Genomic DNA, 87,043 nt, shown 5'->3' with positions numbered 1-87,043 from the left:
CAGCGTCAGGTCATCGGCGAAGTGCCGGTCGCCGGTGGCGTCGGGCACGTACTTCACACAGACAACGATCCTCAAGCTCACGCCGGCTCTCCTACCTGGGTGCGGTTCGTATCGACGACATTATGGCACTCAGTACCCTCTGTAAAGGAACCCGGTGCCAGAATGGGTATTCCGGTGCTACGTTCCCCGCATGACTGACGCACGCAGACCAGCGAAGAAGCCCCCCATGCGGGAGGTGCTCGCCCAGGCGGCCTTTCAGCTCTTCCTGGAGCGGGGCTTCGAGCGGACCACGGTGGACGACATCGTGGCGCGGGCCGGGGTCGGGCGCCGGTCGTTCTTCCGGTACTTCCCCTCCAAGGAGGACGCGGTCTTCCCGGATCACGAGCGCTGCCTCGCCGACATGACGGCGTTTCTTGCGGAGGCCGGTGACGCGGAGCCGGTCGACGCGGTGTGCGACGCGGCCCGGCTCGTGCTGCGCATGTACTCCGCAAACCCTGAATTCTCCGTCCAGCGCTACCGGCTCACCCGGGAGGTGCCCGGGCTGCGCACCTACGAACTGTCCGTGGTGCGCCGTTACGAACAGACGTTGGCCGGCTATCTCCGTGACCGGTACGGCGAGTCGGGGGACGGTGCGCTGCGGGCCGAGGTGATCGCCGCTTCCGTGGTCGCCGCGCACAACAACGGGCTGCGGACCTGGCTGCGTTCGGGTGGTGAGGGGGACGCGGAGGCCGCGGTGGATCTCGCACTCGGTCTGGTGCGCCAAGTGTGGGGGAGTGCGCCGGCCGGGGGTGCGTCCCCGGCCGCCACCGACGGTGACGTGGTTGTCATGGTTGCCGCCAAGGGGGCCCCGATGTGGCGCGTCGTGCAGCAGATCGAGTCGGTCATCGGCCAGGGCTGACACCGGGGCCGACCTCGGTATGGCACTGAGTGCCTTTACGTTTCGGCACTCGGTGCCCTATGGTGCGGACGCGCCGACGCGCAGGTGTGGCGCATCCGAGCCGAGCGCAGGGGGTCGAAACGTGTCCCAGTCATCAAGTGGCACCGTGCAGACGGTGCATGAGGAAGCCGGCCTGTACTACCACCGGTGCCGCTGGTGCGGCACGGCCTCCTTCCGGAGGCTGCTGTGTCCGGTGTGCGCATCAAGTGATCTGAAGCCCGAACGCAGCGCCGGTCTGGGTGTCGTGGTGAGGTCCGGCGTCGTGCATCGCTACACGGACGCGGCACGCAACGAGTCCCTCGTCCGGCTCCCCGAGGGCTTCGTGTTCCGTTGCCGTGTCGTGGGCGCCGCACCGCACCAGGTGTCGGCCGGCGCGCGGGTGCGCCCGGTTGGCGGCGGTGAGCGGGATACGGGCGAGGTGGTCTTCGAACTCTGCGACCCGCCCGGGCGTGACGACTGGTTCTGAGCCTGCGCGAGATGGCCCTGCGTGTCGCCGGGTGTGCTCGCCGACCGGGCCGCGATGCTCGACTCGCTCTCCGCCGACACGGCCCGGCAGCCGGTAGCCGCACTCGGCTCGGCCGACGCGACGGGCTCGCCTCATGAACCGCCGTGCGCCGCCGCCGTGCTTCCGCGTTCGATCAGCCCGGGCAAAGGAACTTGTACGGTGCGGGCGGCGCCGCCGTCGAGCAGCGAGGTCAGCTCCCGCGCGGCGATCCGCCCGAACGCGATCGTGTCCCGGGACAGCGCGGTCAGCCAGGGGGCCGTCAGCCGGCACAGCGCGGAGTCCTCCCACGACACGACCGAGACATCGTCGGGGACGCAGTGGCCGAGGCCTGCGATGACCGCGGCTCCGGCCGCCGCCATCACATCGTTGTCGTAGATGATCGCGGTCGGCGGGGTGGACTGTTCCAGCACCCGGCGGGTGACGGCCGCTCCCTCCGTGTCGGAGTAGTCCGTGGTCACCGAGTGGGCCTCGGCCAGCCCGCGCCGGTCGGCCTCGATCCGCAGGGAGCGGATGCGCCGGTCGGTGTGGGCGAGCGAGGGCAGACCGGCGATGTGCACGATGCGCCGATGGCCCAGCTCGTGGAGCCGGCCGACGATCGCCGCCATCGCGCCCGCATCGTCCGCGCGTACCTGCGAGAGGCCGGGATGCGGACCGGTGTCGCTGCCGGGCAGTGCGCCGATCACGACCCCCGGCAGCCCGAGTTCGTCCAGCAGGTCGGTCCGGGGGTCGTCGGTCCGCGGATCGACGACCAGTACCCCGTCGACCCGGTGCTCCGCCCACCAGCGCCGGTAGACGGCGCACTCGGCCTCCACGTCCTCCACCACCTGGAAGAGCAGGCCGAGTTGGCGCTCAGCCAGCACCTCCTGGATCCCGGAGATCAACTGGAGGAAGAACGAGTCCACGCCCAGGCTCGCAGCCGGGCGTGCCACGACAAGCCCCACGGTCGCCGACCCCTCGCCCGACAGTGCGCGGGCGGCGGTGCTCGGCCGCCAGCCCAGCTGCTCGGCGACCCGCCGAACGCGGTCCCGGGTGATCTCCGAGACGCCGGGGCGGTCGTTGAGGGCGAAGGACACGGCGCTCTCCGACACTCCGGCACGCTGGGCGATGTCCTTCATGGTCGGCCGTCGCGCAGGTGTGCGCCTGGCCGGCCGAGTCTCTCCGGCCGGCGGCCGCTTCGGTGTCACCCGGTGCTCCTCTTCCTGCGTTGCCCATGGTCCCTGGGAGGCGCGGTGTTCCTCGCCCCCGCGGGCATCGTAAGCCTTCCGAGGGTATTGGTCGACCGGAGTTCGCCGTCGACTAAAGCGCTTGAGTGCAGGTGGCCTAAAGCGCATTAGTCATGCATCGCCGCAGCCTCCTCATACGAACCTGACCTGCAAGGATAGTGAAATGTGAAGTTAAGTTCGAGCAAATGTATTGACTTTGCATCGCGCGCATTGGAAAGTCTGCTGGGCATACGCAGCCGGTGGGCCCACGTCCCGGCTCGCCGTCCGCACGCCTGGTCCGAGCAAAGGAGCCGTTCACCGTGCGTATCTCCCGCAGAGCAGTCGCCGCTGCCGCCGTTCTCGCCACCGTCCTGCCGCTGAGTGCCTGCGGCGGTGGATCCGATGGAGGCTCGTCCGATGCCTCCGGCAAGGTCGAAGGCAAGATCACCTTCCAGACCTGGAACCTGCAGGCGAACTTCAAGGACTACTTCAACGGGGTGATCGCGGACTTTGAGAAGAAGTACCCGGGGACCGAGGTCAAGTGGGTCGACCGGCCTGGCGAGGGCTACGCGGACAAGATCAGTGCCGACGCGGCCGGAGGCACCCTGCCGGACGTCGTGAACGTCTCGCCCGACCTGGTCGCACCGCTGGCCAAGGCCGGGATCGCACTCGACCTCGACAAGGCGGCATCGAAGTACCGCAAGGAGTACCTGCCGGGCGCCTGGCAGAGCCATCAGATTCCGGGCACGGAAGGGACGTACGCCTTCCCCTGGTACCTCAACACCGGACCGCTCTTCTACAACAAGAGCCTCTTCAAGGACGCCGGACTCGACCCCGAGAAGCCGCCGGCCACCTACGACGAGCTCTTCGACTCCGGTCTGAAGCTGGCCGAGAAGAGCAAGGGCAAGATCGCCACACTGGCGAACGTGCCCGCCATCGAGGACTTCGGCCGCTACGGCGGGCAGTTGATGAACAAGGAAGGTACGGGCTTCGCCTTCAATGACGCCAAGGGTGTTGAACTCCTCACGCACTACAAGGAGTTGTACGACGCCAAGGCGCTCGACCCGCAGGCGCTGACCGCTACCCCCGAGTCGTCGGGCCACAAGTTCCTCACCGGGTCCGTGGCGATGAACCCCGGCAGTGCGCTGGATCTGGACCACTTCAAGAAGCAGGCCCCGAGTCTCTACAAGAACATCGGGATCACCGACCAGATCAGCAGCACCGGCAAGGCCAACATGTACGTCATGGGCGTCATGGTGAACGCGCAGACGAAGCAGAAGCCGGCGGCCGTGGCCTTCGCCCACTACGTGACCGACGCGACCCGGCAGGTGGAGTTCGCGAAGCAGGTCGCCATCTTCCCGAGCACCGCCGGGTCCCTCGACGATCCGTACTTCACCAAGGAGGACGGCACTGACGAGACGCGCGTCCGGGTGGCCGCTGCCAAGTCCCTGAAGACGGCCGTCAATTACACACCGGTTCTCTTCAGTGAACAGATGAAGACCGAGCTGCGCAACCAGATCGCCAAGGCGCTGCAGGGCAAGCAGAGCCCCAAGGAAGCTCTTGACAACGCTGTCAAGACCTGTGACCGGCTACTGCAGCAGAGCTGAGCCCCTCGTGAAGACCCTCACTGTGAAGACCCGCGGCGTCAACACGCGCACCGCAGCGACGGCGACAGGGCCGGCTGCCGGCGAGGCGGGACCGGCGGCCCGGAGTGCGCGCTCCGGCGGCCGCCGACCCGCCAACCGGATCAGCCGTCATCTTCCCTTCAGCCCCTGGCTGTTCGCGGCGCCCGGCCTGCTCGTCGTCGGCGCCTTCAGCCTGTTCCCGTTCTTCAGCACCCTGGTCAACGCCTTCACGGACCGTCGGACCCTGATACCAGGGAAGTTCGTCGGCCTGGCGAACTTCCAGGAGCTGATCCACGACGAGATGTTCTGGACCGGACTGCGCAATAGCACGCTGTACGTCGTCGGCGTCGTCCCCGCGCTCGTCATCCTGCCGCTGCTGCTGGCGATGCTCGTCCAGCGCCACATCCCCGGCATCACCTTCTTCCGCTCCGCCTTCTACACCCCCGTCGTCGCTTCCATCGTCGTCGTCGGTCTGATCTGGGTGTGGATGCTCGACGACCGGGGACTCATCAACGCGCTGCTGGAGGCCGTGGGGATCGGCAAGGTCGGCTTCCTCAGTGACCAGTGGCTGCTGCTGTTCAGCGCGATGACGGTAACGGTCTGGAAGGGGCTCGGCTACTACATGATCATTTATCTGGCCGCGCTGGCCAACGTCCCCCGGGAGCTCCACGAAGCCGCCTCCGTGGACGGTGCCGGAGCCGTGCGCCGCTTCTTCACCGTGACCGTCCCCGCTGTCCGCTCCACCATGACCCTGGTCGGAGCGCTGGCGTCGGTCGCCGCCTTCAAGGCCTTCTCCGAGGTCTACCTGATGGCCGGCCCCTCCGGCGGCCCGGCAGGCGAGGACACCACGCTGGTGATGCTCGTCCAGCGCGTCGGTACCGGACTGACCGGGCGGGTCGGCTACGCCTCCGCCATCTCGGTCGTCATCTTCGTCGTGACGGTCGCCCTGATGCTCCTGGTGCTCCGCGCCGACCGCAAGGAGGACGCATGAGCTTCCTGAGCATCACCGATGCCGAAGGCCGCCGCATTTTGGTCTGGCAGCTCCTGCTGCGCTACGCCCTGCTGCTCGCCGTACTCGTGCTGACCGTCGGACCGTTCCTGTGGCAGCTCTCGACGTCGCTCAAGGGGCCCGGCGAGGACATCTTCAGCTCGCCGCCGAAGTTCTTGCCCAGCCATCCGACCCTGGACAACTACACACGGGTCGCGGACACCATCCCGGTCTGGGACTACGCGCTGAACTCCCTCAAGGTGGCCACCGCCAATGTGGTCACCAACTGCGTCGGCTCCGCCCTGGCCGGCTACGCGCTGGCCCGGTTGCGCTACCGCGGGCGCAGGGCTGCCACGCTGGCGTTCATCCTCGCCATGCTCGTACCTGTCGAGGGCATCATCATCGCCCAGTTCACCACCATGCGTGAGCTCGGTCTGAACAACACCCTGATCGGTGTGCTGCTGCCGGGATCCGTCGCGGCGATGAACGTGCTGCTGATGCGCAACGCCTTCCTCAACCTTCCGCACGAGGTGGAGGAAGCGGCCTTCATCGACGGTGCGAACGTCTGGCAGCGCTTCTTCTGGATAGCTCTGCCCTCGGTCAGAGGGACCCTCGCCGTCGTCGCGATCTTCGCGTTCATGGGGGCCTGGGACGACTTCCTGTGGCCGCTGATCGTGCTGAGTGACCCGGCGAACTTCACCCTGACGATCGGGTTGAACTATCTGCACGGCACGTTCGCGAACGACGAACGGCTCGTCGCCGCCGGCACGATCATTGCCGTGCTCCCGCTCATTTTGCTCTTCGCCTGTCTGCAACGCTTCTTCTTCCGGGGGGTCGGCGAAGGCGCCGTCAAGGGCTGACCGATTCGCCGCCACCCGCACCACAGAACCAGGACACCCATACCGTATGAGCAACTCCACGCCGCGCTTCGGAGTCAACTACACGCCCAGCCAGGGCTGGTTCCACCACTGGCTGGACTTCGACCTCGACGCCGTGCGCGCCGACCTGGACTCGATCGCCGCACTCGGGCTCGACCACATCCGGGTCTTCCCGCTCTGGCCGCTTTTCCAGCCCAACCGCACCCTGATCCGGCCGCGCGCCGTCGAACAGCTCGTCCAGCTCGCCGACGCCGCGGCGGAACGCGGCCTCGATGTCAACGTGGACGGACTGCAGGGCCATCTGTCGAGCTTCGACTTCCTGCCGGCCTGGACGCAGACCTGGCACCGGCGCAACATTTTCACCGACCCCGATGTCGTGGCCGGCCAGGCCGAGTACCTGCGTACGCTCGCGGCCGCTCTCGCCGACCGCCCCCACTTCATCGGCATGACGCTGGGCAACGAGATCAACCAGTTCTCCGGCCCCCCGCACCCCGACCCGGATGCCATCACCCCGGAACAGGCGGGCAGTTGGCTGCGCACCTTGCTCGACGCCTGTGAGAAGGGAGCGCCGGGGAAGCTCCATCTGCACGCCGAGTACGACGCCGCCTGGTACCAGGACGACCACGCGTTCACCCCTGCCCACGCGGCCCGGATCGGCGCCCTCACCGCCGTGCACTCCTGGGTCTTCAACGGCACTGCCCAACGGCACGGCCGTACCGGAACTGCCACCGAGCACCACGCCGCGTACTTGATCGAACTGTCCAAGGCATGGGCCACGGAACCGCACCGACCGGTCTGGCTGCAGGAGGTCGGCGCCCCGTCCCCGCTCATTCCCGCCGAGCATGCCGCCGCGTTCACCGAGGCGACCGTCGCGAACGCCCTGGACTGCGAGGACGTGTGGGGCGTCACTTGGTGGTGCTCCCACGATGTGTCCCGCTCCCTGGCCGACTTCCCCGAACTCGAATACAGCCTGGGCCTGTTGACCAACGACCGGCAGGTCAAACCGGCCGGCCGGGCCATCGCCCGGATCGTCGAGGAGCAGCGGGCGAGGGCCGACCGGCCGGCTCCCCGCACCACGGCCCTGGTGGTCGACACCGGTGACGACGAGACCGCGCCCGGCCGTTCGACCTGCGCCCCCGGCGGCACGTTCTTCGAAGCGTTCGCCCGGCTCACCGCAGACGGGGTCCGGCCCACGGCTGTCCTCGCGAGCCAGGCCGGGAACAAGGAACACCTGGACGCCCGCGGGATCACCGACGTCCTCAAGCCCGACGAGGTCCGATGACCGCGCACCCGCACCTGTATCCACACCCGCACCCTCATCCAGCTCGGAGCCACCCTCATGCATGACGACCGCAATCTGGTCGAAGCCCGCCTCAAGCGCGTTCTCGACGAGCGCATCCGGCCGGCCGTCCACCCGGAGTCCGTACCGTTGGACGTCGCCGTCTGGAACGCGCCCGGTGAGCCCGTTCCGGTTGCCGAGGGCCTCGCCGCCCTGACCGAACCGATTGCGGTCGGCGACCGGTGGGGCGCGCCCTGGGGCACCTGCTGGTTCCGGATCTCCGGGACCGTCCCCGAGGCGTGGGCGGGCCGCACCGTCGAGGCGATCCTCGACCTCGGCTTCGACGAGAACATGCCCGGCTTCCAGTGCGAGGGCCTGGTCTACCGGCCCGACGGTACCCCGGTGAAGGGCCTCAACCCGCGCAACCAGTGGGTGCGCATCGGCGCCCCGGTCGCGGGTGGCGAGGACGTGCTGCTGCACATCGAGGCGGCGTCCAACCCGGTCATCCTCGACTACCACCCCTTCCTGCCGACGCAGCTCGGCGACAAGGAGACCGCCGGGAGCGAACCGCAGTACACCCTCGCCCGGATGGACCTCGCGGTCTTCGACGAGAACGTGTGGAACCTCGTCCAGGACCTGGAAGTGCTGGGCGAACTGATGCAGGAGCTGCCCGTCGAGGGGGCCCGCCGCTGGGACGTCCTGCGTGCGATCGGCCGCGCCCTCGACGCGGTCGACCTGCAGGATGTGAACGGCACCGCGGCCGCCGCCCGCGCCGAACTCGCCGCCGTCCTCACCACGCCCGCGGAGCCGACCGCCCACCGCATCAGCGCCGTCGGCCACGCGCACATCGACTCCGCCTGGCTGTGGCCGCTGCGTGAGACGGTTCGCAAGGTCGCCCGTACGACGTCCAACATGACCGCGCTCCTGGAGGACGAGCCCGACTTCGTCTTCGCGATGTCGCAGGCCCAGCAGTTCGCCTGGATCAAGGAGCACCGCCCCGAGGTCTACGCCAAGGTCAAGAAGGCCGTGGCGGATGGGCGGTTCGTGCCGTCCGGCGGCATGTGGGTCGAGTCCGACACGAACATGCCCGGCTCCGAGGCGATGGCCCGTCAGTTCGTGCACGGCAAGCGGTTCTTCCTCGACGAGTTCGGCATCGAGAACGACGAGGCATGGCTGCCCGACACGTTCGGCTTCGCCGCCGGGCTGCCGCAGATCATCAAGGCCGCAGGCTCCAAGTGGCTGCTCACACAGAAGATTTCGTGGAGCCAGACCAACAAGTTCCCGCACCACACCTTCCAGTGGGAGGGCATCGACGGCACGCGGATCTTCACCCACTTTCCGCCTGTCGACACCTACAACTGCTCGATGAAGGGCAGTGAGATCGCCCACGCGGCGAAGAACTTCAAGGACAAGGGCGTCGCCCGGCACTCCCTTGCGCCGACCGGCTGGGGGGACGGCGGGGGTGGCACCACCCGAGAGATGATCGCGAAGGCCGCCAGGATGCGCAGCCTCGAAGGCTCGGCGACCGTGACCTGGGAGACGCCCACCGACTTCTTCACCAAGGCGGAGGCGGAGTACCCGAATGCGCCGGTATGGGTCGGCGAGCTCTACCTGGAGCTGCACCGCGCCACTCTGACCAGCCAGGCGAAGACCAAGCAGGGCAACCGCCGCAGCGAACATCTGCTGCGCGAGGCCGAGCTGTGGGCCGCCACCGCCGCCGTACGGACCGGTTTCCCCTATCCGTACGAGCAGTTGGACCGGATCTGGAAGACGGTCCTGCTGCACCAATTCCACGACATCCTGCCCGGCTCGTCGATCGCCTGGGTGCACCGCGAGGCCGAGAAGACGTACGCGGCCGTCGCAGAGGAGCTGAACGGCATCGTGGACACCGCGATGCGCGCCCTGGCGAAAGAGACCCCGTCGGGGAAGACGCTTGTCTTCAACTCTGCGCCGCACACCCGCGGAGGGGTTCCGGCCGGTGGCGCCGCGGCCGTCACCGTCGGCAGCGGCGGGCGGCTCGCACCGCGCGAGGACGGCGGATACGTACTCGACAACGATCTGCTCCAGGTGGAGATCGACAGCCGTGGTCTGGTGGTGTCCGCGTACGACATCGGTGCCGAGCGCGAGGCCGTGGCGCCCGGCCAGGCCGCGAACCTGCTGCAGATCCACCCCGACTTCCCGAACATGTGGGACGCGTGGGACGTCGACGCGTTCTACCGCAACACCGTCACCGACCTGACGGACCTCGATGAGCTCACCCCCGTCGAGGAGGGGGGCATGGTCGGCGTACGCATCGTTCGCAGCTTCGGCGACTCGAGGGTCACCCAGCAGCTGACGCTCTCCCCGGGTGCCAAGCGGCTCGACATCGACACCGAGGTCGAGTGGCACGAGACGGAGAAGTTCCTCAAGGCGGCGTTCCCGCTGGACATCCACGCCGAGCGGTATGCCTCCGAGACGCAGTTCGGGCACTTCTACCGGGCCACCCACACCAACACCAGCTGGGAGGCCGCCAAGTTCGAGGCCTGCAACCACCGCTTCGTCCACCTGGAGGAGCCGGGCTGGGGCGTTGCGCTCGTCAACGATTCGACGTACGGCCATGACGTCACCCGGTCCGTCCGCGACTGCGATGCCGGGACGACCACCACCGTCCGGGTGTCGCTGCTGCGCGCCCCGCGCTTCCCCGACCCGGAAACGGACCAGGGCGTGCACCGCTTCCGGCACGCGCTCGCGCCGGGTGCGGCGATCGGCGACGCGGTCCGCGAGGGCTTCCGGATCAACCTGCCGGAGCGCCGGGTCGTCGGTGAACGCGCGGTGGCTCCGCTGGTGACCGTCGACAACGACGCGGTCGTCGTCAGCGCCGTCAAGCTGGCGGACGACGCGAGCGGCGATGTCGTCGTACGGCTCTACGAGTCGACGGGGGGCCGTGCCAGGGTCCGGCTCGGTACCGGGTTCGAACCAGTCGGCATGACAGTGACCGACCTGCTGGAGCGGCCGCTCGCCGTGGGGAACGTGCCGGTGCGGGTGGACGGCGGCGTACAGCTGTCGCTGCGCCCGTTCGAGCTGGTCACGGTGCGTCTGACGCGCGGCTGAGCGGAGCCGGGCCCGCCCCTCGGGGGGCGGGCCAACTTCGATCAGTAGCAGGGTATTCGGTGCCGTCCGCCCGTCCGCCCGTCCGTCCGTCCGCCCGTCCGCCCGATCGCGGTCGATGCCTTTCCGTTATCGATCGTCGGCAAAAATCGTCCGCTAGGGGAAACACCCTTGCCTCGCAGGCTGTATGCGAAATCCGGTCTGCGATATTCCTTGAGGTGGATCGCGAGGGGCGACGGGCGATCGATAGCGTGTTCGGCGATCAGGTGAACGAGCCAGGCAGGCCGAACTTCCCAGATTCTCCCAAGGGCCCGATTGTGAGCCTTGATCGGTTCGCTTGATACGTACAAACAGCAAGGTGACGCGCGATGTTCACGACCCGGCCCACCCTCCAGGGCACCTTCGGCATGGTGTCCTCCACCCACTGGCTCGCCTCGCAGTCCGCGATGGCCGTCCTGGAGGACGGCGGCAACGCCTACGACGCCGCCGTCGCGGCCGGATTCGTCCTGCATGTCGTCGAACCGCACCTCAACGGCCCGGCCGGTGAAGTGCCGATGATCCTGGCGCCGAAGGACGGCGAGGTGCAGGTGCTGTGCGGCCAGGGCCCGGCCCCCGCCGGTGCCACCGTCGCCCACTACCGCTCCCTCGGCCTCGACCTGGTCCCCGGTACCGGACCGCTCGCCGCAGCCGTGCCGGGCGCGTTCGACGCCTGGATGATGCTGCTGCGCGACCACGGCACCAAGACCGTCGCCGAGGTGCTTCGATACGCGATCGGGTACGCGGAGGACGGCCACGCGCCCGTCGAGCGGATCGGCCAGACCGTCGAGACCGTCCGCGAACTCTTCGAGACCCAGTGGCAGTCCTCCGCCGACGTCTACCTGTCCGGCGGCAAGTCACCGAAGCCGGGCGAGCTGTTCCGCAACCCCGCACTCGCCGCCACCTGGCGCCGGCTGATCGCCGAGGCGGAGGAGACCGGCGGCGAGGACCGCATCGCCCGGATCGACGCCGCACGGAAGATCTGGAGCGAGGGCTTCATCGCCGAGGCCCTGGTGCGCCAGGCAGCCCGCCCCACCATGGACACCAGCGGCACCCGCCACACCGGTACCCTCACCGCCGCCGACCTGGCCGGCTGGTCCGCGTCCTACGAGGCGCCCGCCACGTACGACTGGAACGGCTGGACGCTCGCCAAGGCGGCCGGCTGGAGCCAGGGCCCCGCCTTCCTCCAGCAGCTCGCCCTGCTCCCGCCCGAGCTTCCGCAGTACGGCTCCGCCGACTACGTCCACCTGCTCATCGAGGGCTGCAAGCTCGCCATGGCCGACCGCGAGGCCTGGTACGGCGACGCCGCCGACATACCTCTGGACACGCTGCTCTCGGAGCCGTACAACGCCGAGCGCCGCGCCCTCATCACCGACGAGGCCTCGCGCGAACTGCGCCCCGGCAGCCCGGACGGCCGCGCCCCCGTCCTCAGCGAGCACGCGCACGCCGTCGCCTCCGACGAGGCCGGGTTCGATGCCATGGGCATCCCGGCGGCGGGCGTCGGCGAGCCGACCGTCGCCAAGGACGGCGCGACCCGTGGCGACACATGTCACCTCGACATCGTCGACCGCTGGGGCAACATGATCTCGGCCACCCCCAGCGGTGGCTGGCTCCAGTCCAACCCGGTCGTGCCGGAGCTCGGCTTCCCGCTCGGCACCCGGCTCCAGATGGCCTGGCTCGACGAGGGCCTGCCGAACTCCCTCACCCCCGGCCGCCGCCCCCGCACCACCCTCACCCCGTCCCTCGCCCTGCGCGACGGGGTCCCGGTCATGGCGTTCGGCACGCCCGGCGGCGACCAGCAGGACCAGTGGCAGGTCCACTTCTTCCTCGCCGTCGCGCTGCGCGCCGAGGTCCGCGGCGGCCTCGACCTCCAGGGCGCCATCGATGCCCCGAACTGGCACAACGACAGCTTCCCCGGCTCCTTCTTCCCGCGCGGGATGCGCCCCGGCAGTGTCACCGTCGAGGAGCGCATGGACCCGGAGGTCGTCGAGGAGCTGCGCCGCCGCGGCCACGACGTCACCGTCGGCGACCCGTGGTCCGAGGGTCGGATGTGCGCCGTGGCCCGCGACCCGGAGACCGGAGTGCTGTCGGCGGCCGCGAACCCGCGCGGCATGCAGGGGTACGCCGTCGGACGCTGACCGGCCACCTCCCCGTCATGACCAGGTCGTCGGCTCCGCGGTGGACCGTGCTTAGCTGGGGTCATGATCGATGAATTCCTTGCCGGAGACCTGACCGAGGTCGAGGCGGCGGTCCGTGCAGCGGCCGCCGCCGAGATCATGCCGCGCTACCGGCAGCTCGCCGCGCACGAGATCGTCGAGAAGAGCGGCCCGCACGACCTGGTCACCACCGCCGACCGCCTCGCCGAGGAACACCTCACCGCGTCCCTGACCAGGCTCCTGCCCGGCTCGGTCGTCGTCGGCGAGGAGGCGGTCCATGCCGATCCGAAGGTGTACGACGCCCTGGGCGGCGACGCACCGGTGTGGGTCGTCGACCCGGTCGACGGCACCCGCCAGTTCGTCCGCGGCGAACCGGGCTTCTGCACCCTGGTCGCCCTCGCCCACCGCGGCGAAATCCTGGCCTCCTGGACGTATGCCGCGGCCCTGGACGAGATGGCGATCGCCGTCCGCGGCCGCGGTGCCACGCTCGACGGCAAGCCGATACACTCCGGCTCGCCCGCACCCGGGGCTGTTCTGCGGGTGGCGATGTCGCACCCCGACTACACCACCGAGGCCCAGAAGCGCGCCCTCCTGGGTCTGCGCACCGAGGGCATCGACGCCCGCCCCTGTGGTTCCGCGGGTCTCGAATACCTCGCCGTCGCCCGCGGCGACCAGGACGCGGTCGCCTTCAACTGGGAGTACGCCTGGGACCACGCGGCAGGCCTGCTCCTGGTCACCGAGGCGGGCGGCGCCCAGGCCACGCTCTCCGGCGCCCCGTTCCGCATCACCGGCGGCAACGCCCTGCCGTTCACGGCGGCCCGTGACGAGGCGACCGTCGAACGTATCCTTCAGGCGCTCCGCGGCGAAGCCTGACCGACCGCCGCCTCGCCATTGCCGTGCTTGACCAGGCAGAACGGATGCCCGGCCGGGTCTGCGTAGATCCGCCACGGGCGCCCCGTCCCGGCTCCGTCGTCGAGGACCACCGCACCGGCCGCCACTGCCTGTGTCTGCGCCGCGTCCAGATCCGGGACGCCGAAGTCCAGATGGAACTGCTGCGGGTGCGTCGGGTCCCCCCACCGCGGCGGCCGGTGGTCCGCCACCCGCTGGAACGCGAGGACCGGCCCGGCTTCCGTGTGGAGCGTCGCCCAGCCGTCGCCGAGCGCCCATCGCCGGTCCGGCCGGTCGACCTCCCCGCCGAGCAGGCAGTGGTAGAACCTGGCGAGGCGTGCGGGATCGGCGCAGTCGAGTACCACGCACTGGAATTCGGCGATCATGAGTGGCTCCCGGGTTCTCCGGCGCTCGTCGCCAGCACCGATCGGACGTCCCGCACCAGCTCCGCAGCCCTCTGCACCGCCGCCGCGTCCAGCCCCCGCAGCGCCTCGCCGACCCGTTCGGCGAAGTCCGCGGGGGTGTCCGGCAGGGCGGCCGCAGCGGCCAGCGCGCCCTTCTCGTTCAGACACCAGGTGCGGTGGTGGGCGTGGAGCGACTGGGTGAGGATGCCGAATGCCCGCGACAGGCACAGGGCGACATGGAGCGGGTCCCCGGCAGGGGCCGACTTGCGGGCGGCCGCAACCGAGAATTCCGCCTCCCACGCGGCTTCGACGAGCGCGGTGCGCAGTGGCTCCGGATAGGTCCGGGTCTTCTGCTGAAGCACTGTCAATTCGTTTCGGGGGTCGGCGAGCACGCGCCCGAGCGCGACCTCCCCGGGATAGGCGGGGGACCAGAAGCCGAGCGGATGCCCCGGTTGCACGCCCACTTCGAAGCGGCCTTCGAGGCAGTCGGACCAGACCGCCTCCACCCGGTCCAGATCGCGCAGGATCCAGTCCACCGGGGCGCCGTCCACCCGCAGCCAGGCCCCGCCGTCGACCCAGGGCCCCCAGCCACCGGGACCTGCGACTTCTGCCGGGGAGCCCTGTACTTCGGACGCCAACGCGGTCAGTGCGGCCAGGTCAGGAGTGCCGCGGTAGTACACGCCCAGATCCCAGTCGGAGTCCGGGCGATGCGTGCCGCGGGCCCGGCTGCCGCCCAGGGCGACGGCCCGGATGCCGGGCAGCGCGGCGAGCCGGGAGGCCATGTCCGCGATACGGACGGGCATGACAGAGCCGGGATGTGCCACGGGCGAGGCGTGAGAATTCGACGTGTTCATCGAGCGGCGACCCTACCCGCGACCGAGTTGTCGGCGCCTCGGAATATCCTGGGTGTCCTGGCCGTCGGCTGACGAAGGAGTCCGAAGGTGCCGTCGATGCTTGATGCTGTCGTCGTGGGGGCGGGGCCCAACGGACTGACCGCCGCGGCCGAACTGGCCCGCCGTGGCTTCGCCGTGGAGGTCTTCGAGGCGGCCGAGACCGTCGGAGGCGGTGCCCGTACCGAAGAGCTCACCCTCCCCGGCTTCCGCCACGACCCCTGTTCCGCCGTTCATCCGCTGGGCATCGGCTCGCCCGCGTTCAACGCGATGCCGCTGTCCCGGCACGGCCTGGAGTGGCTCCAGCCCGAGCTGGCGCTCGCCCACCCGTTCCCGGACGGGTCGGCCGCCGTGCTCACCGGGTCGGTGGGGGAGAGCGCCATGTCGCTCGGCGCCGAGGACGCTGGGGCGTACCGCAGGCTCGTCGCCCCGTACCTGGGGCACTGGGACACCCTCGCCCAGGACTTTCTGCGCACTCCGTGGGACGGGCTGCCCCATGACCCGTACCGCTGGGTGCGATTCGGTCTCCACGCGCTCCAGCCTGCGACACTGCTCTCCCGCCGCTTCCGCGGTGCGAAGGCGCGCGGTCTGTTCGCCGGGCTCGGCGCCCATGCCATAGCGCCCGTCAGCGGCCTGGGTACCGGCGGGGTCGCCCTGCTCTTCGCCATCGCCGCGCACGAGATGGGCTGGCCGGTGCCGCGCGGCGGATCGCAGGCCATCTCCGACGCCCTTGCCTCGTACATACGCGAACAGGGCGGCACGATCCGTACCGGCACGGAGGTCAAGCGCCTGGACGAGCTCCCGCCCGCCCGCGCCTACATCTTCGACACCTCGCCGACCGCCCTCGCCCGCATTGCGGGGCTGGGCCAGGCCTACAGCGGCTATCGGTACGGGGCATCCTGCTTCAAGATCGATTACGCGCTCTCGGGCCCCGTCCCCTGGACCGCGAAGGAGGCCCGCCGCGCCGGAACGGTCCACATCGGCCCCACGGCCGGCGAGATCAACTCCGCGCTGAGCGCCGCGGTGGCGGGCCGCGACCCGAGCGTGCCGTTCCTGATCACCGCACAGCCCAGCCTGGTCGATCCGTCCCGTGCGCCCGAGGGCCGGCACGTCTTCTGGGCGTACGGACATGTCCCGGCGGGCTGGGAGGGCGACGCCACCGATGTCATCGAGCGGCAGCTGGAGCGCTTCGCCCCGGGCTTCCGCGACCTGGTGCTCGCCCGAGCGGTCGCGGGGCCGCCCCAACTCGCGGCGCGCAACGCCAACTACGTCGGTGGCGACATCGCGTGCGGCGCGTTCTCCGGCCTCCAGACGGTGATACGGCCCAAGCTCGCGCGGGTTCCGTATGCGACGGCGCATCCGGCGGTGTTCATCTGCTCCTCGGCCACTCCGCCCGGCCCGGGCGTGCACGGCATGTCCGGTCACCATGCGGCGAAGGCCGTCTGGCGGCGGCTCCGGACGGCCTGAGCGCCGGCGCGCGGCACCGGGGCCCGTAGCCTCTCAGGCCGGCTCGGCTGTCTGCGCCGAGCGGACACCCTGGGCAGTTCGGCCTTGTTCGAGTCCGGCACATGGAGGTGAAGAAGACCCGCCCGGTGCTGCCCCGGCGTACCGCCGTGAGGCGCGTCAGGACCTGCGCGCCCTGCGCGACTCCGGTCGTCACCCAGGACATCGACTCCTCGCCGGCCTCGGCAGGCGCCCCTCGGGCTTCACCGACTTGTACGTGACCGTCGCTCCGCCGTTGTTGCCGGACGTCGAGAGGCCGTCGGCGCAGGCGTCGACCGTCGCGCGGCCGTCTGCGACGGTCTGCTGGGCGCCGTCGCCCTCCTGAGACGAGAGGCTGACGGTCACGGCTGGGCCGGCGAGGCGGGCTTGGGAGAGGCCCTACGGCGTGCCGGCCGGCGGGGCCGTGGTGGGAGCGTCGGCGCTGCAGGTGGCGCGGCCGAAGGGGCCCTCGGCGACAGAGCGGGAGACCAGCGGGCCGTGGACGGTCGGTGCGCACTCGGCGCGACCGCCCTTCTCGTCGAGGATGATCTGCATCGTGGGCGGCAGTCCGCGGGGGAGTTGCCGGAGGCGGAGTAGACGACCCCGTAGGTGGGAACCGCCTTGTCCTTCCTTGTCCTTCGGCTTGTCTCGGTCTCCTTCGACACCGGCGGCCACAGCGAGCGCGGCGGGCGTCTGCTGCCCTCCGCGCTCCCCTGGGCCAAGAAGGTCGCGCTGCCCGATTCAAGCCTGAACGGAGTCACGGCCGTCCGGAACACCGAGGCCCTCCGGAGCGCCAAAGGCCGTCCGGCCGACAGGCACACGGCATCATGGCCGCATGCGCACACCCGAGGCCGTCACCGTCACCCTGGTACGCGGTGACATCACCCGGCAGTCCGCCGATGTCATCGTCAACGCGGCGAACTCCTCCCTGCTCGGCGGCGGTGGGGTCGACGGGGCGATCCACCGGCGCGGCGGCCCGGAGATCCTCGCCGCGTGCCGGGAGCTGCGCGCCTCGCAGTACGGAAAGGGGCTGCGCACCGGCCGGGCCGTCGCCACGACCGCCGGAAGGCTCGATGCCCGGTGGGTGGTTCACACCGTGGGCCCGGTGTATGGGATTTCCGGCAGTGATCCGTCCCTGCTGGCGTCCTGCTACCGCGAGTCCTTGCGCGTCGCCGACGAGCTCGGAGCACGGACGATCGCCTTCCCGGCCATCTCCACCGGTGCGTACGGGTGGCCGCTGGAGGATGCCGCGCGTATCGCCGTGGAGGCGGTGCGGGGGGCTGACACGGCTGTCGAGGAGGTGAGGTTCGTCCTCTTCGACGATCGGGCCTACGAGGCGTTCGCCGCGCAGGTCGGCTGACATGTATACGCTGCTGAAGCAATTGCTCGGCCTGAGTCCCCGCCCGAGGTAGCCGGTGCAGCACGACCCGGCACTGAGGTGTCGTGCTGCACGGCATGACTCGCCGCTTGTCGTTCGTGTGAGTGGCGCACGTGAGGGTGAGGTCACTGGTGCAGGACAGCATCCACCAGCGACATGATCCCGATGACGGCGCACGTGGAGTGCGTGGCGGTCCTGGAGCCGGCTGCAAAGGGCGCCTGACCCGCGGTTTTTGTGCGTGCGCATTATGCGTGGTGTGGGTGTTACGGGTGAAATCTTGACGCTGAGGTGATGCTCGTGTCGCTTGTTCTGATGGGTCGTCATTCCGCTGGTCGTGCAGTTCATGCGTAGTGGAGTGATCGATTTTCGAGGTGGATCCGCTGCGGCGAGGGTGTGTAGCACGGCCCTGCGGCCGACAGGCGAGGTCGGCGGCCAGGGCCAGCGGGACGTCCGCGGCAACGGCACGGCCGCCAGGGCCTACCGCGGCCGGGCCGTATCGACCTGGCCCGCCGCCAGCGCATCATAGAGCCCACCGTGCCCGCAACGGTCCTCGCCCACCACGCCACGCCTTGTTGCGGCTCCTCGACGAAGGCGCTGCCATCGGGCGGGCGATGCCGATACCGGCGGGAGAGTTCGGCAGCCAGGAAACGACCGTCGCGAGCAGCCTCGATGTGTGCATCGCCTTTCGACCGTACCAACATTCATCACGGCAGCAATATGTCAGTAAGTTCCCTCATTGCATGTATGGGCGGGAAACTGGCGGACGCTCCGATGTGAGTAAATTGTGCCCATCTCCCTTCAGCGCGTTCACTCTGCACGCAAGTTGATAGCGTGCATGGAGCGAAGGCGTCCACGTGGGCGACCGACGTACGGGGTACCCGCCGACGGGGGCGGCGGCGCGGCTGACGGTGACCTGGTCGTGCACGACGACGAACTGGTGAAGATGGGCAACACGGCGTACGAACTGCGTCAGAAGTTTGGCACGGACAGCGACTTCGCCCGCCCCAGTACGTTCACCGCGTCGATCGACCTGTTCAACGACGGTCTCGACATGGGTTCCGCGCTGACCGAGCTGCAGGATGCGTGGAACACCCAGACCGCGACGTTGAAGGAGGCGTGCGCGCACATCTCGAATCACTTCGACTTCACGCGCGCACAACACTCCAAGGACGAGGTCTATATCAATACGGGGATGAGGAACGCCGGCGGCGACCTGATGTCCGTGTCGAAGATCAACGACTACATCAATCAGCTTCGCAGAACGATCAGTGACTGAAAGCTATGGGGGCCGGGCGGCGGATGACAGCGGAAACGATGACAGCGCAGGAACTCACCGATCTGCGTCTGGGTACGTTGGACACCGCGGTGTCCGACTGGGAAAAGATGCACACGAAGCTCGAGACGCCGGCCACCGGGGAGGGCGGTGGTACGAGCGCCAGAGGTCTTCGGACGCAGGCGGACGCCGCCGACTGGAAGGGGGCAATGCCACCATCTCCAAGGAGTTCGTCACCAAGATCGCTGTCGAGTTCCAAGACGTGGCCGCCCAGGCGAAGAGCGTGCTCGGCATCCTGCGCGACGCCAGCGCTGCCTTCAAGAAGCACAAGGCGGCAGCTCCATTGCGGGGCCACCGAGAAGGTAATGGGGGAGACGACGCCGACGGGCCGACCGAGGAATCCTGACGCTCGCCCGATGCCGTTTCTGATGCGGCTTCAGGAGCGTAATGCGGGTCCTCGGGCCGTCCCTGCGAGCGGTGTCAGGATGTTGTGCTGCTCACCGAGCGGGTCAGGCCCCGGAGGTGGTGTCCGTCGGAAGCGTCGGAAGTGGAGGCCCTGGAAGGTCCTGAGGGGGACGCCGTGCGGACGGCAAGGCCGAGGGCAAACTTGTCGACAGCCTGGACCGCCTCGCACGGCAACCCGCGGGGGCAGCCATCGAGCGGTGTACCGCACGTTCGCTTCCCCGCCCGACTCCGCTCATTTTCAACGTTGTCACAGTGCGGTGGGCTGGCGATGGACGATTCGCGACGCCGCTGGCGCTCAGTGGCCGCGCAGTCTTGCTGTCTTACGAGGCCCCAGAGAACCACCTGCGCGTTCGTGCGCGTCCTGCCCTGGGGTGCGATCAGCCACCTACGACCGGGGAGGAACCGTGGAGCAGCCGAAGCCGGCGCTCGTCGAGCGCATCGTCGACCGGAGGCGGGGCGGCGGTGATCCCCGTGCTCTGGTCGGCGAGATGCGGCGTTCGGTCCTTCTGGTACCGGTGGTTGACGGATGCCTCTGGTCGGTGCGTTCGGGCGGTGTGCGGTGGATCTGCGGAGCGAGGCGGCCCGGCGCGCGTACCTCGAGGGCGGTTCGGTCGAAGACGCACTTCGCGCGTCTCAGGAGGCACATGCCGCGGCGCTTAGGGAATGGGGCAGTCCAGAGGCACTCGCCCATGCCCACGCGGAGTTCGGAACGGATATGCAGAAGGCGTTCGGCGACCGGTCGGTGATGTCGTTCACGACGGACCCGGAGGTCGCGAAGGTCTTCGCCCGTGGTGGGCCTGTCTAACGTGCCATGATCAATCCGAGCGAAGGGTTCTGGCAGACCCTGCCCGGAGCAGGCGAGAGCGAAGTTCTGATCCCCCACATGATCAAGGTGGAACCGTGGGCAGGCTGACAGTGAGATTTCGCAAGTGGGACACGCGGTACTTTCCGGCAGGAGAACTGGTCAGGGCTGACGAGCCGATCGCCGGCTTCGACGAGCTGGAGGACCGCCTGCTCGCCGACCACCCTCGGATGCGCCGCATCCTGATTCGTCTACGTCCTGGCTGGCCGCTGCTCCGCTACTACCTGCACTGGAGCGATGGAACGGACCTGACGTCCCTCGACAGGCGGGTCGCTGCCGGGACAGCGACCGAAGAGGACTTCGCCGGGGCCGTTGTCGGAGAGCCTCACAGCATCTCGCACCCAGCCTGCGGTGCAGAGTTCCGCGTGATCGAATGGGACGTTGCCGCTCCCTTGTTCTCCAACGGAGTCGAGCGCTCACGCGCCCACTCGTACCGCAACGAGTGCCCGGTCTGCGGGGGCCGTTTCACCGGCAACGTGCTGGAGTTCATCACACCCGAAACGTCGTAAGGCGCGTTCAGGCCGGGGCCAGTACGGAGCCTCAGCGGGCGGGCGTCGCCTTCGCACAGGCGGACGGTGCCAGTGCCGCCTGCAACGGATGGTTCGACATAGGCGGCATCGACCATGAGACTGAGCTTCGATGACGGCTGGCGCGCGACGGTGACGGAGGATCCGCTGCACCTCACCCCCCGCTTCGCGGGCACCTCCGTCCGCACCGCGCCCGACGCGGACATGAGGGAACGGGACAAGTTCCTCGTGGACACGGTCGGGAGCCAGGAATGGCTGGGGACACCCCTGACGTCCTCCGGTTCGCCCCGGCCGGCCGGCAGCTGGTCGGTGCCGAGTTCCAGGTGCCGGAGGTGTCCGCTTCACCTGGGACGGCCTCACCCTGTGCGAGCAGACGAGCCATGGGCCGGGCGCCCCGCACGCAGTCGTCCTGACCTGGGACCACCGGGACGTCGTGCCCCTGGCCCAGACCGAGCGCATCCTGACGGCCGACAGCGGTCAGGAGGAGATCGACCGCCGGTTCTTCGCCGTCGCCACCGACTTGGTCGGCACGCCGACCGAGCTCATCGACGAGTCGGGCGACATCGCCTGGCGCAGCCGGAGCACGCTCTGGGGCACCACCGTCTGGGCCCGGGACAGCAGCGCCTACACCCCACTGCGCTTCCCCGGCCAGTACTACGACCCCGAAACCGGCCTCCACTACAACTGCTTCCGCCGCTACGACCCCGAGACCGGCCGCTACACATCCCCGGACCCGCTGGGCCTGGCTCCCGCGCCGAATCCCGTCGGCTACGTGGACAACCCGTACGCGGGGTGCGACCCGCTGGGCCTGATGCCGTACACAAAGGAGGAGAAGGCCCAGCAGGCCAGGGAAAAGGCCGTCAAGACCGCGGACGAGGTCATCGAGCGGGCGCAGAGTGGCCGGATGCGGAAGGACGGCGATTACCACGCGGACACCAGGCACGCGTTCAGCGACGAACGGGTCGTGGAGATCCTGAAGAGCCCGGACGCGGTGTACCACTCCTCGGCCGGCAGCGGAAACCTGACCTTCCGCCAAGGCGAGGACGTCGTGGTCGTCCGGGGCCAAAAAGACGGAGCGGGCAACGTCCTCACCGCGTACGGCCCCTCGGGCATGAAGGGCCCGTCCGGGGCGGAGGCGCTTGGCGGTCTACCCACCGATCCCGGCGGGCCGATCACCCACGCGGACGTCGTGGAGGGCAGGATTCCGGGCAAGAAGGGCTACATGGCTCCGGCGGAGCAGATCGAATGAGGCGGCAGGGCATGAAGATCACCATCGGCAGCGACTGGACCGCGACGGTGACGGGCGTACCCCTGAGCGTCACCCCGCGCTTCGACTTCTCGAGTCCCGGTGTGCGCCTAGCGCCCTACGCGGACCGGGAGGAGCGTGAGCGCTTCCTCCTGGACACCTTCGGCAGCCAGGAGTGGCTGTGGGACACCCCGGACACGCTCGGGTTCGACCGGGCCGGCCGGGAGCTGATCGGCGCCGAGTTCGAGCTGCCCTACGAGTCCGCCTCCGCCGAGGACTGCGCCCGCCTCCCCTCCATACCCCCCGTCCTCCCCGGCGGGCTGCGCGCGGACGAAGAGCGGAACTGCCGCCTTGAGGTGACCTCGGTGCTGTGCCGTGCGCCCGGGGACGCCGTGCTGACCTGTCTGCGCGACCTCGACGTCCTTGACGAACCGCTGGAGGCCCGCATCGGCATCGCCCCGGACGTGGCGCTTCTGGTCCAGCACGGCTCCATCGTCGGCTGGAGCCTGACCGATCCCGCGCGCTATCTGACCACCGGTTACGCCGTCCCCGACCCCGCCCCGCCGTCCTCGGCCACCCGTCGGCTGCTCAGCGCATGCCTGGACCTGATCACTGATCCGCTGCTCGAAGAGGTGCGGGACCGTGAGCCGGCCGCCCTGGCCCGGCTCCGGACGGTCCACCAGGCCCTGCAGGCCCAGCGCGAGGACCAGCACCGCGCCGACGCGCTGCTCGCGCTCATCGCCAACTTGGTGGAGGACTACAGGAACTGGTAACGGTCAGCCGAAGAAGCTGAGGCCCGCTCCAACGCCAGCCGCGCGTAGGAGGCGAGGCCCGCGCCAATGCTTCCCGAGGCGGCGAACGCGGCATCCGCCTTCACCAGCGCCTGCCAGGGCGCCCGCTGCTCCTGAGCCAGCTCCCGCAGCGTCGAGCGGAGGAGCTCGTCCAGGGCGAGCGGCGTTGCGTCGAAGCGCTCCGCCAAGCGCTCTGCCACACCGGAAAGTTCGGGACCCTTGACCGTGAGAGCGACGAAACCGCCCCGCCGCCGGGCCGCCTGGAGGCAAACTGCCCGGACCCGTCGGGGATCGCGGCCGAGCGCCAGTTCGCTCTGCGCGCCCTCGATCAGCGTCCGAGTACTGGCCAGCGCGGACACCGTCTGCTCGGTGTGCCAGGTGACGGCATCCCGCGCGCGCGGCAGGAAACGCTTGCCCTGCTGGTCGTAGGCGAGCGGGAAGCCGGCCCGGTCCAGGGCCTCTTCCAACTCCACGTACGTGGTGTCGGCGAGCACCGCCGGCGCGGGGAAACGGGCACGGACCCGGGCCGGCAGGTCGTCGGTGCCGATCCCGGTGTCGGGCCGCACCCCTGCGGCGGCCTGCGAGATGCGCAGCGCCTGGACCAGATCCAGGCCCAGCGGGTAGAACTCCAGTCGCGGAGAGACACCGACGCCCCGTGCCGGGGAACGCACGCAGCCTGTGCTGTTACCTGTGCGCGTAGGGCAGCAGGGCCATCTCGCGGGCGTTCCTGATCGCCCGGGCAAGCTGTCGCTGCTGCTGTGCGGTGACCCGGGTCACGCGACGGCTGCGGATCTTGCCGCGGTCGGAGACGAACTTCCGCAGCAGATCGGTGTCCTTGTAATCGATGTAGGTGATCCCGGCCGTGTCCAGCGGATTGGGGCGGGACTTCAGCGGCTTGTGGGGATCGTTGCGTCGTGCCATGCGAATTCCTTGGGTGTGAGCCTCGGGTGCGCTCGGGTGCGAGCGGTCGTGGAGCCGCGTGCGGGCGCACGGTAGTCAGGAAACCGGGTCGAGGAGCGAGTCGAAGGGATCAGGGAGCTGTTTCCACGCCTCGGGTCCTGCCGCGTACTCGGTGTCGGTGAGCAGACAGGATTCGAGGAGCCGGACCAGCCCGTCGCGGTCGAGGCCGGGGGAGGTGAAGACGAGGTGCTGGCAGCAGTCGCCGTGCTCGGGATGCCAGTCGAGCGCGGCGGCCGCCCTGCGGATGGGAGGCACCATCTCCCATGCCGCGTCCGGCAGGGAGGCCAGCCACGGGCCCGCGCTCTCCACGCAGAGCGCACCGCCGGCCGCGTGCCAGGCCAGCAGGGTGTCGGGGCGGTCGGCGAGCCAGAACCGGCCGCGGCTGCGCGCGGCCACGCAGCACAGGTCTTCCAGCGCCTTGTAGAGCCGTCCGGGATGGAAGGGGCGGCGGCGGTGCCAGACGAGCGTGGCGACCCCGGACTCGTCCGCCTCCTGCGGCAGCAGCGCACAAGCGGGGTGCTGGGCCGCAGCCGCCGTTTCCACGTCGAAGCCGGCGAAGGCCAGCTGGGCGAGTTCGCCGGAATGGGCGGGCACCTGACGTGCCGTCGGGTGGAGCTGGGTGAGCAGCGCGCAGTCCTCGTCGTCGGCCGCTTCGCCGTCCACGAGAGCGAGCACGGGTGCGTACTCCAGCTGTCGCGCCCAGGTGTCTCCCACGGTTCGCCGGTCCGTGGCGGCCGCAGCGAGACCCACCTCGGCCAGGTCGTCGCCGTTGGCGAGGCAGGGCAGCACGAGCGCGGGGTCGACGGCGGTCATCACATTGGTGAGTTCGAGCACGTGACCGCCGTGCGCGACGACGACCTCGGCCATCGTTCTCGGCTCGACCGAGTCCCACAGCTCGACGATCGCAAGCCGGGTCAGGCCGCTGCCGGCCAGCCGTTCCAGTTCGGGGACCAGGTCCTCGCGCAGCGCACAGCAGGCGCAGTCGTTGACGAGCGGCGCGTCGCCATGGGACAGCTCACCCGACGCGTCCCGTACGAGGCGCCGCACGGTTCCCTCGGCGGCGGTGGCCAGATCGTGGTGGAGTGCGACGCTGCCGGGGACGGTGCGCAGCAGTCGCTCCACGACCTCCTTGCGGGCGTCGGAGTGCAGCCCGCCGACGATCACGACGGGCAACCGGGCCTGCTTGGGCATCAGTTGGTCCCGCGTCGGCCGTAGCGGCGCTCGAACCGCTCGACGCGTCCGGCGGTGTCCAGAACGCGGGCGGTGCCCGTGTAGAAGGGATGGCTCACGGAGGAGATCTCGACATCGACGACGGGGTAGGTGTTGCCGTCCTCCCACTCGACCGTCTTGTCGCTGGTCGCGGTGGAACGGGTGAGGAAGGCGGAGCCGGCGGCCTTGTCGCGGAATACGACGGGACCGTACGGGGGGTGGATTCCGGGCTTCATGACGGTGTCCTTCTGGATCGGGCCGGGGAGCCGGGCGGGGGAGCGGTCAGCGTTCTTCGCGGAAGTCGACGTGGTTGCGGGCGACCGGGTCGTACTTGCGCAGAACCATGCGCTCGGGGTCGTTCCGGCGGTTCTTGCGGGTGACGTACGTGTAGCCGGTCCCTGCGGTGGAGCGGAGCTTGACGACCGGGCGTAGTTCGTTGCGTGCCATGGGCGCTACTATATGGCAATGATTTCCATTTTCAATACACGGTTCACCGTGGAAAGCAGGTAGTGCCATGTCCGCCCACTGCCAACTGACCGGCGCCCGGCCGGGCTTCGGCAACAACATCTCCCACTCGCACCGGCGCACCTCGCGCCGCTTCGACCCCAACGTCCAGCGCAAGAGGTACTGGCTGCCGAGCGAAGGGCGGAACATCCGGCTGACGCTCAGCGTGAAGGCGGTCAAGACCGTCGACAGCATCGGGGTCGAGGCGGCCGTCGCCCGTATCCGCGCCAGGGGCGTGAAGGTCTGATGGCCAAGAAGAGCAAGATCGCGCAGAACGAGAAGCGCAAGGCGATCGTGGAGCGATATGCCGCCCGCCGTGCCGAGTTGAAGGAGATCATCCGTCGGCCGTCCTCCGCGGACGCCGCACGCCTCGCCGCCGTGGACGAGCTCCGGCGTCAACCGCGCGACGCCAGTGCGACCCGGGTGCGGAACCGGGACGGCGTCGACGGGCGGCCGCGCGGGCACCTGCGGAAGTTCGGGCTGTCCCGTGTTCGCATGCGCGAGCAGGCTCATGCCGGATTCCTTCCCGGGGTCACCAAGTCCTCCTGGTGACGTGAGCCCCTCCGGTCCCGGGGCCGGAGGGGCGATCATCCATTTTGAAAGTGATTGCCATGACGCATGGCGTGGGACAGTGGACGAGCGACATCGTGTGGTGTGAGCCGGCCTCAGTGATCAGGCACCTGACCTCCAAGGGCAGGGAGGCGATCCCCCGACCCGGCGGACGGGCTCGCCTCCGTCGGGAATCCGGGCGCCACCCACTACTCGATCCCACAGACGCAGAACCCCGACGCGCTGTGGGCCGGCTGGAACACGGTTTTCCAATCCGCCGACAGCCAGGGGAAGTCGGACCTCTCGCCGGACGAGGTGGAGGGCCCGCGGGAGTTGCCGGCAGTGCAAGGCTGATGTCGGATTCTCGCCAGCCCCCAGGTGTCCGGTGACCGATGCTTGAGTCATGCACACCGACACCGAGCGCTGCGTGCGGGCCGTCCAGTCCAAGGACGCCCGCTTCGACGGCTGGTTCTTCACGGCGGTCCTGACCACCAGGATCTACTGTCGCCCCAGCTGCCCCGCCGTGCCGCCCAAGGTCGAGAACATGACCTTCTACCCCAGCGCCGCAGCCTGCCAGCAGGCAGGATTCCGGGCCTGCAAGCGGTGCCGCCCGGACACCAGCCCCGGCTCCCCGGAGTGGAACGCCCGTGCCGACTCCGTCGCCCGTGCGATGCGACTCATCCGGGACGGTGTCGTCGACCGTGAAGGCGTCCCCGGTCTTGCGGCCCGGCTGGGCTACTCCGCCCGGCAGATCGAGCGCCAGCTGCTCGCCGAGCTGGGCGCCGGCCCGCTGGCCCTGGCCCGTGCGCAGCGTGCCCAGACCGCGCGGCTGCTCATCGAGACGACCGGACTCCCCATGGCCGAGGTCGCGTTCGCAGCCGGGTTCTCCTCGATCCGTACCTTCAACGACACCGTCCGTGAGGTCTTCGCGCTGGCCCCGGGCGAGCTGCGCAGCCGCGCCGCCCGGTCCGCCACACCGTCGCCCACCCCGGGCGTGATAGCGCTGCGGCTGCCGTACCGCGCCCCGCTCAACCCCACCAATCTCTTCGGTCACCTGGCCGCGACCGCGGTCCCCGGCGTCGAGGAGTGGCGCGACGGCGCCTACCGCCGTACGCTCACCCTCCGGTACGGACACGGCATCGTCGCCCTCACTCCGCACCCCGACCACATCGCATGCCGGCTCTCCCTCACCGATCCGCGCGATCTCACCCTCGCGATCAGCCGCTGCCGCTGGCTGCTCGACCTGGATGCCGACCCGGTGGCCGTCGACGACCAGCTGCGCGCCGATCCACTGCTCGCCCCGCTGGTCGACAAGGCGCCGGGCCGACGGGTGCCGCGTACCGTCGACGGAGCGGAATTCGCCGTACGAGCGGTGCTCGGCCAGCAGGTCTCGACCGCGGCCGCCCGCACCCACGCGGCCCGCCTGGTCACCGCCCACGGCCTCCCCGTCGACGACCCGGAGGGCGGCCTCGCCCACCTCTTCCCGACCCCCGAGGCCCTTGCCGCGCTCGACCCCGAACAGCTCGCCCTGCCGCGCAGCCGCCGCACCACCCTCACCACACTCGTCGGCGCACTCGCCGACGGCACACTGCGACTCGGCACCGACACCGACTGGGAGAAGGCGCGGGCCGAGCTGACCGCCCTGCCCGGCTTCGGCCCCTGGACCGTCGAGGTGATCACGATGCGGGCGCTCGGGGACCCGGACGCGTTTCTCCCCACCGACCTCGGCATCCGGCGCGCGGCCGACCAGCTGGGCCTCCCGTCGACACCCGCAGCGCTCACCGCCCGCGCGGCGGCCTGGCGGCCCTGGCGGGCGTACGCGGTCCAGTATCTTTGGACCGTGGACGATCACCCCATCAACCACCTGCCCGTATAAGCAAGTTGGGAAGTTCACCGATGACCGCGACGCATACGCGTGCGGCGACCCGGCAGCACACGGTCGTCGACAGCCCGTACGGTCCGCTCACCCTCGTCGCCACCGACGGTGTCCTCGCGGGCCTCTACATGACCGACCAGCGGCACCGCCCGCCGGAGGAGACCTTCGGTGACCCGGACCCACGCCCCTTCACGGAGACGATCCGCCAGCTGGACGCCTACTTCGCGGGTGAACTGCGTGAGTTCGACCTGCCGCTGCATCTGGACGGCACCCCGTTCCAGCGCAGCGTCTGGGCGCAGCTCCAGCTGATCCCGTACGGCGAGACCCGCTCGTACGGCGAACTGGCCGAGTTCCTCGGCAAGCCGGGCGCCTCACGTGCGGTGGGCCTCGCCAACGGCAAGAACCCCGTGGGCATCATCGTGCCCTGCCACCGGGTCATCGGCGCCTCGGGCAGCCTCACCGGCTACGGCGGAGGGCTCGACCGCAAGCAGCGGCTGCTGGCCTTCGAGAACGGCACGCAGGACGACGCCCTGGCGCTCTTCTGACGCCGCCCGAGCGAAGAGACGTGCGGACGGGCTTGGAATTCCAAGCTCGTCCGCGCGTCACGCACGAAGAGGCCGAGTCGGCGAAGACGTCAGCCGGTGAAGATCTCCACCAGGGTCCAGATCGCCAGCCCCAGCATGCAGAGCCCGCCGATCCGCTGAACCGTCTTGAGGGGCACCCGCTTCGCGATGAACCGCCCCGCGAGGAGCGCCAGCGCCGAGACGGACATCAGGGCGGCCGCGGACCCGATCGCCGTGGACCAGGTGCCGTTGCTCGCGGCCAGATTGGCCGTGGTGATCTGGGTGAGGTCGCCCCACTCGCTGATGAAGACCGCCATGAATGCGGTCGAGTAGACCGGCCAGAAGCCGGTCACCGTCTTGGTGCCGCCCTCCTCTTCGTCATCGCCGCCGCCGTTGCGCAGCAGCATGAACGCCCCGAACGCGAAGAGGGACGCCGAGACGAGCTTGACGATCCAGTCGGGCAGCAGCCCGATCAGGCTGCCCGCCCCGACGGCGATGGCCACGTGCACGATGAACGCGGACGACGTACCGAACCAGACATACAGGGGTCGCATACGGGTGCCCATGGCAAGCGACGCGAACATCGTCTTGTCGGGGAGTTCCGCGAGGAAGATCAGCCCGAAGGCGGTGAGGATCGCCAGGGGGTCGAGGTGCATTCCGGGTGGCTTTCTGTAAGAGCCGGGCCCCGGGCCTTCGCGAAGCGCCACTCGGGCTTTTCGGAGGACCACTCGGCCCGGCACGACGTCAGCGCCCACGGGGCGCGGGCGCGTCATACCTGACCGAAGGTCTCGCCCGCCCGAAAGGATCTACGGGCCCGGCCACCGGGAACCCGGGGGGCTCCAGTGTGTCGACGACCGGTTTGCGGGGCTACTCCCCTTCGCAGCCATCCACACTACCTCACCGGCCGGCGGGGGAGTGCAGGTGTTCGATCCGGCGGAGGGATCGGTAGAGTCCCACGGTGATCATCCGCGCCGGCACCGGAGGCGTCCGCGTATGAGCCGCCGTACCCGCAAGGCCGACCTTGCCCGGGGCACACCTCGCCCCACCGTCAGTGTCTGCCGGCAGTTGCTCCGGCGGGGTGTGGACGAGGGAGTACCAGGCAAGGGCACCGGCCAGGCTGCCGTCCGCCAGATCCAGGGCAGTCATCGACCCCTCGTCGAACGTGAGGTCCGGGTGTGCCCGGCGGGCCACCGCGACCACGCCCGGTGACAGACCGATACCGAACGCCGTCAGCCCGAGGTCGCGCACACGAGCCGCCACCCGACCGGGTCCGCAGCCGAGATCGCCCACCCGTCCGCCGCCGGCCGCCGCCACGAGATCGGCGAAGGCGGCCGGCACGGCGCGGTCGCAGGCAGGGCTTGTTCGCCGACTCTTCGGCCGGCAGAGCGGCGTAGTCGACGGCGACGGTGTCGTACGAGGCCCGGACGCCGTGACGGACATCGCCGCCTGGGTCGAGGCGGGCGGCCCGGGGCCGGCGGACCCGCCCGGAGGAAGGTTCGGTCACGCGGGGGACCGTACAGCCCACCTCCGGCACTGCCCGGCTCGATCGGCGCCGCTGCGGCAGGGCTGAGCGTTTTTCGGCCGTAGCGACCACTCAGCCCCTGGAGTCCGTACCCGTGTCCGGGCCCGCGGCCAGTCGTTTCAGCAGCGCGGGAAGCGCCGTGCCGATGGGCTCGCGGATGGTCTCGTCGGCCAGTTCGTCGTACGGTGTGGGCTCCGCGTTCACCACGATCAGCCGCGCCCCGTTGTCCACCGCGATCCCGGCCAGCGAGGCGGCGGGCTGCACCTGCAGCGTCGTACCGACTGCGATGAACACCTCGCAGGCCTTGGCGATCGACATCGCCTCGCCCAGCACCACCGGATCGAGCCGCTCACCGAACATGATCGTCGCCGACTTCAGGATCCCGCCGCAGACGGTGCACGGCGGGTCGGCCTCACCCGCCTCCACCCGGGCCAGCGCCTCGGCCATCGGAGAGCGGGCATGGCAGCGGGTGCAGACCGTCTCGTGCGCGCTCCCGTGCAGTTCGAGCACCTTGCGGGCGGGCAGACCGGCGAGCTGATGCAGACCGTCGACGTTCTGCGTGATCACCCGCACCGCGGCGCCGGACCGCTCCAGCTCCGCCACCGCCCGGTGGGCCGTGTTCGGCTCCGCGCCCCAGGTCGCGCTGGTACGGCGCATCTGCCAGGAGCGGCGGCGGATCTCCGGATCGGCCATATAGAAGTCGTACGTGACAAGCTTCTCGGCCTCCGGATCCCTGCGCCAAAGCCCATTGGGCCCGCGGTAGTCGGGGATGCCGGAGTCCGTGGAGATACCGGCGCCGCTGAGGATCGCGACGAGAGTCATGGCACGAGCGTACGCAGCGCCGGCCGTCCCCCGCGAGGCCGTTTCACCCGGTGCAGGGGTCCGGGTCCCATGGCCTGGGTGACCCTGAGTCGCGATGCGGAACTCGTCTGGGAAGTGATGGTGCTCGCGGGCGTCGGGAGCCCGCAGGACGCCGTCGAACTCGTCGTGCGCGACTCCATCGCGCGCGGCCACCGCACCGAAGCGCGGACCACCGCGCGCGAGGAGTCGCTGCGCGAGGTGGACGTCAAGCCGCAGGACCAACAGGACTGAACGGCGACGGGGTCCGGCCCGTCCAGGTGTTCAGCACGGCGCGGGCTGTCTGCTTGGTGACGCCGCCGTCCTGGACCGTGCCGCTTTGAGCGACGTAGAACTGCCCGTCGTCGAGCGAGACCAGCCCGTACTGCCCGTACTGCCCCGGCACCGGCCACCCGTACGTGCCGGTCGCCGCATCGTGCGCCCCGTCGCGCAGCAGGGGGAGCAGCAGACCGCGCTCCGGCCTCTGCTGACCGAGGACGGGGCCGCGTACCGGCTTCCTCGCACCGTCCAGCGCGAAGACGGAGTAGTTGGGGAAGCCCGGCTTGGTGCCCTTGTAGACGGCCATCAGCCAGTTGCCGCTGTGGCCGTCGTACTCCAGGTTCTGCACGCCGTACGTGGTGTTTCCGGTGTACGCGAAGAACTTTCCGTCGACGTGCGCGGGGCCGCTGGTGTGCGGGGCGGATTCGGTCAGCGGGCGCTCGTACTTCTTCCACCGTGTGACGTCGTACTGCAGCAGCACCTGGTGGTCGTTGTCCGCGCGGCCCGTGTTGGCGTACACGCCGTACGCGACCGTCAGTTTCCGCTCACCTCGCTTGCCGCGCCGGTCGCCGAACGCCGGGCCGAACGCGACGCCGTCGATGCCGCTGCAGCCGTAGCGGTGATCGGGCGTATTGGCCGTGTCGCCGTCGAAGACACCGTCGCCGTTCATATCGGCGGTGAAGTCCTTCACCACCTCCCTGAGATAGACGGTCGACACGACACCCGTGGACTGGGCGTCCATGTCCATCCGGGTGATGCGGTCGACGTCGAGGATCGCGATGTAGAAGGACTCCGCCTCCTTGTACTCCAGCGAGCCGTAGACCCTGCCGTCCTTCTCGTTGAAGTCCAGATCGCCGAGATGGCCGGTGAATCCGGTGACCGAGCCGACCGGGTTGCCCTTGAGGTCGGTCTTGACCAGCAGGTTGGTCATCGAGAAGTACATGAAGCCCTTGCGGCGGTCGATGGCCATGCCCTGGACATGACCCGACTGCCACGCGCCGCCGTCGACCGACAGCGGCACCTTGCGGTGTGCGGCCGGGGCCGACGCCGGCTGCGCGGTCGCGGTCGACGCCGTGGCGACAACTGCCGTACAGGCGAACGCTGCGATGATCGTGGCCGGCAGCCTGCCGAGGTGTCCCGTGTGCGTACGCATGATCCCTCCGCTGTCGTGGAGTTCGGATGATGCCCATCGAGCGTGCACTGCGGACAAATGACACATGAACGGGGGTGTCCGACAGCTGTTGACCGGACTATCAGCTGACGGCCTGTCAAGACAACGGGACAAAACGAAAATACAGGCTATACATGACGGGTGATGGGTGCGGGGCGCGAGCGGGCGGGTACGTCAGCCGGTCACCGGGCGGCCGTCCTCCAGCTGCACTGCACCGCTGCTGGAATCGAGCACATCCAGTGCCGCCCTCAGGCGCGGCGCGAGACCGCCGTGCAGATAGCGGTCCAGGTCGTCGCGCTCGACCGGTTCCCAGGACAGGAGTTCCTCCTCCTGCAGCCGGATCGCCTCAACTCCGCCTCGTCCAGCACTCCGCCGTCATACAGATACGCGGCGATCGGTGGCCGCTTCGGGCCGCGTGCCCAGTCGACCGCGAGCAGCCGTCCCGGCTCCGGATCGAGACCGATCTCCTCGGCCGTCTCGCGTCGCGCGGCCTGTCGAGGGCTCTCGCCCTCGTCCGACTCGACCGTTCCGCCGTTATGAACAGTTCGCATGTCTCGGAATCCCAGCTGTCTCACAGGACGCGCTGCAGCACGCGACTCAAGGAAAGCGTGGTTGAGCGCCGTGTGTCTCAGTGGCGGCTCAAGGATCCGCGTGATCGGCACGACAGCGGCCCTGGGAGCAGTCGCAAACGTCTCCCTGGTCCAACCGGCGTCGTGGATGTTAGAACGTGGATGTTAGAATGCCTGCCGCTCCTGTTCGGCTGACGTCGCCGCTGAACGAGGGCTGATGGGGAGGCCATCCGATCCCCGCCGTAACACGTGCTGCAGGCTCCAGGTCACCGACCTGGAGCCTTTTTGTTGTCCCCAAGTTCTGGGGCCCCGCCGGCGTTGCTGTATCGCAGGCCGCGAAGACCTTACGGAGATTGCGAAGATCATGGATACCGAAGGATTTCCCCGTCAGTTCGCCCGGACCCGCCGCTTCTCGCTCGGAGTTCCACGCGAGTTCACCGTCTCCCCTGACGGTGACCGTGTGCTGTTTCTCCGCTCCGAATCCGGTGTCGTTCCGCGCGTCCAACTGTGGATGTACGAGAGCGGTGAGGAGCGGATCCTCGCCGATCCAGCAGCCGGGGGTGAGGAGAAGGCCATGGAAGCAGAGCGCATCCGTCCCGAACCGACTCGCGCGCGCTCGGCCGGAGTGGCGTCCTACGCGACCGACCGTCATGTTCGGGTGGTGGCGTACACCGTCGACGGCTCGCTCTGGACCGTGCGTACGGACGGTGGCCTGCCGCGTCGCATCCGGACCGTCGGCCCGGTGAGAGATCCCCGCCCCTCCCCGGACGGCACCCTGATCGCCTACGTCACTGGAGGCGCCCTACGCGTGGTCGGTACGGACGGGGCGGGAGACCGGCCGCTCGCCGAGCCCGAGACCGCGGAGACCACCTACGGACTGGCTGATTACACCGCTGTCGCGTCCATCGGCAGGTCACGCGGCTACTGGTGGTCTCCGGGCAGCGATGCGCTGCTCGTTGCCCGAGTCGATACCTCCGTGGTGGAGCGCCGCTATCTCAGCGATCCGTCGGATCCTGGCCAACTGCCCCGGTCGGTTCGCTATCCAGCGGCAGGCACGGCCAACGCGATCACTTCGTTGCACCTGGTGACGGTCGTTGGCGGGCGCACGCCGGTTCGATTGCCGCGTCGGGCTCCTGCGAAGGACGCTCCGGCCAACAGTTGGGGCCTCGCGTTCGAGTACGTCGTCAGCGCCGACTGGCAGAGTAGTGGCCCGGTGATCAGTCTTCAGACTCGCGACCAGCGCACGATGTCGGTTCTGCGGGTCAACCCCGTGAACGGTTCCGTCGAGCAACTGTCCCAGCAGACCGATCAGGGCTGGGTCGAGTTTCCGCCGGGTGCTCCGCTGTACACCGCATCGGGAATGCTGGTGCTACCTCAGGTCCACGGTGATGAGCGCACGATCCGGATAGGCGGTGTCTTCGCTCCGCCCGGGCTCCAGGTGCGCGCCGTACTGGGGTCGGTGGGCGAAAAGGTGTTGTTCGCCGCGAGCGAAGAGCCGACAGAAGCGCATGTGTGGTCGTATGAGGCCGGGCACGGCTTTGAACGGCTGACGCAGACTCCGGGGGTGCACACAGCCACCGCCGGGGGTGACACACTCGTGCTGGACAGCAGAACTCTGGACGGGCACACGGTGACGGTGCTGCGGGGCGGAAAGCAGGTCGGCTGTATCGCGGTCCTGGCGGAACAGCCGCTGGTCACGCCCCGGCCAGTCCATCTGGCGCTGGGGAAGCGGCAGCTGCGAAGTCGACTGCATCTGCCCTCCTGGTACGAGCCGGGCATGGCCAAGCTGCCGGTTCTGCTCAGCCCGTACGCCGGGCCCGGCATGCAAGTCGTAACAAAAGCCCACGGTTGGTACACGGCAGTGTGCCAGTGGTATGCCGAGCAAGGGTTTGCCGTGCTGGCAACGGACGGGCGCGGTACCCCCGGGCGCGGGGTGCAGTGGCAGCGGGCCATCCTTGGTGACCGGCTCACACCTGTTCTGAACGACCAGATCGACGGGCTGCACGCTGCGGCTCAACGGTGCGACGCCATGGACTTGGAACGAGTAGGCATCCGGGGCTGGTCGTTCAGTGGCTATCTTGCTGCCGGCGCCGTGCTGCACCGTCCTGATGTGTTCCACGCCGCGGTCGCGGGCGCGGCGCCGACCGACCGGCGCCTGTACGACACGTATTGGGAAGAGCGTTTCCTTGGCCACCCGGACCTCCAGCCGCACAACTACGAGCGCAGCTCGTTGCTGTCACTCGCCCAGAAGCTGACCCGTCCGCTGATGCTCGTTCACGGGCTGGCCGACGACAACGTGGCCCCAGCGCATACGCTGCGCCTCTCGGCGGAGTTGCTCGCGGCAGGTCGGCCGCACAGAGTCCTGCTGCTACCTGGGGTGGGGCACCTCGTGACAGGGGAAGGAGTCGCGGACACCCTGCTGCAGCTTGAGCTGGACTTCCTGAAGAGCTCGCTCGGGGCTTGAGCACAGTGCTCCGGGGCGCTTCTGCGGGGCATCCCTGAAGCCTCGCAGAAGCGCTGGCCCAGCCCGCCGCAGCTGTCCCGCAGAGCATGGCCGGAGCGGAAGGCGGGATCCGCCTTGCCGTCGGGTAGCAGCCCACGCCCCCCGACCCGGTCCAGAAACCACCACTGCTCGAACGTCGGATGGCGTACGTCGAAAGGTCGCTGCCGAGCTGATGTCCTGAGACAGCTGTGCATGCTTTGCCTAACCGCCGGGCAGTACCCAGCCGTCCCGGTAGTTCGGCTCGACGAGCAGCACTCGCCCGTGGACGTCCCGGAACACTGTGGCCGCGGCAGCGAGAACCCGGGGGAGTCCCGCGATGCAGGTGGCGTAATCAGTGGTGGTCACGCGGGCAGCGTAGTAGGAGCGGAGCCGGTGCGAGGTCGGCTCTGGGCAGCAGGTATCCGCTGCGGATAGGGTCGGGGGCGGCGCGACTGCCTGTTCGAAAGCAAGGGATTCAAGGTGGCGGACGGAGCAGTGATGGAGACCGCACGCGTGCTCGTCGCGGCGGACAAGTTCAAGGGCTCGCTGACGGCCGCACAGGTCGCGGAGCGGGTGACGGCCGGGCTGCGGCGCGTCGTCCCCGGGGCGCAGGTCGAGACCCTGCCTGTGGCGGACGGCGGCGACGGCACGGTGGCGGCGGCGGTGGCCGCCGGGTTCGAGCGCCGCGAGGTGCGGGTGACGGGGCCGCTCGGGGATCCGGTGACCGCGGCGTACGCGCTGCGCGACACCACGGCGGTGGTGGAGATGGCCGAGGCCTCGGGCCTCCAGCACCTCCCCGCAGGGGTGTTCGCCCCGCTCACGGCCACGACGTACGGCTCCGGCGAACTGCTGGCCGCGGCGCTCGACGCGGGTGCCCGGACGATCGTGTTCGGCGTCGGCGGCAGCGCGACCACGGATGGCGGCGCGGGCATGCTGGCCGCGCTCGGAGCCCGCTTCCTGGACACGGACGGCAAGCCCGTCGGCCCCGGTGGCGGCGGCCTCGCCGACCTGGCCGAGGCGGACCTGTCCGGCCTCGACCCGCGAATGGCCGATGTGGACCTGATTCTCGCCAGCGACGTGGACAACCCACTGACGGGCCGGAAGGGTGCCCCGGAGATCTACGGCCGGCAGAAGGGCGCGACCGACGACGACATCGCGACGCTCGATGCCGCGCTCGCCCACTACGCGTCCGTGCTGGGCCCGGACCACGCCCGGCTGCCCGGAGCAGGCGCCGCGGGCGGCATCGGCTACGGGGCGCTGGTCGCTCTCGGCGCCCGGTTCCGCCCCGGCATCGAGGTCATGCTCGATGTCCTCGGCTTCGCCCCCGCGCTGGCACGCGCCACGCTGGTGATCACCGGGGAGGGTTCGCTCGACGAGCAGACCCTCCACGGCAAGGCCCCGGCAGGTGTGGCCGCGGCAGCCCGTGCCGCGGGCGTCGAGGTCGTGGCGGTCTGCGGCCGCCTCGCCCTGCAGCCGGAAGCCCTGGCCGGCGCGGGCATCAGCCGCGCGTACGCCCTCACGGACCTGGAACCGGACCCCGCGGTCTCCATGGCCCAGGCGGGATCACTGCTGGAACGGACGTCCGAGGCGATCGCGCGCGACTTCCTGCTGTAGTCCGCCCCGGTTTCGGGAAGGGCGGGCAGGGAACAGTCCCTTCCCGGAACCGCACCCCCATCTCACCCTCCGCGTCACCCCACAGAGGGCGCCGCCCCCTGACCGTCGGTCGTGTCCGCATCGGGATGGTCCCCGTCGGTGAGCAGCTCCGCCAGACACCGCAGCTCCGCCGGCAGATCACGACGCCACGCCATCGTCACGAACGGCGCAAGAATGATCATTCCGCCGTCCAGATGGGGCTTGACCGAAACGGTGACCATCGTTCCCTGCCGGCTCGGACTCAGCCGGAACTCGAGTTCCGGGGAGTGGCGGCCCAGCGGGGTCCACATACGCGCACCGCGGAAGGCCAGGTACTCGACAGGTGTGCTCGCGGTGCACGTGAGGCGATGCATCCGTCGCCTGCCCGGGAACTTGCAGGTGTACTCGTCGCCGAGTTCCGTGCTGATCGGGCCCTCGATCACCTGATCTATGCTCGATGACCACACGGCCAGATTCCGCGGATCCCGGAGAAACGAGAAGATCTCGTCGGCGGGGCGGGACACATGGACGTTCGCAGACACATAGGGCATGGCTCCACCTCTTATGGCGCCCGTCCGCCGGGTCTCGGCGTCCGGTTGCCCTCGTTGCGGTGCCGTTCGCCCATCAGCTTGCTTCGGATCGCAGATCCGCGCACTCTTCGCACGGCCGATGGAGTGATTCAGATGTCCAGCTGCGACACCTTCTCGGAGAGTTGCGCACAGAGTCGCTTGATCTCCTGGTATGTGCGGTTTCGTTCGGTGACGGCCGCCGCGAGGAGCAGAGCCGTGAGTGAGGTGGCTCCGTTGAATGCCTGAAGCGTGATCATGTTGGTGAGGAGACCGTGGTGGGCGAAGGGGCCCGTCATCCGTCCGGCGGCGAGGATCGCGAAGACGGACACGCCCAGTGCGCAGCACGCGGCGCCGGCCCGCTCGAAGCGGAAGGCGGCCCAGATCAGGAACGGGAACACGAGGAAGAGCAGGGAAGCGTTGGAGGTGTCGGTCGCCAGGAGGGTGACGGTCACCGTGCACGCCACCAGCGCGGCCGCCTCGGCCCACCTGGGCAGGCCGACGCCGTGCGGCCATCGGAACCTTCGGACCACGAGCAGGAACGGTGTGACGATCATGACGCCCATGGCGTCGCCCGTCCACCAGACCGACCAGGTCGGCCGGAAGCCACCGGCCGGGAGTGCCCCCGACAGGACCAGGATGCCGGTGCCCACGGTCGCGCTGACCAGCATGCCGCCCAGTGCACCGAGGAAGACAAGCGCCAGCGCGTCCCGCAAGCGGTCGAGGCCGTTGTGGAAGCCGGCACGGCGCAGCATCAGGTAGGAGCAGATCGGGGCGAGGGTGTTTCCGGCCGCGATGATCAGCACGGGCAGAACGGAAGGCCCGATGAAAATGTTGACGACGAGGGCGCCGAGCGCGATTCCCGGCCAGATCCGCACACCGAACACGAGCAGCGCCGCGACCGCGATCCCGGTCGGCGGCCACAGCGGCGTGACCTGGCCGCGCACCAGCTGCTGGAGCAGCCCCAGACGGGCCGTCGCGAAGTAGCAGACGGCCACCGCCAGGGACGTCAGGACCGTGGCCGTGTGCTGCCGGAGCTGTGCGCTGTCCACCACCACAGCATCAGACACCACGTCGAGGAGTCCCGGCCGGTCAGGCACGCCGATGCCGCACCGATGAAGTGGACGAATGAAACACGTCCCTGCCGGGCAGCCGCCGTGGCCGACGCACGAGGACGTCCCGTTAACCGCCGCCCGGCACACCGTCGTAGCGGATGACGAGGACAGCGGCGTCGTCCTCATGACCGGTCAGGTCCGCCACCTCGATCACTCGCGAGGCCAGCTCGCCGGGATCGGCCCCGTCCGCCCTACCGACCAGCGCGGACACCGCGGCCAGTCCCTCGTCCATCGGATAGGCCGGCCCTTCCACGACACCGTCGGTCACCAGGACCAGATAACCGGGTTGCTTCAGCCGCCGACGGGTCACGGGGTACTGCTGACCGGGCAGTATCCCCAGGGGCACCCCGCCGGCGTCCAGGGAGATGCCCGAGTCGCCGCCGTCGGTGCCCCAGACGATCGGGACGTGCCCGGCCCGGGCGACGCAGAGCTCACCGCTCTTTGGGACGATGCTCAGCAGGCAACAGGTCGTGAACAGGTCACCGCCGAGTGAGATCAGCAGATCGTTGGCGCAGGCCAGCACCTTCCCCGGGTCGGCTGTGACACTGGCGAGGGCCCTGAGACTGGCACGGGCCTCACCCATGAAGGCGGCGGCCTCGACCCCGTGACCCTGCACATCACCGATGGCGACCTCCGCCACTCCGTCCCTCATCGAGAACGCGTCGTAGAAGTCACCGCCGACGGCCAGACCGTTCTGCGAGGGCGAGTACCGGGCCGCGATCCGGATGCCCGGAAAGTCCGGCAGTTCGACCGGGAGCATGTGTCGCTGCAGCGCCATGCCCATCTCCGCCCGGGCTCGCTGCAGTCTGATGTTCTCCAGCGCCTGATCGACCAGACGCCCAAGGGTGACCAGGAGCTCCTGGGTGCTGTCCGGTGCGCTGCGGTGTCGGTGCATGACGTCCCTGGGCGTTCTTGGTGAGCACTTGTTGAAACCTTAGCCCTCCTGCGGTCACATGCAGGAGCGCGCGGGTGAACACGGCCGAGGCACCACGGCGGTCCGGGCTCGGGGCTGTGGCCGTTCCCCCGCATACGGACAACGGGGCCGGTTGCCGCCCCGACTCCGCCGCCGCAGGCTGGATGTGTGGATGTCTCCGCGTCCGTCCCGGCCGAGCAGAGCGGCTGGGCCGTCCGGACACCTGGTCCGATCGGCACCGGGCCCCTGGTGCGCGTGCACCGCACGATGCCTGCTCCCGGGCCCGGGGAGCTTCTGCTGAACGTGGAAGCGTGCGGCGTCTGCCGCACGGATCTCCATCTGGCCGAGGGCGATCTCCTGCCGCGCCGTCCCTCCACGGTCCCCGGTCACGAGATCGTCGGCCGGGTGGCGGCCATCGGCGATGGGGCCGGCCTCTTCCGTATCGGCGACCGCGTGGGTGGAGCGTGGCTGCGCGGAACGTGCGGAAGCTGCCGGTACTGCCTGGGCGGCCGGGAGAACCTCTGCCCGCGGTCCACCTATACGGGGTGGGACGCGGACGGCGGCTTCGCCGACACGGTGCTGGTTCCGGAGGCGTTCGCCTACCGGCTCCCGGAAGACCAGGACGCCGTCCGGCTCGCGCCACTCCTCTGTGCGGGAATCATCGGATACCGGTCGCTGAGGCGCAGCGCGCTGCCGGAGGGCGGGCGGCTGGGAATCTACGGCTTCGGCGCGTCGGCCCATCTGGCTGCTCAGGTGGCCATCGCCGAGGGCGCCACCGTTCATGTGCTGACCCGCTCGGCACAGGCACGCGCGCTCGCTCTGGACCTCGGCGCCGCGTCGGCGGGCGGTGCCTACGACCACCCGCCGGAGCCCCTGGACTCGGCGATCCTGTTCGCACCCGTCGGTGACCTGGTGCCGGTGGCGATGGAGGCACTGGACAGGTCCGGCACGCTCGCCATCGCCGGAATCCATCTGTCGGACATTCCCGTGCTGAACTACCAGCGCCATCTGTTCCAGGAGCGCAATCTGCGCAGCGTCACCTCCAACACCCGCGAGGACGGCCGCGATTTCCTCGCTCTGGCCGGGCGTGTGGGCATTCGGGTCACGGTGAGCACCTACGCGCTCAGCAGGGCCGACCAGGCACTGGCTGATCTGGCGGCCGACCGGGTGAACGGGGCCGCCGTGCTCGTACCCGGCTGAGGGCCGGGCGGTGCGCAGCGAGCGGCAGCACCGGAAACACGTGCGTCAGCGGTTCCGCTCACCGGCACACGCAGAGGGCCCCGGGTGCTGGGGAGCACCCGGGGCCCTCTTACGTATCTGCTGTACCGCTACGGCAGCTGCGCCGCCCGTGCCTCACGCCGGTTGCCGCGGAAGGTGTTCACCCGCCGTGCTGTCGCGAAGAGCGGGATGACCGCTCCCAGGACCACCTGCAGCGCACAGCCGGTCTGGAGAAGCAGCTGACCGCCGGGGGCGTCGAACGCCCATGCGGCGAGGAGCCCCATCGCGGCCACGATCCAGCTGAGCATCGCCACCGCGAGGACGCCCCGCGGTTTCGGGTACTCGACCCGGCTGACCATCAGCCACGCCACTCCGACGATCGCGAGCAGCGTCGGTACGAAGGGCAGCTCCAGGAGCACGATCGAGACGACCGTGAGGGCTCCGAAGGGGCTCGGCATGCCCTGGAACATGCCGTCCTTCATGGTCACGCAGGAGAATCTGGCAAGTCTGAGCACCACAGCCAGCAGCACCACGATCGCCGCCAGCGCCGAAACCCGCTGGTGTGCGTCGTCCGCGACCATGCCGTACACGAGGACGAAGTACGCCGGGGCGAGTCCGAAGCTGATCAGGTCCGAGAGGTTGTCCAGCTCGGCACCCATCGGCGAGGAGCGCAGCTTGCGTGCCACGAGCCCGTCGAAGAGGTCGAACACCGCGGCCATGAGCATGAGGATCACGGCGGTGGCCGCGGAGTGCCGGGCCATACCGCTCTCGTCGCTGCCCGTGAGATGCGGGATGAGGATTCCGGTGGTGGTGAAGTACACCGCCATGAAACCGCACGTCGCGTTGCCGAGAGTGAGGGTGTCCGCTATCGACAGCCGCAGAGAGAGCGGCATGTCCTCGCCGGTGTCCTCCTCGGACTCCGCCTCCGGCACCCAGCCCGCCTGCGTGTCAGGATCAATCACGGTCAATTCGAGTCACCCCCGCGGTGGTGGCCTGGCCGACCTCGACCGCGACATCGATACCTTCCGGAAGGTAGATGTCGACCCGGGAGCCGAAACGGATCAAGCCGATGCGCTCGCCCTGCTCGACCTTCGTGCCCTGCGGGATATAAGGGACGATGCGACGAGCGACCGCACCCGCGATCTGCACCATCTCGATGTCACCGAGCTCGGTGTCGAAGTGCCAGACAACGCGCTCGTTGTTCTCGCTCTCCTTGTTGAATGCCGGAACGAACCCACCGGGGATGTGCTCGACCGAGGTCACCGTGCCGGCCAGGGGCGCACGGTTGACATGGACATTCAGCGGGCTCATGAAGATCGCGACGCGGGTGCGCCCGTCCTTCCACGGCATGATGCTCTGTACCACGCCGTCGGCCGGCGAAATGACCCGGCCCTGGGTGATCTCACGCTCGGGGTCGCGGAAGAACCACAGCATGCCCGCCGCGAGCGCGGTGGTGGGCACGGCCACCGCGGCCCAGCGTCCGGACTTGCGGGCCCGGGTGAGGCTGAGTGCCGCGGTGGCGACGGTCGGGAGGAGCCACGGCGAAGCTCCGCGCGCAAGGCGGACTCCGCCGCGTGGTGCAGAGGTTTGGCTGTCGGGCATGGATGACCTTCGTAGCGGATGATGCCGCGCTGGCAACGGGGGACGGCGGCTTTTCCGGCGATGTTATCGGTTGCGAGCCGCAACTGGGCAAGCCAGCAGCCGAGTCGGACGGCTTGAAGGCGCCGCCCGAGGGTGACAGGGTGTGATCTTCTTCGCGACTAAATCGCCTCGAAAGGGACAATCACCCCTGGAACCGGTACTCCTCGAGGAGTCGGCGCCCGATGATCATTTTCTGGATCTCGGCGGTACCTTCGCCGATCAGCAGCATCGGGGCCTCCCGGTAGAGGCGCTCGATCTCGTACTCCTTGGAGAAGCCGTAACCGCCGTGGATCCGGAAGGCGTCCTCGACGACTTCCTTGCAGTACTCGGAGGCGAGGTACTTCGCCATCCCTGCCTCCAGGTCGTTTCGCTCCCCGGAGTCCTTTTTGCGCGCTGCATTTACCATCATCGCATGGGAGGCCTCGACCTTGGTGGCCATTTCGGCCAGCTTGAACTGGATCGCCTGGTGCTGAGCGATCGGCTTTCCGAAGGTGTGACGCTGCTGGGCATAGGAAACGCCCAGCTCGAATGCACGCTGTGCGACGCCGCAGCCACGCGCAGCCACATTTACCCGGCCGACCTCGACGCCGTCCATCATTTGGTAAAACCCTCGGCCGGTGGTGCCACCCAGCACTCGATTGGCCGGAATGCGTAGCCCGTCCATGATGAGTTCGGTCGTATCGACGCCCTTGTAACCCATTTTGTCGATTTTTCCGGGAATGGTGAGACCGGGCCGGACTTCGCCGAAGCCGGGCTCCTTCTCCACCAGGAACGTCGTCATCGACTTGTGCGGGGCGGTCCCCTCGGGGTGGCCTTCGTCACTCCGGCACAGCACGGCGACGAGCGAGGACGTGCCACCGTTCGTCAGCCACATCTTCTGGCCGTTCAGGACGTACTCATCGCCGTCCTTGACGCCCTTGGAAGTGATCGCCGCGACATCGGAGCCCAGCGCCGGCTCGGACATCGAGAACGCACCCCGGACCTCGCCCAGCGCCATCCGCGGGAGGAACGTGTCCTGCTGCTCCTGTGTGCCGTGCTGCTTGAGCATGTACGCCACGATGAAGTGCGTATTGATGATTCCCGACACGCTCATCCAGCCGCGGGCAATTTCCTCCACGCACAGCGCGTACGTGAGAAGCGACTCACCCAGACCCCCGTACTCCTCGGGAATCATCAGCCCGAACAGGCCGAGCTCCTTGAGCCCCTCGACGATCTCGGTCGGGTACTCGTCACGGTGCTCCAGCTGGGTCGCGACCGGAATGATCTCCTTGTCGACGAAATCCCGGACCGTGGAGAGAATTTCCTGCTGGACATCGTTGAGACCGGCAGTCTGGGCAAGTCGCGTCATGGCTACTTCTCCACGTTCTTCTGCGAAGGCTGGTTCAGCTCGGGACGGCCGGGCTGCTCCCCGCCGCGCTCCTTGATGTACGTCTCGGTGGGGACCATCACCTTGCGACGGAACACGCAGACCAGCGTGCCGTCCTGCTTGTACCCCCTGGTCTCCACATAAACGATTCCACGGTCGTTCCTGGACTTTGACGGAGTCTTGTCCAGAACGGTCGTCTCGCCGTAGATCGTGTCGCCGTGGAAGGTCGGCGCGACATGCTTCAGCGACTCGACTTCGAGGTTGGCGATCGCCTTTCCGGATACGTCCGGAACGGACATTCCGAGCAGCAGCGAGTAAATGTAGTTGCCGACGACAACGTTCTTCCCGAAGTCGGTCGTCCTCTCCGCGTAGTTGCTGTCCATGTGGAGCGGGTGATGGTTCATGGTCAGCAGGCAGAAAAGGTGGTCGTCGTACTCGGTGACCGTCTTTCCGGGCCAGTGCTTGTAGATCGCACCGACCTCGAACTCCTCAAATGTGCGTCCGAACTGCATGATCAGGCCTCCGGCGCTTCGAACTTGGAGGTGCGCTGCATACCGGCCGCGCGGCCCTTGCCCGCGATGACGAGGGCCATCTTGCGGCTCGCCTCGTCGATCATCTCGTCGCCGAGCATCGCCGAGCCCTTCTTGCCGCCCTCCTCCGAGGTGCACCACTCGTACGCGTCGAGGATCAGCTCGGCGTGGTCGTAGTCCTCCTGCGACGGCGAGAACACCTCGTTGGCCGCGTCGACCTGACCGGGGTGCAGCACCCACTTGCCGTCGAAGCCCAGCGCCGCCGCACGGCCCGCGACCTCGCGGTACGCGTCCACGTCACGGATCTGCAGGAAGGGACCGTCGATCGCCTGGAGGTCGTGCGTACGGGCCGCCATCAGAATGCGCATCAGGATGTAGTGGTACGCGTCCGCGCCGTACCCGGGCGGCTGCTGACCGACGACCAGGGTCTTCATGTTGATCGACGCCATGAAGTCGGCCGGGCCGAAGATCAGCGTCTCCAGGCGGGGTGAGGCGGCGGCGATGTCGTCGATGTTCACCAGGCCCTTGGCGTTCTCGATCTGCGCCTCGATGCCGATCCTGCCGACCTCGAAGCCCATGGTCTTCTCGATCTGGGTGAGCAGCAGATCGAGGGCGACGACCTGCTGGGCGTCCTGCACCTTCGGCAGCATGATGCAGTCGAGGTTCTGGCCGGCGCCCTCGACCACCGTGATCACATCGCGGTACGTCCAGTGCGTCGTCCAGTCGTTGACACGCACGACCCGGGTCTTGCCCGTCCAGTCGCCGTTGTTCAGCGCGTCGACGATGTGGTGCCGGGCGCCCTCCTTGGCCAGCGGCGCGCAGGCGTCCTCCAGGTCGAGGAAGACCTGGTCGGCAGGGAGGCCCTGGGCCTTCTCCAGGAACCGGGGGTTCGAGCCGGGCACTGCCAGACAGGAACGGCGCGGACGCAGACGGTTCACGATCTGCGCGGCGGAGCCGCTCCCTGGAAGGGTGGTGGCGGGAGACGGGCCGGGCTGGGTCATGCGGGGACCTCCAGAGGGTCGAGCTTGTTCGCTTTCCGGATCTCGTCGACGATACGGCCGATGATCTCCGTGATACCGAAATCCTTCGGGGTGAACACGGCGGCGACGCCCGCCTCGATCAGCGCGGTGGCGTCAGCGGGCGGAATGATCCCGCCCGCGATCACCGGGATGTCGGCGGCGCCCGCCTCGCGCAGCCGGGTGAGTACGTCGGGGACGAGTTCGGCGTGCGAACCCGACAGGATCGACAGACCGACGCAGTGCACGTCCTCGGCGAGCGCGGCCGAGACGATCTGTTCGGGGGTCAGCCTGATCCCCTGGTAAACGACCTCGAAGCCGGCGTCACGGGCCCGTACGGCGATCTGCTCGGCGCCGTTGGAGTGCCCGTCCAGGCCCGGCTTGCCGACCAGCAGCCGCAGCCGACCGGCGCCCAGGTCGGCCGCGGTGCGGGCGACCTTCTCGCGGACCAGCGCGAGCGGTGTGCCGGCCTCCGCGGTGACCGCGACCGGAGCCGACGAGACGCCCGTCGGAGCCCGGAACTCGCCGAAGACATCGCGCAGCGCCCAGGACCACTCGCCGGTGGTGACACCCGCGCGGGCGCACTCCACGGTCGCTTCCATCATGTTCTCGGTGCCCGCGGCGGCTTTCTTCAGCGCGGCCAGCGCGTCGGTGGCACGGGCCTCGTCGCGGTTGTCGCGCCACTCGTGGAGGGCTGTGACGACCCCGGCCTCATTGGCGGGGTCGACCGTCATGATCGCCCCGTCGAGGTCCGCGGTGAGCGGGTTCGGTTCGGTCGTCCCGTAGATGTTGACGCCGACGATCTTCTCCTGGCCACCCTCGATCCGGGCCCGGCGGGCGGCGTGCGAGGAGACCAGCTCGGACTTCAGATAGCCGGACTCGACGGCCGCCATGGCGCCGCCCATCTGCTGGATCCGGTCGATCTCGGCGAGCGACTCGGTGACCAGCTCGTCCACCTTGGCCTCGATGACGTGCGATCCGGCGAAGATGTCCTCGTACTCCAGCAGATCGCTCTCGTGCGCGAGCACCTGCTGGATACGGAGCGACCACTGCTGGTCCCAGGGCCGGGGCAGCCCCAGTGCCTCGTTCCAGGCCGGCAGCTGGACGGCCCGGGCGCGGGCGTCCTTGGAGAGAGTGACGGCCAGCATCTCCAGGACGATGCGCTGGACGTTGTTCTCCGGCTGTGCTTCGGTCAGGCCGAGGGAGTTGACCTGGACGCCGTAGCGGAAGCGGCGCTGCTTGGCATCGGTGATGCCGTACCGCTCGCGGGTGATCTGGTCCCAGATGCGGCCGAAGGCACGCATCTTGCACATCTCCTCGATGAAGCGGACGCCCGCGTTCACGAAGAAGGAGATCCGCGCGACCACATCGCCGAACTTCTCCTCGGGCACCTGACCGGAATCGCGTACGGCGTCCAGGACCGCGATGGCCGTCGACATGGCGTACGCGATCTCCTGGACCGGAGTGGCCCCCGCCTCCTGCAGGTGGTAGCTGCAGATGTTGATCGGGTTCCACTTCGGGATGTGGTTGACCGTGTACGTGATCATGTCGGTGGTCAGCCGCAGCGAGGGACCGGGCGGGAAGACATGCGTCCCGCGCGAGAGGTACTCCTTGACGATGTCGTTCTGCGTCGTGCCCTGGAGCTTCGTGGCGTCGGCGCCCTGTTCCTCCGCGACCACCTGGTAGAGCGCCAGCAGCCACATCGCGGTGGCGTTGATCGTCATCGAGGTGTTCATCTGCTCCAGGGGGATGTCCTGGAACAGCCGGCGCATGTCACCGAGGTGCGACACGGGCACGCCGACCCGGCCGACCTCGCCGCGGGCGAGGACGTGGTCGGGGTCGTACCCGGTCTGCGTCGGCAGGTCGAAGGCGACCGACAGGCCCGTCTGGCCCTTGGCGAGGTTGCGCCGGTAGAGCTCGTTGGACGCCTCGGCGGTCGAGTGACCGGCGTACGTCCGCATGAGCCACGGGCGGTCCTTCTGGCGGCCCGCCATGTCAGACATTCCTGCTGTGCTTGCTGGTCCGTTCCGCTGACGCGTCGCGGCTGTGCTTATCGGTCCCCTCCGCTGACGCGTCGCGGAACAGGTTGATGGCGTCGATGTGCTTCTCGCGCAGCTCCTCGTTGCGTACCCCCAGACCCTCGCGGGGGGCCAGCGCGAGCACGCCGACCTTGCCCTGGTGGAGGTTGCGGTGGACGTCGTACGCGGCCTGGCCGGTCTCCTCCAGCGAGTAGACCTTCGACAGCGTCGGGTGGATCTTGCCCTTGGCCACCAGCCGGTTGGCCTCCCACGCCTCGCGGTAGTTGGCGAAGTGCGAGCCCACGATCTTCTTCAGCGACATCCACAGGTAGCGGTTGTCGTACTCGTGGTTGTAACCGGACGTGGACGCGCAGGTGACGATCGTGCCGCCCTTGCGGGTCACGTACACGGAGGCACCGAACGTCTCACGGCCCGGGTGCTCGAAGACGATGTCCACGTCCTCGCCGCCGGTCAGCTCACGGATGCGCTTGCCGAACCGCTTCCACTCGCGCGGGTCCTGATTGTGCTCGTCCTTCCAGAACCTGTAGCCCTCGGCGTTGCGGTCGATGATCGCCTCGGCGCCCATCTTCCGGCAGATGTCCGCCTTCTGGTCGCTGGAGACGACGCAGATCGGGTTGGCGCCACCGGCCAGCGCGAACTGCGTGGCGTATGAACCGAGTCCGCCGCTGGCGCCCCAGATCAGCACGTTGTCGCCCTGCTTCATGCCCGCGCCGTTGCGCGAGACGAGCTGACGGTACGCGGTGGAGTTGACGAGGCCGGGAGCCGCGGCCTCCTCCCAGCTGAGGTGCTGCGGCTTCGGCATCAGCTGGTTGGACTTGACGAGCGCGATCTCGGCGAGGCCGCCGAAGTTGGTCTCGAAGCCCCAGATCCGCTGCTCGGGGTCGAGCATCGTGTCGTTGTGGCCGTCCGAGGACTCCAGTTCGACCGAGAGGCAGTGCGCGACGACCTCGTCGCCGGGGTGCCAGGCGTTGACGCCGGGGCCGGTGCGCAGGACGACGCCCGCCAGGTCGGAGCCGATGACGTGGTACGGCAGGTCGTGGCGCTTGGTGAGCTCGCTGAGCTTCCCGTAGCGCTCCAGGAAGCCGAAGGTGGACATCGGCTCGAAGATCGAGGTCCAGACCGAGTTGTAATTCACCGAGCTGGCCATGACGGCGACCAGCGCCTCACCGGGCCCGAGCTCGGGCACCGGAACCTCGTCGAGATGCAGTGACTTGCGGGGGTCCTTGTCGCGGGTGGTGAGCCCGGCGAACATCTCCGTCTCGTCCTTGTGCACGGTCACCGCGCGGTACGACTCAGGGATGGACAGGGCCGCGAAGTCAGCGGCGGTGCTGTCCTGCGATTGGATCGCGTCCAGGATTTCCTTCACGGTGTGCCTCCGGCGGATGGGGGCGCTGAGGGAACGCTTGAGGATCCCTGCAAGCTGAGGGGAGCGGTGTGGTGTGGAGGTGCTGCCGTCGGTTCGGCTGGTATGGCTTCGGCTTGCTCTGTGGAGCAGAAGGATTTGCCTGTGACGCAGGCGTCCGGGCGCGCAGGCATAGTGCTTGCGGGGACAGCCGGCGTACGTGAGGTCTCAGCACGCCGGCCGCCCGGACAACTTCAACGTATGGCACTCCGTGACACCTGGCAAGGCACTCGGTGCCAACAATTTCTCTCACTTGTCACCCGCCGGGCACGCATGAGCAACGCAAGAGGTGTTTCGGAGGGTTCTGTCCCGCCGGAAGCGGTCAGTGCGAGGGCCGGTACACGTAAGGAATCGTGGTGCTCAGGGCCAGGAATCCGAGTCGCTGGAGGATCGGGCTGCTCTGATCGGAGGCGTCGACCTGAAGGTAGCCGTAGCCGCGCTCCGCCGCGATCCGGGCGCGGAAGGCGACCAGGGACCGGTAGATGCCCCTCCCGCGCCACGCCTCGACCGTTCCGCCGCCCCAGAGCCCCGCGAAGCCCGTGCCCGGGTACAGCTCCATCCTGGCCGAACTCACCGGCTCGTCGCCCACCATGGCGAGGACGCCGACGAAGCTGTCCGGCTCCTCCGTCAGCCTGGCCAGCACCTGACGCCGCAGTCGCGACCAGTCCGAGCCGAATGCCTGCCCATGGGCGCGGGCCATCAGCTCCACATCGTCCGCGTCACTCACGGTGCGCAGCCGGACGCCGTCGGGCAGTTCCACCGCCGTCGAGAGGTCCGCCACCGGGGCGACCAGCAGGGTCTCCGGCTCCTCCGCCTCGAAACCGGCCGCCAGCAGCCGCTCCGCCAGATCCGCCGGCCGGTCGTGCGCGTACAGCTTCCACTCGAACTCGTCGTGTCCCAGCGCCGTGTAGTGCGCCACCTGGGCCGCGATCGCCGCGTCCGCCCGCCCGGCATCCAGATCCGGGGCCGACCACACGACACCGTTCCAGTCGTCGGCCGCGCCGACCTGTCGTACGACATCACCGGTGCGCTCGACCCGGACACCGGGGCCGTCGGGGCGGGCGTGCTCGCGCATTTCGCGGTCGAAAAGGGTCAGAAGTGTGTCGCGATCATGATTCATCCGCACACCACAGCACCGGGGTGCGGGCGCGGCAACCGGGTTTCCGGTACGGGGACGGGGCCGGCCCGCCCGTCCCTGCTCAGCGGTTCTTGAGCGCCTGCTGGATCGTGCGCATCACTTCTTCGAGGGGCGCGTCCGTCCGCGCCACCGTGACGAGCACCTCGCCCTGGGACGTCACCGAAGCGGCCGGCTGCTTCGCCGGTTCGGTGCCGACGATCCGGCCCGCGCCGATGCCGGTACCGAACGTGTCGCGGACGATCGAGAAGGCGTGGTCGAGCTGGGCCTCCACATCGCCCTCGCCGCCCGCCCGCAGCCAGCGGCGCAGCACATGGTTGTGCGCGGTGACGACGGCGGATGCCGCGACCTCCGCGAGCAGCGGGTCGTCATTGCCGACATGGTGGTCGCGCTCATCGAAGTGGCCCAGCAGATAGCGCGTGAACAGCCGCTCGTAGCGGGCCACCGAGGCGATTTCGGCCTCGCGCAGTGTGGGGACCTCACGGGTCAGCTTGTAGCGGGCCACGGAGACCGCGGGCTTTGCCGCGTACATCTTCATGACTTCCTTGATGCCGCGGCAGACGGTGTCGAGCGGGTGCTCGTGCGCGGGGGCGGCATTGAGGACGGCCTCGGCCCTGACGAGGGTGTCGTCGTGGTCCGGGAAGATCGCCTCTTCCTTGGAGCGGAAGTGCCGGAAGAAGGTCCGCCGGGCGACTCCCGCGGCGCCCGCGATCTCGTCGACCGTCGTCGCCTCGTACCCCTTCGAGGCGAAGAGTTCCATGGCCGCGGCGGCCAGTTCGCGGCGCATTTTGAGCCGTTGGGCGGCGGCGCGGGTGCCTGCGGCACTCTCCTGGGTGTCGGGCGCGGCGGAGACACGGGGGGACCTGGCGGGCTGGGACATGGTGTGAACGTACTGCATCGGTGCAGGGGAATGCGCCTGTGGGGGCGGGCCGCCCGAAGGATCGAGCAGCCCGCCCCACCCGGCTCCCGGCTCAGAGGGTCCGGCAGCGGGCTTCGCGGCGTCGCGGGGCCGGGGCGCGCGCCTCGCGGCGTTGTCGTCAATCACCATGTTCCCCGAGCTCCCGGCTTCGCTCGAGCAGGGGAGGCCCCATGCGCCATGCCTCAATCCTCCGCCTTGCGATGCACGCGCCCCAGCCCCGCTCCTTCACCCGCGCTGCCCGCTGCCGGACCCTCTCAGCGCCGGGCATATTCGCGGAAGCCGCGCCCCGTCTTGCGACCGAGGCAGCCGGCGGCCACCAGATGCTCCAGCAGCGGAGCCGGAGCCAGGCCCGGGTCGCGGAACTCGCTGTGCAGCACCTTCTCGATGGCGAGCGAGACATCGAGTCCGACGACGTCGAGGAGCTCGAACGGGCCCATCGGGTAGCCGCCGCCCAGCTTCATCGCGGCGTCGATGTCGTCGAGGCTCGCGTAGTGCTCCTCGACCATCTTGATCGCGTTGTTGAGGTACGGGAACAGCAGCGCGTTCACGATGAAGCCGGCCCGGTCCCCGCAGTCCACCGGGTGCTTGCGGACCTTGACGCACACCTCGCGGACGGTGGCGTGGACATCGTCGGCGGTGAGCACCGTACGGACGACCTCGACCAGCTTCATCGCGGGCGCCGGGTTGAAGAAGTGCATCCCGACGACGTCCTGCGGGCGCGAGGTGGCCCGCGCGATCGCCACGACCGGCAGTGACGAGGTGGTGGTGGCGAGCACCGCACCCGGCTTGCAGACCTTGTCCATCGTCCCGAACAGCTGCTGCTTGACCGACAGGTCCTCGGCGACTGCCTCGACGGCGAGATCGACATCGGCGAAGGCGTCCAGTGAACCGGCTGCGGTGATCCGGGCCAGGGTCTCGTCCCGCGCCTCGGCGGTCAGCCGCCCCTTGGTGACGGAACGCTCCAGGGACTTGGCGATCCGGCCCTTCGCCGTGTCCGCCTTCTCCTGGCTGCGGGCGGCGAGCACCACGTCGTAGCCGGCCTTCGCGAAGACCTCGGCGATCCCCGAAGCCATCGTCCCGGAGCCCGCGACGCCCACCGACCGCACCGCGCGTCCGCCGGCCACCGACGCGCTCTCCCGCGGGGTCAGCGCGTCCGGCACCACGGTCTGGCTGCCGGATTCCGTGTACGTGTAGAAGCCGCGGCCCGACTTGCGGCCGGTCAGCCCCGCCTCGCTGAGCTGCCTGAGGATGGGGGCCGGGGCGTGCAGCCGGTCGTGCGACGCGCAGTACATCGCCTCCAGGACGGTACGAGCGGTGTCGATCCCGATCAGGTCGAGGAGGGCGAGCGGGCCCATCGGCAGGCCGCAGCCCAGCTTCATCGCCGCGTCGATGTCCTCACGGGAGGCGTAGTTAGCCTCGTACATCGCGGCGGCCTGGTTGAGGTACCCGAACAGCAGCCCGTCGGCGACGAAGCCCGGCCGGTCGCCGACCGCGACCGGCTCCTTGCCCAGGCTGCGGGCGAGCGCGGTGACCGCCTCGACGGCCGGCGGCGCGGTCAGCACCGAGGAGACCACCTCGACCAGCTTCATCGCGGGCGCCGGGTTGAAGAAGTGCAGACCGAGCACGCGCTCGGGGTGCAGCGATTCGGCGGCGAGCCGGGTGACCGACAGGGCGTTGGTGCCGGTCGCCAGGATCGCGGTCGGGGAGACGATCGCGTCGAGCTCCCGGAAGAGCTGCTGCTTGATCTCGTACGACTCGGGCACGACCTCGATGACCAGCTCCGCCTCCGCGGCGGCCTGGAGGTCACCGAAGGTACGGAACCGGGCGAGGACGTCGCTGCGCTCCTCCTCCGTGATCCGCTCGCGCCGCACGGCGCGGGCGGTCGCGGCTTCCAGGGCGGCGACGGCCTGACGGGCGGCCGCGTCGCTGATGTCGATACCGATGACCTCGTGGCCGGCGCGGGCCAGGACCTCGGCAATGCCGGTGCCCATGGTGCCGAGACCGACGACGGCAATGGTGCTGAGCGGGGTGTCCATCATGGGACTCCAGAGAATGAGTGACGACTGTGAGGAGCACGGCGCGCGCTGAAGAGGCGAACTGGCGCAGGGCGTGCGGGAATTGCGTGTCGTGGTGCTCAAGGCCGAGGCGCGATGGGCGCGCCCGGACCGGGAAGGGGCGACGGACTCTGTCCCGGAGTCACGTCTCGCAAAGCTGCCGAACCGACAGACACTCCGGGTGGCTGCGTCACCAGGCCACCGGAGCCGGCGGGGAGTGTGTCCCGCTCACATGAGCTTAACCGGTGAGTAACGAGCACGCCAGCCCCGAGTTGCTGTGGTCCGGCTCACACTCACTGTCATCGCCGATACGCTGACGGTCATGGACGAGGAGTTCCGGTCGCTGACGGACCGGCTTGCGGACGAGGCGGGGGAGTCGGCGGCGTACCGCAGACTGCTCGCCACCGACGACGACGAGGAACTGGCCCGGGTGCTCGTGGAAGGCGAACGCCCGCTCTGGGCGCGGGAGATCGCCGCGTTCAGGCTCGGCTGCGGCGGTGACCGACGGGCCTTCGAGGCGCTGGTCCTGTTGCTCAACCACCGAGACCCGGAGCGCTGCGTCTCCGCCGCCCACGCCCTGGTGCGCCTCGGCGACCCCCGCACGCCCAGGGCCGCCGCCGCCCTGGCGACGAACAACCTGCGCACCGCGTACGCCCTGCACCCGGTGCGGCTGCTCACCGCGCTTCGGGCCCCGGAGTCCGTACCGGCGCTGATGAGCACCCTGGAGCGGCTCCTGGCCCCGGACGATCCGCACTGGCGGGTGGCGCTCGCCTGTGTGGAAGGGCTCGGGCAGCTCGGGGACGAACAGGCCCGCCCGCTCCTGGAGGCGGCGCTGCCGCACCCGAGACTGGGCGGCGCGGCACGGGACGCGCTCAGCCGCCTGCGGAGGGCCTGAGAGCGCGGACCGCTGCCGGCCGGTCCGGCGCCGACGTGTTCAAGGGGTGCCGAGGGCACGCACGTACCGCACCTCGGGTACGAGTTCGCCGTCCACCTCGAAGGGCTCCTCGGCGCCGTCGAGGCGAAAACCCGAGCGTTCGTAGAAGCGGCGGGCCGGGGCATTCTCCTTCAGCACCCAGAGCGCCAGGTCCGGGAAGCCGTCCGCGGTGGCGCGGGTGAGCATCTGCGCCATCAGGGCGCGGCCGGCCCCGGTCCCGATCTGCTCGGGCAGCACATAGATCGCGTACAGCTCGCCCCGCGCCGACCGGCTGCCGTTCTCACGGTACGGGCCGTAGCAGGCCCAGCCGATCACACCGAGGCCCGCCCGTTCGGCCACCACATTCACGACCGGGCTGCCCTCGGCGAAGAATCCACGGCGGCGTTCCGCGTCCTCGGCGATGTCCATGGCGTCCAGATGCGACTGCGGCATCAGTCCGGCGTACGCGGCCTGCCAGCCGCGCACCCGGACTCTCGCGACCGCCTCGCAGTCGTCGACAGTCATGTCCCTCACAAGCACATCGGGCGTGGTCCGTATCGTCATACGGGCCATCCTGACGCATGCGTCAGGATGGCCCGTACGGGAATCCGGCCCGGGTCCGCAGAGCGTCAGCCGCGGAAGCCGAGCAGGCCGTGCAGGATGCTGCCCCTGCTGCCGGAACCCGTTCCCCGGGCCGACTCGACCGCCGCCCTGCCGGTCAGCGGCTTCGGGTCGGGGGACTTGGCGCAGACCGCGTCCGCGTCGGCCCCGCTGTCTTTGCCGCGCGGGACGGTGCCCTTGTCGAGATAGTCCGCCAGATAGGTGTCCAGACAGTCGTTGCCGCTCAGTGTGATGCCGTGATTGCCGCCGCCCTGCTCGACCACCAGGCTGGAGTCGCGCAGCTTGCGGTGCAGGGTGACTCCGCCGTCGTACGGCGTGGCCGCGTCCTCGGTGGCCTGGAAGAGCAGCACCGGCGGCAGGCTGTCGTTGGAGACCCGTACCGGGTTCAGCGGCTCCACCGGCCAGTCGATGCACGGGGCGTTGTACCAGGTGTTGTTCCAGGTGAAGAAGCGTGCCTTGTCGTGCACCTTCCAGCTGTCGTTGTGCCAGGTGTTCCACTGACGGGGCCACTGGGTGTCGCGGCACTGCACGGCCGAGTAGACCGAGTACCCGTTGTCGGCCTTCGCGTCGACCGCGCCGAACTTCTGGTACGCCTTCACGAGCGCGTCCTGGTCCTGGTCGTTCACATACGCCGCGAACGCATCGGCCAGATAGGGCCAGTAGCCGTCGTAGTAGCCGCCGGGCAGGAAGGTGTCCTCCAGCTCGCTCGCCCCGACCTTCCCGCCCGCGGGGTGCGCCTTGACGGCGGCACGCATCGCGTACCAGACATCCTCGACCTTCGCCGGGTCGCTGCCGAGCCGGTACGTGGTGTCGTGCTTCGCGACCCAGGCGGCGAACGCCTTGTGGCGGGCGTCGAAGGCGTAGTTCTGGCCGATGTTGTCGTCGTACCAGACGCCCTCCGGGTCGACGTTCGAGTCGAGGACCAGGCGCCGCACCCGCTCCGGGAACAGCTTGGCGTACACCGCGCCGAGGTAGGTCCCGTACGAGTACCCGAAGTAGTTGAGCTGCTGGGAACCGGTTGCCTGCCGGATCACATCGAGGTCCTTGGCTGCGCTGACCGTGTCCATGTAGGGCAGCAGATCCGGGTACTTCTCGCCACATGCCTGCGCGAACGAGCGGGCCCGGTTGCGGTTGGCCTCCTCGACCGCGGGCGAGTCCGGCACCGAGTCGGGGCGCAGCGGATCGAAGTACTTCGGTACACAGTCCAGCGCGGGCTCGCTCTGACCGACCCCGCGCGGGTCGAACCCGATCACGTCGTACTGCGCGGCAACCGACTTCGGCAGCGAGGACGCCACGAAGCCGGCCATCGAGAGGCCGCTGCCCCCGGGGCCGCCGGGGTTGACGAGCAGGGGGCCCTGGAAGGTCTTCGCGGTGTGCGGGATCCGGGACAGGGCGAGGGCGATCTGCCGACCCGACGGATCGTCATGATCGAGCGGTGTACCGACCGATGAGCACTGCATACTCGGGTACGACTTGGTGCCGCAGTCGGTCCATACGGGCTCGGCCGCGGTGTGCCGCGCACTGTTGTCGGCGGTTGCCGGGGACGGAGCGGCGGTCACCAGACCGGCGACCGCCGCACCGACGGCGAACAGAATTCCTGGACGTTTCGTCATATGGCCTCCCGTGGTGGGGCAAAGACGGCTGCGCGTGGCGCAGCCTCCGCCGCATGCTCCCCACATTCGCGCCCGGAAGGACATCTTCTGTTGAGAGTTGACCCGTTTGCCCGTGTCGGATGCGCCAGACCCGCCCGCGTCGGATCCGCCGGGCCGGAGCAGGGTCAGCCCGGTGGGCTGGAGGTCGTCGAGCGGTGACCGCTGCTCCTGACGCACGGGGAGCCGACGGGCCGGGCCGCGGTGCGAGGGGCCGATCCCAGCGCATGGACGCCTCCTCGATTAGCACTGGACAGGGAATGAAACACTTGTTCCCTTGATCGTTTTCTCCTCTTCGTCCCCGCCCGGATTTTGAGCGGCGTCCCGGAGGTGGTTGGCTCAGTACACCCCCGAACAACCGAGTGCTGGAGGAACAGCCATGGCGCAGGTCGAGGCAACGACGGAGCGAGTCTTCGCGGCGGACGCGGAGACGGTGTTCGACGCGCTGGCCGACTACAAGGAGGTCCGGGGCAAGGTGCTGCCCGGACACTTCAGCGAGTACGAGGTGCGTGAGGGCGGTGACGGCGAGGGCACCCTCGTCCACTGGAAGCTCCAGGCCACCAGCAAGCGGGTGCGCGACTGTCTGCTGGAGGTCACCGAGCCCACCGACGGCCGGCTCGTGGAGAAGGACCGCAACTCCTCGATGGTCACCACCTGGACCGTCACGCCGGCCGGTGAGGGCAAGTCGAAGGCGGTCGTGTCGACCGTCTGGAACGGCGCCGGCGGCATCGGTGGATTCTTCGAGAAGACCTTTGCGCCCAAGGGGCTTGGGCGGATCTACGACGAACTGCTGCAGAACCTTGCCACCGAGGTCGAGAAGTAGCTCCAACCTCTCTTGACCGGCCTCACCGGTTCGGGTGGTTTTCTCGGCCCGGCGGTTGTGCGCCGTAGCGGCTCCCACCGGCGGCTAAGCCCCCCGAGTGCGCCGTCAGCGCCCCCCCGTCGCGTTTGCCCTCGCTTATCGCGCAATGCGAGAAATGGGCGGCGCAGATGCGACGAGGGGAGCGGCACGTGGTGGGTGGGATCACTCTGTTGGAGGACGAGCCGAGCGGTGCGGGGGCCGCCGAGGCGGCGAACACGCCGCCCACGCCACCCCCTGCCGCGAAAAAGACGCAAGAGGCGGAAGAAGCCGCAGTCATCGCGCCTTCCGCCATGCCGGAGACCACCCCCCGCCACATCCGGCTGGTCTTCCTCGGGCTGATGCTCACGCTTCTGCTCGCGGCGCTCGACCAGATGATCGTCGCCACCGCACTGCCGAAGATCGTCGGCGAGCTGCACGGCCTGGAGAAGATGTCCTGGGCCGTCACCGCGTACCTCCTCGCCTCCACCATCGGCCTGCCGATCTACGGGAAGCTCGGCGACCTCTTCGGCCGCAAGGGCGTCTTCCAGTTCGCCATCGTCGTCTTCGTCATCGGCTCCGCGCTGGCCGGCTGGTCCCGCACCATGGACGAACTGATCGCCTTCCGTGCAGTCCAGGGCGTCGGTGGCGGCGGGCTCATGATCGGCGTCCAGGCGATCATCGCGGATGTCGTACCGCCCCGGGAACGCGGCCGGTTCATGGGGCTCATCGGCGCAGCCTTCGGCCTCGCCTCCGTCGCGGGCCCGTTGCTCGGCGGCTTCTTCACCGACCATGCCTCCTGGCGCTGGTGCTTCTACATCAACGTCCCGTTCGGCCTGATCACCCTCGCCGTCATCACCGTCGTACTGAAACTCCCCAGGCCCACCGTCCGGCCCCGCCTCGACATCCTCGGTGCGCTGCTGCTCGCGGCCGCCTCCACCTGCCTGGTGCTGCTGACCAGCTGGGGCGGTACGGAGTACGCCTGGGGATCGCGCACCATTCTGGGGCTCGCCGCCGGAGCCGCCGGAACGGCCCTGCTGTTCGTCGTCGTCGAGCACCGGGCAGCCGAACCGATCATTCCGCTGCGGCTGTTCCGTGACTCGATCTTCAATGTCACCGCGCTCGTCGGTGCGGTCGTCGGGGTGGCGCTGTTCGGCGCCGCCAGCTATCTGCCGACGTTCCTGCAGATGGTCGACGGCGCCACAGCCACCGAATCCGGGCTGCTGATGCTCCCGATGATGGGCGGCATCGTCGGCGCGTCCGTCGTCTCCGGTCAGCTGATCTCCCGCACGGGCCGCTACCGCGTCTATCCGATTCTCGGCGGCGCCGTCTCGGTGGCCGGCATGTGGCTGCTCTCCCGGCTCGAAACCGACACCCCGCGGTTCGAATACGGCATCGCGCAGGCCGTGCTCGGCACCGGGATCGGCCTGGTCATGCCGGTACTGGTGCTCGCCGTGCAGAACTCCGTGGAGCCCGCCGACCTCGGCGCCGCCACCAGTGCCAACAACTACTTCCGGCAGATCGGCGGCAGCGTCGGCGCCGCCGTCTTCGGGACGCTCTTCGCGGGCCGCCTCGCGGACGCGCTCGCCGTCCGGCTGCCGTCCGGCGCAGACCTCCCCGACCCGGAGTCGATCACCCCGCAGCTGGTCCATGCCATGGAGCCCGCGCTGCGCGACAGTTACATCCAGGCGTATGCCGACGCGATGCCGCGGATCTTCCTCTACCTCGTGCCGGTGCTCGCGCTCGGCCTGTTCTTCGCCTTCTTCCTCAAGGAGAAACCGCTGGTGTCCCATCACAGCCCCGAATCCGCCGCCGAGTCCGCACCGATTCCCGCCGCCCGCACCACCGCTGCCGCTCCGCCGCCGCCCGTGTACCTGTCGGGTGTGCCGGTGTGCGGCAGCGTCCAGCACCCCGACGGTACGAAGGTCCCGCGTGCCGCCCTCACCCTCATCGACGTCCAGGGACAGCAGGTCGGACGGGGCGCGAGCGGGGACGACGGGCGGTACGCGCTGAGCGTGCCCGGCGCCGGCAGTTACGTCCTCATCGCCGCGGCCGGCGGCCACCAGCCGCAGGCCGTCAGCGTCACCGTGGGCGAACGGCCCGTCGAGCTCGATGTGGTGCTCGGCGGTGCGGGACGCCTTGCCGGGATCGTCGTCACCGCCGACGGCATCCCGGTGCGCGACGCCGCCGTCACCCTCACCGATGTACGCGGCGAAGTGGTCGCGTCCACCCGCAGCGGCCGCGAAGGCGGCTATGTGATCACGGAGTTGGTGGCCGGCGAGTACACCCTGGCCGCCAGCGCGCCCGCCTTCCGGCCCGCCGCGCTGCCGGTGAGCGTGCAGGCGGCCAGGGAGACCCGGCAGGACATCGAACTCGCCGGTGGAGCGGTGCTGCGCGGCGTCGTACGGGCCAGCGGCGGCCGGCCCGTCGAGGACGCCCGGGTCACGCTCCTGGACGCGGCGGGCAATGTGGTCGACACGCTCACCACCGGGCCCGACGGCGCATTCCGGTTCGTGGACCTGTCCACCGGTGAGTACACGGTGATCGCGGCCGGGTATCCGCCGGTGGCCACCGTCCTCCAGGTCGCGGGTGGCGGACGGACCGAACGCGACCTCCAACTGGGCCACGAGGACTGACCGTTGCGGGGAACGGGCCGGCCGATGGCTTCACCGGCCGGCCCGGCACCGCAACGGCGTCGTACCGTGCGCGGCCGGGTGCGCCGGGCGCACCACCCCGGGGCCCCGCGAATGGGGCAGTAGCACCACGGCACACGGCAAGCCCGTCTGGTTCGAACAGGTGCTCAGCCGTATCCCGGCCCCCGGTCGCACACCTGGTGAAGGATGTCGCCACGGGCGGTGGATGCTCTGTGCGGTCTTGCCGCGGCCGCCCCGGGGCGGTAGTCCGTACCTGAGCGAAATGCCTCAGGAAAAGCGGACCCGGGAGTGCATATGGACGTGTCACAGCGTTACCGCGAGGCGTGGGAGGGCTTCTGGTCCGCCACCTCGGACGCGCCCGGTGAGGCGATGTGGGACGCCGACCCCTCCCTCAGCTCCGTACCCCACAGCGAGTTGCTCCTGCCGTACGCCGACACCTCGCTGCCCGTTGCCGACCTCGGCTGCGGGAACGGCACCCAGACCCGCTATCTCGCCACCCGCTTCCCCCGCGCGATCGGTGTGGACCTCTCGCACGCGGCGATCGCGCACGCACGCCACGCGGATCCCGACCGCGTCGCCGAGTTCGCCCAGCTCGACCTCGTCGACGCGGAGGCCGTGGCGGCCCTGCACGAGCGGATCGGCGACACGAATGTCTATATGCGTGCGGTGATCCACCAGAGCGAGGCCGAGGCCAGGCCCGCCGTTGCCGCGGCGGTTGCGACGATGGTGGGGGAGCGGGGCCGGGCGTTCGTCGCCGAGCTGACCCCGGCCTCCAAGGATGTGCTCCAGCAGGTGGCGCAGGGACCGGACGGGCCGCCCGAGAAGCTGCGCCGGGTCCTGGATCACGGTCTCAAGCCGGCCAGTGCCACGGAGGAGGAGGTGCCTCAGCTGCTGCGGGCGGCCGGACTGACCACGCTGGCCGGCGGTGAGACCGTCCTGGCCCAGACCGAGTATCTGCCCGACGGAACCCGTATCGACCTGCCCGCACGCTGGTTCGTGCTGGCCGCGTCCGCCGCCGTCGGCTGACATCGTCGGCCGACGGCACCGGGAGCGGCGGGCGGGGAGGTCATGGCAGCAGCCGTGGCCCCCGCTTCGCCGCGAGGTCCTCGACCCAGCCGAACAGCGCCACCGCCGCGGCGATCAGCACCCAGGCGACGGCGAACTGGAACCACACGCTGTCCAGCGGAAGATCCCGTTCGAGGGCCGGCACATTCCACATCAGGTCGATCAGCGGCACGCTCACCATCAGCGCGACCTCGTGCCACAGATAGACGGTCACGGCACGGGCGTTGAAGACCTTCACGATCCGGTCCGCCATGGCATGGCGGGCGAGCCACCCGAAGTCCGGCCGGAAGCGCAGCAGTGCTGCCAGGCGCCGATCACGGTGTTGCGATTGCCGACTTTGGCGTTTCCGGCCACCGCGCCGACCTCCGGGTCACCGAACGGCTGCACGAGCCGGTGCACGGTGCCGGGTTCGAAGACGGTGTCGCCGTCCGTCATCGCGACGATGTCCCGGGCCTGTCGGACACCGCGGCCTGGCGGGCGCTGCACATCACCGTGATGATCGGCGTCAACGACGTGGGCGGGGAGACGTTCACCCCCGCCGACGCGGCGTCCCTGCGCACCTTCACCGGGCGCAAGGGAATCGGCGCGCTCTCCCAGTGGGTCACCTTTCGCGATCAGGAGTGCACCGACGAGGACACCTCGAAGGCCGTCGACACCTGCAGTGGAGTCGCGCAGGAGGCGGGAGCGTTCGCGAGGGCGCTGGGCGGATGAGCGTTCGCACCGCACTCGCTCCCCTCACAGCCCGCTGTCACTTTGGAGCAGCGCCATCAGTTCCCGCGCGCCCGGGCTCATGGCCCGGGCCGCCGGCAGCACCACGACGCTCTCGTAGTAAGGCTGTCGGGGCCCTTCGAGCTCCACTGCCACCAGTCCCCGGGCCTCGGGCTTACGGGAGAAGTGATGCGGCACCAGCGCGACCCCCAGTCCCTCGTGCACCAGCTCCAGCAGGCTGTGTACGTCATTCACCTCCAGCCCCACAGTGCGCCGCATCCGTGCCTCGGCGAACGCCCCGTCCGCCGCCCGCCGCGGACCCCAGTCCGGATGGAAGTCGATGAAGGACTCACCGGGCAGCTCGCCCCACGCGACGCGGTCCGCCGTCGCGAACCGGTGACCGGGGGCGCAGAGGACGACCATGGGCTCACGCGCCAGCGGGATGAGCTCGCCTCGCCACTCGACGGAACTGACGGTCGCGGCGAAGGCGGCATCGAGCCGCCCGCCGGCCACCCCGTCCACCAGACTCGTGGTGCCCTCCTGGCGCAGCCGGATCTCCATGAGCGGATGCCTACGGTGAAAGGCCGCCAGCAGACGCGGAAGATGCACCCCGGGCACGCACTGCTCGACGCCCACCGACAGCGTGCCGCGCAGCAGTCCCCGTACGGCATCGACGGCGTCCCTCGCCGCTCGCGCCCCCGCCAGCGTGCGCTCGGCCTCCACCAGCAGGGCGCGCCCCGCCTCGGTCAGCCGCACACTGCGCGTGGTGCGGCTGAAGAGCGGGGTCCTGAGCTCCTGCTCCAGGGCCCGGACGGAGGCGGAAAGACCGGACTGCGAAACGGCGAGGCGCTCTGCGGCACGCGTGAAGTGCTGTTCCTCGGCGACGGCGACGAAATGCTCCAGCTGACGCAACTCCATGATTGAGAAATATAAGCGCTGAATCCAAGCGGAATCTCCTGTTGGACTGCTGGATGGTTGTCGGCGAACCTGGGGCCCTGCGCACCGCAACCGCCCCTCTTCCGTGGAGCCCGCATGTACCTCCCGTCCGCCGACCGCTACCAAGCCATGCCCTACCGGCGCACCGGACGCAGCGGACTGCTGCTTCCCGCGCTCTCCCTCGGCCTGTGGCACAACTTCGGCGGCGACCGGACGCCGGAGACCCAGGGGCAGATCCTGCGCCGGGCATTCGATCTCGGCATCACCCACTTCGACCTCGCCAACAACTACGGACCGCCGCCCGGCGCCGCCGAGACCGCGATGGGCCGCGCACTGAGGACGGACTTCTCCCGGCTCCGGGACGAACTCGTCATCTCGACCAAGGCGGGCTATCTGATGTGGGACGGCCCGTACGGGGAGTGGGGGTCCAGGAAGAATCTGCTCTCGTCGCTCGACCAGAGCCTCACCCGGCTCGGCCTCGACCATGTCGACATCTTCTACTCGCACCGCCCCGACCCCGACACCCCGCTCGAAGAGACGATGGGCGCGCTCGACTCGGCGGTACGTCAGGGCAAGGCGCTCTACGTCGGCATCTCCAACTACTCGCCGGAGCAGACCCGTCAGGCCGCCCGGATCCTCAAGGAGCTGGGCACCCCGCTCCTCATCCACCAGCCGCGCTACTCGATGCTGGACCGCTGGGTCGAGGACGGCCTGCTGACGGCGCTCGACGAGCTGGGCACCGGATCGATCGCCTACTCGCCGCTGGAGCAGGGCATCCTCTCCGACCGCTATCTGCGCGGCATCCCGGAAGGCTCGCGCGCGGCCGGCAACAGCCCCTTCCTGACGCCCGATTCGGTCACCCCGGAGCTGGTGGACAGGCTGCGGGCGCTCGACGAGGTGGCTGCCGCGCGCGGGCAGTCCCTCGCGCAGATGGCGCTCGCGTGGGTGCTGCGGGGCGGCCGGATCACGTCCGCCGTGGTCGGGGCGAGCAGCGTAGCCCAGCTGGAGAACAGCGTCGAGGCGGTCGGTGATCTGGAGTTCGCCGACGAGGAGCTGGCCCGGATCGAGGACATCCTCAAGGGCCCGGACCTCCGCTGAGCCGTGGGGCGCCCCCGTGGCCGGGGGCGCCGTCGGGCCCCGTGAATGGTCGGGGCGTACGGCTGTCGTGCTTGGCATGATGGCCCCAGGGATGACAAGAGAACCTGTCCTTCACCGGGAGTTACGGCGACGAGGTGTTCTCGCTGCGTTACATCCTCACCCATGTGATCGAGGAGTACGCGCGGCACAACGGCCACGCGGACCTGCTCCGGGAGGCCATCGACGGAGCCACCGGGGAGTGGTTTCCCTCCCGGTACCGTGCCCGCGCGGCCACGTCCGTGCTCAACCCACCGCAGATGTCCGCGCCTCGACCCGGTCGACGTAGCGGTGGGCCCAGGGCAGGGCCTCCTCCAGAGCCGCCGATACACCGAGCAGGAGGTCCTCGCGGCCCCATCCGGCCGTGAGCGAAACCCCGAGCGGCAGGCCCTGGGAACTCCAGCCCAGCGGAAGGCTGATGGTCGGGAACCCGGTGGCGTTCCCGATCACCGTGTTGCCCGTGAAGGCGGTCATCGCGGCCAGCTCCGCCGCCGGATCCGCGTCGTTGCGGAGCCGGCCGATGAGCGTCGGCGGGGTCGTGACGGTCGGGGTGATCACGATGTCGGCGTCCGCGTAGTCGAGCGTCCAGGCCCGCGCGCGGGCCTGGACGACACCGATCGAGGCGGCCAGCTCGCCCGAGGTGAACTGCTTCGAGCCGGCCCGGAGATGGCGGACGATCGGACGCAGGGCCGCCTCGTCGAACGCCATGGTCCTGGCCCCGACCAGCGCGGTGAACATCACCCGGAAGCCCTCGGTGAACTCGGGGTCCGGCGCCTGGTCCCGGGCGAAGACGGCATGGCCGAGCCCGGCCAGCGTACGGGCGGTGAGTTCGGCGGCGGCGGCGACCTCGGCGTCCACGGGCGCCCCCGAGACCGAGCCCTGCGCGAGCGCCACCCGGAGTCGCGGGACAGGTGCGTCGCAGGCGCGCTCGTAGCTGTCGACGCGGGGCGGATGCACGGTGCCGACTCCGGTACGGGTGGTCAGCGCATCGAGGAACGCCGCGGTGTCGCGCACGGTGCGGGCGAGCGGCCCCCGTACGGAGAGCCCCATCCCGTCGTTGCCGTCCGGGCCCGCCGTGACGAGCCCACGGCTCGGTTTCAGCCCGACCACACCGCAGGCGCTCGCGGGTGAGCGCAGGGAACCGGCGGTGTCACTGCCCTGGGCGATCGGCACCAGCAGCGCACCGACCGCGGCCGCCGCACCGCCACTGCTGCCGGCCGCGCTGCGGGTGAGGTCGAACGGACTGCGCGCGGGGGCGGACACCTCGGGCTCGGTGTAGCAGGCGGCCCCGAACTCGGGAACGGTGGTCTTGCCGAGGCTGATCAGCCCGGCATCGGCCATGACATCGACGATCTCGTCGTTGTGGTCGGGAATCCAGTCGCGCAGCAGCGCAGAACCCAGCGTGGTGCGTACGCCCGCGGTGGCCTCCAGGTCCTTGACGGCGGTGGGTACGCCGAACAGGCGCGGCAGTTCGGTGCGGTCCGAGGAGCGCAGGGTGCGTCCGGCCTCGGCCGCGGCGGCGCGGGCCCGGTCCGCCGACACGGTGGTGAACGCACCCACGCGGTCGCCGTCCTCGATCCGGGCGAGCAGATGGTCCACGACTTCGGTGGGAGTTGTGTCTCCGCGCTCGTAGGCGGTGGCCAGTTGGAGAGCCGTGAGGTCGTGCAACTGCGGCATGGATGCTCCCATTGCTGTTTCGTTACGCGTATCGATATGGTGACGGCATGGTGGTCGAGAAGGCAAGCACCCCGAAGAACGGCCGTCCCCGGGCGGTCACGCTCGACGCGATCCTGGACGCGGCGACCGAGATCGCCGACGACCGGGGTCTCGACGCGGTGACCTTCCGCGTGGTGGCCGACCGGCTGGATGTGTCACCGATGGCGGTCCACCGCACGACGGGCGGCATCGACGCGCTCCAGCACGCGCTGGTATCCCGGATCGTCGGCGAGGTGACACGGTCCGTGCACTGGCCGGACGACTGGCGCGGCGTCGTCCGGCTGTTCGCGGACACGCTCCATGACCTGCTCATGCGGCACCCCGTCATCCTTGAGGCGCACCGCCGCGCCTCCCTCGTCGGGCCCGGCGCGGACGACGTCGCACTCCGGGTCGTCGCCGCGCTGCAGACCGCGGGACTCGACGAGGAGGCCGCCGTGTACGCGTACGGCGCCCTGCACGACTTCGTCACCGGCCATGTGGCGATCCGCCTCGGCCGCGGCGATCCGGAACAGCTCCGACTCCCTCCCGAGCGCCGGGCCATGTCGGTGTTCGCCGACCACCACGACTACGACCGCCGGTTCGCCTACGGCCTCGACCTCGTCATCGGCGGGATCGCCGCTGCCGCCGTCCCCGTATCGCATGAGGAGCAGAGATGAACCCCTCCTTGCAGGATCTGCCCGAGACCGTCCGTCTGACGGCCCCCGGCGGGCGCCGTGTCGCGTACTGCTCGTACGGGGACCCCGCCGCCCCGCCCGCGATCGTGCTCCATGGCACCCCCGGCAGCCGTTTCGAAGGCATGGCGCTGCGGCAGTCCGCGACGGAGGCGGGCGTCCGTCTGGTCTTCCCGGACCGCCCCGGATACGGGGAGACCGACCCCGTGCCCAGCCGTGGCTTCCACCGCTGGAACGACGACTTCCTGGCCCTGCTCGACCACCTCGGCCACGAACGGGCACCGCTCGTGGCGATCTCGGGCGGCGGCGGATACGCGCTGTCCGCCGCCCAGGCGCACCCCGAGCGGGTGACGAAGCTGATCCTCGCGTGCGCCGCCGTCCCCGGAGCACCCCGACAGGCGTACGCACGCCGGATCCCGATCGTGAAGTGGCTGGACCGGCTGGTGCGCTGGGCCCCGGTGATCGCCCGGCCGATGCTCGCCGGAACGGGGATCTTCAAGCGCATGAAAAGCCGTGAGCCGCACCTCGATGCCTGGCCGCTCGCCGACCGACTGATCATGAAGGAACCGGAGTTCCAGGAGCTGTCGGAGCTGGACACCGCCGAGGCCCGGCGCCAGGGCATGGACGCGGCCATGGCCGATCTCGCCGGATACTCCCGCCCGCTGCCCGAGTCGCTGGGATCGATCCGGGTGCCGACCGTGTTCATCCACGGCGAGGCGGACGGCAACGTCCCCATCGAGGTGACGCGTTGGGCGCACGTGCAGATCGACGGCGCCGAGCTGCGCACCGTCCGCGACGGCGGACACCTGTTCCTCCTCGACGACCCCGACCCGCTCCTTCGGGAACTGGCCGGCCCGTATCGCGGCGCGACTGTCGCGAAAGGAGACAACGGGCAGCACTGACAACCCCCCTCCTGCCGGTGTGCTCGTCAGGGTCGCTGCGGGGGCCGTGCACGGCGACGGGGCCCGCGCGGTGGATCGCGCCGTCGGCCGGTATCGCACGGCAGCCGAGTCCGCAGACCGTTCGGGCCGGTGGACGCGGCCGGCCCAGGAGGTGCCGCGCGGAGCGTACTTGCTCAAGCGCACTTGAACGTTCTCGCGTGGCCGGCACGACGGTGATCGACAGCACCCCCCGTGAAGTCCCCGCCGCCCCTGGACGTTCGCGGCCCCTTTGCGACCCGACGGCCAGGACCGCTGCACGATCAGCGAGGTCGCCCGGTTCATCGGGCTCAGGGCTCACACTCCGCGCTGGTACGAGCGGATCGGTCTGATGCCGCAGGTGGAGCGGTCGCACGCCGGCCGGCGCCGCTTCAGCAACAGGGACCTGGACCGGCCCGCATCCGTGGGCAAGGCGAACTCGCTTGCGCGTCTCACGTGTTGAGGAACTCCGCACACCGATAGGGGCCCAGCGCGGCGCCTTCGGACGGCCGCAGGGTGACCTCGACGTCGTCGGTCCTGACCTTCGGGTCGAGCACGGACTGGGCGCGCGCCAGCGTGCACACCAGCTGGCCCGTACCCTGGTCGCGTCCCGACTCCGCATAGCGGCCGTCGAGGCGCACCGTGACGCGGGTGCCCGTTCCGGTCACCGAGAAGCCGGGGAGCTGGACAAGAGAGGTGAGCCCCTCGCGCTGCTCGGCGGGCGGCGGCCCCGACAGGAGCAGCTTCACCACCGCGTTGAGGTCCGTGACCTCCTTGTCGAGCAGGGGCACTCCGCGCAGCCCACCGGCGGACGCGTAGTACAGCCGCATGCCGCGCGTCAGCCCGGACGCGGGCTCGCCCGCGCCTATCACTCCGGTCGGCTGGACGCCGCAGCCCACGAGAGCGATCGCCAGCGCGGCGATCACGACCGCCTGCCGGACGTTCATTCCGTGCCCTCTCCTGTGCGTCGCAGGGGCAGCCGCAGCGTGAACACCGCGCCGCGCTGTGGTCCATCGGTCACGTCGGCCACGTCGATCGTGCCGCCGTGCAGCCGTGCGTTCTCCAGTGCGATCGCCGTGCCGAGACCGCTGCCCTGTCCGCTGTCGTCGGCCGTGCCACGGGTGCGGGCCGCGTCCGCCTTGTAGAACCGGTCGAAGACCCGCTCCCGAGCCCCCGGCGGCAGCCCGGGACCGTGGTCGGCGACCTCCAGCGTCACCCACTCCCCGTCGGCCTCGCGGGCCGTCTTGAGGGTCACGGTGACCGGCGGGGCTCCGTGCCGCAGTGCGTTGCCGACCAGGTTCGCGACGATCACGTCGATGCGGCGCCGGTCGACCACCGCCCGTACGCCCTCGTGGAGGTGCGTCTGCACCCGGTCGGTCCAGCCGCGCAGTGCCAGCGACGCCCGTACGGTGTCGGCGAGGTCCGTCTCGGCCGCGTTCAGCCGTACGGCCTTGGCGTCGAAGCGGGAGATCTCCATCAGGTCCTCGACCAGCCGGGACAGCCGTGCCGTTTCCGCGCCGACGGTACGGGCCGCCCGCGCCGCGTCCGGCGGCAGCTGGTCGGCGTCCTCCTCCAGGACGGTCGCCACCATCGTCATCGCCGCGAGGGGCGTGCGCAGTTCGTGCGACACGTCCGCCACGAAGCGGCGTGCCTTCGCCTCCTGCTCGCGCAGTTCCGTGTCGGAAGCCTGGAGCGCGTCGGCGGTCTCGTTGAACGTCGTTGCCAGGTCGGCGAGTTCGTCGTGCCCGGTGACGGCGACCCGGCTGCCGAGGTCTCCGGCCGCGAGCTCGCGGGTGGCCCGGCCCAGCTTCCGTACCGGACGAAGGACCGTCCCCGCGGCCAGCAGCGCCAGGACGGCGGCCAGCAGCACCACCGGGACGATGCCCTTCTGTACGGAGTCCAGCAGGGCGGCGGTGTCGTCGCGCTCGGCCCGCAGATCGGTGATCGTGAAGACCTCCAGGCCGGAGGTGCGGTGGTCCCCGTCGGCGAACGTGACAGGCGTGCCGACGACCAGGTAGGGCTCGCCCCGCCACTGCACCCGCTGGAACTGGGCGTCGTCGCCGGTCATGACGGCGGTGCGCAGCTCGACGGTGATCCGGTCCTCCGTGTCGGCGTACGAGTCGGAGACCGCGGTGAGGTCCTGGTAGCGGGCGACCACGATCTTCCCGCCGATGCCGTCCGACACCTTCGCCGCGAACCGGGACAGCGACTGCTGGTCGGGCGGTACGTCGAAGTCGGCGGCCACCGCGCTGACCCGCTCCCGGAAGTCGTTCACGGCCGCGTTCTGGGTGCGCTGGAGGACGGCGGTACGGGCGTCCCGGTAGGCGAGGGCGGTCGCGGTCACCGCGCTGATCAGGGCGACGACGACGAAGGTGACGACGAGCCGGACGCGCAGCCCGCCGACGAGCCGCCGGGAGCGCCGCTTCGAGGCGACGCCGCGCTCGCCCTTGTCCGTACGGTTCACAGCGGCTTCGTCCGTACGCTTCACAGTGGCCCGAAGCGGTAGCCGAAGCCCCGCACGGTCTGTACGTACCGCGGCTTGGCCGGTACGTCCTCGAGCCTGGCCCGCAGCCGTCCGACCGCCGCGTCCACCAGCCGGGAGTCACCCAGGTAGGTGTGGTCCCAGACGGATTCGAGGAGCTGCTCGCGGCTGAAGACCCGGCCGGGGGAGGCCGACAGTTCCAGCAGCAGACGCAGTTCGGTGGGCGGCAGCGCGACCGGTGTGCCGTTCTTGGTGACGGTCAGCCCGGCGCGGTCGATCACCAGCCCGGCGAGATCGGCGTCCGAACGCTGTCGTGCGGACGGTTCCGCGCGCCGCAGGGCGGCCCGGATGCGGGCCTCCAGGACGGGCGCGGTGACCGGCTTGACGACGTAGTCGTCGGCGCCCGCCTCCAGGCCGGTCACGATGTCCGAGTCGTCGCCGCGCGCGGTCAGCATGATCACCGGCAGGGTCGCCGAGCGGGCGCGGATGCGGCGGCACACATCGAAGCCGTCCATGCCGGGCAGCATCAGGTCCAGTACGGCCAGTTCGACCCGCGCGCCCCGCTCCCCGGCCAGCAGGGCAAGGGCCTGCTCGCCGGTGGCGGCGGTGTCCACGCCGTATCCGTGACGGCGCAGCACGAGCTCCATTCCGTCCCGTACGGACGCGTCGTCCTCGATGAGCAGTACATGCGGCATGGGGCCGATTATGGGCACACGGGACCGTTTCCGCCTACTCCGTACTGGGGGTGGACGCGCAGGTCGGGGGCATTGTTACGTTCCCATCATGTGGTCATGGACGGGCCATCATCTGCGGCGGCGAACGTGAAGCGCATGAGCTTCCTCAAAACGAACCCCCGAACCCCCGCCCGGCTGCGCATGGCCACCCTCGTGGCCGTGCCCGTACTCGCCTTCTCCGTCGCCTGCGGGGGCGGTGACGACAGCGCCGGCGGTGCGAAGAAGGACGACGTGATCGCCGACGTGCCGGACGCTCCGGCCGCGGGCGCCGCGAAGGGCGGGAACAAGGCGAGCACCCAGCCCGCGGGCAAGAGCGCCTTCTACGACGCCCAGATGAAGTACGTCCAGTGCATGCGTACCAAGGGCGGCTACAAGGACTTCCCCGACCCCAAGCTCAGCGGGCACCTCGACTGGACGAAGGTCAACGAGATCGGCTCCCAGCCGGGCCGCAACGCGGGCATCAAGGGCGGCAAGGACGGTGCCTGCGTCACCGAGTTGCAGGCCGCCATGACGGCCGAGCCCAAGCGCGACCAGCAGAAGGACTACGAGTCGATGCTTGCGCACGCCAAGTGCATGCGGGACAACGGCGTCTCCAAGTTCACGAACCCGACCATGAGCGGCGGTAACGCGATTCCCGGCGGCGACCCGAACCCGGGGTCCCCGTCCATCGACCCGGAGTCGCCGTCGTACAAGCAGGCCCGCGAGGCGTGCAAGTCGAAGCTGCTCGACGGTCTGGACGGCATGCAGTGAAGCACCGCACCGCCTTCCTCGCGCTCGGCGCGGTGACCGTCGCCGCCGCCGTCACCGGGGGAGTCCTGTTCCTCGGCGACGGCGGCGACGCGGGCGCCTCCGGGAGGGGCGGCGACCTGCCGCCCGCCACCGCGACCGTCGTACGCACCGACCTCGTGCAGTCCAAGACGGTCGACGGAAAGCTCGACTTCGCCCAGCGCCGCCCCGTCAAGTCCGCCGTCGAGGGCACCGTCACGGTGGCCGCATCCGAAGGGAAGACGCTGACCATGGGGCAGGCACTGTACGAGCTGAACGACAAGCCCGTCACCCTCCTCTACGGCCCGGTCCCGATGTTCCGCGAGATGAAGGCGGGCGACCGGGGCAGCGACGTACTCCAGCTGGAGCGCAATCTGCGCGACCTGGGGTACGGGGCGAACCTGTACATCGACACGCAGTACGACGAGGACACCGAGGCCGCCGTCAAGCGGTGGCAGAAGTCGCTGAACCGTGAGCCCACCGGCAAGGTCGGCAAGGGCGACGTCGTTTTCCAGCCCGACCGGGTCAAGGTCGTCACCGCTGACGCGGCGCTCGCCGACCAGGTCGGCCCGGACACGCCCGTGCTGACGGTCGCCTCCACCAAGCCGGTCGTCCGCGCGCAGCTCGACCAGGGCGACGGCGCGCTCACCTCCCGGGGCACCAAGGTCGAGGTCACCTTGCCGAGCGGGAAGACGGCGACCGGCAAGGTGGCCCGGACGGTTCGCCCCGAGGCGTCCGCCGGGGAGAGCGATGCCGCGCAGAACGGCATCACCGTCGAGGTCGTCCTGGACGGCGGGGCGAGCGCCGCGTCCGGCGAGGACGCCAAGGCGTCGGCGAGCGTGAAGTTCGTCAGCGAGGCGCACAAGGGAGTCCTCGCGGTCCCCGTCGAGGCGGTCGTCGCCCTGCGCGGCGAGATGGGCGGCTACGGCCTCCAAGTCGTCCAGGGCGCCACCTCGAAGATGGTGCGGGTGGAGACGGGCATGACCACCGACGGACAGATCGAGGTCAGCGGCCCGGACGTGCGCGAGGGCATGAAGGTCGGAGTGGCGAAATCATGACGCCGGCCCCGGTGATCGAACTGCGGGACGCCACCAAGTCCTACCCCGGCGGCGTCCACGCCCTGCGCGGAGTGAACCTCATTGTCGAGGAGGGCGAACTGCTCGCCGTCGTCGGCCCGTCCGGCTCCGGCAAGTCCACCATGCTCAACGTCATGGGCACCCTCGACAAGCCCACCACGGGTACCGTCCGGGTCGCCGGGTACGACGTGTCGAAGCTCTCCGACTCCCGGCTCTCCGCACTGCGGGCCCGCCACATCGGCTTCGTGTTCCAGCACTTCCACCTGGCGGCGGGGCGCGACGCGGTGGACAACGTCGCCGACGGGCTGCTGTACGCGGGCGTACCGCTGAAGGAACGGCGCACGCGTGCGCGGGAGGCGCTCGCCAAGGTTCGGCTGGACCACCGCTACTCGCACACGCCGAACGAGCTGTCCGGCGGTGAGAAGCAGCGCGTGGCCATCGCCCGCGCCCTGGTGGGAGACCCCCGGCTGCTGCTGGCGGACGAACCGACCGGGGCGCTGGACACCGCGTCCGGCGAGATCGTCATGGAGCTGCTCCACGAGCTGAACGCGTCCGGCACCACCATCTGCGTGATCACCCACGACAACGAGATCGCGGACTCGCTGCCGCGCCGGGTCCGCTTCAAGGACGGGGAGATCGTCTCGGACTCGCGTTCCGGCGCGCGCTCCGCCTCGGGTACGGAAGAGGCCGGTTCATGAAGAACAGCCTCAAGCCCTCCCGCCTCTCTCCCCGCGACATCCTCCGCGTCGGTGCGGTCGGCCTTCGCGCGCGTCGCGCGCGCGTGGTGCTCTCGGCGCTCGGCATCGCCATCGGTATCGCGACCATGGTCGCGGTCGTCGGCCTGTCCGAGTCGAGCCGCGCGGACCTGATGGCCCAGCTCGACCGCCTCGGCACCAACCTCCTCACCGCCGAGGCGGGCGAGGACGCCATGGGACAGCCGATCAAGCTCCCCAAGAACGCGGTCGCGATGGTCGAGCGCGTCGGCCCGGTGCAGCACGCCACGGCCACCGCCGACGTCGACGCCCGCATCCGCCGCAGCGACGTGGTACCCGAGGAGCGCACCGCCGGCGTCACCACCCAGGCGGCCCGCATCGACCTGCTGTCCGCGCTCGGCGGCGAGGTCGACAAGGGCGTCTGGCTGAATCCGGTCGGCGAACGCCTCCCGACGACGGTCCTCGGCGCGGTGGCGGCGGACCGCCTCGGCATCACCCGCTCCGGCGAGACGATCATGATGAACGACACACGCGTGGTCGTCGTCGGCATCCTCAAACCGCTCGAACTGGTCCCCACCCTGGACCGGGTGGCCATGGTCGGATTCCCCGCCGCCGAGCGCTACTTCGGCTTCGACGGCCACCCCACCACCATCTTCGAGCGCTCCACGGACGCCTCGGTGGAGGACGTACGGGCCATCCTGGCCCGCACCATCAGCCCCGGCAACGAGGGGGGCGTCAAGGTCTCCCGCCCCTCGGACGCGCTGGCCGCCAAGGCCGCCACCGACGAGGGCCTGACGACCCTGATGCTCGGCCTGGGCGCGGTGGCCCTCCTGGTCGGCGGTGTGGGCGTCGCCAACACCATGGTCATCTCCGTCCTGGAACGCCGCCAGGAGATCGGCCTGCGCCGCTCGCTGGGCGCTACCCGGGGCACGATCAGGCTCCAGTTCCTCACCGAGTCGCTGCTGCTGTCGGCGCTGGGCGGGGCGACGGGCGCGGTGCTGGGCGCGGCGGCGACATACGGCTTCGCGCGGGTCCAGGGGTGGACGGCGGTGGTCCCGCTCTGGTCCCTGGCGGGCGGCCTGGCCGCCACCCTGCTGATCGGCGTGGTCGCGGGCCTCTATCCGGCGATCCGCGCCTCCCGTCTCCACCCGACGGTGGCTCTGAACGCGACGTGAGGCGGCGGCGTACGGGGTGCCCTCTTGAGGTGGCGCCCCGTACGCCCCACTTGCCCCACTCATCGTTCGGTGGGCGGCGACGTGTGGGGAGACCGTGCCGGTGATGAACCGGCGGAACTCGGCGAGCTTCTCGGAGAGCACGGCACTCCCGTATGCCTCCAGCCGCGTCGCGGCCGGTGTGAGGATGGCTGCCATGACATGGACGACACCTCGCATCGAACGCACGACAGTCGACGGCGACCAGCTGAACGTCCCGAGCACCGCGGACGAGCGAGCCATGCTGGAAGGCTGGCTCCGATGGCACAGGGAGACGCTGCTCACCAAGTGCGCCGGACTCGACCCGGCGCAGCTGGCGCACACCGCCGCCGAGCCGTCGAACCTCACTCTCCTCGGCCTGGTACGGCACATGGCGGAGATCGAACGCTGGTGGTTCCGGCGGAGTTTCGCGGGTGAGTCGATCGGTGACGTTTTCACCGGCCCGGACGACGGGGACGAAGGCATCGACGGCGTCGACGCCGCGTACGCGGAACGCGACTTCGCCGCGTTCCGCGCCGAGGTCGAGGCATGCGAGGCCGCCGTGGCGGGGCACGGTCTCGACGAGACATTCATGTCGACGACCCGTGGCCGGCTCGTCAGCCTCCGCTGGGTGTACCTGGTGATGATCCAGGAGTACGCCCGCCACAACGGCCACGCGGACCTGCTGCGCGAACGGACCGACGGCGCCACGGGCGACTATCCGGCGTCGGGTTGAGCGCGGTTTCGTACTCCTCGGCGCGAGGAGTACGAAACCGTCCCTCAGCCGTCCCTCAGCCGTCCGTCTCGGACGGATACACCGCCGCATAGGCCGAGCGGAACAGGGCGGTGACCTCCTGGCCGCTGAGCCCCTGAGACCGTGCCTCGTCCAGCCACCGGGCGAGCGAGGTGCGCAACGGGGAGTCGGGGCCATCCTGGGCCGGGGCGAGGGACCGGGTGATGAAGGTGCCTGCTCCCTGCCGGACCTCGGCGAGGCCTGCGCGCTCCAGCTCGCGGTACGCCTTGAGCGTCGTGTTCGGGTTGACCTTGGTCTCCGCCGCGACCTGCGCGGCCGTGGGCAGCCGGTCGCCCTCCTTCAGGGCACCCATCCGCAGAGCCTGTTCGACCTGGCGCACGATCTGGAGGTACGTCGCCACTCCGCTGCGTCTGTCGATCCGGAATACGACCACCGTCTTCACCTCCCTTTGAACTGCCGAAACGATACGTACCTGCGGCGGTTTGTCCTAAAGGGGGCTCCGGGACACCCGCCACAGGGTGAACACGGTGAGCACGGCGGTGGCCGCGAGCAGGATGCCTGCCCCGGTCCACTGCATGGACGCCATCTGGTCGTAACCGAGGTACTCGACGACGTTGTTGACGATGCCGTGCTCCTTGATGCAGGCGTCCGAGGCCGCTTCGGTGGTCTTGGCGCACAGCCCCCAGCCGTAGAGATGGCCGTCGGCGGAGCCGATCCAGCGGTCCAGCTCGTGCGACTCGTTCAGCCGTGCGGGCATGTCGCCGTCGAGCGGGTAGGTGAGCATGCGTGACGGCGCGAGATGTACGCGCATCTCGCCCCAGACGGCCTCGACGATCGCGGCGAAGACGAACGTGACCAACATGGACGCGAGGACACGGCGCAGCAGCAGGCCGATGGTGATGCCGGCGGCGGTCAGGAAGAGGCAGAGCGCGGGCAGCACCGGACCGGTGTTGTCGAAGACCGGCCCATCCGGCCACAGACTGGGGAACACCGAACGGTAGGGCTTCCACCACCAGGTGAAGAACGCCGAGAGCACCGCGCCGGACACGACCACGGCCGCGTAGCACCAGAGGAGCTTGGTCGTCAGCCAGCGACGGCGGGACACGGACTGGGTGGTGACCAGCTGCGCGGTGCCGTGCTCCTGATCGCCCGCGATCAGTGGGGCGCCGAGGAAGACGGCGAGGATCACGGGCAGCGCGCTCAGGGCCGTGACGGTGAGACCGAGTCCTGTCGAGGCGAAGGTCGGCTGCGCCAGCTCCTTCTCCGGCCAGCCCGCGGCTTCGAGGGTCTGACTCATCCGGCCGCGCTGGTACGCGATCCAGACCGGGCCGAGGACCGTCACGGCGAGCACGGTGAGCAGTGCGGCCCGGTGCTGACGTACGACGAGCCAGTTCAGCCCGCGCAGCAGACGGGGTCCGGGCACCCGTCCGGTTCGGGGCGTCTCGGTCAGGGTGGCGCTCATGAGGTGTGGATCCCTTCGGCCTCGATGCGGGCACCGGGCGTGAACAACGGGGGTGCGTCCGACGAGCGGAGGTGTGCCAGCAGCACTTCCTCCAGGCTGGGTTCGGCGACCACCCAGTCACCCGACAGTGGGCCGTTCGGCCGCACCAGCGCGTGGAACTGCCTGCCCTGGACACGGGCTTCGACCACCGTGTGGGGAGCCAGCGAGGCGGCCGGGTCCCCGCCGGTGGCGAGTCCCGTGACCAGCGCGTGGGCCGGGACGAGGGCGTCCGCGTCGCCCGCCATCCGGATTCTGCCCTCGGCGAGGACCAGCAGGTAGTCGCACATGTCCTCCAGCTCGGACAGCATGTGCGAGGACATCACCACCGTGGTGCCGCGCTCCACGGCCTCCGACATCAGGAGGGCACTCATGTCGTGGCGGGCCAGCGGATCGAGGTCGGACATCGGCTCGTCGAGCAGCAGCAGGTCGGGCCGCTTGCCGAAGGCGAGCGCGAATGCGACTCGGGTGCGCTGACCACCGGAGAGAGTGCCGATACGGGCGTGCATCGGCACCTGGCCCGACCGTACGATCCGCTCCGCCGCGGCCATGTCCCAGCCGGGGTTGAGCTCGCTGCCCAGACGCAGCGTCTCCGCCACGGTGAACCGCTTGAACAGAGGTTTGTCCTGCCCGAGGAAGGCGAATCTCGGCATCGCCGCGGGATCGTCCACGGGCACACCGAAGACGTGGAGTTCACCCTCTGTCGGCTGCACCTGCCGGGTCGCGAGCCCCAACAGGGTGCTCTTCCCTGCCCCGTTGGGACCGACGAGACCGCAGATCCGCCCGGCCGGCAGCCGGAACGAGCAGTCGCGCAGCGCCCAGCCGCGACGGTAGCGCTTACCCAGGCCGCGGGCCTCCAGCGCCCATGCGCCGGACGCGCTGCCCGGAGTGAATGCGTCTGCCATGCACTTCCCCTCAATTCCATTAGTCAATTAATGGAATCATGGTCTTGGCGAAGGAGGGCTGTCAAGGCGACGCAAGCGGGCCCGGGCGCCGCGGCGTCCGGAATGCACCTGTTCGGGGTGCAGGAAACACTCTCTTCGGAGGACTGGACCATTGAACGTTTCTGTGGCTCTGGCCTGGCGGTTCTTCGGCGCGTAGCGTGAGCCCGCATGAAGATCCTGATCAGCGCGGACATGGAAGGCGCCACCGGCGTGACCTGGCCGGCCGATGTGCTGCCGGGCACCCCCCAGTGGGAGCGGTGCCGTTCCATGTTCACCTCCGACGTGAACGCGGCGGCGCTCGGCTTCTACGACGGCGGCGCCGACGAGGTGCTCATCAACGAGGCCCACTGGTCCATGCGCAACCTCCTGCTGGAGCAGCTCGACGACCGGGTCCAGATGCTCACCGGCAGGCACAAGTCCCTCTCCATGGTGGAGGGCATCCAGCACGGCGACGTCGATGCCATCGCCTTCGTCGGCTACCACACGGGCGCCGGGACGGAAGGGGTCCTCGCCCACACGTATCTGGCGAACTCCATCACCGGGGTCTGGCTCAACGGCGCCCGGGCCAGCGAGGGGCTCCTCAACGCGCATGTCGTGGCCGAGTACGGCGTTCCCGTCGTCCTCGTCACCGGTGACGACCTGACCTGCGTGGACGCGGACGGGTACGCCCCCGGGGCCCGCAAGGTCGCCGTGAAGGACTATGTGTCGCGGTACGCGGCGGTGTGCCGCACCCCGGCCCGTACCGCCGCGGACATCCGTGCGGCGGCCAAGGACGCGACCGCGCTCGCCGTACGGCACACCCCGGTGGAGGGCGGCCCCTTCACCGTCGAGCTGGAGTTCGACGCCGAGCATCTGGCCGCGGCGGCCACCGTGGTTCCCGGCGTGGCGCCCAGCGGTGAACGGCGCGTCGCCTACACCAGCGCGACGATGTACGAAGGTATCCGCACGTTCAAGGCGGTGACGACGATCGTGTCGTCCGCCGTGGAGGAACAGTATGGCTGAGGCGACCCACCCCCAGGAGAGCGCCGAGAGCGCCGAGAGCGCCGAGAGCGCCGAGAGCGCCGAGAGCGTCGACGAGCGGGCGCTCGATGAATCGGTGAAGTTCACTTCCGAACTGATCCGGATCGATACCACCAACCGCGGCGGCGGCGACTGCCGGGAACGCCCGGCCGCCGAGTACGTCGCCGAGCGGCTGGCCGCCGCCGGACTGGAACCCACCCTGCTGGAACGCACCCCGGGACGCACCAATGTGGTGGCCCGGATCGCCGGAACCGACCCGTCCGCCGACGCCCTGCTCGTACACGGCCATCTCGACGTCGTCCCGGCCGAGGCCGCCGACTGGACCGTGCACCCCTTCTCCGGGGAGGTCCGCGACGGTGTCGTCTGGGGCCGCGGCGCCATCGACATGAAGAACATGGACGCGATGGTCCTGGCCGTCGTCCGGGCCTGGGCGCGGACCGGTGTCCGGCCCCGCCGCGACATCGTGATCGCGTACACCGCCGACGAGGAGGCCAGCGCCGAGGACGGCTCCGGCTTCCTCGCCGACCGGCACGCCGAACTCTTCGAAGGGTGCACGGAGGGCATCAGCGAATCCGGCGCCTTCACCTTCCACGCCGGTCAGGACATGCCGCTCTACCCGATCGCAGCCGGTGAGCGCGGCACCGCCTGGCTGAAACTCACCGCGCGCGGCAAGGCAGGGCACGGCTCCAAGGTCAACAAGGCCAACGCGGTCAGCGCACTCGCCGCGGCCGTCGCCCGGATCGGCGAGCACCGGTGGCCGGTCCGGCTCACCCCGACCGCGCGCGCCGCACTCACCGAGATCGCCGCGCTGCACGGCATCCGTCCCGACCTCGACGCCCCCGGCTTCGACGTGGACGAGCTCCTCGGCAAGCTCGGGCCGGCCGCCGCGCTGGTCGAGCCGACCGTCCGCAACAGCTCCAACCCGACCGTGCTGGAGGCCGGGTACAAGGTCAATGTGATCCCGGGCCACGCCACCGCCTTCATCGACGGCCGGATGGTGCCCGGCGGCGAGGACGAGTTCCACACCACCCTGGACCGGCTGACCGGACCCGATGTCGACTGGGAGTTCCACCACCGCGAGGTCCCGCTGCAGGCCCCGGTCGACTCCCCGACCTTCGCGAAGCTGCGCGCCGCCGTCGAACGCTTCGACCCGGACGGCCATGTCGTGCCGTACTGCATGTCGGGCGGCACGGACGCCAAGCAGTTCTCCCGGCTCGGCATCACCGGCTACGGCTTCTCACCGCTGAAGCTGCCCGCCGGCTTCGACTACCAGGCGCTGTTCCACGGCGTCGACGAACGCGTCCCCGTCGAGGCACTGCACTTCGGCGTCCGCGTCCTCGATCACTATCTGCGCACGGCCTGACCCGGTACGGGGGGAATTGATCATGATGTCGACAGCGGCCCACGGAACGTGGCCGTCACCTATCGACGCACGACTGGCCGCCTCCAACGACGGCCGTCCGGAGTACGTCGGCGTGGTCGGCGACGAGGTGTGGTGGACGGAACCGCGCCCCGCCGAGGCGGGCCGCCGCGCCCTGATCCGCCGCCGGGCGGACGGGACCAGCACCTGTGTCCTGCCCGCTCCGTGGAACGTACGGAGCCGGGTCATCGAGTACGGCGGACAGCCCTGGGCCGGGGCCGAACGCGCCGAGGGCGGCCCGCTGGTCGTCTTCGTCGACTTCGCCGACCAGCGGCTGTACGCATACGCCCCCGACGGGCCCGGCGAACCCTGGCCGCTCACCCCGGTCTCGGCCGTCGGCGGCGGACTGCGCTGGGTCGACCCGCAGCTCCGCCTCGACCGGGGCGAGCAGGGCGAAGTCTGGTGCGTCCTGGAGGAGTTCACCGGCGAATCACCCACCGATCTGCGCCGGGTGATCGCCGCCGTACCGCTGGACGGCTCGGCGGCCGACGACCGCTCCGCGGTGCGTGAACTCACCGACGACAGACACCGCTTCGTCACCGGACCGAAGCTCTCGCCCGACGGGCGCCGGGCGGCCTGGATCGCCTGGGACCATCCGCGGATGCCGTGGGACGGCACCGAAGTGATGCTCGCGGACGTCGCCGAGGACGGTACCTTCCACCACACCCGCAGTTTCGGTGGCGGCCCCGAGGAGTCGGTGCCGCAGATCGAATGGGGCGCCGATGGACAACTCCTCTTCGCCAGTGACCGCAGCGGCTGGTGGAACCTGTACCGCGCCGACCCGCACCGGGGCGCGGTGGCGCTCTGCCCCCGGGAACAGGAGTTCGCCGGACCGCTCTGGAAGATCGGCCTCAGCTGGTTCCGGCCCCTGGAGAACGGCCTGATCGCCACCGTCCACGGCCGGGGCACCACCACGCTCGGCATCCTCGACCCGGAGACCGGCGAACTCGTCGACGTCGCCGGGCCCTGGACCGAATGGGCCGAGTCGCTCGCCGTGCACGGCAGCCGGATCGTCGGCATCGCCGCGAGCCCGTACAGCTCCTACGAGGTCGTCGAGCTGGACACCGCGACCGGCCGCACCCGGATCATCGGCACACCGCACGAGGACGCCGTCGACCCCGCCTACTACCCGCAGCCCCAGGACCGCACCTTCACCGGGCCCGACGGCCGGGAGATCCACGCCCACATCTACCCGCCGCGGAGCCCCGAGCGGGCCGGCCCCGACGGCGAACTGCCACCCTATGTGGTCTGGGCGCACGGCGGCCCCACCGGCCATGCCGCACTCGTCCTCGACCTGGAGATCGCCTACTTCACCTCGCGCGGTATCGGCGTCGCCGAGGTCAACTACGGCGGCTCCACCGGCTACGGCAGGACCTACCGCAACCGGCTGCGCGAACAGTGGGGCGTCGTCGACGTCGAGGACTGCGCGGCCGTCGCCGAAGCGCTGGCCGCCGAGGGCACGGCCGACCGCCGGCGGCTCGCCATCCGGGGCGGCAGCGCCGGCGGCTGGACCGCCGCCGCCTCGCTGACCGGCACCGATGTCTACGCCTGCGGCACGATCATCTACCCCATCCTCGATCTGACCGGCTGGGGCACGGATGAGACCCATGACTTCGAATCGCAGTACCTGGAGTCCCTGGTGGGCCCGCTCGCCGAAGTCCCGGCGCGCTACCGCGAACGGTCGCCGGTCACCCGCACCGACCGTCTGACCACGCCCTTCCTATTGCTCCAGGGGCTGGACGATCCGATCTGCCCGCCCGTCCAGTGCGAGCGGTTCCTGGCCGAGGTCGAGGGGCGCGGCATCCCGCACGCGTATCTCACCTTCGCGGGGGAGGGGCACGGGTTCCGGCGCGCCGACACCATGATCCGCGCCCTGGAGGCGGAACTCTCCCTGTACGGCCAGACTTTCGGCATCGACTGTCCCGACGTACCGCGGCTGGAGCTGAAGAAGTGACCCTCGCCCCCCTGACCCGCCCCGCCCGACTGCGTCCGGGTGCCAGGGTCGCCGTCGTGTCACCGAGCGGGCCGGTGCCCGCCGACCGCCTGGAGGCGGGCCTCGACGTACTGCGTGGCTGGGGACTCGACCCCGTGGAAGCACCGCATGTCCGCTACGTGCACCCGGAGTTGGACTACCTCGCCGGTACGGACGAGGTGCGGGCCCGGGACCTCCAGGAAGCCTGGTGTGATCCATCCGTCGACGCGGTGATCTGTGCCCGCGGCGGGTACGGCGTGCACCGCATGGTCGACCTGGTCGACTGGGCGGCGATGCGCGCGGCCGGCCCCAAGGTGTTCATCGGCTACAGCGACGTCACCGTGCTCCATGAGGCGTTCGCCCAGCGCATGGGGCTCGCCACCCTGCACGGCCCGATGGCAGGCACCGAGACCTTCCTCAAGGACCCGGACACCCAGGAGTCCTTGCGGGCCACCCTGTTCGAGCCCGAGTCGGTACGCACCCTCGGCCTGCCCGCGGCGCGAGTGCTGGTCCCCGGCAGGGCACGCGGCATCACCTACGGCGGCTGTGTGAGCCTGCTCGCCGCCGACATCGGCACCCCGCTCGCCCGGACGTCCGCCCGGGGCGGTCTGCTGGTGATCGAGGACACCACCGAGGACCCGTACAACATCGACCGTATCCTCACCCAACTGCTGAGAGCCGGTGCGCTCGACGGGATTGCCGGGGTGGCCTGCGGCTCCTGGGCGGGCTGCGGTCCGTACGAGAAGGTGCGGGCGGTCCTCGCCGACCGGCTCGGCCCCCTGGGCGTACCCGTCGTCGAGGAACTGGGATTCGGGCACGGACCGACGGCGCTCACGATTCCGCTCGGCGTGCCCGCCGTGCTGGACGCGCCGGCCGACGGCGGCCCCGCCACGCTCACCGTCGAGGTGCCCGCGCTGGTCTGAACGGCCCTGAGTCGCGGAGAAGTTGAGCATCCTTCAGGAATCTCCGCCCCGAGCGTTGACATAGCTATGACACGTGTCACGGCATGAGCGCGGTCAGTTACTCACTGGTTGGTAAGACCGACCGGCACATGGGGGGCGGCGTCGCGAGGCTGGGCACGCACACCCGCGGCGTTGTCGTCAGTCGACAATTCCCCCATAGCCCTGAAGGCATGGGGGGACCCCCTTCGCGTTGCCTCCCTCCTCCGCCTTGCAGCTGCACGCACCTAGCCCCGCTCCTTCTCCCACCCCCCATGTGCCGGTCGGTCCAAGGCGCCCTCGGTGTGGAGGTCTTCGTGTCACTTCGGCAACTGCAGCGACGGGCACGCCCGGGAGGGTGCCGCGTTCTAGGGCGACCTGCGGCACTGGCGCAGAAGCGACGAGATCCTCGTCGACATCGGCCCGTCCGGGCACATCGACGACCGCCACGCACACAAGCCGGGCCTCATCTCCAGCGGCGGCAAGCTCCACCACTTCTGCTGCGCCGTCGGGGACAGCCCCGAAGGCCCGGTCCGGGGAATCACGTACGCGACGGGTTGACCGCACGTTCTAGGCTGGCCGGATGTCCGAAAACGTACATCTGGCCCAGGGACCGCGCACGGCGATCCGCCCTTACACCCAGGCGGATGCCGAAGAGTTCACCACCCGGGCGAGGGAGAGCCGGGACATGCACAGTCCCTGGATCTTCCCGCCCGGCGACGCCCGCGCGTACGCCGTCTACGCGGGCCGGCTGATCGAAGATCCCACAAAGGCGGGCTTCCTGGTCTGCGAACGCGGGGGCGGCGAGGGTGGGGCCGGTGACAGGATCGCGGGGTTCATCAACATCAACAACATCGTCGGCGGCGGGTTCCGGTGCGGCGCGCTCGGATACGCGGCCTTCGCCCATGCGTCGGGGCGCGGCCTGATGAGCGAAGGGCTGGGACTGGTCCTGCGGTACGCCTTCGGGCCGCTCAGGCTGCACCGTCTCGAAGCCAACATCCAGCCCGGCAACGAGGGTTCGCTCGCCCTCGTCGAACGGGCCGGATTCCGCCTGGAGGGGTTCTCGCCGGACTTCCTCTTCATCGACGGAGCCTGGCGCGACCACGAGCGGTGGGCGATCACGGCCGAGATGCTGAGCCAGGACGGCGTCTAGGACCCGGGCCGGGCCGTACCCACGGTCGCGGACACCACAGCGGCGGGCCCGGGCCCGGCCTGCACGGCCGGGGTTCCGTCCGGTGCCCAGATGCCGGAGCCGCCCGACGTGAGGGCGTACACCCCACTCGGTCCCGCCGCGGTGGCCAGCACCGCCCACACACCATGGGCGAGCGCCGCCCTGTTCATGTGGCCGTCGCGCCGGGCGGCCTGCTCGGGTTCCGGGGCCGTACAGGGTGCTCGCGACATACGCGTCGATGCCCATTGCGGCGGTGGCGGCGGCGTGCTCGGGAACGGCGGCGTCGTAACACACCGCAAGCCCCAGCCGCAGGCCGTCGACCACCAGGACCTCGGGCTTCTCTCCCGGGGCGAAGCGGTCGGACTCCTCGCCGTGCAGCCACATCTTGCGGTAGACGACGCTCACGCCCTCGCCCGTGACGGCCAGGGTGGCGATGTACTCACGCCCGTCCGCGGCGCGCACCGGCGCCCCGACCAGGGCCGTCGCCCCCGCCTCGTGGCACGCTGTGACGATCGGCCGCAGACCGGAGTCGTCGGGCGACACGGCCGGAGCGGCGAGGTCGTAGCCCGTGAGCGACAGCTCCGGGAAGACGACCAGCCGTGCCCCCGACCGGCCGATCGCCTCCGCATGGACTACGGCGTTGGCGGCGACGTCGAGATGAACACAGTCGGGCTGGGCGACGGCGACAGTGAGCGGTACGGGCACGAAGTACTCCGGATCAGCCGGTCGGCCGGGCACTTTGGGGGCGGACCGCCCGGGGAGACACCACAGGTCACCGACGCGAACAAGGTCGTGACCAGCCTATGGAGCAGCTCAACCCGAGGAGCCGGCCGGGTCCGTCGGACGGAGCGGTCGGCCGAGCCGGTCACCCGGACCGGTTCAGCCGGTGCGGTTCAGCATTGGCCGGGTCTGGCATAGACGGTGATGCGCGCCTGTGTGACCGTTCGGCTCGCGCATTCCTCGAAGTGCGCGTCGAGGGTGGAGCGCTTGACCGCCTCGGGCGCGTTCGCGTCCAGGGGCTGGCCATCCAGGTCGCGCACCGCGATGACGCGTGCGCTGGTCAGGATGCGCTCGCGGATCCGGTCCGCTGGCAGTTCCCTGCCGAACAGTGTGTTGGAGGAGACGGGGGTCTGTTCCAGAGCGAGGTCGGACAGGGACCGGAAGGAGTCCGGCCGGGCCAGCGTCCATACGCGCCTGCGTGACGGCATGAACAGCAGCCCGTCTCCCGGCTCGGCGATGTCCTGGACTGCCCGGGCAATCGCGACCGCGTCGTTCTTGCGGCTCCCCGGCTTCCGCAGCGCGGTGCTCACGGGTACGAGGGTGGCGAGCACCGAGGCCACTGCCACAGCACATGCCACACGTTGCACTGTTCCGGCATCGCGCGCCGACTGCCGGAGCCGGTCGAGCATCGAGCCCGCCAGGAGCGCGAAGCCGATGGCGGAGGCCAGGACGTAACGGTCCACGTACAACGGATGCAGCGGGCTTGTCAGCATGAGCAGCGTGCTGGGCAGGATCAGCAGCGGGAGCGCGAGCGCGGACAATGTGATCGGTCCGCGCGCTCGGCCGGCAAAGCGGGCGAAGGCGACGCCCAGCAGGGCCGTCGCGACGAAGCCCAGCACGTCCCCGGCGTCCGGCGTGCCGATCCAGTCCACCTGCGCGGACTGCGTGGTACTGAAGGCGGCGAGCGGGAGGAGGCCGGCGAGCACGCCACCCGCCGCGATGCTCCACGCCCACGTCACCGACCGCGCCAATCGCGCCCGGAAGACGGTCACGCCGTGGGCCAGGAGCATCAGTACGGAGAACTCGTGGAGGAGACAGGCCGTCAGCATCACCGCGCCGTACGCCACCCAGCCACGTCTTCCCGGCCGGGAGAGGTTGGCGACGAGCAGGCAGCTCGCCCACGTGATCAGTGCACAGACCAGGGCGTAGGACCGGCCCTCCTGCGCATACCGCTGCACCGGCGGGAGCAGCGGTAGGACGAGGCCCGCCAGCAGCCCGGTCCACGTCCCTCCGAGCCGCTGCCCCAGCCGTACGACGCCGACCGCCGCCGCGGCGACCGCCAGTGCCGACGGCAGCCGCAGCGCCACCAGGCCGCCGTCCCAGAGGCCGAACACCCCCCGCATGATCAGGTAGTACAGGCCGTGCACGACGTCGACATGGCCCAGGGTGTGCCAGATCTGCGGCACACTCCGATGTGACATTTCATAGGTGACCGCTTCGTCTCCCCACAGGGTGTCCTGGCGGCGGATTCCCCAGACCCCGATGAGCAGGGCCGGCAGGCCGGGGGCCCACGGGACCGCCCGGCGCAGGGCGCTCCGGACCGGTTGCGGGAGATGTTCCGTTCGCGAATCGACGACGGGGGCGGTGCGCTGGATGAGAGAGATGACGTGCTCCGTCCGAAGAGAGGTCTCTCGCTCAGCCGATCGTCCGTCGTATTGATGGGCAGCCCCCGCAGGCGGTGCCAATCAATTTCATTTGCGCTGTTCAGCGCCGTTGCGCAGACAACTCGACGGCGCATAGCGTGATCGCCGGTTCGGTAACTCGACGGTGGGGGCACGGGGTGGGACGTCCGGAGAAACCGGTGGATCCCGCCGCCGGTGCGGTGCAGATGTTCGCCCATGAACTGCGCAAACTCCGCCACCGGGCGGGCAGCCCCACCTACCGTGCGATGGCCCGGCACGCGCCCTTCTCGGCGCCCACACTCTCCGCCGCCGCAGCCGGCGAGCGCCTGCCGTCGCTGCCCGTCGCCCTCGCCTATGCGGCGGCCTGCGGCGGCGAGGCCGCGCACTGGGAGGAGCGCTGGCGCGCAGCCGCCTCATCGGAGCCGGCCGCAGCCGAGGAGCAGGGGACGGCGGGCGCGCCCTACCCGGGGCTCGCCCGGTTCGAGCCCGGAGACCCGCTGTACGGACGGGACGAGCTGACCGACGACGTACGGGAGCTGACCCGGCGGCACCGGTTCGCCGCCGTGGTCGGCGCATCGGGCAGCGGCAAGTCGTCCTTGCTGCGGGCCAGTCTCATCCCGGCCCTGCGCACCGACTCCGGCACCCCCCTGGCCGTGATCCGCGTTCTCACCCCGGGGGAGCACCCGGCCCGCACCCACCGCGAGCTGCTCACCCCCTCGACGGAGCCGGATGCCGGGGGCGACACGATGATCGTGGTCGATCAGTTCGAGGAGGTCTTCGCGCTCTGCCACGATCCGGCCGAGCGCGCCGAGTTCATCGATCTGCTGCTCGCCGCATGCGATCCCGCATCCCGCCTGCGGGTCCTCGTCGCCGTACGTGCGGACTTCTTCGGCCGGTGCGCCGAGCACCACGCCCTCGCCCTCGCCCTGCGCGACGCCACCGTGCTGGTCGGCCCGATGGCTCCGGCGCAGCTGCGCGAAGCGATCGTCGGCCCGGCCTCCGCGGAACGGCTGGTGGTCGAACGGGCCCTGACCGCCCGGCTCGTGGCCGAGGTCGTGGACGAGCCGGGCGGCCTGCCGCTGATGTCCCACGCCCTGCTGGAGGTATGGCGGCGACGGCGGGGCCGGACACTCACACTGGCCGCATACGAGGCGATCGGCGGAATCCAGGGAGCCG

General features: G+C 69.9%; 80 protein-coding genes and 10 pseudogenes (1 of these 90 cut by a window edge). 45 read left to right on the top strand and 45 right to left on the bottom strand.

The window, feature by feature from the left end; all coding sequences use genetic code 11:
* Positions 1-81: pseudogene (locus tag ACIPEK_RS29795) on the bottom strand (electron transfer flavoprotein subunit beta); the annotation flags it as partial.
* A 109-nt stretch (positions 82-190) separates the two neighbouring features.
* Between ACIPEK_RS29795 and ACIPEK_RS29790 the strand changes: the two are divergent.
* Together ACIPEK_RS29790 and ACIPEK_RS29785 are read left to right on the top strand one after the other, a co-directional pair.
* Complete coding sequence (locus ACIPEK_RS29790) at positions 191-898, top strand: TetR family transcriptional regulator (RefSeq protein ID WP_402002164.1); 708 nt, start codon at positions 191-193, stop codon at positions 896-898.
* Positions 899-1,052: 154 nt separating this feature from the next.
* Positions 1,053-1,403, top strand: a complete 351-nt coding sequence (locus tag ACIPEK_RS29785) for a Zn-ribbon domain-containing OB-fold protein (protein WP_402002161.1) — start codon at positions 1,053-1,055, stop codon at positions 1,401-1,403.
* 131 nt (positions 1,404-1,534) lie between these two features.
* On the opposite strand, the gene ACIPEK_RS29780 is transcribed toward ACIPEK_RS29785, so the two are convergent.
* The gene (locus ACIPEK_RS29780; protein WP_402002158.1) at positions 1,535-2,557 is read right to left on the bottom strand and encodes a LacI family DNA-binding transcriptional regulator; all 1,023 of its coding nucleotides are present in this window, start codon (positions 2,555-2,557) and stop codon (positions 1,535-1,537) included.
* A 407-nt stretch (positions 2,558-2,964) separates the two neighbouring features.
* Between ACIPEK_RS29780 and ACIPEK_RS29775 the strand changes: the two genes are divergently transcribed.
* The 7 genes from ACIPEK_RS29775 (at position 2,965) to ACIPEK_RS29745 (ending at position 13,566) form a co-directional block, all read left to right on the top strand.
* Positions 2,965-4,251: an ABC transporter substrate-binding protein gene (locus ACIPEK_RS29775; RefSeq protein ID WP_402002155.1), complete on the top strand. Its 1,287-nt coding sequence runs from the start codon at positions 2,965-2,967 to the stop codon at positions 4,249-4,251.
* A gap of 139 nt (positions 4,252-4,390) precedes the next feature.
* Positions 4,391-5,260, top strand: a complete 870-nt coding sequence (locus ACIPEK_RS29770) for a carbohydrate ABC transporter permease (RefSeq protein WP_383071568.1) — start codon at positions 4,391-4,393, stop codon at positions 5,258-5,260.
* Positions 5,257-6,117 carry a carbohydrate ABC transporter permease gene (locus tag ACIPEK_RS29765; protein WP_402002152.1) on the top strand — a complete coding sequence of 287 codons (861 nt, stop codon included), beginning with the start codon at positions 5,257-5,259 and terminating at the stop codon, positions 6,115-6,117. The genes ACIPEK_RS29770 and ACIPEK_RS29765 overlap by 4 nt, the downstream gene beginning before the upstream one ends.
* A gap of 46 nt (positions 6,118-6,163) precedes the next feature.
* Positions 6,164-7,417 (top strand): glycosyl hydrolase, encoded by a 1,254-nt coding sequence (locus ACIPEK_RS29760; RefSeq protein ID WP_402002149.1) that lies wholly within the window; start codon positions 6,164-6,166, stop codon positions 7,415-7,417.
* A gap of 57 nt (positions 7,418-7,474) precedes the next feature.
* Entirely contained in the window at positions 7,475-10,504 is a 3,030-nt protein-coding gene (locus ACIPEK_RS29755; RefSeq protein WP_402002146.1) for an alpha-mannosidase, read from the top strand.
* A gap of 365 nt (positions 10,505-10,869) precedes the next feature.
* Positions 10,870-12,675, top strand: a complete 1,806-nt coding sequence (locus ACIPEK_RS29750) for a gamma-glutamyltransferase family protein (protein WP_402002143.1) — start codon at positions 10,870-10,872, stop codon at positions 12,673-12,675.
* Between the two features lie 63 nt (positions 12,676-12,738).
* On the top strand, positions 12,739-13,566 hold the full coding sequence (locus ACIPEK_RS29745) for an inositol monophosphatase family protein (protein ID WP_402002140.1): 828 nt from the start codon (positions 12,739-12,741) through the stop codon (positions 13,564-13,566).
* Here ACIPEK_RS29745 and ACIPEK_RS29740 read toward each other — a convergent pair.
* Together ACIPEK_RS29740 and ACIPEK_RS29735 are read right to left on the bottom strand one after the other, a co-directional pair.
* Positions 13,542-13,967: a VOC family protein gene (locus ACIPEK_RS29740; RefSeq protein WP_402002138.1), complete on the bottom strand. Its 426-nt coding sequence runs from the start codon at positions 13,965-13,967 to the stop codon at positions 13,542-13,544. The genes ACIPEK_RS29745 and ACIPEK_RS29740 overlap by 25 nt on opposite strands.
* Positions 13,964-14,788: a nucleotidyltransferase family protein gene (locus ACIPEK_RS29735; protein ID WP_402002135.1), complete on the bottom strand. Its 825-nt coding sequence runs from the start codon at positions 14,786-14,788 to the stop codon at positions 13,964-13,966. Before ACIPEK_RS29735 ends, ACIPEK_RS29740 begins: the two co-directional genes overlap by 4 nt.
* Positions 14,789-14,926: 138 nt before the next feature.
* On the opposite strand from ACIPEK_RS29735, the gene ACIPEK_RS29730 reads away from it, so the two are divergent.
* Positions 14,927-16,342 carry a phytoene desaturase family protein gene (locus ACIPEK_RS29730; RefSeq protein ID WP_402002132.1) on the top strand — a complete coding sequence of 472 codons (1,416 nt, stop codon included), beginning with the start codon at positions 14,927-14,929 and terminating at the stop codon, positions 16,340-16,342.
* Positions 16,343-16,756: 414 nt separating this feature from the next.
* On the opposite strand, the gene ACIPEK_RS29725 is transcribed toward ACIPEK_RS29730, so the two are convergent.
* A complete protein-coding gene (locus ACIPEK_RS29725) occupies positions 16,757-16,912 on the bottom strand; it encodes a hypothetical protein (RefSeq protein WP_402002129.1) in 156 nt (51 codons plus the stop codon).
* 280 nt (positions 16,913-17,192) lie between these two features.
* Here ACIPEK_RS29725 and ACIPEK_RS29720 point away from each other — a divergent pair, with 280 nt between their 5' ends.
* The 6 genes and pseudogenes from ACIPEK_RS29720 (at position 17,193) to ACIPEK_RS29695 (ending at position 22,881) form a co-directional block, all read left to right on the top strand.
* Positions 17,193-17,717 carry an O-acetyl-ADP-ribose deacetylase gene (locus tag ACIPEK_RS29720; RefSeq protein WP_402002126.1) on the top strand — a complete coding sequence of 175 codons (525 nt, stop codon included), beginning with the start codon at positions 17,193-17,195 and terminating at the stop codon, positions 17,715-17,717.
* Positions 17,718-18,570: 853 nt separating this feature from the next.
* A complete protein-coding gene (locus tag ACIPEK_RS29715; RefSeq protein WP_402002123.1) occupies positions 18,571-19,011 on the top strand; it encodes a hypothetical protein in 441 nt (146 codons plus the stop codon).
* Positions 19,012-19,999: 988 nt separating this feature from the next.
* On the top strand, positions 20,000-20,278 hold the full coding sequence (locus ACIPEK_RS29710; RefSeq protein ID WP_402002120.1) for a hypothetical protein: 279 nt from the start codon (positions 20,000-20,002) through the stop codon (positions 20,276-20,278).
* Positions 20,279-20,373: 95 nt separating this feature from the next.
* Positions 20,374-20,844, top strand: a complete 471-nt coding sequence (locus ACIPEK_RS29705) for a hypothetical protein (RefSeq protein ID WP_402002117.1) — start codon at positions 20,374-20,376, stop codon at positions 20,842-20,844.
* A gap of 352 nt (positions 20,845-21,196) precedes the next feature.
* Positions 21,197-22,111 (top strand): annotated as a pseudogene (locus tag ACIPEK_RS29700) (RHS repeat-associated core domain-containing protein); the annotation flags it as partial.
* Positions 22,112-22,122: 11 nt separating this feature from the next.
* Complete coding sequence (locus ACIPEK_RS29695; RefSeq protein ID WP_402002114.1) at positions 22,123-22,881, top strand: hypothetical protein; 759 nt, start codon at positions 22,123-22,125, stop codon at positions 22,879-22,881.
* On the opposite strand, the gene ACIPEK_RS29690 is transcribed toward ACIPEK_RS29695, so the two are convergent.
* The 5 genes from ACIPEK_RS29690 to rpmG form a co-directional block, all read right to left on the bottom strand.
* Complete coding sequence (locus ACIPEK_RS29690; protein WP_402002111.1) at positions 22,866-23,570, bottom strand: hypothetical protein; 705 nt, start codon at positions 23,568-23,570, stop codon at positions 22,866-22,868. The genes ACIPEK_RS29695 and ACIPEK_RS29690 overlap by 16 nt on opposite strands.
* A 13-nt stretch (positions 23,571-23,583) precedes the next feature.
* A complete protein-coding gene (gene rpsR, locus ACIPEK_RS29685) occupies positions 23,584-23,820 on the bottom strand; it encodes a 30S ribosomal protein S18 (protein ID WP_383071325.1) in 237 nt (78 codons plus the stop codon).
* A gap of 75 nt (positions 23,821-23,895) precedes the next feature.
* Entirely contained in the window at positions 23,896-25,050 is a 1,155-nt protein-coding gene (locus ACIPEK_RS29680; RefSeq protein WP_402002108.1) for a CobW family GTP-binding protein, read from the bottom strand.
* Entirely contained in the window at positions 25,050-25,304 is a 255-nt protein-coding gene (locus ACIPEK_RS29675; protein ID WP_402002105.1) for a type B 50S ribosomal protein L31, read from the bottom strand. The genes ACIPEK_RS29680 and ACIPEK_RS29675 overlap by 1 nt, the downstream gene beginning before the upstream one ends.
* A 46-nt stretch (positions 25,305-25,350) precedes the next feature.
* Positions 25,351-25,515, bottom strand: a complete 165-nt coding sequence (rpmG, locus tag ACIPEK_RS29670; RefSeq protein WP_383071331.1) for a 50S ribosomal protein L33 — start codon at positions 25,513-25,515, stop codon at positions 25,351-25,353.
* A 67-nt stretch (positions 25,516-25,582) separates the two neighbouring features.
* Here rpmG and rpmB point away from each other — a divergent pair, with 67 nt between their 5' ends.
* The 4 genes from rpmB to ACIPEK_RS29650 all read left to right on the top strand — a co-directional run bounded on the left by rpmB (position 25,583) and on the right by ACIPEK_RS29650 (position 28,542).
* Positions 25,583-25,819, top strand: coding sequence for a 50S ribosomal protein L28 (gene rpmB, locus ACIPEK_RS29665; RefSeq protein WP_402002102.1), 237 nt, complete (start codon positions 25,583-25,585; stop codon positions 25,817-25,819).
* Positions 25,819-26,124 (top strand): 30S ribosomal protein S14, encoded by a 306-nt coding sequence (rpsN, locus tag ACIPEK_RS29660; RefSeq protein ID WP_383071335.1) that lies wholly within the window; start codon positions 25,819-25,821, stop codon positions 26,122-26,124. Before rpmB ends, rpsN begins: the two co-directional genes overlap by 1 nt.
* Positions 26,125-26,524: 400 nt before the next feature.
* On the top strand, positions 26,525-27,997 hold the full coding sequence (locus ACIPEK_RS29655; RefSeq protein ID WP_402002099.1) for an AlkA N-terminal domain-containing protein: 1,473 nt from the start codon (positions 26,525-26,527) through the stop codon (positions 27,995-27,997).
* Positions 27,998-28,017: 20 nt separating this feature from the next.
* Positions 28,018-28,542, top strand: a complete 525-nt coding sequence (locus tag ACIPEK_RS29650; protein WP_402002096.1) for a methylated-DNA--[protein]-cysteine S-methyltransferase — start codon at positions 28,018-28,020, stop codon at positions 28,540-28,542.
* Between the two features lie 89 nt (positions 28,543-28,631).
* Here ACIPEK_RS29650 and ACIPEK_RS29645 read toward each other — a convergent pair whose 3' ends face one another.
* The 3 genes from ACIPEK_RS29645 to ACIPEK_RS29635 all read right to left on the bottom strand — a co-directional run bounded on the left by ACIPEK_RS29645 (position 28,632) and on the right by ACIPEK_RS29635 (position 30,904).
* Positions 28,632-29,216 (bottom strand): TMEM165/GDT1 family protein, encoded by a 585-nt coding sequence (locus ACIPEK_RS29645; RefSeq protein ID WP_114247589.1) that lies wholly within the window; start codon positions 29,214-29,216, stop codon positions 28,632-28,634.
* 241 nt (positions 29,217-29,457) lie between these two features.
* Positions 29,458-29,898 (bottom strand): class I SAM-dependent methyltransferase, encoded by a 441-nt coding sequence (locus ACIPEK_RS29640; protein WP_402002093.1) that lies wholly within the window; start codon positions 29,896-29,898, stop codon positions 29,458-29,460.
* A gap of 256 nt (positions 29,899-30,154) precedes the next feature.
* Complete coding sequence (locus ACIPEK_RS29635) at positions 30,155-30,904, bottom strand: SIR2 family NAD-dependent protein deacylase (protein WP_402002090.1); 750 nt, start codon at positions 30,902-30,904, stop codon at positions 30,155-30,157.
* Positions 30,905-30,973: 69 nt separating this feature from the next.
* On the opposite strand from ACIPEK_RS29635, the gene ACIPEK_RS29630 reads away from it, so the two are divergent.
* Positions 30,974-31,174 (top strand): DUF2191 domain-containing protein, encoded by a 201-nt coding sequence (locus ACIPEK_RS29630; RefSeq protein WP_402002087.1) that lies wholly within the window; start codon positions 30,974-30,976, stop codon positions 31,172-31,174.
* On the opposite strand, the gene ACIPEK_RS29625 is transcribed toward ACIPEK_RS29630, so the two are convergent.
* Together ACIPEK_RS29625 and ACIPEK_RS29620 are read right to left on the bottom strand one after the other, a co-directional pair.
* Positions 31,149-32,351 (bottom strand): hypothetical protein, encoded by a 1,203-nt coding sequence (locus tag ACIPEK_RS29625; protein WP_402002084.1) that lies wholly within the window; start codon positions 32,349-32,351, stop codon positions 31,149-31,151. The genes ACIPEK_RS29630 and ACIPEK_RS29625 overlap by 26 nt on opposite strands.
* 192 nt (positions 32,352-32,543) lie before the next feature.
* A pseudogene (locus tag ACIPEK_RS29620) lies at positions 32,544-32,902 on the bottom strand (NUDIX domain-containing protein); the annotation flags it as partial.
* 400 nt (positions 32,903-33,302) lie between these two features.
* On the opposite strand from ACIPEK_RS29620, the gene ACIPEK_RS29615 reads away from it, so the two are divergent.
* Complete coding sequence (locus ACIPEK_RS29615; protein ID WP_402002082.1) at positions 33,303-35,402, top strand: prolyl oligopeptidase family serine peptidase; 2,100 nt, start codon at positions 33,303-33,305, stop codon at positions 35,400-35,402.
* Positions 35,403-35,645: 243 nt separating this feature from the next.
* On the opposite strand, the pseudogene ACIPEK_RS29610 reads toward ACIPEK_RS29615, so the two are convergent.
* Positions 35,646-35,786: pseudogene (locus tag ACIPEK_RS29610) on the bottom strand (NUDIX hydrolase); the annotation flags it as partial.
* Positions 35,787-35,918: 132 nt separating this feature from the next.
* Between ACIPEK_RS29610 and ACIPEK_RS29605 the strand changes: the two are divergent.
* Positions 35,919-37,034, top strand: a complete 1,116-nt coding sequence (locus tag ACIPEK_RS29605; protein ID WP_402002079.1) for a glycerate kinase — start codon at positions 35,919-35,921, stop codon at positions 37,032-37,034.
* Between the two features lie 74 nt (positions 37,035-37,108).
* Here the strand turns inward: ACIPEK_RS29605 and ACIPEK_RS29600 are convergent, their stop codons facing one another.
* The 3 genes from ACIPEK_RS29600 to ACIPEK_RS29590 all read right to left on the bottom strand — a co-directional run bounded on the left by ACIPEK_RS29600 (position 37,109) and on the right by ACIPEK_RS29590 (position 39,628).
* Complete coding sequence (locus ACIPEK_RS29600; protein WP_383071354.1) at positions 37,109-37,603, bottom strand: SRPBCC family protein; 495 nt, start codon at positions 37,601-37,603, stop codon at positions 37,109-37,111.
* 128 nt (positions 37,604-37,731) lie between these two features.
* A complete protein-coding gene (locus tag ACIPEK_RS29595; protein WP_402002075.1) occupies positions 37,732-38,691 on the bottom strand; it encodes an MASE1 domain-containing protein in 960 nt (319 codons plus the stop codon).
* 109 nt (positions 38,692-38,800) lie between these two features.
* Positions 38,801-39,628: a PP2C family protein-serine/threonine phosphatase gene (locus ACIPEK_RS29590; RefSeq protein WP_402002072.1), complete on the bottom strand. Its 828-nt coding sequence runs from the start codon at positions 39,626-39,628 to the stop codon at positions 38,801-38,803.
* 186 nt (positions 39,629-39,814) lie between these two features.
* Between ACIPEK_RS29590 and ACIPEK_RS29585 the strand changes: the two genes are divergently transcribed.
* Positions 39,815-40,846, top strand: a complete 1,032-nt coding sequence (locus ACIPEK_RS29585) for a zinc-binding alcohol dehydrogenase family protein (RefSeq protein WP_402002069.1) — start codon at positions 39,815-39,817, stop codon at positions 40,844-40,846.
* 128 nt (positions 40,847-40,974) lie between these two features.
* On the opposite strand, the gene pssA is transcribed toward ACIPEK_RS29585, so the two are convergent.
* The 10 genes from pssA to ACIPEK_RS29535 form a co-directional block, all read right to left on the bottom strand.
* Positions 40,975-41,796: a CDP-diacylglycerol--serine O-phosphatidyltransferase gene (gene pssA, locus ACIPEK_RS29580; protein ID WP_383071572.1), complete on the bottom strand. Its 822-nt coding sequence runs from the start codon at positions 41,794-41,796 to the stop codon at positions 40,975-40,977.
* Positions 41,797-41,818: 22 nt separating this feature from the next.
* Positions 41,819-42,466 carry a phosphatidylserine decarboxylase gene (locus tag ACIPEK_RS29575; protein WP_093894850.1) on the bottom strand — a complete coding sequence of 216 codons (648 nt, stop codon included), beginning with the start codon at positions 42,464-42,466 and terminating at the stop codon, positions 41,819-41,821.
* A 181-nt stretch (positions 42,467-42,647) separates the two neighbouring features.
* Complete coding sequence (locus tag ACIPEK_RS29570) at positions 42,648-43,853, bottom strand: acyl-CoA dehydrogenase family protein (RefSeq protein ID WP_402002066.1); 1,206 nt, start codon at positions 43,851-43,853, stop codon at positions 42,648-42,650.
* Positions 43,854-43,855: 2 nt separating this feature from the next.
* Positions 43,856-44,383: a MaoC family dehydratase gene (locus tag ACIPEK_RS29565; RefSeq protein WP_093894852.1), complete on the bottom strand. Its 528-nt coding sequence runs from the start codon at positions 44,381-44,383 to the stop codon at positions 43,856-43,858.
* 2 nt (positions 44,384-44,385) lie between these two features.
* Positions 44,386-45,339 carry an HpcH/HpaI aldolase/citrate lyase family protein gene (locus tag ACIPEK_RS29560; RefSeq protein ID WP_383071574.1) on the bottom strand — a complete coding sequence of 318 codons (954 nt, stop codon included), beginning with the start codon at positions 45,337-45,339 and terminating at the stop codon, positions 44,386-44,388.
* 59 nt (positions 45,340-45,398) lie between these two features.
* Complete coding sequence (locus ACIPEK_RS29555) at positions 45,399-47,411, bottom strand: protein meaA (RefSeq protein ID WP_402002063.1); 2,013 nt, start codon at positions 47,409-47,411, stop codon at positions 45,399-45,401.
* A gap of 1 nt (position 47,412) precedes the next feature.
* A complete protein-coding gene (gene ccrA, locus ACIPEK_RS29550; protein WP_402002060.1) occupies positions 47,413-48,822 on the bottom strand; it encodes a crotonyl-CoA carboxylase/reductase in 1,410 nt (469 codons plus the stop codon).
* 358 nt (positions 48,823-49,180) lie between these two features.
* Positions 49,181-49,978 carry a GNAT family N-acetyltransferase gene (locus ACIPEK_RS29545; protein ID WP_402002057.1) on the bottom strand — a complete coding sequence of 266 codons (798 nt, stop codon included), beginning with the start codon at positions 49,976-49,978 and terminating at the stop codon, positions 49,181-49,183.
* Positions 49,979-50,057: 79 nt separating this feature from the next.
* Positions 50,058-50,873 (bottom strand): TetR family transcriptional regulator, encoded by an 816-nt coding sequence (locus ACIPEK_RS29540; RefSeq protein WP_402002054.1) that lies wholly within the window; start codon positions 50,871-50,873, stop codon positions 50,058-50,060.
* A gap of 293 nt (positions 50,874-51,166) precedes the next feature.
* On the bottom strand, positions 51,167-52,948 hold the full coding sequence (locus ACIPEK_RS29535; protein WP_402002176.1) for a 3-hydroxyacyl-CoA dehydrogenase family protein: 1,782 nt from the start codon (positions 52,946-52,948) through the stop codon (positions 51,167-51,169).
* Positions 52,949-53,288: 340 nt separating this feature from the next.
* Here ACIPEK_RS29535 and ACIPEK_RS29530 point away from each other — a divergent pair, with 340 nt between their 5' ends.
* A complete protein-coding gene (locus ACIPEK_RS29530; RefSeq protein WP_383071375.1) occupies positions 53,289-53,861 on the top strand; it encodes an adenylosuccinate lyase in 573 nt (190 codons plus the stop codon).
* A 39-nt stretch (positions 53,862-53,900) separates the two neighbouring features.
* On the opposite strand, the gene ACIPEK_RS29525 is transcribed toward ACIPEK_RS29530, so the two are convergent.
* Both ACIPEK_RS29525 and ACIPEK_RS29520 read right to left on the bottom strand, forming a co-directional pair.
* Positions 53,901-54,443, bottom strand: a complete 543-nt coding sequence (locus tag ACIPEK_RS29525) for a GNAT family N-acetyltransferase (protein ID WP_402002051.1) — start codon at positions 54,441-54,443, stop codon at positions 53,901-53,903.
* Between the two features lie 65 nt (positions 54,444-54,508).
* Positions 54,509-56,113, bottom strand: coding sequence for an alpha/beta hydrolase (locus ACIPEK_RS29520; protein WP_402002048.1), 1,605 nt, complete (start codon positions 56,111-56,113; stop codon positions 54,509-54,511).
* Positions 56,114-56,528: 415 nt separating this feature from the next.
* Between ACIPEK_RS29520 and ACIPEK_RS29515 the strand changes: the two genes are divergently transcribed.
* The 3 genes from ACIPEK_RS29515 (at position 56,529) to ACIPEK_RS29505 (ending at position 60,667) form a co-directional block, all read left to right on the top strand.
* Positions 56,529-56,972 carry an SRPBCC family protein gene (locus ACIPEK_RS29515; RefSeq protein ID WP_402002045.1) on the top strand — a complete coding sequence of 148 codons (444 nt, stop codon included), beginning with the start codon at positions 56,529-56,531 and terminating at the stop codon, positions 56,970-56,972.
* A gap of 188 nt (positions 56,973-57,160) precedes the next feature.
* A complete protein-coding gene (locus tag ACIPEK_RS29510; RefSeq protein ID WP_402002042.1) occupies positions 57,161-59,623 on the top strand; it encodes an MFS transporter in 2,463 nt (820 codons plus the stop codon).
* Between the two features lie 312 nt (positions 59,624-59,935).
* On the top strand, positions 59,936-60,667 hold the full coding sequence (locus ACIPEK_RS29505; RefSeq protein WP_402002039.1) for a methyltransferase domain-containing protein: 732 nt from the start codon (positions 59,936-59,938) through the stop codon (positions 60,665-60,667).
* 40 nt (positions 60,668-60,707) lie between these two features.
* Here the strand turns inward: ACIPEK_RS29505 and ACIPEK_RS29500 are convergent.
* Positions 60,708-61,004: pseudogene (locus tag ACIPEK_RS29500) on the bottom strand (acyltransferase); the annotation flags it as partial.
* Positions 61,004-61,171, bottom strand: a pseudogene (locus ACIPEK_RS29495) (glycosyltransferase); the annotation flags it as partial. The pseudogenes ACIPEK_RS29500 and ACIPEK_RS29495, both read right to left, overlap by 1 nt.
* A gap of 30 nt (positions 61,172-61,201) precedes the next feature.
* Between ACIPEK_RS29495 and ACIPEK_RS29490 the strand changes: the two are divergent.
* A complete protein-coding gene (locus tag ACIPEK_RS29490) occupies positions 61,202-61,417 on the top strand; it encodes a hypothetical protein (protein ID WP_402002037.1) in 216 nt (71 codons plus the stop codon).
* A 24-nt stretch (positions 61,418-61,441) separates the two neighbouring features.
* On the opposite strand, the gene ACIPEK_RS29485 is transcribed toward ACIPEK_RS29490, so the two are convergent.
* Positions 61,442-62,332 carry a LysR family transcriptional regulator gene (locus tag ACIPEK_RS29485; protein ID WP_402002034.1) on the bottom strand — a complete coding sequence of 297 codons (891 nt, stop codon included), beginning with the start codon at positions 62,330-62,332 and terminating at the stop codon, positions 61,442-61,444.
* Between the two features lie 114 nt (positions 62,333-62,446).
* Here ACIPEK_RS29485 and ACIPEK_RS29480 point away from each other — a divergent pair, with 114 nt between their 5' ends.
* Entirely contained in the window at positions 62,447-63,448 is a 1,002-nt protein-coding gene (locus tag ACIPEK_RS29480; RefSeq protein ID WP_402002031.1) for an aldo/keto reductase, read from the top strand.
* 131 nt (positions 63,449-63,579) lie between these two features.
* Positions 63,580-63,687 (top strand): annotated as a pseudogene (locus ACIPEK_RS29475) (DUF664 domain-containing protein); the annotation flags it as partial.
* Between the two features lie 43 nt (positions 63,688-63,730).
* Here the strand turns inward: ACIPEK_RS29475 and ACIPEK_RS29470 are convergent.
* The gene (locus tag ACIPEK_RS29470; protein WP_402002028.1) at positions 63,731-65,161 is read right to left on the bottom strand and encodes an amidase; all 1,431 of its coding nucleotides are present in this window, start codon (positions 65,159-65,161) and stop codon (positions 63,731-63,733) included.
* A gap of 47 nt (positions 65,162-65,208) precedes the next feature.
* Here ACIPEK_RS29470 and ACIPEK_RS29465 point away from each other — a divergent pair, with 47 nt between their 5' ends.
* The 3 genes and pseudogenes from ACIPEK_RS29465 to ACIPEK_RS29455 all read left to right on the top strand — a co-directional run.
* Positions 65,209-65,856, top strand: coding sequence for a TetR/AcrR family transcriptional regulator (locus ACIPEK_RS29465; protein WP_383071392.1), 648 nt, complete (start codon positions 65,209-65,211; stop codon positions 65,854-65,856).
* Positions 65,853-66,773 (top strand): alpha/beta fold hydrolase, encoded by a 921-nt coding sequence (locus tag ACIPEK_RS29460; protein WP_402002025.1) that lies wholly within the window; start codon positions 65,853-65,855, stop codon positions 66,771-66,773. Before ACIPEK_RS29465 ends, ACIPEK_RS29460 begins: the two co-directional genes overlap by 4 nt.
* 268 nt (positions 66,774-67,041) lie before the next feature.
* Positions 67,042-67,221, top strand: a pseudogene (locus tag ACIPEK_RS29455) (MerR family DNA-binding transcriptional regulator); the annotation flags it as partial.
* A gap of 19 nt (positions 67,222-67,240) precedes the next feature.
* Here ACIPEK_RS29455 and ACIPEK_RS29450 read toward each other — a convergent pair.
* Genes ACIPEK_RS29450 through ACIPEK_RS29440 form a run of 3 tightly spaced genes read right to left on the bottom strand, consistent with a single transcriptional unit; the run spans position 67,241 to position 69,965 of the window.
* Positions 67,241-67,735: a hypothetical protein gene (locus ACIPEK_RS29450; RefSeq protein WP_402002022.1), complete on the bottom strand. Its 495-nt coding sequence runs from the start codon at positions 67,733-67,735 to the stop codon at positions 67,241-67,243.
* Positions 67,732-69,252, bottom strand: coding sequence for an ATP-binding protein (locus ACIPEK_RS29445; RefSeq protein ID WP_402002020.1), 1,521 nt, complete (start codon positions 69,250-69,252; stop codon positions 67,732-67,734). Before ACIPEK_RS29445 ends, ACIPEK_RS29450 begins: the two co-directional genes overlap by 4 nt.
* Positions 69,253-69,272: 20 nt before the next feature.
* Entirely contained in the window at positions 69,273-69,965 is a 693-nt protein-coding gene (locus ACIPEK_RS29440) for a response regulator (protein WP_402002017.1), read from the bottom strand.
* A gap of 135 nt (positions 69,966-70,100) precedes the next feature.
* On the opposite strand from ACIPEK_RS29440, the gene ACIPEK_RS29435 reads away from it, so the two are divergent.
* From ACIPEK_RS29435 to ACIPEK_RS29420, 4 genes are read left to right on the top strand one after another with little or no spacing between them, the layout of a single operon-like run.
* Entirely contained in the window at positions 70,101-70,754 is a 654-nt protein-coding gene (locus ACIPEK_RS29435; RefSeq protein WP_402002014.1) for a hypothetical protein, read from the top strand.
* Positions 70,751-71,827 (top strand): peptidoglycan-binding protein, encoded by a 1,077-nt coding sequence (locus tag ACIPEK_RS29430; protein WP_402002011.1) that lies wholly within the window; start codon positions 70,751-70,753, stop codon positions 71,825-71,827. The genes ACIPEK_RS29435 and ACIPEK_RS29430 overlap by 4 nt, the downstream gene beginning before the upstream one ends.
* A complete protein-coding gene (locus ACIPEK_RS29425) occupies positions 71,824-72,543 on the top strand; it encodes an ABC transporter ATP-binding protein (RefSeq protein ID WP_402002008.1) in 720 nt (239 codons plus the stop codon). Before ACIPEK_RS29430 ends, ACIPEK_RS29425 begins: the two co-directional genes overlap by 4 nt.
* Positions 72,540-73,733 carry an ABC transporter permease gene (locus ACIPEK_RS29420; RefSeq protein ID WP_402002005.1) on the top strand — a complete coding sequence of 398 codons (1,194 nt, stop codon included), beginning with the start codon at positions 72,540-72,542 and terminating at the stop codon, positions 73,731-73,733. The genes ACIPEK_RS29425 and ACIPEK_RS29420 overlap by 4 nt, the downstream gene beginning before the upstream one ends.
* A gap of 55 nt (positions 73,734-73,788) precedes the next feature.
* On the opposite strand, the pseudogene ACIPEK_RS29415 reads toward ACIPEK_RS29420, so the two are convergent.
* Positions 73,789-73,895: pseudogene (locus tag ACIPEK_RS29415) on the bottom strand (RacP protein); the annotation flags it as partial.
* A 31-nt stretch (positions 73,896-73,926) separates the two neighbouring features.
* On the opposite strand from ACIPEK_RS29415, the gene ACIPEK_RS29410 reads away from it, so the two are divergent.
* Entirely contained in the window at positions 73,927-74,484 is a 558-nt protein-coding gene (locus tag ACIPEK_RS29410; protein ID WP_402002002.1) for a DinB family protein, read from the top strand.
* Positions 74,485-74,539: 55 nt separating this feature from the next.
* On the opposite strand, the gene ACIPEK_RS29405 is transcribed toward ACIPEK_RS29410, so the two are convergent.
* The 3 genes from ACIPEK_RS29405 to ACIPEK_RS29395 are packed head-to-tail and all read right to left on the bottom strand — an operon-like array spanning position 74,540 to position 76,905.
* A complete protein-coding gene (locus ACIPEK_RS29405) occupies positions 74,540-74,944 on the bottom strand; it encodes a GntR family transcriptional regulator (RefSeq protein ID WP_402001999.1) in 405 nt (134 codons plus the stop codon).
* 45 nt (positions 74,945-74,989) lie between these two features.
* Positions 74,990-75,964 carry an ABC transporter permease gene (locus tag ACIPEK_RS29400; RefSeq protein ID WP_402001996.1) on the bottom strand — a complete coding sequence of 325 codons (975 nt, stop codon included), beginning with the start codon at positions 75,962-75,964 and terminating at the stop codon, positions 74,990-74,992.
* Positions 75,961-76,905, bottom strand: a complete 945-nt coding sequence (locus ACIPEK_RS29395; protein ID WP_402001993.1) for an ABC transporter ATP-binding protein — start codon at positions 76,903-76,905, stop codon at positions 75,961-75,963. Before ACIPEK_RS29395 ends, ACIPEK_RS29400 begins: the two co-directional genes overlap by 4 nt.
* A 207-nt stretch (positions 76,906-77,112) precedes the next feature.
* Here ACIPEK_RS29395 and ACIPEK_RS29390 point away from each other — a divergent pair, with 207 nt between their 5' ends.
* From ACIPEK_RS29390 to ACIPEK_RS29370, 5 genes are all read left to right on the top strand, one after another.
* Positions 77,113-77,946, top strand: coding sequence for a M55 family metallopeptidase (locus tag ACIPEK_RS29390; RefSeq protein WP_383071416.1), 834 nt, complete (start codon positions 77,113-77,115; stop codon positions 77,944-77,946).
* Entirely contained in the window at positions 77,939-79,327 is a 1,389-nt protein-coding gene (locus ACIPEK_RS29385; RefSeq protein ID WP_402001989.1) for a M20/M25/M40 family metallo-hydrolase, read from the top strand. Before ACIPEK_RS29390 ends, ACIPEK_RS29385 begins: the two co-directional genes overlap by 8 nt.
* A gap of 22 nt (positions 79,328-79,349) precedes the next feature.
* Positions 79,350-81,338 (top strand): prolyl oligopeptidase family serine peptidase, encoded by a 1,989-nt coding sequence (locus ACIPEK_RS29380; protein WP_402001986.1) that lies wholly within the window; start codon positions 79,350-79,352, stop codon positions 81,336-81,338.
* Positions 81,335-82,279 (top strand): LD-carboxypeptidase, encoded by a 945-nt coding sequence (locus ACIPEK_RS29375; RefSeq protein ID WP_402001983.1) that lies wholly within the window; start codon positions 81,335-81,337, stop codon positions 82,277-82,279. Before ACIPEK_RS29380 ends, ACIPEK_RS29375 begins: the two co-directional genes overlap by 4 nt.
* Positions 82,280-82,877: 598 nt before the next feature.
* On the top strand, positions 82,878-83,447 hold the full coding sequence (locus ACIPEK_RS29370) for a GNAT family N-acetyltransferase (RefSeq protein WP_402001980.1): 570 nt from the start codon (positions 82,878-82,880) through the stop codon (positions 83,445-83,447).
* Here the strand turns inward: ACIPEK_RS29370 and ACIPEK_RS29365 are convergent.
* From ACIPEK_RS29365 to ACIPEK_RS29355, 3 genes and pseudogenes are all read right to left on the bottom strand, one after another.
* Positions 83,444-83,695, bottom strand: coding sequence for a hypothetical protein (locus tag ACIPEK_RS29365; RefSeq protein WP_402001977.1), 252 nt, complete (start codon positions 83,693-83,695; stop codon positions 83,444-83,446). The two genes, ACIPEK_RS29370 and ACIPEK_RS29365, sit on opposite strands and share 4 nt — an antisense overlap.
* Before the next feature lie 49 nt (positions 83,696-83,744).
* Positions 83,745-84,170 (bottom strand): annotated as a pseudogene (locus tag ACIPEK_RS29360) (carbon-nitrogen hydrolase family protein); the annotation flags it as partial.
* A gap of 188 nt (positions 84,171-84,358) precedes the next feature.
* Positions 84,359-85,651, bottom strand: a complete 1,293-nt coding sequence (locus ACIPEK_RS29355) for a hypothetical protein (RefSeq protein ID WP_402001974.1) — start codon at positions 85,649-85,651, stop codon at positions 84,359-84,361.
* 422 nt (positions 85,652-86,073) lie between these two features.
* On the opposite strand from ACIPEK_RS29355, the gene ACIPEK_RS29350 reads away from it, so the two are divergent.
* Positions 86,074-87,043: the 5' portion of a helix-turn-helix domain-containing protein gene (locus tag ACIPEK_RS29350; RefSeq protein WP_402002173.1), read on the top strand. It continues 866 nt past the right edge of the window; only the first 970 of its 1,836 coding nucleotides appear in the window; its start codon is at positions 86,074-86,076; its stop codon lies beyond the right edge, outside the window.

The sequence above is a fragment of the Streptomyces sp. NPDC088246 genome, from assembly GCF_044741025.1.
Taxonomy (GTDB): domain Bacteria; phylum Actinomycetota; class Actinomycetes; order Streptomycetales; family Streptomycetaceae; genus Streptomyces.
Note: the sequence above shows the minus strand (reverse complement) of the source record. Positions and strands in the feature narration are given on the sequence as shown.

Coding starts and splice junctions, on each gene's coding strand:
- ACIPEK_RS29575 (WP_093894850.1), bottom strand. CDS start 42,466: ATGCCCGACAGCCAAACCTCTGCACCACGCGGCGGAGTCCGCCTTGCG.
- ACIPEK_RS29655 (WP_402002099.1), top strand. CDS start 26,525: ATGCACACCGACACCGAGCGCTGCGTGCGGGCCGTCCAGTCCAAGGAC.
- ACIPEK_RS29765 (WP_402002152.1), top strand. CDS start 5,257: ATGAGCTTCCTGAGCATCACCGATGCCGAAGGCCGCCGCATTTTGGTC.
- ACIPEK_RS29615 (WP_402002082.1), top strand. CDS start 33,303: ATGGATACCGAAGGATTTCCCCGTCAGTTCGCCCGGACCCGCCGCTTC.
- ACIPEK_RS29365 (WP_402001977.1), bottom strand. CDS start 83,695: ATGTCGCGAGCACCCTGTACGGCCCCGGAACCCGAGCAGGCCGCCCGG.
- ACIPEK_RS29725 (WP_402002129.1), bottom strand. CDS start 16,912: ATGCAGATCATCCTCGACGAGAAGGGCGGTCGCGCCGAGTGCGCACCG.
- ACIPEK_RS29470 (WP_402002028.1), bottom strand. CDS start 65,161: ATGCCGCAGTTGCACGACCTCACGGCTCTCCAACTGGCCACCGCCTAC.
- ACIPEK_RS29735 (WP_402002135.1), bottom strand. CDS start 14,788: ATGCCCGTCCGTATCGCGGACATGGCCTCCCGGCTCGCCGCGCTGCCC.
- ACIPEK_RS29370 (WP_402001980.1), top strand. CDS start 82,878: ATGTCCGAAAACGTACATCTGGCCCAGGGACCGCGCACGGCGATCCGC.
- ACIPEK_RS29635 (WP_402002090.1), bottom strand. CDS start 30,904: ATGACTCTCGTCGCGATCCTCAGCGGCGCCGGTATCTCCACGGACTCC.
- ACIPEK_RS29600 (WP_383071354.1), bottom strand. CDS start 37,603: ATGCCCTATGTGTCTGCGAACGTCCATGTGTCCCGCCCCGCCGACGAG.
- ACIPEK_RS29695 (WP_402002114.1), top strand. CDS start 22,123: ATGAAGATCACCATCGGCAGCGACTGGACCGCGACGGTGACGGGCGTA.
- ACIPEK_RS29645 (WP_114247589.1), bottom strand. CDS start 29,216: ATGCACCTCGACCCCCTGGCGATCCTCACCGCCTTCGGGCTGATCTTC.
- ACIPEK_RS29680 (WP_402002108.1), bottom strand. CDS start 25,050: ATGCCCAAGCAGGCCCGGTTGCCCGTCGTGATCGTCGGCGGGCTGCAC.
- rpmG (WP_383071331.1), bottom strand. CDS start 25,515: ATGGCACGCAACGAACTACGCCCGGTCGTCAAGCTCCGCTCCACCGCA.
- rpsN (WP_383071335.1), top strand. CDS start 25,819: ATGGCCAAGAAGAGCAAGATCGCGCAGAACGAGAAGCGCAAGGCGATC.
- ACIPEK_RS29605 (WP_402002079.1), top strand. CDS start 35,919: ATGGAGACCGCACGCGTGCTCGTCGCGGCGGACAAGTTCAAGGGCTCG.
- ACIPEK_RS29450 (WP_402002022.1), bottom strand. CDS start 67,735: ATGAACGTCCGGCAGGCGGTCGTGATCGCCGCGCTGGCGATCGCTCTC.
- ACIPEK_RS29480 (WP_402002031.1), top strand. CDS start 62,447: ATGTACCTCCCGTCCGCCGACCGCTACCAAGCCATGCCCTACCGGCGC.
- ACIPEK_RS29555 (WP_402002063.1), bottom strand. CDS start 47,411: ATGGCGGGCCGCCAGAAGGACCGCCCGTGGCTCATGCGGACGTACGCC.
- ACIPEK_RS29755 (WP_402002146.1), top strand. CDS start 7,475: ATGCATGACGACCGCAATCTGGTCGAAGCCCGCCTCAAGCGCGTTCTC.
- ACIPEK_RS29740 (WP_402002138.1), bottom strand. CDS start 13,967: ATGATCGCCGAATTCCAGTGCGTGGTACTCGACTGCGCCGATCCCGCA.
- ACIPEK_RS29565 (WP_093894852.1), bottom strand. CDS start 44,383: ATGCAGTTCGGACGCACATTTGAGGAGTTCGAGGTCGGTGCGATCTAC.
- ACIPEK_RS29790 (WP_402002164.1), top strand. CDS start 191: ATGACTGACGCACGCAGACCAGCGAAGAAGCCCCCCATGCGGGAGGTG.
- ACIPEK_RS29460 (WP_402002025.1), top strand. CDS start 65,853: ATGAACCCCTCCTTGCAGGATCTGCCCGAGACCGTCCGTCTGACGGCC.
- ACIPEK_RS29525 (WP_402002051.1), bottom strand. CDS start 54,443: ATGACGATACGGACCACGCCCGATGTGCTTGTGAGGGACATGACTGTC.
- ACIPEK_RS29520 (WP_402002048.1), bottom strand. CDS start 56,113: ATGACGAAACGTCCAGGAATTCTGTTCGCCGTCGGTGCGGCGGTCGCC.
- ACIPEK_RS29435 (WP_402002014.1), top strand. CDS start 70,101: ATGAGCTTCCTCAAAACGAACCCCCGAACCCCCGCCCGGCTGCGCATG.
- ACIPEK_RS29590 (WP_402002072.1), bottom strand. CDS start 39,628: ATGCACCGACACCGCAGCGCACCGGACAGCACCCAGGAGCTCCTGGTC.
- ACIPEK_RS29395 (WP_402001993.1), bottom strand. CDS start 76,905: ATGGCAGACGCATTCACTCCGGGCAGCGCGTCCGGCGCATGGGCGCTG.
- ACIPEK_RS29465 (WP_383071392.1), top strand. CDS start 65,209: ATGGTGGTCGAGAAGGCAAGCACCCCGAAGAACGGCCGTCCCCGGGCG.
- ACIPEK_RS29515 (WP_402002045.1), top strand. CDS start 56,529: ATGGCGCAGGTCGAGGCAACGACGGAGCGAGTCTTCGCGGCGGACGCG.
- ACIPEK_RS29570 (WP_402002066.1), bottom strand. CDS start 43,853: ATGACGCGACTTGCCCAGACTGCCGGTCTCAACGATGTCCAGCAGGAA.
- ACIPEK_RS29675 (WP_402002105.1), bottom strand. CDS start 25,304: ATGAAGCCCGGAATCCACCCCCCGTACGGTCCCGTCGTATTCCGCGAC.
- ACIPEK_RS29545 (WP_402002057.1), bottom strand. CDS start 49,978: ATGAATCATGATCGCGACACACTTCTGACCCTTTTCGACCGCGAAATG.
- ACIPEK_RS29505 (WP_402002039.1), top strand. CDS start 59,936: ATGGACGTGTCACAGCGTTACCGCGAGGCGTGGGAGGGCTTCTGGTCC.
- rpsR (WP_383071325.1), bottom strand. CDS start 23,820: ATGGCACGACGCAACGATCCCCACAAGCCGCTGAAGTCCCGCCCCAAT.
- ACIPEK_RS29400 (WP_402001996.1), bottom strand. CDS start 75,964: ATGAGCGCCACCCTGACCGAGACGCCCCGAACCGGACGGGTGCCCGGA.
- ACIPEK_RS29485 (WP_402002034.1), bottom strand. CDS start 62,332: ATGGAGTTGCGTCAGCTGGAGCATTTCGTCGCCGTCGCCGAGGAACAG.
- ACIPEK_RS29425 (WP_402002008.1), top strand. CDS start 71,824: ATGACGCCGGCCCCGGTGATCGAACTGCGGGACGCCACCAAGTCCTAC.
- ACIPEK_RS29410 (WP_402002002.1), top strand. CDS start 73,927: ATGACATGGACGACACCTCGCATCGAACGCACGACAGTCGACGGCGAC.
- ACIPEK_RS29710 (WP_402002120.1), top strand. CDS start 20,000: ATGCCTCTGGTCGGTGCGTTCGGGCGGTGTGCGGTGGATCTGCGGAGC.
- ACIPEK_RS29530 (WP_383071375.1), top strand. CDS start 53,289: ATGGACGAGGAGTTCCGGTCGCTGACGGACCGGCTTGCGGACGAGGCG.
- ACIPEK_RS29625 (WP_402002084.1), bottom strand. CDS start 32,351: ATGCGTACGCACACGGGACACCTCGGCAGGCTGCCGGCCACGATCATC.
- ACIPEK_RS29780 (WP_402002158.1), bottom strand. CDS start 2,557: ATGAAGGACATCGCCCAGCGTGCCGGAGTGTCGGAGAGCGCCGTGTCC.
- ACIPEK_RS29715 (WP_402002123.1), top strand. CDS start 18,571: ATGGAGCGAAGGCGTCCACGTGGGCGACCGACGTACGGGGTACCCGCC.
- ACIPEK_RS29385 (WP_402001989.1), top strand. CDS start 77,939: ATGGCTGAGGCGACCCACCCCCAGGAGAGCGCCGAGAGCGCCGAGAGC.
- ACIPEK_RS29420 (WP_402002005.1), top strand. CDS start 72,540: ATGAAGAACAGCCTCAAGCCCTCCCGCCTCTCTCCCCGCGACATCCTC.
- ACIPEK_RS29760 (WP_402002149.1), top strand. CDS start 6,164: ATGAGCAACTCCACGCCGCGCTTCGGAGTCAACTACACGCCCAGCCAG.
- ACIPEK_RS29745 (WP_402002140.1), top strand. CDS start 12,739: ATGATCGATGAATTCCTTGCCGGAGACCTGACCGAGGTCGAGGCGGCG.
- ACIPEK_RS29540 (WP_402002054.1), bottom strand. CDS start 50,873: ATGTCCCAGCCCGCCAGGTCCCCCCGTGTCTCCGCCGCGCCCGACACC.
- ACIPEK_RS29380 (WP_402001986.1), top strand. CDS start 79,350: ATGATGTCGACAGCGGCCCACGGAACGTGGCCGTCACCTATCGACGCA.
- ACIPEK_RS29535 (WP_402002176.1), bottom strand. CDS start 52,948: ATGGACACCCCGCTCAGCACCATTGCCGTCGTCGGTCTCGGCACCATG.
- rpmB (WP_402002102.1), top strand. CDS start 25,583: ATGTCCGCCCACTGCCAACTGACCGGCGCCCGGCCGGGCTTCGGCAAC.
- ACIPEK_RS29390 (WP_383071416.1), top strand. CDS start 77,113: ATGAAGATCCTGATCAGCGCGGACATGGAAGGCGCCACCGGCGTGACC.
- ACIPEK_RS29750 (WP_402002143.1), top strand. CDS start 10,870: ATGTTCACGACCCGGCCCACCCTCCAGGGCACCTTCGGCATGGTGTCC.
- ACIPEK_RS29720 (WP_402002126.1), top strand. CDS start 17,193: ATGCGCACACCCGAGGCCGTCACCGTCACCCTGGTACGCGGTGACATC.
- ACIPEK_RS29490 (WP_402002037.1), top strand. CDS start 61,202: ATGATCGGCGTCAACGACGTGGGCGGGGAGACGTTCACCCCCGCCGAC.
- ACIPEK_RS29630 (WP_402002087.1), top strand. CDS start 30,974: ATGGCCTGGGTGACCCTGAGTCGCGATGCGGAACTCGTCTGGGAAGTG.
- ACIPEK_RS29440 (WP_402002017.1), bottom strand. CDS start 69,965: ATGCCGCATGTACTGCTCATCGAGGACGACGCGTCCGTACGGGACGGA.
- ACIPEK_RS29650 (WP_402002096.1), top strand. CDS start 28,018: ATGACCGCGACGCATACGCGTGCGGCGACCCGGCAGCACACGGTCGTC.